Source organism: Type-C symbiont of Plautia stali, from assembly GCF_059730935.1.
The window spans coordinates 2,339,360-2,452,750 of the sequence record NZ_AP035923.1 but is presented as its reverse complement, the minus strand read 5'-3'; the positions used below and the strand labels follow the sequence as shown (position 1 = coordinate 2,452,750).

113 protein-coding genes, 3 tRNA genes, 1 other RNA gene, 1 pseudogene and 1 other annotated feature (2 of these 119 only partly in view) are annotated in these 113,391 nt (G+C 55.9%); of the genes and pseudogenes, 66 read left to right on the top strand and 52 right to left on the bottom strand.

What is annotated here, in order from left to right; genetic code table 11:
* The 5 genes from AC6I7J_RS11545 to AC6I7J_RS11525 form a co-directional block, all read right to left on the bottom strand.
* Positions 1–335, bottom strand: partial view of a manganese catalase family protein gene (locus AC6I7J_RS11545; RefSeq protein WP_021506333.1) — the 5' end (the start) only. 535 nt of this gene lie to the left of the window's left edge; only the first 335 of its 870 coding nucleotides appear in the window; its start codon is at positions 333–335; its stop codon lies beyond the left edge, outside the window.
* Positions 336–371: 36 nt separating this feature from the next.
* Positions 372–887: a ferritin-like domain-containing protein gene (locus tag AC6I7J_RS11540; protein WP_021506332.1), complete on the bottom strand. Its 516-nt coding sequence runs from the start codon at positions 885–887 to the stop codon at positions 372–374.
* Between the two features lie 27 nt (positions 888–914).
* Positions 915–1,388 (bottom strand): YciE/YciF ferroxidase family protein, encoded by a 474-nt coding sequence (locus AC6I7J_RS11535; RefSeq protein ID WP_021506331.1) that lies wholly within the window; start codon positions 1,386–1,388, stop codon positions 915–917.
* A gap of 158 nt (positions 1,389–1,546) precedes the next feature.
* The gene (locus tag AC6I7J_RS11530; protein ID WP_021506330.1) at positions 1,547–1,714 is read right to left on the bottom strand and encodes a con-10 family general stress protein; all 168 of its coding nucleotides are present in this window, start codon (positions 1,712–1,714) and stop codon (positions 1,547–1,549) included.
* Between the two features lie 318 nt (positions 1,715–2,032).
* A complete protein-coding gene (locus AC6I7J_RS11525; protein WP_058769659.1) occupies positions 2,033–2,524 on the bottom strand; it encodes a nicotinamide-nucleotide amidohydrolase family protein in 492 nt (163 codons plus the stop codon).
* Positions 2,525–2,756: 232 nt separating this feature from the next.
* Here AC6I7J_RS11525 and AC6I7J_RS11520 point away from each other — a divergent pair, with 232 nt between their 5' ends.
* The 6 genes from AC6I7J_RS11520 to AC6I7J_RS11495 all read left to right on the top strand — a co-directional run bounded on the left by AC6I7J_RS11520 (position 2,757) and on the right by AC6I7J_RS11495 (position 5,692).
* Positions 2,757–3,263, top strand: a complete 507-nt coding sequence (locus AC6I7J_RS11520) for a hypothetical protein (RefSeq protein ID WP_021506328.1) — start codon at positions 2,757–2,759, stop codon at positions 3,261–3,263.
* Positions 3,264–3,275: 12 nt separating this feature from the next.
* Positions 3,276–3,737: a DUF421 domain-containing protein gene (locus tag AC6I7J_RS11515; RefSeq protein ID WP_021506327.1), complete on the top strand. Its 462-nt coding sequence runs from the start codon at positions 3,276–3,278 to the stop codon at positions 3,735–3,737.
* Positions 3,738–4,012: 275 nt separating this feature from the next.
* Positions 4,013–4,198, top strand: a complete 186-nt coding sequence (locus tag AC6I7J_RS11510) for a con-10 family general stress protein (protein ID WP_071813571.1) — start codon at positions 4,013–4,015, stop codon at positions 4,196–4,198.
* Positions 4,199–4,671: 473 nt separating this feature from the next.
* Complete coding sequence (ycgZ, locus tag AC6I7J_RS11505; protein WP_021506325.1) at positions 4,672–4,917, top strand: regulatory protein YcgZ; 246 nt, start codon at positions 4,672–4,674, stop codon at positions 4,915–4,917.
* 164 nt (positions 4,918–5,081) lie between these two features.
* Positions 5,082–5,372, top strand: coding sequence for a hypothetical protein (locus tag AC6I7J_RS11500; protein ID WP_059010363.1), 291 nt, complete (start codon positions 5,082–5,084; stop codon positions 5,370–5,372).
* 53 nt (positions 5,373–5,425) lie between these two features.
* A complete protein-coding gene (locus AC6I7J_RS11495; RefSeq protein WP_021506323.1) occupies positions 5,426–5,692 on the top strand; it encodes a biofilm development regulator YmgB/AriR family protein in 267 nt (88 codons plus the stop codon).
* A gap of 31 nt (positions 5,693–5,723) precedes the next feature.
* On the opposite strand, the gene AC6I7J_RS11490 is transcribed toward AC6I7J_RS11495, so the two are convergent.
* Together AC6I7J_RS11490 and AC6I7J_RS11485 are read right to left on the bottom strand one after the other, a co-directional pair.
* Positions 5,724–5,924: a hypothetical protein gene (locus AC6I7J_RS11490; RefSeq protein WP_058769662.1), complete on the bottom strand. Its 201-nt coding sequence runs from the start codon at positions 5,922–5,924 to the stop codon at positions 5,724–5,726.
* 193 nt (positions 5,925–6,117) lie between these two features.
* Positions 6,118–6,417 carry a hypothetical protein gene (locus AC6I7J_RS11485; protein WP_021506321.1) on the bottom strand — a complete coding sequence of 100 codons (300 nt, stop codon included), beginning with the start codon at positions 6,415–6,417 and terminating at the stop codon, positions 6,118–6,120.
* 281 nt (positions 6,418–6,698) lie between these two features.
* On the opposite strand from AC6I7J_RS11485, the gene AC6I7J_RS11480 reads away from it, so the two are divergent.
* Entirely contained in the window at positions 6,699–9,050 is a 2,352-nt protein-coding gene (locus AC6I7J_RS11480; RefSeq protein WP_498005721.1) for a phosphoketolase family protein, read from the top strand.
* A 46-nt stretch (positions 9,051–9,096) separates the two neighbouring features.
* Here the strand turns inward: AC6I7J_RS11480 and AC6I7J_RS11475 are convergent, their stop codons facing one another.
* From AC6I7J_RS11475 to AC6I7J_RS11440, 8 genes are all read right to left on the bottom strand, one after another.
* Positions 9,097–9,219, bottom strand: coding sequence for a hypothetical protein (locus AC6I7J_RS11475; protein WP_255412066.1), 123 nt, complete (start codon positions 9,217–9,219; stop codon positions 9,097–9,099).
* A 79-nt stretch (positions 9,220–9,298) separates the two neighbouring features.
* Positions 9,299–10,084 carry a hypothetical protein gene (locus tag AC6I7J_RS11470; protein WP_166709986.1) on the bottom strand — a complete coding sequence of 262 codons (786 nt, stop codon included), beginning with the start codon at positions 10,082–10,084 and terminating at the stop codon, positions 9,299–9,301.
* Positions 10,084–10,281, bottom strand: a complete 198-nt coding sequence (locus AC6I7J_RS11465; protein ID WP_031279223.1) for a hypothetical protein — start codon at positions 10,279–10,281, stop codon at positions 10,084–10,086. The genes AC6I7J_RS11470 and AC6I7J_RS11465 overlap by 1 nt, the downstream gene beginning before the upstream one ends.
* A gap of 186 nt (positions 10,282–10,467) precedes the next feature.
* Positions 10,468–10,635, bottom strand: coding sequence for a con-10 family general stress protein (locus AC6I7J_RS11460; protein WP_021506316.1), 168 nt, complete (start codon positions 10,633–10,635; stop codon positions 10,468–10,470).
* Positions 10,636–10,911: 276 nt separating this feature from the next.
* Complete coding sequence (locus AC6I7J_RS11455) at positions 10,912–11,424, bottom strand: GNAT family N-acetyltransferase (protein ID WP_021506315.1); 513 nt, start codon at positions 11,422–11,424, stop codon at positions 10,912–10,914.
* A 228-nt stretch (positions 11,425–11,652) separates the two neighbouring features.
* Positions 11,653–12,234: a response regulator transcription factor gene (locus tag AC6I7J_RS11450; RefSeq protein WP_498005719.1), complete on the bottom strand. Its 582-nt coding sequence runs from the start codon at positions 12,232–12,234 to the stop codon at positions 11,653–11,655.
* 495 nt (positions 12,235–12,729) lie between these two features.
* Positions 12,730–14,298, bottom strand: a complete 1,569-nt coding sequence (locus AC6I7J_RS11445; RefSeq protein WP_498005717.1) for a DUF2357 domain-containing protein — start codon at positions 14,296–14,298, stop codon at positions 12,730–12,732.
* A 1-nt stretch (position 14,299) separates the two neighbouring features.
* A complete protein-coding gene (locus tag AC6I7J_RS11440) occupies positions 14,300–16,561 on the bottom strand; it encodes an McrB family protein (protein WP_498005715.1) in 2,262 nt (753 codons plus the stop codon).
* 487 nt (positions 16,562–17,048) lie between these two features.
* On the opposite strand from AC6I7J_RS11440, the gene AC6I7J_RS11435 reads away from it, so the two are divergent.
* Entirely contained in the window at positions 17,049–18,410 is a 1,362-nt protein-coding gene (locus tag AC6I7J_RS11435; protein ID WP_215480227.1) for an esterase-like activity of phytase family protein, read from the top strand.
* Between the two features lie 128 nt (positions 18,411–18,538).
* On the opposite strand, the gene attM is transcribed toward AC6I7J_RS11435, so the two are convergent.
* Positions 18,539–19,330: an AttM family quorum-quenching N-acyl homoserine lactonase gene (attM, locus tag AC6I7J_RS11430; RefSeq protein ID WP_150361704.1), complete on the bottom strand. Its 792-nt coding sequence runs from the start codon at positions 19,328–19,330 to the stop codon at positions 18,539–18,541.
* Between the two features lie 161 nt (positions 19,331–19,491).
* Here attM and AC6I7J_RS11425 point away from each other — a divergent pair, with 161 nt between their 5' ends.
* Positions 19,492–20,385: a LysR family transcriptional regulator gene (locus AC6I7J_RS11425; RefSeq protein WP_141495618.1), complete on the top strand. Its 894-nt coding sequence runs from the start codon at positions 19,492–19,494 to the stop codon at positions 20,383–20,385.
* Positions 20,386–20,583: 198 nt separating this feature from the next.
* Here AC6I7J_RS11425 and AC6I7J_RS11420 read toward each other — a convergent pair whose 3' ends face one another.
* Together AC6I7J_RS11420 and AC6I7J_RS11415 are read right to left on the bottom strand one after the other, a co-directional pair.
* Positions 20,584–21,477 (bottom strand): dihydrodipicolinate synthase family protein, encoded by an 894-nt coding sequence (locus tag AC6I7J_RS11420; RefSeq protein ID WP_498005712.1) that lies wholly within the window; start codon positions 21,475–21,477, stop codon positions 20,584–20,586.
* A 29-nt stretch (positions 21,478–21,506) separates the two neighbouring features.
* Complete coding sequence (locus AC6I7J_RS11415) at positions 21,507–22,193, bottom strand: B3/B4 domain-containing protein (RefSeq protein ID WP_498007227.1); 687 nt, start codon at positions 22,191–22,193, stop codon at positions 21,507–21,509.
* A gap of 43 nt (positions 22,194–22,236) precedes the next feature.
* On the opposite strand from AC6I7J_RS11415, the gene AC6I7J_RS11410 reads away from it, so the two are divergent.
* Entirely contained in the window at positions 22,237–22,839 is a 603-nt protein-coding gene (locus AC6I7J_RS11410; protein WP_059010376.1) for a helix-turn-helix domain-containing protein, read from the top strand.
* 266 nt (positions 22,840–23,105) lie between these two features.
* Here the strand turns inward: AC6I7J_RS11410 and AC6I7J_RS11405 are convergent, their stop codons facing one another.
* Positions 23,106–23,885: an SDR family oxidoreductase gene (locus AC6I7J_RS11405; RefSeq protein WP_498005710.1), complete on the bottom strand. Its 780-nt coding sequence runs from the start codon at positions 23,883–23,885 to the stop codon at positions 23,106–23,108.
* Positions 23,886–24,090: 205 nt separating this feature from the next.
* Here AC6I7J_RS11405 and AC6I7J_RS11400 point away from each other — a divergent pair, with 205 nt between their 5' ends.
* Positions 24,091–24,417, top strand: a complete 327-nt coding sequence (locus tag AC6I7J_RS11400; protein WP_031279203.1) for a winged helix-turn-helix transcriptional regulator — start codon at positions 24,091–24,093, stop codon at positions 24,415–24,417.
* A 192-nt stretch (positions 24,418–24,609) separates the two neighbouring features.
* Positions 24,610–25,140 carry a GNAT family N-acetyltransferase gene (locus tag AC6I7J_RS11395; protein ID WP_136547191.1) on the top strand — a complete coding sequence of 177 codons (531 nt, stop codon included), beginning with the start codon at positions 24,610–24,612 and terminating at the stop codon, positions 25,138–25,140.
* Positions 25,141–25,227: 87 nt separating this feature from the next.
* Here the strand turns inward: AC6I7J_RS11395 and AC6I7J_RS11390 are convergent, their stop codons facing one another.
* The 4 genes and pseudogenes from AC6I7J_RS11390 to AC6I7J_RS11375 all read right to left on the bottom strand — a co-directional run bounded on the left by AC6I7J_RS11390 (position 25,228) and on the right by AC6I7J_RS11375 (position 28,004).
* Complete coding sequence (locus AC6I7J_RS11390) at positions 25,228–25,704, bottom strand: glutathione peroxidase (protein WP_498007226.1); 477 nt, start codon at positions 25,702–25,704, stop codon at positions 25,228–25,230.
* A gap of 176 nt (positions 25,705–25,880) precedes the next feature.
* Positions 25,881–25,979: pseudogene (locus AC6I7J_RS11385) on the bottom strand (glutathione transferase GstA); the annotation flags it as partial.
* Between the two features lie 210 nt (positions 25,980–26,189).
* A complete protein-coding gene (gene blaOXA / locus AC6I7J_RS11380; protein ID WP_278708249.1) occupies positions 26,190–26,993 on the bottom strand; it encodes a class D beta-lactamase in 804 nt (267 codons plus the stop codon).
* A 720-nt stretch (positions 26,994–27,713) separates the two neighbouring features.
* The gene (locus AC6I7J_RS11375) at positions 27,714–28,004 is read right to left on the bottom strand and encodes a hypothetical protein (RefSeq protein ID WP_031279201.1); all 291 of its coding nucleotides are present in this window, start codon (positions 28,002–28,004) and stop codon (positions 27,714–27,716) included.
* Positions 28,005–28,378: 374 nt separating this feature from the next.
* Here AC6I7J_RS11375 and AC6I7J_RS11370 point away from each other — a divergent pair, with 374 nt between their 5' ends.
* Positions 28,379–29,032 (top strand): cupin domain-containing protein, encoded by a 654-nt coding sequence (locus AC6I7J_RS11370; protein ID WP_498005707.1) that lies wholly within the window; start codon positions 28,379–28,381, stop codon positions 29,030–29,032.
* A gap of 105 nt (positions 29,033–29,137) precedes the next feature.
* Here AC6I7J_RS11370 and AC6I7J_RS11365 read toward each other — a convergent pair whose 3' ends face one another.
* The gene (locus AC6I7J_RS11365; RefSeq protein WP_498005705.1) at positions 29,138–29,998 is read right to left on the bottom strand and encodes a DeoR/GlpR family DNA-binding transcription regulator; all 861 of its coding nucleotides are present in this window, start codon (positions 29,996–29,998) and stop codon (positions 29,138–29,140) included.
* A gap of 48 nt (positions 29,999–30,046) precedes the next feature.
* Here AC6I7J_RS11365 and AC6I7J_RS11360 point away from each other — a divergent pair, with 48 nt between their 5' ends.
* Positions 30,047–30,952 carry a LysR family transcriptional regulator gene (locus AC6I7J_RS11360; RefSeq protein WP_421039303.1) on the top strand — a complete coding sequence of 302 codons (906 nt, stop codon included), beginning with the start codon at positions 30,047–30,049 and terminating at the stop codon, positions 30,950–30,952.
* On the opposite strand, the gene umuD is transcribed toward AC6I7J_RS11360, so the two are convergent.
* Positions 30,949–31,380, bottom strand: coding sequence for a translesion error-prone DNA polymerase V autoproteolytic subunit (gene umuD / locus AC6I7J_RS11355; protein ID WP_058782084.1), 432 nt, complete (start codon positions 31,378–31,380; stop codon positions 30,949–30,951). The two genes, AC6I7J_RS11360 and umuD, sit on opposite strands and share 4 nt — an antisense overlap.
* Positions 31,381–31,746: 366 nt before the next feature.
* Here umuD and otsB point away from each other — a divergent pair, with 366 nt between their 5' ends.
* The 16 genes from otsB (at position 31,747) to AC6I7J_RS11275 (ending at position 50,774) form a co-directional block, all read left to right on the top strand.
* Positions 31,747–32,535 carry a trehalose-phosphatase gene (gene otsB, locus AC6I7J_RS11350; RefSeq protein WP_021506285.1) on the top strand — a complete coding sequence of 263 codons (789 nt, stop codon included), beginning with the start codon at positions 31,747–31,749 and terminating at the stop codon, positions 32,533–32,535.
* The gene (gene otsA, locus AC6I7J_RS11345) at positions 32,532–33,968 is read left to right on the top strand and encodes an alpha,alpha-trehalose-phosphate synthase (protein ID WP_058785634.1); all 1,437 of its coding nucleotides are present in this window, start codon (positions 32,532–32,534) and stop codon (positions 33,966–33,968) included. The genes otsB and otsA overlap by 4 nt, the downstream gene beginning before the upstream one ends.
* Before the next feature lie 1,028 nt (positions 33,969–34,996).
* Positions 34,997–35,347 carry a flagellar transcriptional regulator FlhD gene (gene flhD, locus AC6I7J_RS11340; RefSeq protein WP_058769677.1) on the top strand — a complete coding sequence of 117 codons (351 nt, stop codon included), beginning with the start codon at positions 34,997–34,999 and terminating at the stop codon, positions 35,345–35,347.
* A complete protein-coding gene (gene flhC / locus AC6I7J_RS11335; RefSeq protein WP_021506282.1) occupies positions 35,347–35,925 on the top strand; it encodes a flagellar transcriptional regulator FlhC in 579 nt (192 codons plus the stop codon). The genes flhD and flhC overlap by 1 nt, the downstream gene beginning before the upstream one ends.
* Positions 35,926–36,058: 133 nt before the next feature.
* Positions 36,059–36,946: a flagellar motor stator protein MotA gene (gene motA / locus AC6I7J_RS11330; protein WP_021506281.1), complete on the top strand. Its 888-nt coding sequence runs from the start codon at positions 36,059–36,061 to the stop codon at positions 36,944–36,946.
* The gene (motB, locus tag AC6I7J_RS11325; RefSeq protein WP_498005702.1) at positions 36,943–37,974 is read left to right on the top strand and encodes a flagellar motor protein MotB; all 1,032 of its coding nucleotides are present in this window, start codon (positions 36,943–36,945) and stop codon (positions 37,972–37,974) included. Before motA ends, motB begins: the two co-directional genes overlap by 4 nt.
* A gap of 10 nt (positions 37,975–37,984) precedes the next feature.
* Positions 37,985–39,976, top strand: a complete 1,992-nt coding sequence (gene cheA, locus AC6I7J_RS11320) for a chemotaxis protein CheA (protein WP_168714941.1) — start codon at positions 37,985–37,987, stop codon at positions 39,974–39,976.
* Between the two features lie 22 nt (positions 39,977–39,998).
* A complete protein-coding gene (gene cheW / locus AC6I7J_RS11315; protein WP_021506278.1) occupies positions 39,999–40,496 on the top strand; it encodes a chemotaxis protein CheW in 498 nt (165 codons plus the stop codon).
* 172 nt (positions 40,497–40,668) lie between these two features.
* A complete protein-coding gene (locus tag AC6I7J_RS11310) occupies positions 40,669–42,342 on the top strand; it encodes a methyl-accepting chemotaxis protein (RefSeq protein WP_211726250.1) in 1,674 nt (557 codons plus the stop codon).
* Between the two features lie 172 nt (positions 42,343–42,514).
* The gene (locus tag AC6I7J_RS11305; RefSeq protein WP_494260050.1) at positions 42,515–44,176 is read left to right on the top strand and encodes a methyl-accepting chemotaxis protein; all 1,662 of its coding nucleotides are present in this window, start codon (positions 42,515–42,517) and stop codon (positions 44,174–44,176) included.
* A 152-nt stretch (positions 44,177–44,328) separates the two neighbouring features.
* Positions 44,329–46,008, top strand: coding sequence for a methyl-accepting chemotaxis protein (locus AC6I7J_RS11300; protein WP_058785637.1), 1,680 nt, complete (start codon positions 44,329–44,331; stop codon positions 46,006–46,008).
* A 104-nt stretch (positions 46,009–46,112) separates the two neighbouring features.
* Positions 46,113–46,988: a protein-glutamate O-methyltransferase CheR gene (gene cheR / locus AC6I7J_RS11295; protein WP_031279190.1), complete on the top strand. Its 876-nt coding sequence runs from the start codon at positions 46,113–46,115 to the stop codon at positions 46,986–46,988.
* Positions 46,985–48,034, top strand: a complete 1,050-nt coding sequence (locus AC6I7J_RS11290) for a protein-glutamate methylesterase/protein-glutamine glutaminase (RefSeq protein WP_021506273.1) — start codon at positions 46,985–46,987, stop codon at positions 48,032–48,034. The genes cheR and AC6I7J_RS11290 overlap by 4 nt, the downstream gene beginning before the upstream one ends.
* A gap of 39 nt (positions 48,035–48,073) precedes the next feature.
* A complete protein-coding gene (gene cheY, locus AC6I7J_RS11285) occupies positions 48,074–48,463 on the top strand; it encodes a chemotaxis response regulator CheY (protein ID WP_021506272.1) in 390 nt (129 codons plus the stop codon).
* A gap of 9 nt (positions 48,464–48,472) precedes the next feature.
* Complete coding sequence (gene cheZ, locus AC6I7J_RS11280) at positions 48,473–49,114, top strand: protein phosphatase CheZ (RefSeq protein WP_058757663.1); 642 nt, start codon at positions 48,473–48,475, stop codon at positions 49,112–49,114.
* A gap of 220 nt (positions 49,115–49,334) precedes the next feature.
* The gene (locus AC6I7J_RS11275; RefSeq protein ID WP_215480232.1) at positions 49,335–50,774 is read left to right on the top strand and encodes a YchO/YchP family invasin; all 1,440 of its coding nucleotides are present in this window, start codon (positions 49,335–49,337) and stop codon (positions 50,772–50,774) included.
* A gap of 93 nt (positions 50,775–50,867) precedes the next feature.
* Here the strand turns inward: AC6I7J_RS11275 and AC6I7J_RS11270 are convergent, their stop codons facing one another.
* Entirely contained in the window at positions 50,868–51,956 is a 1,089-nt protein-coding gene (locus tag AC6I7J_RS11270) for a porin (RefSeq protein WP_136547202.1), read from the bottom strand.
* An 870-nt stretch (positions 51,957–52,826) separates the two neighbouring features.
* Between AC6I7J_RS11270 and AC6I7J_RS11265 the strand changes: the two genes are divergently transcribed.
* The 6 genes from AC6I7J_RS11265 (at position 52,827) to spy (ending at position 59,736) form a co-directional block, all read left to right on the top strand.
* Complete coding sequence (locus AC6I7J_RS11265; RefSeq protein WP_215480233.1) at positions 52,827–54,047, top strand: aspartate aminotransferase family protein; 1,221 nt, start codon at positions 52,827–52,829, stop codon at positions 54,045–54,047.
* Positions 54,044–55,075: an arginine N-succinyltransferase gene (astA, locus tag AC6I7J_RS11260; RefSeq protein WP_058785638.1), complete on the top strand. Its 1,032-nt coding sequence runs from the start codon at positions 54,044–54,046 to the stop codon at positions 55,073–55,075. Before AC6I7J_RS11265 ends, astA begins: the two co-directional genes overlap by 4 nt.
* A complete protein-coding gene (gene astD / locus AC6I7J_RS11255; RefSeq protein WP_215480235.1) occupies positions 55,072–56,541 on the top strand; it encodes a succinylglutamate-semialdehyde dehydrogenase in 1,470 nt (489 codons plus the stop codon). The genes astA and astD overlap by 4 nt, the downstream gene beginning before the upstream one ends.
* Positions 56,538–57,866, top strand: a complete 1,329-nt coding sequence (gene astB, locus AC6I7J_RS11250) for an N-succinylarginine dihydrolase (protein WP_498005699.1) — start codon at positions 56,538–56,540, stop codon at positions 57,864–57,866. The genes astD and astB overlap by 4 nt, the downstream gene beginning before the upstream one ends.
* 45 nt (positions 57,867–57,911) lie before the next feature.
* Complete coding sequence (gene astE / locus AC6I7J_RS11245) at positions 57,912–58,907, top strand: succinylglutamate desuccinylase (protein ID WP_498005697.1); 996 nt, start codon at positions 57,912–57,914, stop codon at positions 58,905–58,907.
* A 334-nt stretch (positions 58,908–59,241) separates the two neighbouring features.
* Positions 59,242–59,736 (top strand): ATP-independent periplasmic protein-refolding chaperone Spy, encoded by a 495-nt coding sequence (gene spy, locus AC6I7J_RS11240; protein WP_498005695.1) that lies wholly within the window; start codon positions 59,242–59,244, stop codon positions 59,734–59,736.
* 78 nt (positions 59,737–59,814) lie between these two features.
* Here spy and cho read toward each other — a convergent pair whose 3' ends face one another.
* From cho to AC6I7J_RS11225, 3 genes are all read right to left on the bottom strand, one after another.
* Complete coding sequence (gene cho / locus AC6I7J_RS11235; RefSeq protein ID WP_088515872.1) at positions 59,815–60,675, bottom strand: excinuclease Cho; 861 nt, start codon at positions 60,673–60,675, stop codon at positions 59,815–59,817.
* A 112-nt stretch (positions 60,676–60,787) separates the two neighbouring features.
* The gene (nadE, locus tag AC6I7J_RS11230) at positions 60,788–61,615 is read right to left on the bottom strand and encodes an NAD(+) synthase (protein WP_021506261.1); all 828 of its coding nucleotides are present in this window, start codon (positions 61,613–61,615) and stop codon (positions 60,788–60,790) included.
* Positions 61,616–61,732: 117 nt separating this feature from the next.
* Positions 61,733–62,923 (bottom strand): multidrug effflux MFS transporter, encoded by a 1,191-nt coding sequence (locus AC6I7J_RS11225; protein WP_058769686.1) that lies wholly within the window; start codon positions 62,921–62,923, stop codon positions 61,733–61,735.
* 192 nt (positions 62,924–63,115) lie between these two features.
* Here AC6I7J_RS11225 and osmE point away from each other — a divergent pair, with 192 nt between their 5' ends.
* Complete coding sequence (osmE, locus tag AC6I7J_RS11220) at positions 63,116–63,451, top strand: osmotically-inducible lipoprotein OsmE (RefSeq protein ID WP_021506259.1); 336 nt, start codon at positions 63,116–63,118, stop codon at positions 63,449–63,451.
* A gap of 54 nt (positions 63,452–63,505) precedes the next feature.
* Here the strand turns inward: osmE and AC6I7J_RS11215 are convergent, their stop codons facing one another.
* From AC6I7J_RS11215 to hxpB, 4 genes are all read right to left on the bottom strand, one after another.
* Positions 63,506–63,892 (bottom strand): DUF6515 family protein, encoded by a 387-nt coding sequence (locus AC6I7J_RS11215; protein ID WP_127833961.1) that lies wholly within the window; start codon positions 63,890–63,892, stop codon positions 63,506–63,508.
* A 197-nt stretch (positions 63,893–64,089) separates the two neighbouring features.
* On the bottom strand, positions 64,090–65,481 hold the full coding sequence (locus AC6I7J_RS11210) for an L-cystine transporter (protein ID WP_498005692.1): 1,392 nt from the start codon (positions 65,479–65,481) through the stop codon (positions 64,090–64,092).
* 186 nt (positions 65,482–65,667) lie between these two features.
* Positions 65,668–66,255: a metal-dependent hydrolase gene (locus tag AC6I7J_RS11205; RefSeq protein WP_104186796.1), complete on the bottom strand. Its 588-nt coding sequence runs from the start codon at positions 66,253–66,255 to the stop codon at positions 65,668–65,670.
* A 201-nt stretch (positions 66,256–66,456) separates the two neighbouring features.
* Positions 66,457–67,125: a hexitol phosphatase HxpB gene (hxpB, locus tag AC6I7J_RS11200; RefSeq protein ID WP_498005690.1), complete on the bottom strand. Its 669-nt coding sequence runs from the start codon at positions 67,123–67,125 to the stop codon at positions 66,457–66,459.
* Positions 67,126–67,269: 144 nt separating this feature from the next.
* On the opposite strand from hxpB, the gene AC6I7J_RS11195 reads away from it, so the two are divergent.
* The gene (locus AC6I7J_RS11195) at positions 67,270–67,806 is read left to right on the top strand and encodes a YniB family protein (protein WP_021506254.1); all 537 of its coding nucleotides are present in this window, start codon (positions 67,270–67,272) and stop codon (positions 67,804–67,806) included.
* Positions 67,807–67,810: 4 nt separating this feature from the next.
* Here AC6I7J_RS11195 and AC6I7J_RS11190 read toward each other — a convergent pair whose 3' ends face one another.
* Both AC6I7J_RS11190 and ghoS read right to left on the bottom strand, forming a co-directional pair.
* Positions 67,811–68,704, bottom strand: coding sequence for a fructosamine kinase family protein (locus AC6I7J_RS11190; protein ID WP_211725570.1), 894 nt, complete (start codon positions 68,702–68,704; stop codon positions 67,811–67,813).
* Between the two features lie 90 nt (positions 68,705–68,794).
* On the bottom strand, positions 68,795–69,085 hold the full coding sequence (gene ghoS / locus AC6I7J_RS11185) for a type V toxin-antitoxin system endoribonuclease antitoxin GhoS (protein ID WP_058757672.1): 291 nt from the start codon (positions 69,083–69,085) through the stop codon (positions 68,795–68,797).
* 332 nt (positions 69,086–69,417) lie between these two features.
* Between ghoS and AC6I7J_RS11180 the strand changes: the two genes are divergently transcribed.
* From AC6I7J_RS11180 to AC6I7J_RS11110, 15 genes are all read left to right on the top strand, one after another.
* Positions 69,418–70,179 (top strand): DUF481 domain-containing protein, encoded by a 762-nt coding sequence (locus AC6I7J_RS11180; RefSeq protein WP_031279185.1) that lies wholly within the window; start codon positions 69,418–69,420, stop codon positions 70,177–70,179.
* Positions 70,180–70,425: 246 nt separating this feature from the next.
* Entirely contained in the window at positions 70,426–72,354 is a 1,929-nt protein-coding gene (gene thrS, locus AC6I7J_RS11175) for a threonine--tRNA ligase (protein ID WP_215800183.1), read from the top strand.
* 4 nt (positions 72,355–72,358) lie between these two features.
* A complete protein-coding gene (infC, locus tag AC6I7J_RS11170) occupies positions 72,359–72,901 on the top strand; it encodes a translation initiation factor IF-3 (RefSeq protein ID WP_058757673.1) in 543 nt (180 codons plus the stop codon).
* A gap of 99 nt (positions 72,902–73,000) precedes the next feature.
* Positions 73,001–73,198: a 50S ribosomal protein L35 gene (rpmI, locus tag AC6I7J_RS11165; RefSeq protein ID WP_006118955.1), complete on the top strand. Its 198-nt coding sequence runs from the start codon at positions 73,001–73,003 to the stop codon at positions 73,196–73,198.
* A 168-nt stretch (positions 73,199–73,366) separates the two neighbouring features.
* Positions 73,367–73,723, top strand: coding sequence for a 50S ribosomal protein L20 (gene rplT / locus AC6I7J_RS11160; protein WP_010616241.1), 357 nt, complete (start codon positions 73,367–73,369; stop codon positions 73,721–73,723).
* A gap of 115 nt (positions 73,724–73,838) precedes the next feature.
* Positions 73,839–73,964: a sequence feature (Phe leader region), on the top strand.
* A complete protein-coding gene (gene pheM, locus AC6I7J_RS11155; protein WP_121626058.1) occupies positions 73,844–73,888 on the top strand; it encodes a pheST operon leader peptide PheM in 45 nt (14 codons plus the stop codon). (Overlaps the previous feature by 45 nt.)
* A gap of 71 nt (positions 73,965–74,035) precedes the next feature.
* Positions 74,036–75,019, top strand: coding sequence for a phenylalanine--tRNA ligase subunit alpha (gene pheS, locus AC6I7J_RS11150; RefSeq protein WP_021506248.1), 984 nt, complete (start codon positions 74,036–74,038; stop codon positions 75,017–75,019).
* Positions 75,020–75,033: 14 nt separating this feature from the next.
* Positions 75,034–77,421: a phenylalanine--tRNA ligase subunit beta gene (gene pheT / locus AC6I7J_RS11145; RefSeq protein WP_498005687.1), complete on the top strand. Its 2,388-nt coding sequence runs from the start codon at positions 75,034–75,036 to the stop codon at positions 77,419–77,421.
* A gap of 4 nt (positions 77,422–77,425) precedes the next feature.
* Positions 77,426–77,728: an integration host factor subunit alpha gene (gene ihfA / locus AC6I7J_RS11140; RefSeq protein WP_021506246.1), complete on the top strand. Its 303-nt coding sequence runs from the start codon at positions 77,426–77,428 to the stop codon at positions 77,726–77,728.
* A 133-nt stretch (positions 77,729–77,861) separates the two neighbouring features.
* Positions 77,862–78,845, top strand: a complete 984-nt coding sequence (gene btuC / locus AC6I7J_RS11135) for a vitamin B12 ABC transporter permease BtuC (protein ID WP_498005685.1) — start codon at positions 77,862–77,864, stop codon at positions 78,843–78,845.
* A gap of 39 nt (positions 78,846–78,884) precedes the next feature.
* Positions 78,885–79,430, top strand: coding sequence for a glutathione peroxidase (locus tag AC6I7J_RS11130; RefSeq protein ID WP_021506243.1), 546 nt, complete (start codon positions 78,885–78,887; stop codon positions 79,428–79,430).
* Entirely contained in the window at positions 79,430–80,176 is a 747-nt protein-coding gene (btuD, locus tag AC6I7J_RS11125) for a vitamin B12 ABC transporter ATP-binding protein BtuD (protein WP_498001103.1), read from the top strand. Before AC6I7J_RS11130 ends, btuD begins: the two co-directional genes overlap by 1 nt.
* Positions 80,177–80,240: 64 nt before the next feature.
* A complete protein-coding gene (locus AC6I7J_RS11120) occupies positions 80,241–80,699 on the top strand; it encodes an NlpC/P60 family protein (protein ID WP_021506241.1) in 459 nt (152 codons plus the stop codon).
* Between the two features lie 314 nt (positions 80,700–81,013).
* On the top strand, positions 81,014–81,757 hold the full coding sequence (locus tag AC6I7J_RS11115) for an EAL domain-containing protein (RefSeq protein WP_021506240.1): 744 nt from the start codon (positions 81,014–81,016) through the stop codon (positions 81,755–81,757).
* Positions 81,758–81,854: 97 nt separating this feature from the next.
* Positions 81,855–83,294 (top strand): protein adenylyltransferase SelO, encoded by a 1,440-nt coding sequence (locus AC6I7J_RS11110; protein ID WP_498005683.1) that lies wholly within the window; start codon positions 81,855–81,857, stop codon positions 83,292–83,294.
* 6 nt (positions 83,295–83,300) lie between these two features.
* Here the strand turns inward: AC6I7J_RS11110 and AC6I7J_RS11105 are convergent, their stop codons facing one another.
* Positions 83,301–84,347, bottom strand: coding sequence for a 3-deoxy-7-phosphoheptulonate synthase (locus AC6I7J_RS11105; RefSeq protein ID WP_021506238.1), 1,047 nt, complete (start codon positions 84,345–84,347; stop codon positions 83,301–83,303).
* A gap of 149 nt (positions 84,348–84,496) precedes the next feature.
* A complete protein-coding gene (gene ppsR / locus AC6I7J_RS11100) occupies positions 84,497–85,324 on the bottom strand; it encodes a posphoenolpyruvate synthetase regulatory kinase/phosphorylase PpsR (protein ID WP_021506237.1) in 828 nt (275 codons plus the stop codon).
* A 448-nt stretch (positions 85,325–85,772) separates the two neighbouring features.
* Between ppsR and ppsA the strand changes: the two genes are divergently transcribed.
* Complete coding sequence (gene ppsA, locus AC6I7J_RS11095) at positions 85,773–88,160, top strand: phosphoenolpyruvate synthase (RefSeq protein ID WP_031279179.1); 2,388 nt, start codon at positions 85,773–85,775, stop codon at positions 88,158–88,160.
* 140 nt (positions 88,161–88,300) lie between these two features.
* Here ppsA and rprA read toward each other — a convergent pair.
* Together rprA and ydiK are read right to left on the bottom strand one after the other, a co-directional pair.
* Positions 88,301–88,408: antisense sRNA RprA (rprA, locus tag AC6I7J_RS11090), an RNA gene on the bottom strand.
* Between the two features lie 330 nt (positions 88,409–88,738).
* Entirely contained in the window at positions 88,739–89,851 is a 1,113-nt protein-coding gene (ydiK, locus tag AC6I7J_RS11085) for an AI-2E family transporter YdiK (protein WP_021506235.1), read from the bottom strand.
* A 204-nt stretch (positions 89,852–90,055) separates the two neighbouring features.
* Between ydiK and ydiJ the strand changes: the two genes are divergently transcribed.
* On the top strand, positions 90,056–93,109 hold the full coding sequence (gene ydiJ / locus AC6I7J_RS11080; protein WP_498005681.1) for a D-2-hydroxyglutarate dehydrogenase YdiJ: 3,054 nt from the start codon (positions 90,056–90,058) through the stop codon (positions 93,107–93,109).
* A 30-nt stretch (positions 93,110–93,139) separates the two neighbouring features.
* Here the strand turns inward: ydiJ and AC6I7J_RS11075 are convergent, their stop codons facing one another.
* Complete coding sequence (locus AC6I7J_RS11075; protein WP_021506233.1) at positions 93,140–93,544, bottom strand: hypothetical protein; 405 nt, start codon at positions 93,542–93,544, stop codon at positions 93,140–93,142.
* A gap of 390 nt (positions 93,545–93,934) precedes the next feature.
* Here AC6I7J_RS11075 and sufA point away from each other — a divergent pair, with 390 nt between their 5' ends.
* The 7 genes from sufA (at position 93,935) to AC6I7J_RS11040 (ending at position 100,605) form a co-directional block, all read left to right on the top strand.
* A complete protein-coding gene (gene sufA, locus AC6I7J_RS11070; RefSeq protein WP_010616252.1) occupies positions 93,935–94,309 on the top strand; it encodes a Fe-S cluster assembly scaffold SufA in 375 nt (124 codons plus the stop codon).
* A 7-nt stretch (positions 94,310–94,316) separates the two neighbouring features.
* A complete protein-coding gene (gene sufB / locus AC6I7J_RS11065) occupies positions 94,317–95,810 on the top strand; it encodes a Fe-S cluster assembly protein SufB (RefSeq protein WP_021506232.1) in 1,494 nt (497 codons plus the stop codon).
* Between the two features lie 39 nt (positions 95,811–95,849).
* Complete coding sequence (gene sufC, locus AC6I7J_RS11060; RefSeq protein WP_021506231.1) at positions 95,850–96,596, top strand: Fe-S cluster assembly ATPase SufC; 747 nt, start codon at positions 95,850–95,852, stop codon at positions 96,594–96,596.
* On the top strand, positions 96,571–97,848 hold the full coding sequence (sufD, locus tag AC6I7J_RS11055; protein WP_059012320.1) for a Fe-S cluster assembly protein SufD: 1,278 nt from the start codon (positions 96,571–96,573) through the stop codon (positions 97,846–97,848). The genes sufC and sufD overlap by 26 nt, the downstream gene beginning before the upstream one ends.
* Positions 97,845–99,068, top strand: a complete 1,224-nt coding sequence (gene sufS / locus AC6I7J_RS11050; protein ID WP_166710035.1) for a cysteine desulfurase SufS — start codon at positions 97,845–97,847, stop codon at positions 99,066–99,068. The genes sufD and sufS overlap by 4 nt, the downstream gene beginning before the upstream one ends.
* Positions 99,069–99,088: 20 nt before the next feature.
* Complete coding sequence (gene sufE, locus AC6I7J_RS11045) at positions 99,089–99,505, top strand: cysteine desulfuration protein SufE (RefSeq protein ID WP_021506228.1); 417 nt, start codon at positions 99,089–99,091, stop codon at positions 99,503–99,505.
* 62 nt (positions 99,506–99,567) lie between these two features.
* Positions 99,568–100,605 (top strand): L,D-transpeptidase family protein, encoded by a 1,038-nt coding sequence (locus AC6I7J_RS11040; protein ID WP_498005679.1) that lies wholly within the window; start codon positions 99,568–99,570, stop codon positions 100,603–100,605.
* Positions 100,606–100,680: 75 nt separating this feature from the next.
* On the opposite strand, the gene AC6I7J_RS11035 is transcribed toward AC6I7J_RS11040, so the two are convergent.
* The 6 genes from AC6I7J_RS11035 to AC6I7J_RS11010 all read right to left on the bottom strand — a co-directional run bounded on the left by AC6I7J_RS11035 (position 100,681) and on the right by AC6I7J_RS11010 (position 104,752).
* Entirely contained in the window at positions 100,681–100,917 is a 237-nt protein-coding gene (locus AC6I7J_RS11035) for a major outer membrane lipoprotein (protein ID WP_007374746.1), read from the bottom strand.
* Between the two features lie 305 nt (positions 100,918–101,222).
* Positions 101,223–102,635: a pyruvate kinase PykF gene (gene pykF / locus AC6I7J_RS11030; protein ID WP_498005677.1), complete on the bottom strand. Its 1,413-nt coding sequence runs from the start codon at positions 102,633–102,635 to the stop codon at positions 101,223–101,225.
* Between the two features lie 344 nt (positions 102,636–102,979).
* Positions 102,980–103,056, bottom strand: a tRNA-Val gene (locus AC6I7J_RS11025).
* Between the two features lie 12 nt (positions 103,057–103,068).
* Positions 103,069–103,145 (bottom strand) — tRNA-Val (locus AC6I7J_RS11020).
* Positions 103,146–103,148: 3 nt separating this feature from the next.
* Positions 103,149–103,225 (bottom strand) — tRNA-Val (locus AC6I7J_RS11015).
* Between the two features lie 153 nt (positions 103,226–103,378).
* Positions 103,379–104,752, bottom strand: a complete 1,374-nt coding sequence (locus AC6I7J_RS11010; protein WP_058769700.1) for an MATE family efflux transporter — start codon at positions 104,750–104,752, stop codon at positions 103,379–103,381.
* Positions 104,753–104,950: 198 nt separating this feature from the next.
* Between AC6I7J_RS11010 and AC6I7J_RS11005 the strand changes: the two genes are divergently transcribed.
* The gene (locus AC6I7J_RS11005; protein WP_127833971.1) at positions 104,951–105,604 is read left to right on the top strand and encodes a riboflavin synthase subunit alpha; all 654 of its coding nucleotides are present in this window, start codon (positions 104,951–104,953) and stop codon (positions 105,602–105,604) included.
* Between the two features lie 47 nt (positions 105,605–105,651).
* Here the strand turns inward: AC6I7J_RS11005 and cfa are convergent, their stop codons facing one another.
* Both cfa and punC read right to left on the bottom strand, forming a co-directional pair.
* Entirely contained in the window at positions 105,652–106,800 is a 1,149-nt protein-coding gene (cfa, locus tag AC6I7J_RS11000; protein ID WP_498005674.1) for a cyclopropane fatty acyl phospholipid synthase, read from the bottom strand.
* 310 nt (positions 106,801–107,110) lie between these two features.
* On the bottom strand, positions 107,111–108,313 hold the full coding sequence (punC, locus tag AC6I7J_RS10995; RefSeq protein WP_498005672.1) for a purine nucleoside transporter PunC: 1,203 nt from the start codon (positions 108,311–108,313) through the stop codon (positions 107,111–107,113).
* A gap of 109 nt (positions 108,314–108,422) precedes the next feature.
* Here punC and punR point away from each other — a divergent pair, with 109 nt between their 5' ends.
* Positions 108,423–109,334, top strand: coding sequence for a DNA-binding transcriptional activator PunR (gene punR / locus AC6I7J_RS10990; protein ID WP_498005670.1), 912 nt, complete (start codon positions 108,423–108,425; stop codon positions 109,332–109,334).
* On the opposite strand, the gene purR is transcribed toward punR, so the two are convergent.
* Positions 109,331–110,356 (bottom strand): HTH-type transcriptional repressor PurR, encoded by a 1,026-nt coding sequence (gene purR / locus AC6I7J_RS10985; protein WP_021506220.1) that lies wholly within the window; start codon positions 110,354–110,356, stop codon positions 109,331–109,333. The genes punR and purR overlap by 4 nt on opposite strands.
* Positions 110,357–110,629: 273 nt before the next feature.
* On the opposite strand from purR, the gene cydH reads away from it, so the two are divergent.
* Positions 110,630–110,719 carry a cytochrome bd-I oxidase subunit CydH gene (gene cydH / locus AC6I7J_RS10980; RefSeq protein WP_021506219.1) on the top strand — a complete coding sequence of 30 codons (90 nt, stop codon included), beginning with the start codon at positions 110,630–110,632 and terminating at the stop codon, positions 110,717–110,719.
* A gap of 56 nt (positions 110,720–110,775) precedes the next feature.
* Here cydH and AC6I7J_RS10975 read toward each other — a convergent pair whose 3' ends face one another.
* The gene (locus AC6I7J_RS10975) at positions 110,776–111,567 is read right to left on the bottom strand and encodes a C40 family peptidase (protein ID WP_058757687.1); all 792 of its coding nucleotides are present in this window, start codon (positions 111,565–111,567) and stop codon (positions 110,776–110,778) included.
* A gap of 366 nt (positions 111,568–111,933) precedes the next feature.
* Here AC6I7J_RS10975 and AC6I7J_RS10970 point away from each other — a divergent pair, with 366 nt between their 5' ends.
* Positions 111,934–112,266: a Grx4 family monothiol glutaredoxin gene (locus tag AC6I7J_RS10970; RefSeq protein ID WP_021506217.1), complete on the top strand. Its 333-nt coding sequence runs from the start codon at positions 111,934–111,936 to the stop codon at positions 112,264–112,266.
* A gap of 53 nt (positions 112,267–112,319) precedes the next feature.
* On the opposite strand, the gene rnt is transcribed toward AC6I7J_RS10970, so the two are convergent.
* Both rnt and gloA read right to left on the bottom strand, forming a co-directional pair.
* Positions 112,320–112,988: a ribonuclease T gene (gene rnt / locus AC6I7J_RS10965; protein ID WP_021506216.1), complete on the bottom strand. Its 669-nt coding sequence runs from the start codon at positions 112,986–112,988 to the stop codon at positions 112,320–112,322.
* Positions 112,989–113,096: 108 nt separating this feature from the next.
* Positions 113,097–113,391, bottom strand: partial view of a lactoylglutathione lyase gene (gene gloA, locus AC6I7J_RS10960; protein ID WP_021314698.1) — the 3' portion only. Its footprint extends 113 nt past the window's final position; the window shows 295 of its 408 coding nt (coding positions 114–408); its start codon lies off the right edge, out of view; the stop codon is at positions 113,097–113,099.

The following is a 113,391-nucleotide window of genomic DNA, read 5'->3' as shown; positions in this document are numbered from 1 at the left end:
GAAGTCAGATGGCTATCGTTACCGGCACCCGTGATTGAGCGATACAGTTCGCCTTCCTCTTCAGTGCCTTCGGCCAGCTTGCCTTTGGCGCCTTTATTGAGCATGCCAACCAGCGAGCCGATAATCTCAAGATGGCTGAGCTCTTCGGTAGCGATATCCATCAGCAGGTCGCGGCGTCCTAAATCCTCATCGCCGAGGCCCTGGGTAAAATAGCGCATGGCCGCAGCCAGTTCGCCCTGCGGACCGCCAAACTGCTCTAACAGCAGATTGGCCAGGCCCGGGTTCGGCGCACTGACGCGCACCGTGTACTGCAGTTTCTTAACGTGTCGAAACATAGCTCACCTCAAAAAGTCTCTTACGAAAAGAGAAAATCAGCGTTTCGCTTTCGCGTCCGGGTCTTCGCTGCGCAGCAGGAACTGATCGGTCAGTTCAGGCATGTGCGTTAACATCCAGTCCGCCATCGCGATCTCCTGCTCACAGATCTGTTTGAGAATGGCCACGCTCTCCTGATCCCCGGCACGCGTGGCGGCGCTGATCAGGCTGGTGTAGCTGCCAATCTCGGCATTCTCGAACACGTAGCCGCTGATAGCGCCTTTCACCACTTCATCTTCCGCAAAGGTGCCGCCAAAGGCCTGGCCCATAGCGGCCATTTTCCCCATAACGTCTTTTACGCTGGAGTGAGAAATGCCGTGACGGTCGAGAATGGATTCCAGCAAAGACTGCTGCTGGCGGGTTTCTTCGATGTGCTGCTCAATGCGTGCACGCAGCTGCGGGTAGTTTTCCAGGCGTTTTGCCATCTGTTCGAGCATGGTTTCGGCCTGTTTTTCCATGGCGTGAGCGTCGCGCAGCCAGTCGTGATAATGCGAAAGTGCGGATGTGGTTGTCATATCTACCTCCGTTGTACGGCAGTCGCGTTACTGCTTTTCCGCGATATCCGTGAGTTTTTCATCGGTGGATTTTTCTTCGGCTAATGTGGCGGCCAGCAGCTCTGCGGCCTGGTTGAGCTCCAGCTTTTTCGCCATGGCCACCAGCGTGCCGTAAGTGGCGATTTCATAGTGCTCAACCTTCTGCGCCGCGCCGATCAGGCCAGCATCGCGCACCGGGCCGGCTTCGGTGGATTCAATCAGCTCCTGCGCTTCTTCTACCAGGCCTTCCAGTGCATGGCACTTCATACGCATGATGCGCAGCTCATCGTGGCTCTCTACGACCTGATCGAGGCGCTCAATTTGTCCCTGGGTCTCTTCCAGATGTTGCTGAAAAGCGTTTTTTAAACTTTCATCGGAGGCTGCCCGGACCAGTTTGGGTAACGCACGAGTGATCTGTTTCTCCGCGCTGTAAACGTCCGAAAGATCGTGAATAAAAAGATCGAGTAGCGATTTAACTTTCATGAAATATTCTCCGAATCGGTGATTAACGGGAGGCTGAAGCCATTAAGTGATAACGCGATTAAAGAGAGGGAATGAAACGAAGCAATAAATCCCTGTCATCCTGTTGATGACGGAGCATTCCCTGCTCCGAGACATTCCTTACTCTGCGTTACAGCGCATCAGGAATCGCGATGGCTATTCTGTCCGCCTTTTTTGCCGGCTTCGGACGCTTTCTCACGGTCGTTTTTGAAATTACCGCCGCTGTTTTGTCCGCCTTTTTTACCCGCTTCAGATGCTTTCTCTTTGTCTTCTGCGAAATTACCTGAACCGCCTCTATGCTCTGTCATACTATTACCTCGTGATGAGTAATAAATAACATGACGCATCTGCCGCCATGCATGTTTTACACACTTAATACTAATGCAGGCTGCCTCACTGACAAGCGCGACGGTTATATTTTTCACGCCTCGCTAGCGCTATATTGATGAGAAGGCTGGAGATTGTGGTGTAAAATAACCACGCTATTTTTAGCGAGCCGGTCCATATTACGGTCTCGCTTTTAACCTGCCTGATGATTATTTATGCTCAATACATTTTCCTCCGGTGGGAATTTTATCCGCCCGGCTTATTTTATTGACGTTTAATCATTGAACGGCGAAGCGGCGCTAAATAGCGTCGAGCAGACGGTTCAATTCCGCCAGACTAAAAAGGGTTGCTTTGCGCACCACTTCTTCACCTTCACCTGAAAACCACTGCCGGCTGGTGTGCACGCTGCCATCTGCCAGACACCATGCAAACCACACGGTGCCGGCTGGCGTGCCGTCCTCACCGCCGTCCGGGCCGGCATAGCCACTGACGGCAATAGCCAGCGTATCCCCGGAGAGCTTTTTCGCGCCGCAGGCCATCTCCCGTACCGCGGCTTCACTGACGGCGGTATCACGCGCCAGCGTCTCTGCGCTGACGCCCAGCACGCGCTGCTTCGCCTGATTGGTGTAAGTAATAAAGCCACTGCTGTAAAAGCGGCTACTGTCGCTGGCGGCCGCCAGCGCGGAACCGACCCAGCCAGAGGTGCAGGATTCGGCGGTGGTGACGCTCAGGCCGGCGGCCAGTAATTTATTACCCACTTCGGTCGCTAAATTAACCAGTTCTTCATCCATATTCTGTATCCCTTGTCAGAGTGAAATTAATAAACGCCGTCTCTGCCGCTGCTCATATGCATTGCCAGCGGCGTGCATCCGAATTATAGGAGTAATTTCTGCACCGCTGCTCAGCCGAATTAAACTGTTACCGAAGCTCCCGGCGTTTACCGCTAAGCTTAAAATTCAGAACGAAGAGGGAATAACCGGAGCGACATGATGTCAGCTAATTAACTGCAAGAGGAATAACACCATGAAGAAAGATGAGTTAGCCAGCCGTGATTATCCGGTGCAGGAGGATATGCGCTGGCAACGCAGGGAGAGCGTTATACAGCGTATCGGTGAATACGTGCTAATGGTGATTGTGATCCTGGGTGCCTGCGGGTTGTTTTCCAAAGGCATATTAAGCGACGGGCAGGCGCAGTCGGCTGATGGTTCCGTCAGCATTCGCTATGAACGTTTTGGTCGCATCGACAGCAATATGAACCTGCGGATTCGCGTGGCACCGCAGAGCGGCGAGCATTTCACCGTCACGCTAGGCAGCGGCGCGTTAGACGATTTGCAGATCCAGACGCTACAGCCACAGCCACAGCAGGCCATCACGCGGGATAACACGCTGCAGCTTACTTACGCCAGCGAGGCGGCAGAAGGTCATGTGATCTGGCTGGGGATTCAGCCGCAGGCGGCGGGACGGGTTGCGCTGAGCGTGCACGTCAATCATCAGGTACCGGTAAAGGTATCGCAGTGGATTTACCCATAAAAGGAGAGCGTTATGGAAACGGTATTACGCGCAGCCGCCATTTATCTGTTGTTAATGGTGGTATTTAAAATTGCCGGTCGACGCACACTGCTGCAAATGACCTCATTCGATTTGATTCTGCTGCTGATTATTAGCGAAGCCACACAGCAGGCATTGCTGGGTGATGACTTTTCCGTTACCGGTGCCAGCCTCACCATCATCACCTTAATCACTATTGATATTGTGCTGGGCAAACTCAAAGCGCGCTTTCCGCTATTCGAACAAATGGCGGAGGGAGGACCGCTGATTTTGGTGGAGCATGGCCGGATATTAACGCAGCGGCTAAAAATGTCGGGCATCAGTCGGGAAGATATCCTCGAGGCCGCGCGTTCAGGTCAGGGGCTGGAACGCATCGATCAAATTAAATACGCGGTGCTGGAAGTGAGCGGTCATATTTCCATCATCCCGGAAAATTCAGATAAAACTGAAAAATAGCAACAATCTCTCAATACTTGTTTGTGATAAAGATCACACTTTTGTTAATTAATTGATTTTATACCACTAAAATTATTTTGTACAAGTTTGAAAAAAAATCTTTACAAGCAACCCGCTATAAGCGCAGCGGTGAAAATAACCATTTGCGCATGGCTTTTTGTCAGCGCAAATATGCATATTAAATGTTGTTTTATCTCCAATCCCATCCATATTGTTCCTGTGTGGAGATATTCTGTCGTTTAACTACTTAATTATTTTTATCAATGGGGTGACATATGACACAACGACGTGGTGGTGCAGGTAATTTTGCAGAAAATACCGAGCGTGCTCGCGAAGCGGGTAAAAAAGGCGGCAGCGTCAGCAGCGGGAATTTTAAAAACTGTCCTGAAAGGGCAGTAGAAGCGGGCAGACGCGGTGGAAAAGTAAGTCGTCGCGGCAAAACCGCAGCGGCGGAAGCTTAAACCGCCTTCTTTAATATAAATGCAGTCAGCGTAATCAGTTAAGCTACCCTGAGGCGGCTTAATCGGTAACGCAGCGGCGCAATTCAGGGAGTGGTCCATTGCGCCGCACGCATTTTATATCACCAGCTGCCGTGCTGCAGGGAACGAAAAAATGACGTGCGGTAATATCTGATAAGCGCAGCGGCTGCAACCACCAATAACGATTGTTAGCGCGAGAGGAAATAAGTAACAGGCAGATTAGGTGGCACTGATAACGAAGCGATACGTTATCGACTCATTATTAATGTGGACCTGATCGGGCGTTGGCGATGTTAAAAAATTTCAATTTATGCATGGGTTAATAACTTTTCGGTAGCACTTTTTGCAACAAAAAAACCCCATTCTCTTGTTTATCCTCTTGTACAGATTTTGAAAAACTTGTACAACTTAGCCAGAACATTTTTCTGACAATTTAATGTTAACGGGAGTCACTTATGCGCCAGAACGGATACACTCCGAACTCAGTCGAGGCGATTGCCAACTATTTTAGCAAAGCCACGCTGCCTTCGCAGCAGGAGACGCTGGGCCAGGTCGTGGTCGAAATCCTGCGTGAAGGCCGTAATCTGAACCGTAAATCGCTGTGTACTAAGCTGCTGCGTCGTCTGGAGCTCGCTTCTACCACGGAAGAAGAGCACCATTATCACCAGCTGATTGGCCTGCTATTTGAACGCGAGAGCTGAGAGCGAAGCGAAAGCGTCCAGGTTGTACACACGAAAACGCCATTCTGATAACGTATCACTGCATGTATGACTTGTGACGGGCTGTATCGCGCCGCAGGATAGCGGCGCTGTTTTTCTGTCGCGTTCCCGGTCGGGGCAGGCAGCATGCAGAGATTTATTATGTTATGAACAGAAGAGAACACCAGACTCTTATTGATGAGATCATAGGCGAAGCGGCGTTAACGCTGCTGCAGCGCTCCGGGCCGGTCACCACCCAGGCGTTGCTTGATGAGCTCCACATTATGCAGCAGCAGGCCAGCGATGATGCGCAGGCGGCTGCGATTCGCACTGCAATCGATGAAGTCCGGTCGAGCATGACGGCTGGACAAAAGCGGCGTGGCGAACAATCGGATCGCGATAATGTGCATCCGCTGTTTGGCCACAACGGTCAGGGTGGCGGCAGCCGCAAGCACTGACTGACCGTTAAATTATAATCTGACTGTATTGCTCACAGTACGGGAAAAGAACGATGTCGGAGAATCACTCTCTCTATTCTGCGCTGCCGGACACGGAACTGGCGGCGCATTTTCGCGATGCCGGAGTGGCATTGAGTGAAGAGGCCGCGGTACTGAATGATGTCATTCGTAGCGTGCTGGCCAGCGAAGGCCGCGTCAGTAACAAATCCATCATTCTATGTCTGATTATGGCGCTGGAAGCGACACAGGACGAAGCGCAGGCAAGTGTGCTGCGCAGAACGCTGGAAATTGTGGTGGGTTATACGCCAGACGACGCCTGAGGTAGTGGTCCCCGCGCAGGCGGGGATCGGTTCAGTGCATAAGATCTGCCAGTAGCCTTATTGCAGCATCGCAGCGATGCCGGAAATCCTCATCACGCGCTTCTGCTTTCATCGTATGCAGCACCTGCGTCACGTCATGTATCCTGAATACGCTACCTTCCCTGATAAATTCCGTCACCGCGATGCCTATCAGCGCATACAGATCCGGTGCAGGACGGTTAACTTGTTTCACGTCACCTCCGGGACTTGTATATCCGTACAGTGTTGCACAGGTGATAACAACTCAACACCTTTTTCTGCTGTCAGTGAAAATGGCCCAGGTTATTCGTCAGACACATTGCCAGGTGTTATCACGCTGCGCGAATAGTAATACGCTGCTGTAGCAGATTCATGCAACTAAAAAATGGTTAAGCATGCCGATAACTCTATTTTAGCGCTGCGCTTATTGCGCCCGGAACATTCACCGACACGCTGCGCGGCGGGCGGGAATTATCGCGCCTGCTGCGACCGAGATTAAATTTATGCAGCCAGCTGCGATACTGCCTGATTAATTCCTGCGCATTTTTTTCATCACTGACGCGACAAATAAACAGCTGGCTCATGGTCTGGTGCTCAGCCGCCGTGGCGTAGATCTCGCAGGCCATCTCGCGTTGCTGCAGTTCAATCGCCGTAAAATGTAACTGCGGCCACTGCTGCAGTCGGTTAGCGAACATTTTATAGTCCATTTTAGGATCCTTTTATTTTTCTATTTTCTACTGGTATTACCTGTAAAAGGCACAATAGACCAAAAGTGAAAAAGCGCCAGTTTTGCGGGTCACGACCCATTAAATAGTGCACAAAATGAAAAAAATATTTACGTGTACAGCTTTTACCGCTGCGCTTATATTTTCGTGAAAGCTTGAATAAGCGCAGCGGTTAATAGCAACAGTGCAGAAATACCGTCTGGCTCGCAGCATCGCCTATCCTCTATTAGGGTTAACTGATGGCTAACCAAAGGAGAAGAGGCATGACCAATCCGAGTGCCGCCGATGAACTGGCGCTGATCGATCGCTACTGGCGCGCCGCCAATTATCTGTCCGTCGGGCAAATCTACCTGATGGAGAATCCGCTGTTACGCGAACCGTTGCAGCCCGGGCATATTAAGCCGCGACTGCTTGGCCACTGGGGCACGACGCCCGGCCTGAACTTTATCTATGCGCACCTCAACCGCATCATCCGCCAGCGCGAGGTGGATCTGCTGTACGTCTGTGGTCCGGGGCACGGCGGTCCGGGGATGGTGGCGAACAGCTGGCTTGAAGGCAGCTACAGCGAGATCTATCCGCACATCAGTGAAGATGCTGCAGGCATGCAGCGCCTGTTTAAGCAGTTTTCGTTTCCTGGCGGCATTCCCAGCCATGCGGCACCGGAAACGCCGGGCTCGATTAATGAAGGCGGCGAGCTGGGCTATTCGCTGTCGCACGCGTTTGGCGCGGTTTTCGATCATCCGCAGCTGATCGTACCCTGCGTGATTGGTGACGGCGAAGCTGAAACCGGGCCGCTTGCCGCCAGCTGGCACGGCATCAAATTCCTCAATCCGCAGCGTGATGGTGCGGTGCTACCCATCCTGCATCTGAACGGCTACAAAATTGCCAACCCGACGCTGCTGGGGCGCAGCAGTGATGACGATCTGCAGCAGCTGTTCAGCGGTTACGGTTATGAGCCGCTGTTTGTCTGCGGGCACGAGCCGGCCGACATGCACCAGCAGATGGCGGCAGCGCTGGATAACGCGTTTGATAAGATTGCCGCTTATCAGCAGCAGGCGCGCAGCGGCCAGACAGAGCAGGCGATCCCGCGCTGGCCGATGATTGTACTGCGCAGCCCGAAGGGCTGGACCGGCCCGAAAGAGGTGGACGGTAAAAAGGTGGAAGATTTCTGGCGTGCGCATCAGGTGCCGGTGGCGGCATGTCGCGAAGACGCGTCGCATCGGCAGGTGTTAGAGCAGTGGCTGCGCAGCTATCAGCCGGAAGATCTGTTTGACGAGGCGGGTAAACTCAGGCCGGAACTGCGTGCGCTGGCGCCGCAGGGGGATAAACGCATGAGCGCCTCACCCTATGCCAACGGCGGACGGCTGCGCCGCACGCTCAACACGCCTGACGTCCGCGAGTTTGCGCTCGACACCGGCGCGCCGGGCAGCCAGCGCGGCGAAGCCACTAAGCAGTTCGGCCACTACCTCAGCGCGATTTTTCAGCGCAACGCCGATAACTTCCGTCTGTTCGGGCCAGATGAGACCGCCTCGAATCGCCTGACGCCGGTCTTTGACGTCACCAGCCGCAGCTGGATGGCAGACATCGAACCGTATGATGAGCAGCTGGCGCGTGACGGTCGGGTGATGGAAATTCTCAGCGAGCATCAGTGTCAGGGCTGGCTGGAGGGCTATCTGCTCACCGGACGACACGGGCTGTTTAACTGCTATGAAGCCTTTATTCATATCATCGATTCGATGTTCAATCAGCACGCCAAATGGCTGAAGGTGACGCGCAAGCTGGGCTGGCGTCAGCCGATCTCCTCGCTCAACTATCTGTTGTCTTCACATGTCTGGCGCCAGGATCACAACGGTTACAGCCATCAGGATCCCGGTTTTATCGATCACGTGGCGAACAAAAAGGCGGATATCGTGCGCATTTATCTGCCGCCAGACGCGAACACCCTGCTGTGGGTGGGCGATCACTGTCTGCGCACCTGGGATCGCATCAACGTGATTGTCGCTGGCAAGCAGCCGTCACCGCAGTGGCTGGACATCGACAGCGCCATTGCCCACTGTGAGGCGGGTATGGGCGAATGGCGCTGGGCGAGCGATGACGGCGAGCCGGACGTGGTGATGGCCTGCGCCGGCGATGTGCCCACCATGGAGACGCTGGCGGCGGTGGATCTGCTGCGAAACTATCTGCCCACGCTGCGCATTCGCGTGGTCAACGTGGTGGATCTGCTGGCGCTGCAGACGCAGCAGCAGCACCCGCACGGCAAGTCGGAAGAGGATTTCGATGCGCTGTTTACCCGCGACAAACCGGTAATTTTCGCCTTTCATGGCTATCCCAGCCTGATTCATCGTCTGACCTATCAGCGCAGCAACCACGCCAATTTCCACGTGCACGGCTTCAACGAAGAGGGCACCACCACCACGCCGTTTGATATGACGGTGCTCAACGAGCTGGACCGCTATCATCTGGCGCAGGCGGCGATTTTGCATGTGCCGGGCCTGGCCGATCGCCATCCTGAATTGCTCGACGACCTGCAGCAGCGCCTCGCGGAGCACCATCGCTATGTGCGCGAATACGGTGAAGACGTGCCGGAAGTACGTAACTGGCTGTGGCCGGGCTAACCCGACCCGGGCGCGAAAAAAACCGCCTGAAAAGGCGGTTTATGGTTTATTCGGCCTGTTTATCCCCGGATTCAGGCGCGCTGGTTTCGTCATCTTTCGGCTTCTGGTCGGGGCTGTTTTTGCGCGGATCGTAATCCGGCTGGTCGCCGTGAACGGGACGATCGGTCATTGCATACTCCTTAGCGGTTACCACGTGACGCCGCGTCACTGTTACCAGATAAAGCGGATGTAAAGGGCGGCTGGGCATTTCAGCCCGGTATGTTCCGCCGTTTCTCTGCCTGCTGGCATTTTCCCATGGCCAGCGCGCTGGCGCTGGCGGGATCGAACAGCGACAGGCTCTCAATCTGATCAACCATCAGGACCTTGCGGAACTCCAGCGCGCTTTTCGGCGTGGAAACAAAGCTGATGTCGTGCTGGTGATACCAGCGGCTGTAGTTGTGCTCTACGGCCAGATTCAGCGTGCGCGAATCACGGTAGCCGCTGAGCATCGGAATCAGCACGATGTTGGCGGTGCTGGGATATTCAAAAGTAGCGGCGTGAATCATGCCGATGTAGATACGGCGCGATTTCAGCGTGACCCATGCCAGTTCGCCTTCTTCCATGCAGTGCAGCAGCAGTTGTTCAATACCGTTAGAGCGGGACAGGCGCTGATATAGCTCTTTGCGACTGCCGGCGGTCAGCCGCGCGCTGCCGGAATTGGAACGATACACACAAAACAGCACGGCAAACGCCAGCATGATCACCACCGGTGCCTGAATGCCGAGAAAACTCCATGTCATGAAATCGACGTGCCAGCGCGCATGGAGATCGGCAGACAGCGCCAGGCTGTTATTGATGGCCGAGGCCGCCAGCAGTAGCAGCCAGACCAGGCCGGTGGCGACCACGCCCTGAACGACAAAAATGCAGCCGTACAGCGCAATGAGAAAATAGACGTCCCAGCCAAAGGAGCGTTTTATTTTCAGGCGGCTGGACATATCGCGACTGGTGTACCAGTAGCCGCAGACCATCAGCACCATAAATATCGCGGTTCCCATCAGATATCCTTTAAGCGCTTAATATGATCGGCGAAGTCCTGCTGTACCTGCGGGCTGAGGGGATTAACCGAAGCGTTACCGTCTTCGTCAATAATAATCCGGTCACCTTCCTGAATGGATTCACGAATATCCTGGCGGCTCATCACCTGCAGTAATGATTCCGGACTGGAAAAAAGAGAGGTAAAATAGCGCAATATCACGTCAGGCTGTTCCTGTAAGGCAATAAATAGTTAATTGATCATATAACGTTTTCTGCCAGATTCAGGCGGTTTCAGAGTTATCTGTTAAACGTGAGGAAAGTCAGCGCAGGGTAAGACAATAATCCGGGGGGTAACGGCGCGCTCCCTGCGCCATGGCCGCCTCATCCTGTGCTGGCCGGCTAATCACGAGCCGCGATTGCTGCTCTGACCGCCTTTTTTACCGGCTTCGGACGCTTTTTCGCGGTCGTTTTTAAAGTTGCCGCCGCTGTGCTGTCCGCCTTTTTTACCGGCTTCTGATGCTTTCTGTTTATCTTCTGCGAAATTACCTGAACCGCCTCGATGCTGAGTCATAATATATCCTCTTCATGAGTAATAAATAACATGACGTTGTTGCGCTGTCATGTGCGTGTTGCGTATTTAATACTAATCGCTGGTGCTATTTCTGCAAGCGTGACGGCGCATAAAAAAGGGGTTTTTTATTTTTTATCTTAGTTTGTTGAAATAACAATAATTCTGCGCTGTCGCTGCGCTTATTTAAAAATTTTGCGGCGGTGAAGTAATAAAATGAAACACTCCAGTGCACCCAACCGGCCGGGCCAGACAGCTGACCCGGTGCCGTGAGCCACGCTAAATAACCATGCCTAAAATCTGCAGGATGCTCTGCTGCGAAGCAGTAATAAAAGGAATGTCTTTGATGTGCTGCATGCCAAAGGCTTCATAAAATTTGCGTGCGCGCACGTTCTCGCCCATCACTTCCAGCCACAGATAGCCTTCCTGCTTATCGCGCGCGGCGTGGATAATGCTTTCGAACATGCGCCGGCCATAGTTTTTACCGGTTTCCTGCGGATTGAGGTAGAGCTTATTCAGCTGGGCACCGCTCATGCCGGAGTCCGGTACCGGCGTATTCCAGGTCACTTTGGCAAAGCCGATGGGTTTGTTGGTTTCGGCAATCAGCCAGCTTTCGTTGGGGGCCACCAGGCTGCTGCGCAGCTCGGCCAGGCCGTACTCTTTGTCGATGAATTCATCCAGCTCGGCTTCGGAGACCCACATATGTTTGAAGTGGGCGCTGTAGGTCATGCGCCCCAGCTGATGCAGCAGTTCGGCATCATCAGGCTGCGCGTTGCGTATGGTGAATTCCATGCCAGTCTTCCTTCAGTTTTTATGTTTTATCCTGCGTTACGGCAGAGTGGGGGTGTCAGCGGGCATCCTGCCCGTACAGGTGACCCGTCATTATGCGCGAATCAAACCGGGTGTCATCCCTTTTGCGGTAAGGATGTTGGCTGAATGTCTTGATTTTTTAACAGGAAAGGAGGCAGGCGCAGGATGTCCAGCGGGCTGAACATCCTGAATTGAGGCGGGAGGCGCGAATCAAAAGCCGTAGCTGGTGAGGCGATGGTAAAAATCCATGTGGTTTTTACAGCCCAGCTTGCGTGAGATGGTGTTCTTGTAGTGGCTGATGGTCTTATTGCTGAGGTGCAGCGCATGCCCGATCTCCGTCATGCGGCGCGGACCCGCCAGCCAGCGCAGCAGCGTGAACTCGCGCTCGGTCAGCACATCGGCGTTGCCGTGCGGTACGGCGACGGCGGCAACGTTTTCCGGCGTCAGCACCGCACTAACCAGCGTCGCCAGCGGGCATTTTTTACTCAGAATCCGCGCTTTCTTCAGGTGGCGGGCGACGTAATTCAGCACGGCTTCATCGCTGATGTCGGTGAGAATCACCAGCTCGATGCCCGGTGTTTTGAGCTGCATCAGCAGCAGACTACGCAGCGTCTCTTCCAGGTTTTTACTGGCAAAATGCAGCTCACTGATCACCACGTTGCGCCCGCGTCCGGTGGGGATCGGGTCATCCGGCGAGGTGAGCGTCAGGCAGCTTATCATCTGCCCGGAAAAGTAGAGGCGCAGACCTTCCGTAATCCAGCGGTCGCTATCCATAGTGAAGATGTTCAGCATTGTTTCCTCCTGTGCTCGCGGTTAACCCATTTGAACGGAAACCGCGCTGAGCCGATATCAGACGGCGTGCGTCAGGTTGTAGGAAAAAGCTGAGAAATGTCTGCTATGGCGGGTGGACTGCAGGGGGGAAGGGCGGAGCAGGAGTAATAGTAAAGCCGGTGATAGCTGCGCAGCAGTTATAAACGATGAACGTCGGCTGTTAGCATATAGCCGATATTGAAGCTTTGTTGCGACATCTACAACTTTTTATAGGAGCTAATGCGAAAATGTATAGATACAACATAGATAAAATCGAGTATTAGGTCATTTGCAGCTCTTCACCCATTTGGCATAGGCGGTGAAGTAAGATAGAAGGGTTTTCAGGTGATGAAGAAGGTCTATCATAGTCAAATCTGACTATACATAACCAAAATGTCGTGTGGTTTAACATTATCTTTCCTATGAACCTGTTTTTGAATATGGGTTTATATCGTATTAATTGGTAAGCATAGCTATTCAATTTCCTATCAGATGCTCCCATAGCCTATCAAGCAATAGGTTAGAACTATCGACGTTGTGTAGTGTAAAGCATCCAGTCTTATGCTCATGCCACCAAGATTCGGATTCTATTACCGGAAGGTATTCATTGCAGGGAACTAACAGCAACGAAAGCACAGGACGCTTTCGCTCCCATCTCGGGCTGTCACGATAGATATGAGCTGAACCCATCTCTTCAAGTATACGTTTGCTCCGCGAGGTATATTTGCTGTCAAGACTAACAAACTGAGTAATTCCATCATTTTTTACTTCTAGTACTAAATCAGGCCGGCGCATGCCACTGATAGAGTGAGGAATATTAGGATCAGCTGAAGGTTTATTTAATATTGCGCGAAAGGATTTCTGGTAGTGCAGCTTGATACAAAGATCTTTGTGTTTTGCACTAAATGTAAGCCTGCCTGAATGTTGAGATAGATGCCATTTCATATTTGGGAACTTTCGTTTCAGACTTTTTGTTATGGTAACAAAGCACCAGACTTCATAAATCTCCCAGCTAGGTATCAAATAATGACTTTCATCTCTCGATAGATCGGATATGCCTTCACGTAGTAATTTTACCCCCATACGCCAGGTCAGCTGATAATGAGGATGTCCGGCTACAGACTCAAAATCCATACCATGGGATTTTTCGGAGTCTGTGTCTGAAAAAGGTAGTTGTTGGTTGACATGCCGCAAGTATTTTCTGATTTCAGCCAGATAATTAATTCTACGAATAAGCCTGTCTTTCAAGCTAGTTCGAGTTCCTGAGGTTTCATTATCCGTTGCCGCCAAATCACTTTTAAGTTCCGTGAGAACCTTTGCTACTCTTCGGTCTATCCAAACTAACTGGAGTTTGAGCTGGCGATTAGCTGGCGTATCCCAAGAATTATCAATATAAGTTGCCTGTACCTGAAGATTTTGAACGTCTCTGAATGAATAGTTGGCCCTGGTTCCGGCCAGTAAATCTGCGTGCTGGATGAGTTGCTGCATAATTGATGGTGTAAGCTTTTTTAATCTTCCCAGCCTGCACAACTGAGTTTGTTGTTGATAGCCTTGAACCGGATTTTGAAGGACGGCTTTTAATCCCATAGCATAACGCGGGAAAAATTGCTTTATTCGTGCGTAACGTAGCCAGATCCCAGCAAAATGCGAAATACCACCCAGTTGATGCTGACCGGGCTCACTTCCTGCGAGTCTTGCACTGTCAAAGTCGACAATGTCCTGAATAAATTGTTGCCATGCTTGCTTACCGCTTTTGTCTGGGTCATTACTCACATCGACACGCCAGCTTATACTGGTTATCTGATCGTTCAGAACGAGTTCCAGATCGACCTCTCCTGCATAGAAGCCCGGCTGCCAGACCCAATAGCCTGCAATTTTTTGCAGGCAAGCGTCATCAACATAAAGCTGCGCTGACTGCAGTTCTTCCGGGCATTCAATAAGGTACTTGCAACGCTCCGAAAATCCCTTTATGGGCTGGTTTGCTATATCCATCACTGCGATAGGGTCAGCGTTGCGATTGTCTTCCTCCCAGACTCTGAGTTTCATATTAGCGCCAGAACCTCATCATGCCCGTATTCTCTAGGTCAGTAGATAAGGTCATTAATTTGCGAGCACATTGCTGTAGATTAAGTTTTAAAAATAGGGAATGGCAGTCCTGAAGCATTTTTCGCAGATGAGCACTATCTGAACCACGAAGCTTAGGCAAGACGCGGGCGTAAACGACTTCATCAAGCGCATCTACAAAGTTGAAGGAAGTCAGCTGTCGTGCAAGTGATATATGGCCGAGCACATCCTCTACGGTGCGCCAACCAAAGTGCAAGCGCTCAGGCTTTAAATACTCCATAAGTGAAGTTAAAACATCACGAATATGCTCTTGTTCTCCAACGCTGAGTCCATAACTGTTCCAGCCAGGGAAATTTTTCAGATCAATCTCCCAAAACTCCATAGTCCAGGCGCGGTCGAGCACTTTATCCGAAAGGCTATGCGTGGTTTCATCCATGTTAAGAGTTCCGATAAAGGCGACGTTAGAAGGATAACGAAGGCGTGCCGGCACTCCATCAAACATATCGCCTTCACTGTGAAGCATCAATTGTGTTCCAGATTCCATCGCAGATAAGAAGGGTGCAAAATAGTGCTCTGGATGCGAGAGATTCATTTCATCAAGTATAACGACGAACGGGATCTCTGGTGAATTAGCCGCTTCCAACAAAAAATTCAATAATGGCGTTCGAGTATAACTTTCTGGTCTTAAAGGGTTTATATAACCCAAAAGCGCGGAGGGATCGTACCACCCGGGGAGCACGGGTTGAACAAACCAGGTTTTTCTATCTTCATCGGAAGCGGGGGCAGGATGATGAGTGCTTAGTGCCTGAGCATATCTCAGTGCCAGTTGTGTTTTACCTGATCCTGAAAGACCGGCCAATATTGCAAAATGCCGCTGTTTGTGTGCCCATAGCCCCAGATGAAGTTGCTGTACCTGACGTGCTTGAAATGCACTGCCTTTGATCACGTCGCTGATAATGGCATTTACGTCTAAGGAATGAAAGCTGAGTTCAGATGAAACCTCATTAACGTCTAGTTCGGTCTCAATAACTGGTGTTTGAGGTAAGAATTCAGGCTGCCACGTAATGCGACTAACCCATCCTCGGCCTTCCTCCGTCAGGCTGAAGGTCTTCCTTTCGTCCTTTTCAACTAAACCAAGTTGAATAAGCCAGCTTAATATTGAGCGAGGTACTGCTTCTGACGTCCAACCAGCATGAACTTTGCGGAGTAGAAACAACAATTGCGTAAAACTTTTGCTCTCATCTTTCATTGCACATAGTACATGGTCTACACCAAGAATATGCGTGATCATTACTGGAATCAGTTCCTGTGGATCCTGCGTTCTTAGAAATGCTACTCCACGAGAAGAGAGGCTAAAAACATCTCCTTCTTTTTCAATTACGAAAAATTCATTGCTGAGAATGCTAATGATGGTACTCAGAGTACTGTTTTTTGAGTCAGGGAATTCTTCTTGAAGAAAATCGATTAAATCACTGCGTGATTTAGGTATCTCCAAAAAGTACAGCACACTTTTTATGGTGCTCAATCCACCTTTTAGTGACGTTAGTCCTTTACGACGTTGTTCTGCAGGTCGATGCTGTAAGGTGATTTCTCCCGATTTATTCAGTGTTTCCGGCTGCTCACTATCTTCGTTTTGACGAACAGTTACCAACGATAACCAAGGCAACGTCATACGCGCTGCAACTTCCCTAAAATCCTCCCCGGGTTCTCCGAGTAAGTTATTCATATGCTTGGTTATCTCAAGATGTAGCCTCACAACGTTTAACTGCACATCACCAAACCATATTCTGGCTATCTCATACGCTGGAGTAGAGCTACTAACGCTTGTTAGTTTACGAGGCCAGAATGCGGCCAGCGTTCGCATTACCAATAAATAAGGAGTTGCCGTGGTGTAAGGCCTAATCTTCTTTAGAAGATCGTGATAAAACTCATCCAGCCACATTGCGCAATCATCCGGATTTTTATCATCCAGGGATTCCAATGATTTTTCTGCTATCCAGCGGCGAAAGTTATTGTCCGCGATCGCCTTACTAACATCTATTGCTCCCTGCCCAGCGTTACTGATTGGATTCTGCTTCCACAGTCGCTTTTGAAAATCATAAGAAGAGCGTGTTTCTAAATCTGCTTGATTAACCTCGATAAGAAATGGGTGAATGTTGTTCAACCAAGTCGGACTTTCATTCCATGGATCAATTGTGTTGAGTAATTTTTTAAGGTTTTCTTTGTTGGTGTAGTCTGTACGCACAATAGTTTCCTTGCTACATAGGCATATAATGCGATTAATTCATTTTCTCATGCAAATAAGTAATTATTACTACTTTTAATAACATGTATTGCTTAACTTCTCATGTCAGGTATGTTCAAGCCAGTGACCTTAAAGGTAGGTATATCCGAAGCGTTAACCTGTTTTTCTAGTATTACCATTTTTCTGTATGAAAACGTCTGCGTATGTCACAAAGCGTACAGTAAAGAAGTCAATGTCCGCTATGCTCAAATAGCATACATCAGACTAACACCAGAAGGGTATCGTTCTTTATTGCCTGTGTGACCCATGATGATTCCTTTCGTTTATGACCGGCCGGATTCAAGCCCGCAACGCCCAGCACTTCATCGTCCTGCTGCTGAACACAGGGTAAATTCCACCTGTCAGCCGCCACTGTTGCTCTGCAATTTCATTTTCCTGTCATTTTTAGTCTTTAGGGTGTCAGCTCCTCTGTATGGACATGAATAATATGAAAAGAAAAACGCTTCCCCTGGTTCTCGGTTGTACCCTCTCGTTATCCACGCTGGCGGCGCAGCCGCCAACCGAACGCTATAGCGTCACTTTTCCTCAGGGGACGCGCGTCAGCTACAGCGGTGCGTTCGCCAGCGCGTTTCCGGAGGGTTTGCCGGTAGGCATCGGTTCCGGTTTGCTGTTTACCGGCAGGCAGGGAGATACGCTCAACTTTGTGACCGTCACCGATCGCGGACCGAATGCCGACTCGCCTGACATGGGTAAACAGGAGTCGAAAATTTTCGTCACGCCGGACTTCGCGCCGCTGCTGATGAATATCCAGGTGAAGAACGGCAAAGCGCAGGCGACGGACGCCCGACCGCTGCACGACGCAAAGGGCAATATTAACGGCTTGCCGCTGCAGAATGGCGTCATCGGGTCAACCAATGAAATCGCGCTAAGCGATAAGTTGCACGTGCTGCAGGGCGATAACCGGGGTCTGGATACGGAAGGCATTACGCTGGACGGGAAGGGCGGATACTGGCTGTGCGATGAGTATGGTCCGTTCCTGATTAACGTTGATAAGCAGGGCAGGATCCTGGCGATTCACGGGCCGCAGGCCATGGAAGGGGAAAAATCGATCGCGGGTGGTCTGCCGAACGTTCTTAAATGGCGCCAGCCAAATCGTGGCTTTGAAGGGATCACGCGCATGCCGGATGGACGCATCATCGCCGCGGTGCAGAGTACGCTGGATATCAACGGGAAAAGTAAAAAGCAGGCACGCTTTACCCGCCTGGTGAGCTTCGATCCGGCCACCGGTAAAACCGCGATGTATGGTTACCCTATCGACAGCGAGGCGTACAGTAAAAACAGCGACGCGAAAATTGGCGATATCGTGGCGATCGATAATCAGCACATCCTGCTGATTGAGCAGGGCAGCGACAAAGACGACGCGATGCGTAACCTTATCTATAAGGTGGATCTCAGTCAGGCCACCGATCTGGCCACATTCGATAAGGCCGGTGACTACCCAGAGTTTGACGACGCAAAAACGCTGGCGCAGCGCGGCATCGTGCTGGCAACGAAAACGCGGGTGGTGGATCTGCGTCAACTCGGCTGGCAGCAGGAGAAGGCCGAAGGGCTGGCACTGATCGACAGCAACACGCTGGCGGTCATCAATGACAATGACTTCGGCGTGAAAATGGTGCTGCAAAATCCGGTGGAAGGTAAGAAGCGCAAGGATTATCGGGTCAACGACCAGGGGAAGCTGACGGTAGATGATAAGCCGGTTGCCACCACCATCAGCGTGAAGCCGCTGGATAAAGCCAGCTCGGACAGTGAGTTGTTTATCATAACGCTGGCGGAACCGCTGCAACCCTAGAGGCTGCCTTGCTGGCGCTGAACACCGGTGCCAGCACGAAAATGCTAATGGCTGAATGCCCCCCTTGCTTCATCGGGGGGGCATCGCGGACCCGGGTTTAATATGTAAAAGAATGAGTGAGCAATAATTCAACTGTACCAGGCTGGAGCAAGCCTGATTTTTCCCCACTCTTCAGGGTCATGACCGGGTATTAATGTCGCGTTAAATCGTTCGGTTAGCTGACGCAGTTTTCGGACGGACTGAGCGACATCCGTGGCTGACGTCATCAGTCCAGGGAGCGCCCTCTCATGGTAATGATCTAAGGTATAAGCCGCATCAATCGCCAGCATAAAATGTTTACCGCTGGGTAAGCTGATAAGAAAAGATTGATGCCCCGGGGAATGCCCTGGCGTGAAAACACACTTTATCGTGCCATCACCGTAAAGGTCATAGTTATCTTCAGGCAATCCGTTGAGAAAAAGCCAGTTGAGTTCAGGACGATCGTAATCGTGTCGGCAATAGGCGTCCGATGTAAACCAGTCAGGAGCTAAGGCATATTCAAACTCTCGCTTCTGAACCACATGAGTGGCATGGGGGAAGTGACCGATTGCGCCAGTGTGATCAGCGTGCAAATGGGACAGCACCACATAGCGGATCTTCTCTGGAGCGATGCCAAGCCTTTTAAGCTGTTCCAGACAGCCCTGTTCTTCTGACATCACCGGTTTAAACTGCTCTATACCCTTTCCCCAATAGGCAGCAGGGTTTTTCAATCCTGCTACAGCCAGACCACCGTCAATCAGGGTAAAACCCTCCGGATGGGTCAGCAGAAACCAGGGAACCGGAATTTCATAACGTTCGCCTGCGCCCTGATTCATCCGAATATGCTGATATTTACATTGCTGCGTTCCTGACTGGAACATGAAAAGTTTGATATCTGACATGGTTGTATTCCATTTAAAAATCAATTTTATAGATCAACATTTGCTGAATCCTTACCTGAACGATGAGTTTTCATCATCTCGTAGAAGAGCAGTAGATACCTGTATCGAATTACATTTATCGGCAAAACCAATATAATCGCTACATGGATCTCTTCTCTGCAATGCGCATATTCATCAGGGTGGTTGAGCGGGGCAGCATGTCGGCTGCAGCCCGCGATCTCGGCATTGGCCAGCCTGCCGTCAGTGAAAGAATTGAAAAACTGGAAGCACATCTTGGTACGCGTTTACTAAGGCGCAACACGCGGAATATGTCTCTGACACATAGCGGTAATGTGTTTTATGAGCGAAGTAAAACAGCGATTCAGGCGGCAGAGCACGCTCTTTCTGTGAATGAAGAAAATCAGGCTTTGCAAGGCAAAATCCGTATCGCGGCGCCTTATTCTGCCGGAGAAAGCTTGCTGATGCCTGCGTTGTTACAGCTTCAGATCAAACATCCGGAGCTGCAGATCGATGTCATTTTTAACGACCGTATCATCGATCCCGTCACTGAGGGGGTGGATATATCCCTGAGGCTGGGAGAGATCTCAGAAGGATTTTTTGTCGCACGTCCACTTGGTAGCGTGCACAGAGTGTTGCTGGCCTCTCCATCTTTGCTGGCTAAAATCGGTTATCCACGCTCTCCGGATGCGCTGGCTGATTATCCATTTGCTGCTGTTTCTGGTGTATTTGCCAGTAATCGCATTCCAATGCTCACCTCTGAAGCCCAACTCGTTAATGTTCCCGTCAACGTTAAATTTCAGTCCACGCACTGGAGAAGTGTACTCTCCTATTTATTAGCAGGACATGCCATTGGTGTTTTGCAATTTCCGGTATGCAGAAATGAAATTGCACAGGGTTCGCTCATCCCCATTTTAAGTCACTATCCGATCCCGCCTTTTAACGCCTGGTTGCTCCATCCACCGGCTGGCATGATGTCATATGAAACGCGAATTTGTGCAGGTCTGCTGGAGCGTTATCTAAAAACTTCTCTGTCTGAAATGATGGAATATGAATAACGTCTGCGCCTGGCACAAAGCAGATATGCTGGCAGGATAAGGTTCCGCTTTGAGCGGGAAGCAGTCATAACAACCTCACGCGTTGCACGGGTGAGTAAACCCACCCGGTCAGTGGCGGTAATGATCAAAGACCATCATCAAGGTTTTGGCCCTGCCAGATATTCAACTGCCCGGCGCAGGACCGATTCCGCCGGCGCGTTACTTCAGGTCCAGAGCGGCTATCACTGCTGCTACTTCTGCCACCTCTGCGGCCGATAAGGGTAACAGGGGACGAGGCAGGCAGTCGGCTTCGGTCAGCCGCAGTATGCCTGCTGCCGCTGCGATCACGCGGATACTTCCGCCATGCTTACGGAACAAATCCCATAAAGGTTTCAGGCGGTGAGTTAGGGCAGTAACGCGTTCAGCGTCGTTAATGGCTGCGGCTTGCGTAATTTGTTTAGCGGTTTCCGGGAAGATACCGCCGCAAACGGAATACCAGACTTCGCAACCGGCATTCAGCCCCAGCCCGGCACTGGCGTCACCACTAATACCCAGGGTCACGCCAGGACGAAGATGTTGTCGTAATGCAGCAACGCGTTCAGCTGCAGCGATGGGGGTATCCGGTACTCCCGGAATTTTAATTGAGCGAATCCCTTTCAGTGACGACAGCTGCCCGAGCAGTTCGTCGGTAAAGCGGAAATGCGTGGTGCTGGGGTTGTCATAAACACAAATCGGTACTGAAGCATGGCGGGTAACCGTCTCAAAGAGGGCATACACTTCTTCATCACGCAGTGGCTGGTAACTCATCGCCGGCAGCAGCAGCGCATCAGCGCCTGCGAACTGCGCATCTTCAGCCAGATGCAGTACGGCATCGGTACTGATAGCACCCACGCAAACCATCACGGGAATCTCCCCGGCAACCTGACACGCCAGCGTTGCGCTGCGTTTGCGCTGTTCTCTGCTCAGGTAAGCATAGCTGCCGGTTGAACCCAGAACACCCAACGAATCGACACGGGCTGCCGTCAGGCGAGCCAGGATCTTCGTGAAACCCTGTTCATCGACACCACGCGCGGTGACAGGCGTTAACGGGAAAGCAGACAAGCCGGTGAACATGCAGATTCTCCAGAACTGAGTTAAAGGCGTTAATCGCCGATGAGGGTGACGTTACACTGCCGTCCGGGCATCATTTCTTCAAGGCCGTCGGTCAGCATCTTTCCTGCTTCCTGCAGCTGATCAGGTGGCATCTGCGGCAGACTTTCCAGAATAAACCACATGTGTTGCGCTTCAACGCTTAAGCGGGTCCTGATTCCCTGCCGCCAGTTCCAGCGACGGCAGGTTACGCCGGCATCATCACACCAGACGACTTCGCCAGGCGCAGGATATTCCACCGCCATAACCCCTTCTTTCATGGTATCAAAGGGTTCCGTGCCTGTTGCCACCGTCAGGCGAGGTGCACCCCGGTACGCGGCAATATTTTCTCCCCCTACGGGCACGGCATAACGCAGACTGACAGCGTTATAAAGATCAACGACCGGATCGAGCGCGGGCAGGGTGCCATCGCGAAGCACGCGTTTGCGTAGCGCCTCAGCAGAACAGGGCGTGCGTTTGGGTTTGGCACCAAATTTCTGAAACACATCGGCCCATGCGGCCAGATGGGATTCAGCCCAGTTGGGGGAATCTGACAGCACCGCCTCACAGGCCGCCTTCAGTGCCGTTACCCCGACGTGCGGATTCACGACAGGCGCTGCCTGTACACTGATGCTGAGCGCCCGAAAACCGGGGGCGATTTGATAGACTTCAGGGGAAATTGACGCAGATACGATTAACACGCGATAATCCTGTAATGACCATTTTATTTCATAATATCGACCAATGACCAAAAAAGTCAATTTAGTGACCTTTGCCGGCGCAGATGTCAACACGGTTAACGAAGCCGTATCCCTGCGGATTAAGCAGTTTCGTAAACAAAGAAAAATTTCTCTCGATGAGCTATCCCGCAAAGCCAGTGTCAGTAAGGGGATGCTGGTAGAAATAGAAGGGTGTAAGGCTAACCCCAGCATTGCGCTGCTATGTCGGCTTGCTGCTGCCATGGGCGTGTCCGTGGCGGATTTTGTTGATGTCAGCGCCAGGCCTGATGTGCACATCATCGCTGATACGGACATCCCCGAACTCTGGACAGGAGACAAAGGGGGAAGCGCCAGGCTGCTGGCCGGCTCAGGTGGACCCGATATGCTTGAGCTGTGGCTGTGGGAAATGCGGCCAGGCGAAAAGTTTGAATCACCCGGGCATACCTCAGGCACGCTGGAGCTACTGCACGTAAAATCCGGAACCCTCACGCTTGGCGTGAAAGAGAGCGTATTTCAGGTAACGGCGGGATTTTCCGTTACAGCCAAAACCGATGTTCCACATTTCTACGCAAACCAGGGAGAAAACACGCTGAACTTTATCATGACGGTGAATGAAAAAGCGTCATAAGCGTTTTTTCAATAAACGGCCAAAGAAGCCCTGATTTGTGCGCAAATAATCATCCTTTGTTTTCGCTATTCATGTCCGTTTCTGCCACCAGGCGGACTGTGTATTCGCCATGAGCGAGGAGCGGATATTTGCGACAAAGAGTCGGGGAATATCACACAGCGGCCAGGTCGATATCGCACATGGCTTGATCTAATAGCCGCTGGCGCCTTATTAAGGTATATAAAATATCCGGATCGCTACCCGAATGGGTCGATGAGGATATCTGACTACACCGTTGGAATAGTGCCGCCATCGATGACAAATTCAGTACCGGTGATCGCGGCAGCATAAGAAGATGCGAGGAAGACAATGAGATTAGCTACCTCAATGGGTTGAGAAGGGCGTCCCAGCGGAATACCGCCAAGTGCCTTCATGATGATCTGCTTACCACCTTCGTAATCTGTTCCTGCCTGCTGCGCCAGCCGTTCCGCCATGGCCACTGAAGCTTCGGTTTCGATCCAGCCGGGCGCCACGCGAACCACCCGAACCCCCTGCGACGCAACCTCTTTCGACAGGCTTTTACTGTAGGCTGACAGCGCCGCTTTCGCTGCTGCATAACCCGTGGTTGATTCTGGTAAGGGCAGTTCTCGCTGGATAGAAGTGACATGGATGATCACTCCGCCCTCCTGCTGCAGCATGGCAGGCAACAGCGCACGATCTAAACGTACCGCAGGCAACAGATTAAGATTGAGCTCCTGTTGCCACTCCTCTTCACCCAATGCTGCAAAGCCACCACCGGGTGCGGTAGAACCGCCGGCCACATGAACAATGATGTCGACGCCTCCCAGATGTGTCTGAACGGCTTCCGCGACTGAGTTACACCCTTTAACCGTGGTCAGGTCTGCCGTTACGAAGGCGTCTGCCCTACATTCTGCGGATGCGTGGCGTGCGGTTGTTAATACTGTTGCACCCAGCTGTTTGAATAGCCCAACTACCGCTTTACCCACACCTTTGGTACCCGCAGTGACCAATATGCGTTTACCGTGGAAATCGAGATCACATTGCATTGGAGAATCTCCGGTCTGTTGAAGTGGCAGTACCATAATCAGTAATGCTGGCAATATCGCCACCCTTGCTGAGCGCGAAGTCGTCATAAATAGCGAGCGGTAATGTGAATGGCATAGACCTGTACTCCCTTTGTTTACAGTACGGTCATATTCCACATAGACTGTTAAATTGACAAGTACGCACAAAAAAGTGAGTTACTGAATGATGAGTAAGTTATACAGTCCGGAATCAGCCGCAAGCGGTGTAGAGCATGTTATTCAACTGCTGGAAGGGCGCTGGAAATTAATCATCCTTTTTCATCTGTTCGACGGCAAAGTACAGCGCTATTCAGATTTTGAAAAATTAATTCCCGGTATTTCGCAGAAGATGCTGGCGCAACAACTGAGACAGCTGGAAGCCGACGGTATAGTGTCGCGGATGGTGTATCCTCAGGTGCCACCCAAAGTGGAATATCGACTCACTGAATGGGGACAGGCACTTTGTCCTGCTCTTGATGCCATGCTGAAATGGGCGGAAAAACGCCCGACTTAACCGGCCAGGATGCTGAGCCTGATCAAATTTAACCTGTTCAGGCTGGTGTTTAGGGTGTAAAGGGTGCTTTTATTCGTAGTGACTGAGAATTTCATAAAATTAAATTTAACGTCCCTGTTATGAACCCGGGATTGCCCCGCGATAAAATAGTAAGAAAACGTGGCTTATAAACGGTAAGTTCAGGAGGTTTCTTTGCAGGCAGATACGACACGACTTCATCTACGAACGGTAATTGAATCTGACGCTGATGATCTTTTCAGAATTTATGGCGACCCTGCTACAAATACCTTCAACCCCGCAGGTCCGTATCCCGATATTGATTATGCACGTCAGGTGTTGGCTCGCTGGCTTCAGCACTGGGAAACGTACGGTTTCGGTAATTGGGCGATCGCGCTGACGGACAATCCGGGGAGAGTCATTGGTTTTGGCGGACTCAGCATCAGGAGCTATGCCGATTTATCAATCAATAACCTTGGATATCGCTTCTCTACAGAGGCATGGGGAAAAGGGCTGGCGACAGAGTTTGCTAAGTATACGGTCGACTATGGTTTTGGTGAAATAAAGTTGGCTGAAATATCTGCTGTAGTACGGGCAAATCATCTGGCCTCGCAAAAAGTTCTGACCAGGGCAGGATTGCAGTACTTACGAGAAATTCATGATGTGAAAAGTGCGCCCCCAAGCTTGCTTTTCACCTTGACTCAGGACAAGTGGAATAAAAAATAAATATGCGGGGCACACTGTCTCCCGCCGGATAACATCAATTTCCGCTGTGCTCTAAAATTAATGCTGCGAATCCGGTAACGCTCCACCTTAAAGTGCAGCGAGTATCGCGGCTTCTATTTTCTCCGGGGACGTGATCGGTGCAAAGCGTTTCAGCGGCTGGCCGTCGCGTCCGATGAGAAACTTGGTGAAATTCCACTTAATCCGTCCGCCCAGCACGCCGGGGAGTTCCGCTTTCAGATAGCGAAATATCGGGTGCGCTGCGCTGCCGTTAACCTCGACTTTGCCGAACATCGGGAAGCTCACCCCGTAATTAACATGACAGGTTTGTGAGATGTCATCAGCGTTTCCCGGTTCCTGCTTACCGAATTGATTGCAGGGATAGCCAAGCACCACCAGACCCTGCGCGGCATATTTCTGATAGAGCGCTTCAAGGCCGGCGTACTGGGGCGTGAAGCCGCAATGACTGGCGGTATTCACCACCAGAACCACCTTGCCAGCGTAATCGGCCATAGAGATAGGTTGACCGGTCAGGCTGGTGGCCGAAAACTGATAAAAAGGGGGCATGTCAGTGTCCTCAAAACAGCACAGGTTCGATGTTGATGTTGCCACGCGGGCCCAATAGCGGGCTTCGTAGCCTGGCGCGCACAGCATAACTTTCTGCGCGCCGTTGTCACAATAACACTGACATCTAACCTTGCAGACAGAGCCTGATCGCCGGCACAAAACTCTGCCTGCCAGTCTCACTCAGACGCCTCTGCCAGCAACGCCGCCTGCACAGCTGGGCGCGCATTGATCCGTGCCATATACGCCAGTAGCGCAGGCCAGCGATTCAGCGTGAGTTTGGACTGGTGTGTTCGCCATCCGGTCAGTCTTCTGTTGCCGCGCAGTCACTGCTGACGACGCTGCGTAAAGAAAGATAAGCCACGGTCCGGAGGTCACTTCATCGGCTGGCTAACCGTCAGTTTCATAATGAAGGACCTCGGCGCAATCTGTCAGCCGCATGAAAACCGGGAGGTTAATAAAATCCGTGGCATCCGTGTGTTATGCCATCACGGCGCAATGACCGCCGACATCTGCTTCAACACTTCGTCACGTGCTCTCAGGCCAGCATTCGGCGTTAACACCTGTTCATCCTGAATCAGTTTGGCAAAAACAATTTTTTTCCTGCCTTTGGTCGCCCAGCCGACATACCAGCCATAGGCATGGTGCGGATCGTATTGATTATTTTTCCCCGGTGAGCCGGTTCCTGTTTTGCCGTGCACCGTCCAGCCCTTAACGCTGACGTCGTAGCGGGTGATATTATCTGTCATGTCATAGGCATGCTTGTTTACGCGCAACTCACGGTTAACGACTTTCCTTAAAAAGCCAATCTGCTGAACCGGTGAGATCTGCAGGGATGACATAACCCACACCCCATTCTGACCGGGGGCGCTGACGTCAACGGCGGAAACATCTTCGTTTCCATAAGCAAACGCCTTTACATAGTCTTCAAAGCGATGTTGCCCGATTTTTTTTACAACCTGCTGCGAATACCAGAAGACCGAATATTTTAGCCACGCCGTAGGATCGATTTTATTCATCCAGTTTTTACCGCCCCAGTCCGGGTATCCTTGTTGGTAATCCCAGGCGGGTTCCTTTTCATTTTTCAGCACGCCGGCATCAAATCCCATCAGGCTGATGGCTATTTTAAAGGTGGATGCGGGTGTGACTTCTCTACTGCAGTCGTTGCCACTCTCCAGCAGGACTTTGCCTGATTCAGCGTCAACAATCAGGGTGCACAGATTTTTGGCGAATGTCTGCTGTGAAAATAATATCGCAGCAACAGAGGCCATAACGGCCAGACGGGTTTTCATTGATGATTGGATCCAAAGTTAAATGCCAACGTAATTTATAACCTGAGAAAGGGCACTGAACGCGGTCAGGCTGTGCATCAAGAGACGGGTCACGCCACATCCCTTTATCATCTGCAAATTATCGCGTCCGGTGTGCTTATTAATAACCCTGAGCAGGGGTAAATAAAAACGATTTAATCTGCGCCTGTTTTTTAGGAAAACTAAACGATGCGAAACCGCATTTCCGCGAGACAAGCGGTCCGAAACGACACTATTGCGGTCTGCATACCTGCGGCATTTTTCGTCTCGACGGTGATATAAGCGGTAATTAATGGATTGTAGTCCTGCGCCTACATAACCGGTAAGCACATCCGATGGTCAGAGATATTAATACGTGACAAGCTTATCCGCAGTTCACGGCAATCCTCTGCCAGGCATAATGAGAATGTATTTTCAGGAGTGGTTATGCAGCCGGTTAAACGTTGGCAACGCGATGTCTGCAATTTAAATACCCGGGCGTTAACCTGGGTGGCGGCGGGCGCATTTTGCGCGGGCTGCTGGTTATTGATCAGCGTGCTGGTGCTAACCCTGTAACGCGTAGCCAGTGCGAAGAGAATTAGCGTCAGCCGGAAGGGAGTCCGCACCAGGGCGTCAGGGATGAAATTTTTGTAGTGGTTGGGGGCGCGTTGCCCCCTTTTTTTTGCCTGCAGACAGGGGTAATGCAATACGCAGCCCGTGCGATTACGGCCCGAGACGCAGCGTTTCGGCGCGTTTTGCTGTCTCGTAAACGTATTGCAGCATCGGTTCTAAATCGGCATCCGGTCCGGCGCTGATAATTTTGCCGCGCAGCCATTCAATTTCACTGGTGATATCAGGATGAAAGATGGTGTTGTTTTGCGCGTTGCGTAACCACTTCAGCAAAAAGTTATTTTTCCCGCGTACGCCGCCGGATTTCTTGCTGTTCACATAGAGTTTTAACGCAACCAGAATGCAGTAATAGAAATGGACGCGCTGACTATAATTCTGCAACATCTCTTGGCTCTTCATCTGCCGTTTTTCACGCCCGCCAGTGTGCATTGATGTGAAAAGCAGGTCAAACACAATTGGCCGCGCGCCTGTCACAATTGCGAGCGCAACCAACATTTTAAGAATTTCTTTAGCAGCAGATAAATTGTGCCCGTCAGCAGCTGGATGCTTTACCGGGCAGAATAGCCTGTGATTATTTGTTAATAATCACAAAAAAGCACAGCCGTATCTGATAATTAGATAGATCCGATTCTCTAAATGAATTTCCCCTCCGTATCGCCATCTGCAACTCTGTTCTCCGCGCTGGCCACCCTTGCGTTTTACCGGCCGGTGAAATTTTTATTTGCATCAACATGGCTGTCATAAACAGGAGGTGAATTATGACAAAACCTGCTCTGGCGTTCGCTGCGGCCTTACTGGCGCTCAATGCCACCGCATCCGTTGCGGCTCAGCCGCATCACGTTTATACCAATAAAGATTTCTATAAAAATGGCGTCTTCCAGAAAGAGGTGGCGAAAGATGCAATAGCGCAACTGCTCGCTTCTTACGGTCATACGCTGACGCCGGCCATGCGCCAGCAGCTGTGGGTCAATGATTTCGGGCTGGGCGATTATCAGCATGTTGGCCTGGCCAGCATCACCTGGGTCAATAATCTGGATTACGGTTATTACGCTATGACCATGTATCTGCTGCCGAACCAGATGATTCCGGAGCATCGACACATGCCGATTAGCGCGCCGCCGGCACGTCCGGCAAAACATGAATCATGGCGCGTCCTCGATGGCTGGGTATATAACTTCTCAGAAATTAGCGCCGCATCAGCAAATATTCCGCCGACGCCGAAAAGTTTTGGTCCGGTGCAAAGCCACAATGTCGTCATTCAGCATCAGGGCGAAACGCTGTCGCTGAAAAAACTGGAAAGCTATCATTTCCTGATGGCCAACAGCAAAGGGGCGATTGTGGATGAATATGGCAACTGGCAGGATCGCCGCGGCTGGTTCAGCTCCAATCCTAAAGTCGCCCCTACGCCGTAAACCGTGCCCTGCGAGAGATAGTCGATGTGATTTCCCTGTAGCCACCGGAGGCGTTCGCGCCTCCTTTTTAATTAATGCTCTTTACCGGGATGCGCAGAGAGCCGCTCAGCCGCGGCGATTTACCCGGTGCAGACGAATACCACGCTGTTTCATCTCTTCAACGGCAGCACAGGGGCAATCGTCATCGGTGATCACACCGTCCAGCTGCTGCAGCTTACATACGGAATACACGCTGTAACGACCATATTTGCTGCTGTCAGCCACCAGATAACGCTGCGCTGAGGCGGCCAGCACCGCCTGATTCATCAGCAAGGTGTCTTCGTCGGGTGTCGAGAGGCCGTGCGTGACATCCCACGCGCTGGCGCTGAGGAAAGCCAGATCAATATTGAACGCGGCAAGGGCGGTCGCCGCCATGGCACCCACGCTGGCAATATGCCGTTTATCGACTTTGCCACCCGTATGAAATAGCGTGATGTGGCTGTGACGCATCAGCCAGGCGGCAATCGTAAAGTCGTTAGTCAGCACGGTGAGACTTGCCTGATCGCCTAACGCACGCGCAATTTCATAGCTGGTGGTACCGGCATCGAGGTAGACCACCTGGCCATCCTGTACCAGCGATGCGGCATAACGGCCAAGGCTTTGTTTGGCGTGCACGTTCAGCTGTGCCTTCTCCACATACGGCAATGCCTGATGAACCACGGCAGGCAGCCTGGCGCCGCCGTGTATGCCGACCACCAAACCGGCATCCTGCAGGAATTTAATATCGCGGCGGATGGTCATCGCCGACACCGCCATCAGCGTGGCCAGTTCGTGAATGGTGGCCGATCGTTTCGCAAACAGGTAGCGATAAATAGCATCTTTTCGGTCTTCGGGCAGCATGATGAACTCAGGGTAAAAAGTGACGTTTTGCCTGCCGTGCCACGCGTGCATAGCGTCCGGTACGGCAGCTTCGCTATGATAGCTCATCTAAAGTTGAATAAGATTCAACGAGGCAATGAGTCAGGAGACACGAAAATGCCCGCCCTGCAACGTAATGAACTGGCCGATCTGAATGTTTTTCTGCTGATTTGCCGGCGCAAGAGCTTCCGCCTCGCCGCGCTGGAACTGGGGGTCACCACGTCGGCCATCAGCCACACGTTGCGCAGTCTTGAAGCGCGTCTTGGCGTGCGCCTGCTCAACCGCACCAGCCGGGCGGTGGTGCCGACGGACGCCGGTGCCGCTTTTTTGCGCCATCTGGAAACCGGCTTTGCGCAGATTGAGCTGGCGCTGAACGATCTGCACCTGTACCGCGAATCACCCAGCGGCCGCCTGCGGCTGAACATCCCGCGTGATGCCGGGCAGCTGCTGTTTCGGCCGATCCTGGCGCGCTTTATGGCGACCTATCCGGAGCTCAGTCTGGAAATTACGGTGGATAACAATCTGGTGGATATCATCGGCAGCGGCTATGACGCCGGGATCCGCTACGGCGCCAGCGTACCGAAAGATATGATCGCCATGCCGCTGACGCCCAAACTGCGCTGGATCGTGGTGGCGTCACCCGATTACCTGCGCGACGCGCCGCCGCTGCAGCATCCGGACGATCTGCGCAACCATCGCTGTATTCGCATGCGTCTTGGCAATGGCACGCTGTATAAGTGGCCGCTGGCGCAGGGCAAGGTGGCGTATGAGGTCGATGTGCCGGGCACGCTGACGCTCAATGAGAGCGACATGATTATTGATGCGGTCGCCGGCGGTTACGGTCTCGGCTACTGCCCGGAGCGCTACGTACAGGCACAGCTGGCGAGCGGGCAGCTGGTGCGCGGGCTGACGGACTGGTGCAGTGAAGACGAACCGCTGGTGATGTATTACCCCGACCGTCGCCAGCTGCACCCGGGTTTACGCCGGCTGATTGAGATGATCCGTGCCGAAACGATGCGCTAACGCTGGATGCGTGCGGCGTAAATAATAAACGTCACCACGCCAAAAATTTCCAGCTCCTCCTCTTCACGCAGCCGGATGGGCTGATAGCGCGGATTCATCGGCACCAGCTGGATGCAGGGATGCGTCTGCAGCCGCTTGACGGTGAACTCGCCGTTAATGGCGGCGATCACGATGTCGTCGTGCCTGGCATTGAGTGAGCTGTCGACCACCAGCAGGTCGCCTTCGCGGATATTGGCATCGCGCATCGAGTCGCCTTCGACGCGCACAAAATAGGTGGCGCTCGGGCGAGTCACCAGCAGCTCATTGAGATCAATCTGGCGCTCAATATAGTCCTGAGCGGGCGAGGGGAAACCACCGTGCACCGCGTCAAGGAATAGCGGGCGGGAGCGCGAAGGCGGTGAAAGCTGTGGCAAAAAGAAACGCGTCATAGCGAATATTCCATAGATACTGTTTTTATATACAGTATCAGGCGGTTTTTGCTATGATCAAGTCTGCCCGCGGTAAAAAAAGCGAAGCGTATGAAAAACAGCAGAATTCAGTTTTTTGCCGCGCAAACCGCTGAAAAGTGCACTCTTCGCTAAGCACTCTGTGCGCCCGTCTGGCGAAACTTCAATTGTTGTCTACACTTAATGTTGCCGATGTTCGTAGTGCGGTTGCAGTGTTGATGAAAATTTCGTTTAGTTCTGGAGCGTTACCCTTTCGATTCCCGTGTTTACGGAAAAACCTCCTCACTTCCTGCCTGCCTGCCTGCCTGCGAACAGACTGCCCGTTTACGTTCAGATACAGGAGGAGACGTGACCCCTGCGGTTAATGAGAACAGCACCCTGCCGTCGCTAAGTGGCGGACTTTACGCCTTCTTTTTTGATGTTGACGGCACGCTGGCCGCGCTTCAGTCGCAGCCCGAGTCGGTTTCCATCCCCGCATCGGTGCGCCAGCATCTGCAACAAATTTCTAATTTAAGTCACGGCGCGCTGGCGCTGGTTTCCGGCCGTCCGATCAGCCAGCTGGATGAGCTGGTCGCGCCGCTGGAAGCCCCGGCAGCGGGCGTGCACGGCGCTGAGCGCCGCGATGCCAGCGGACATCTGCATCGTCAGTCGCTGCCCGATGAGGTGGCGCAAACGCTGCAGGTTGAACTGCAGCAGACCCTTGACCAGTGGCCCGGTACGCTGCTGGAAGTGAAAGGCATGGCCTTTGCGCTGCACTACCGCAACGCGCCAGAGTATGAAAACGCCATCATGCAGCTGGCCGAAGAGGCGGTAACCCGCTTTCCGGCGCTGGCGCTGCAGCCAGGTAAATGCGTGGTGGAACTGAAACCGCAGGGCATCGATAAAGGTGCTGCGGTACGCGAATTTATGCAGGAAGCGCCATTTACCGGTCGCATTCCGGTATTTGTGGGCGACGATCTGACCGATGAGAAAGGCTTTCTTGCAGTCAATGCCATGCACGGCATCTCGGTCAAGGTCGGTGAAGGTCCAAGCCAGGCGCGCTATCGTCTGCCCGATGTGGCAGCGGTCTGGCACTGGCTGGAACAACTATTATTACAACTAGAACATGACAACGTCGGTAAGGAGTTTAGGTTATGAGTCGTTTAGTCGTCGTATCTAACCGTATCGCTATTCCTGATGGAAGCAAAACCAACGCAGGCGGTCTCGCCGTCGGCATTCTGGATGCGCTGCAGACCACCGGAGGATTGTGGTTTGGCTGGAACGGAGAGATCAGTGAGTTTTCCGGTGAAGAAGATGAGGAACTTACCCAGATCGAACAAGACGGCATTACCTATGCCTCATTCCCCCTCAATCAAAACGATTACGATCAGTACTACTGCCAGTTTTCGAATACGGTGATCTGGCCCGCGTTCCACTATCGCCTCGATCTGGTGCAGTATCAGCGTGAAGCCTGGGAAGGTTACTGCCGCGTGAATACCCTGCTGGCGCAGCGGCTGAAACCGCTGATCAAGCCGGACGATATCCTGTGGATCCACGATTACCACCTGCTGCCGTTTGCCGCTGAACTGCGTAAACAGGGCATCAATAACCGAATCGGATTCTTTCTGCATATCCCGTTCCCGACGCCGGAAATTTTCAATGCGCTGCCGCCGCATCAGGAACTGCTGGAAATGCTGTGTGAATACGATCTGCTGGGTTTCCAGACAGAATCCGATCGCGTGGCGTTTCTCGACAGCCTGAGCCAGCTGACGCAGCTGCAGAATAAAGGCGAGAAGAAGCATCGCGCCTTTGGCAACACCTTTATGACCGAGGTTTACCCCATCGGTATCGAGCCGGACAGCATTAAAGAGATGGCAGAAGGGCCGCTGCCACCGAAGATGGCCGCAATGAAGCGTGAGCTGGGCGATTTGCAGAATATTATCGCCTGTGAGCGTCTCGACTATTCCAAAGGCTTGCCGGAGCGTTTCCTTGCCTATGAGGCGCTGCTGGAAAACTTCCCGCAGCACCGCGGCAAAATCCGTTACTCACAGATTGCGCCGACCTCGCGCGGCGACGTGCAGGCCTATCAGGATATTCGTCATCAGCTGGAAACAGAAGCAGGGCGCATTAACGGTAAATACGGCACGCTGGGCTGGACGCCGCTCTATTATCTCAACCAGCATTTTGATCGCCGCCTGCTGATGAAGATTTTCCGCCTGACCGACGTGGGGCTGGTTACGCCGCTGCGTGACGGTATGAATCTGGTGGCGAAAGAGTATGTCGCGGCGCAGGATCCGGACGATCCGGGCGTGCTGGTGCTGTCGCGCTTTGCCGGAGCGGCCAACGAGCTGACTTCTGCGCTAATCGTCAACCCGTACGATCGTGATGATGTGGCGGCGGCGCTGGACCGCGCACTGACCATGCCGCGCACCGAGCGTATCTCGCGCTATAACGACATGATGGCCGTACTGCGTAAGCAGGACATTTCGCACTGGCGCGAAAGCTTCCTGAAAGATCTGAACACGCTGCCGGCACGCAGCGCCAGCCACGGTAGCGATAACAAGGTCGCGACGTTTCAGAAGCTGGCGTAATTAGCCCCGCAAGGCGCGGTTTTCCCCTCAGGCAATGCCTCTCCCGTACGCGGGAGAGGTATCCGTCAGACGACGCAGGCAGGACCGTGCTGCGTAGCGTTTTCACGCGATACTCTTACCGGATGAAATCGATTTCATTTTGTTAAGCGCTAACCCGCTGACCCGGCGCCAAAAAACGCACGAATTGGTTAAAATTAAGCCAGTTAATCACTGAAACGCTGAATTTTTTCTTCCAACCCTAAAGATTTGGCTGGCCAGGCCGATAGTTCTAATACATCAGTGTGTTAGTTAGTCAATTCATTCATATCGCTAATGTAACGTGCTGTTACATCCCTTGTGACTCACTAAACCCTCCCTACAAACTCTTTACACACCACAAGCGCGCTGCATCCACTCTTCACGCTTCGCTAGCACAGCGCCATTAGTCCTGTGTGGCAATATTCCCTGTAAGTGATTAATTTAAAAGCGAATAATTACAGCCATTTTTGGTGTTTTATGCTGCCTTTTTGGTTTATTTTGGGGTCTTGTCTTTGCCTAAAGCCAACGTAGCAGATAAAAGATCGCCCCATAGTGACGATCTGCGACACACTTCAAAATTCAGACTTTTCCTGTGAAATATTAGCGAAACGTTTCAAAATCGCTCAAAAAAAGAACAACAGAAAAGCATTACTGAAGCTTCACTTGAAAAATTTGCCTTAAAAGTGTGACGCAGATCACACTTTATCTAAAATTTCATACCAATCACGTTGTATGTCGAAATCAGACGATATAGATTTGCCTTGTTTTCGGATTAGTCTTAAAAAACTGTAAGCAGACGTCACGGAAGATGGTTACAACTCAAGAAAAGATTGGCCTGGAGTTTTGACTACTACTGATCAATATCCCGGTGGGAAGTGAAACAGTTCAGTACGCGTTGGCTTATGCCTGATTATTTTTTGCCATCTTTAGATTTACCAACCAGCAACCCGAACCATAGAACACTTAATTCTGTGGCCGTATATATGTCGCGTCTATCAGGATGGAAAAAAATGGGTACATCAGAATTACTAAAACACATATATGACATCAATCTGTCATATTTATTGCTTGCACAGCGTTTGATAAACCAGGAAAAAGCTTCAGCAATGTTTCGTTTAGGTATCGATGAGCCAATGGCGGATGCATTGCAGCAATTGACTTTACCTGAGATGGTAAAATTAGCGGAAACCAATCAACTGGTTTGCCAGTTCCGCTTTACCGATCACAATCTTATTAACCGTTTAACGCAGGAATCACGTGTGGATGATTTGCAGCAAATCCACACCGGTATTTTATTATCCAGCCGTTTATTGCGCAGCGCATCGAAAGACGATGCCTCTGCTAAAAAGAGGGCGGTATAATGACCGAAAAAAGTATCGTTCAGGAAGCGCGTGATATTCAGCTGGCAATGGAGCTGATTACATTGGGCGCACGACTGCAGATGCTGGAAAGTGAAACCCAGCTGAGCCGCGGTCGCCTGATTAAACTGTACAAAGAGCTGCGTGGTGCACCCCCACCGAAAGGCATGCTGCCATTCTCTACCGACTGGTTCATGACCTGGGAACAAAATATTCATGCGTCGATGTTCTGCAACGCCTGGCAGTTTCTGCTGAAAACCCGGCTGAGCAGTGGCGTAGAGGCGGTTATCAAAGCGTATCGCCTGTATCTTGAGCAGTGTCCGCAATCGGACGAGGGCCCGCTGTTGGCGCTGACCCGCGCCTGGACCCTGGTGCGATTTGTTGAAAGTGGCATGCTGGAATTGTCTGACTGTAAATGCTGTGGCGGAAGCTTCATCAACCACGCGCATCAGCCGCCGGGCAGCTTTGTTTGCAGCCTGTGCCAGCCGCCATCACGTGCCGTAAAAAGACGTAAACTTTCTGCAGATTCTGCCGATACCTTTCCACAACTGCTGGATGAACAGGTTAAACGCGCCGTTTAAGTTTGTTCGCATCGTGGAAAGCATCCAGCAGCGGTTAATACCGCTGCTTTTTTTTTGCCCACACCCTGTGAATAACACCTGCGGCTCTCTGGCTTAACTTCCACCAACACGTTACGGACGTAAGGATGTTTTTGTGCTGATTATTGTGGGTTATATCGTAGTCCTCGGTTCCGTGCTGGGCGGTTACATGATGGTAGGCGGCCATCTGGGCGCGCTTTACCAGCCGTCGGAGTTGCTGATTATTGGCGGCGCCGGCATTGGTGCGTTTCTGGTGGGCAACAACGGCAAATCGATTAAAAAGACGCTAAAAGCGCTGCCTTTGTTAATGCGCGGCTCAAAATATAACAAAGCCGTATACATGGATTTAATGGCGCTGCTGTATCGCCTGATGGCGAAATCACGTCAGCAGGGCATGCTGTCGCTGGAACGCGATATTGAAGATCCCAGCCAGAGCGAAATTTTCGCTAACTATCCGCGTATTTTGTCCGATAAACCTTTAGTGGATTTTATTACCGACTATTTACGTCTGATGGTGAGCGGAAATATGAATGCTTTCGAGATCGAAGCCCTGATGGATGAAGAGATCGAAACCTATGAACACGAGTGCGAAGTACCAGCACAAAGCTTAGCGGCAGTCGGTGATGGCCTGCCGGCGTTTGGTATCGTCGCCGCGGTAATGGGCGTGGTGCACGCGCTGGCCTCCGCGGACCGCCCGGCGGCAGAACTGGGCGCACTGATTGCGCACGCCATGGTGGGAACCTTCCTCGGTATTCTGCTGGCTTACGGCTTCATTTCCCCGCTGGCATCCGTGCTGCGCCAGAAGTGCGCGGAAACCACCAAGATGATGCAGTGCGTCAAAGTCACGCTGCTCTCCAGCCTGAACGGTTATGCGCCGCAGATCGCCGTCGAGTTTGGTCGTAAAACCCTGTATTCCACCGAGCGTCCGTCCTTTACCGAGCTGGAAGAGCACGTGCGTAACGCGAAAAACCCGGCTAAGCAGACTTCGGATACGCCTTCATGAAGCATGGTAATCGCCCGATTGTGCTGGTCAAACGGCGCAAACATAAAAAGCATGAAGGCAGCCATGGCTCATGGAAGATTGCCTATGCCGACTTTATGACGGCGATGATGGCGTTCTTCATGGTGATGTGGCTGATCTCGATCGCCAATCCGCAGGAGCTGGTGCAGATTGCCGAATATTTTAAAACGCCGCTCAAGGTCGCCCTGACCGGCGGTCAGCGTAGCAGCGACAGCGAAAGTCCGATTCCCGGCGGCGGCGATGATCCGACGCAGAAGAAAGGCGAAGTGCAAAAACAGGTCGATATGGATGCGCAAAAGCGCCAGCTGGATGACATTCGCCTGAACCGGCTGCGTGAAAAACTCGACCAGCTGATTGAGGCCGATCCGCGCCTGAAAGCGCTGCGTCCGCATCTGATCATCAACATGGTGGAAGAGGGGCTGCGCATTCAGATTATCGATAGCCAGAACCGCCCGATGTTTAAAACCGGCAGCGCGGAAGTGGAGCCGTACATGCGCGATATCCTGCGCGCCATAGCGCCGCTGCTGAATGATATTCCTAACAAAATCAGTTTGTCCGGTCATACCGATGACTTCCAGTACGCCAGCGGCGATCGCGGCTACAGCAACTGGGAACTGTCGGCGGATCGTGCCAATGCCTCACGCCGCGAGCTGGTGGCGGGCGGACTGGACGGCGGCAAAATGCTGCGCGTGGTCGGCATGGCCGACACCATGAAACTGAAAAACCGCGGCGCCAACGACGCGGTGAACCGTCGTATCAGCCTGCTGGTGTTGAACCATGACACCGAAGCGGCGATTGAAAAAGAGAATGCCGAGAGCGATGCCGTTCAGGTGAGTGACCCGGCGCAGATTTTACCTAGCATTACCGCACCGGCTGGTCCGGCGGCGCCAACTGCCCCCACGAGTTCTACCGCAGCACCGGCCACACCGGCAGCCGCGGCGAATCCGCCGGCAGCGGCACCGCCCGCCGCCAGCGCGGTGACACCAGACCAACCCTCACAGCCGAGGTGATCCCGTGAGCATGGACATCAGCGATTTTTACCAGACGTTTTTTGATGAAGCCGATGAGCTGTTAGCGGATATGGAGCAACACCTGTTGGGACTGGATCCCCAGGAGCCCGATTCCGAGCAGTTGAATGCCATCTTCCGCGCCGCCCACTCCATTAAGGGCGGAGCCGGTACGTTTGGCTTTACGGTTTTACAGGAAACCACCCACATCCTGGAAAACATTCTGGATGGTGCGCGCCGTGGCGAAATGCAGCTCAGCACCGACATCATCAACCTGTTTTTGGAAACCAAAGATATTATGCAGGAACAGCTCGATGCCTATAAAACCGCGCAGGAGCCAAACGCAGAAAGCTTTAACTACATCTGTGAAGCCCTGCGCCAGCTGGCGCTGGAAGCCAAAGGAATAGCCCCGCAAGCCGCCGCACCGGTGGTGGCGCTCGCCGACGTGGCAGCACCTGCCGCGCCCGCCAGCAGCGGCCTGCGCCTGCAGCTGATCAATCTGAAAGAGAAAGAGCCGGATCTGCTGCTGGAAGAGCTGGGCAACCTCGGCACCCTGACCGATGTGGTGAAAGGCGCCAGCTCGCTGGAAGCCACTATCGACGGTGTCGGCAAAGACGATATCGTGGCGGTGCTGTGTTTCGTGATTGATGAAGCGCAGATTCAGTTCCCGCAGGACGCCGCACCCGCCGCCGTTGCCGCCGCGCCAGTCGCAGAGGCCGAAGCCGCAGCGCCGGTGCAGCAAACGGCGACCGTCACCGACATTACCCCGGCGGTGAAGCGTGAGAGCAAGCGTGCCGCCGCGCCCGCCAAAAGCAGCGAATCCAGCAGTATTCGCGTGGCGGTGGAAAAAGTTGACCAGCTGATCAACCTGGTCGGCGAGCTGGTGATTACCCAGTCAATGCTGGCGCAGCGCTCCGGTGCGCTGGATCCGGTGGCACATGGTGACCTGCTCAACAGTATGGGTCAGCTGGAGCGTAACGCCCGCGACCTGCAGGAATCGGTGATGTCGATTCGTATGATGCCGATGGAGTACGTGTTCAGCCGCTTCCCGCGTCTGGTGCGCGATCTGGCCAGCAAGCTGGGCAAAGAGGTTGAACTGACGCTGCTCGGCAGCTCAACCGAACTGGATAAGAGCCTGATTGAACGCATCATCGATCCGTTAACGCACCTGGTGCGTAACAGCCTCGACCACGGCATCGAAACGCCGGAAAAACGGCTGGCCGCCAGCAAAACGGCGGTCGGCAATCTGACGCTGTCCGCGGAACATCAGGGCGGCAACATCTGCATCGAAGTGATCGATGACGGTGCCGGCCTCAACCGTGAACGTATCCTGGCGAAAGCGCTCTCGTCCGGCCTGCCGGTCAGCGACAGCATGAGCGATGAAGAAGTCGGCATGCTGATCTTCGCGCCAGGCTTCTCGACCGCCGAGCAGGTGACCGACGTATCAGGCCGCGGCGTCGGCATGGACGTGGTGAAACGTAATATCCAGGAGATGGGCGGTCACGTCGAAATCTCCTCGAAGCAGGGCAAAGGCACCACCATTCGCATTCTGCTGCCGCTGACGCTGGCGATCCTCGACGGGATGTCGGTGCGCGTGGCAGACGAAGTGTTCATCCTGCCGCTGAACGCGGTGATGGAGTCACTGCAGCCCACGGCTGAAGAGCTGAAACCGCTGGCTGGTGGCGAGCGCGTACTGGAAGTGCGCGGCGAGTACCTGCCGCTGGTTGAGCTGTGGAACGTGTTTGACGTGCAGAACGCCAAAACCGACGCCACGCAGGGCATCGTGGTGATCCTGCAGAGCGCAGGACGTCGCTATGCGCTGCTGGTCGATCAGCTGATTGGTCAGCATCAGGTGGTGGTGAAGAACCTGGAAAGCAACTACCGCAAAGTGCCTGGCATTTCCGCCGCCACCATCCTCGGCGATGGCAGCGTTGCGCTGATTGTCGACGTATCGGCACTGCAATCATTGAACCGTGAGAAGCGTGTGGCCGGTGCCGCAGCGTAACAGATAACGAAAGGGTAAAAAAATGACTGACATGGCAACCGTGACGAAAATCGCCGGCGAAACCGTCGGCCAGGAGTTCCTGGTTTTCACCCTCGGTGACGAAGAGTACGGCATCGATATCCTTAAAGTGCAGGAGATTCGTGGTTACGATCAGGTAACGCGTATCGCTAACACGCCGGAGTTCATCAAGGGCGTGACTAACCTGCGTGGCGTGATTGTGCCGATTATCGACCTGCGCGTGAAGTTCTCGCAGCCGGACGTGGAGTACAACGAAAACACCGTGGTGATCGTGCTGAATCTTGAGCATCGCGTGGTCGGCATCGTGGTGGATGGCGTGTCTGACGTGCTGTCGCTGACGCAGGATCAGATCCGTCCGGCACCGGAATTTGCCGTCACCATGTCGACTGAGTACCTCACCGGCCTCGGTGCGCTGGGCGAGCGTATGCTGATTCTGGTCGACATCGAAAAACTGCTGAGCAGTGAAGAGATGGCGCTGGTGGATACGCTGCGTAGCGCATAATCGTTCGCAGAGAGTCACGGGTCGCTGATGCGGCCCGTGACTATTACATTCTTTATTAAACCGTTATAAATCAATAGCAAAGCCCACAAATATTTCCTGCCCTCGCTCAATATTCCCGCCGTCAGGTCGATAACTGTATCGCACGATTTTTCTTCATTTCCCAGGGCAAACTATGTTTACGAAAATCCGCGTTGTGACCAGCCTGTTGCTGGTGTTGTTGGTGTTTGGCGTACTGCAGCTGGCTTCCGGCTCGCTGTTTTTCAAAGCGCTGAGTGACGACAAAAAAAGTTTCAATACCTCTCAGCTGGCGAGCAAAAACATTGCCGCCATCAATGATGCTTACATGAGCCTTAACCAAAGCCGCGTGATCCTGACGCGTATCCAGCTGCGTATTGCCACCAGTAAACTGACCGGCACCGAAGCTGACATCAGTACGCTGTTCGGGCAGAGCAGGACGTTCCAGCAGACGGCGCAGGATAACTTCACGCTGTTTAAAAACACGCCGGACACGCCGGGCCAAAACCTGCAGCTCAATCAGCAGCTGGAACAGACCTATAAAGCTTACGCCAGCGCGCTGGCTGAGATGCAGCAGGTACTGCAGCACAACGATACCGCCGCAGCCGGCAAAGTACCGGTGGCCCCGACGCAAAGTGCCTTTCTGGAAAACTACACCCAATGGCGTGCCGATCAGGATCGTCTGACGGCGGCCGGCGTGGCGGCGAACAGCGCCGCTTACGAGCACATGATGTGGCTGCTGGGGCTGGTACTGGCGCTGGTGGTGGGCGTGATCGTGCTGTGCTGGTTCGGCCTGCGTAAGGTGCTGATTAAGCCGCTCAACGACAGCATCCAGCACATTGAACACATTGCGCAGGGCGATTTAACCCAGACCATCACCGTCGAAGGACGTAATGAAATGAGCCAGCTGGCGAGCAAGCTGCAGGAGATGCAGCAGGCGCTGGTGCGCACCGTCAGCAACGTGCGCGACGGCTCGGACGCCATTTTTACCGGCGCCAGCGAAATCTCCGCCGGCAATAACGATCTCTCGGCGCGTACCGAACAGCAGGCGGCGTCGCTGGAGCAGACCGCGGCCAGCATGGAGCAGCTCACCGCCACGGTGAAGCAGAACGCCGAGAACGCGCGGCAGGCCTCGCAGCTGGCGCTCAGCGCATCGGAAACCGCGCAGAAAGGCGGAGAAGTGGTGGAAGGCGTGGTGCGCACCATGCACGATATTGCCGGCAGTTCGAAGAAGATTGCCGACATTACCAGCGTGATTGACGGTATCGCTTTCCAGACCAACATCCTCGCGCTCAACGCCGCTGTCGAAGCGGCGCGCGCCGGGGAACAGGGCCGCGGCTTCGCGGTGGTGGCCGGTGAAGTGCGCAACCTTGCCCAGCGCAGCGCGCAGGCGGCGAAGGAGATCAAAGGGCTAATTGAAGACTCGGTGCGTCGCGTTGACAGCGGCTCACAGCTGGTCGGCACGGCGGGCAATACCATGGGCGAAATCGTCAATGCGGTAACGCGCGTCACCGACATCATGGGCGAGATCGCCTCGGCGTCAGACGAGCAGAGTCGCGGTATCGATCAGGTCGGCCAGGCGGTGACCGAGATGGACCGCGTCACGCAGCAGAACGCCTCGCTGGTGGAAGAGTCGGCGGCGGCGGCGGCCTCGCTGGAGGAGCAGGCCAGCCGTCTCAGCCAGTCGGTGGCGGTGTTCCGCATTCCACGTGGCGCTCAGCCTGTCAGCAGCACGGGTGTGCGCCATCCGCAGATCGCCCCCCCGCAGGCCAGTGCGCCACGCAAAGCGCTGACCGCGCCGGTCAGCGACGCCAACTGGGAAACGTTCTAAGCTGAAACGGGAGCGGACAGCGCGCCGCTCCCTCATCTCCTGCTTTCTTTACTTATAAAACGCTGTAAAAAAGCTTTAATTCAGCATTATCCCTCGTAAAGTCCGGTAAACCCTCTCAAATATTCAGCGCAGCGGTCGATAAACAGGGCGTAACCCCCTTTTTGGAGACACCATGTTAAAACGAATCAACGTCGTCACCAGCCTGATCGCCGTCCTGCTGGTGTTCGGTGCTATGCAATTACTGTCCGGCGGGCTGTTCTGGTCGGCATTACAAAAAGATAAAGAGGCGTTTGCTGTGGCACAAACGTCAAGTAATAACGTCGCTGCCATGTCCGATGCCTGGATTGAACTCAATCAAACCCGTACCGTGCTCAACCGCGCCATGCTGCGCATGCAGGGCAGCATGGCATCACAGACCAACGGCGGTCAGCTTAATGCACTGATCGCGCAGACGGAGAAACAGCTCGACACCGCGGCCGGCCACTATCAGCGTTATTACGATTTGCCAGCGACGCCGGGGCTGTCTGATGCGCTGCGCGATCGGCTGGAAGCGGATTATGCCGCGTTCAATAACGGCCTGAAGGCGATGCTGGCCCGGCTGAAAGCCAACGATCTGCAGGGCATGTTTGATCAGAACATTGAAGCCAAACAGGTCAAAATGAAAGCCACCTATGAAGAGTGGCGCAGCGCGCAGAGTGCTTTAGCCGCTGAGGGCGTGGCGCAGAACCAGCGTGCCTTCCACACTATGATGTGGCTGCTGGCGATTGTCGCCGTGATGGTGATCGCGGTAATTGTCGCCTGCTGGTTTGGCCTGCGCACGGTGCTGATTCAGCCGCTGCATCAGTTGCTCGGCCACATTCGCCATATCGCCGCAGGCGATCTGACGCAGACCATCACCGTTGAAGGGCGTAACGAAATGAGCCAGCTGGCCAGCAGTCTGCATGAGATGCAGCAGTCGCTGGTGCACACCGTCGGCAACGTACGCGACGGCTCGGACGCCATCTTTACCGGCGCCAGCGAAATTTCCGCTGGCAACAACGATCTCTCGGCGCGTACCGAACAGCAGGCGGCATCGCTGGAGCAGACCGCGGCCAGCATGGAGCAGCTCACCGCCACGGTGAAGCAGAACGCCGAGAACGCCCGGCAGGCCTCGCAGCTGGCGCTCAGCGCGTCGGAGACGGCACGCAAAGGTGGCGACGTGGTCGAAGGCGTGGTGCGCACCATGCATGACATCGCCGGCAGTTCGAAGAAGATCGCGGATATCACCAGCGTCATCGACGGCATTGCCTTCCAGACCAACATCCTGGCGCTTAACGCGGCGGTCGAAGCGGCGCGCGCCGGTGAGCAGGGCCGTGGTTTTGCCGTGGTAGCGGGCGAGGTGCGTAACCTGGCGCAGCGCAGCGCGCAGGCGGCGAAGGAGATCAAAGGACTGATTGACGATTCGGTCAGCCGGGTTAACGCCGGTTCGCAGCTGGTCGGCACCGCAGGTGACACCATGCAGGATATCGTCGGTGCGGTGACGCGCGTGACTGACATCATGGGCGAAATCGCTTCGGCCTCGGATGAGCAGAGCCGTGGCATCGACCAGGTGGGCCAGGCGGTGACCGAGATGGACCGCGTCACGCAGCAGAACGCCTCGCTGGTAGAAGAGTCGGCCGCTGCCGCGGCCTCGCTGGAGGAGCAGGCCAGCCGCCTGAGCCAGTCGGTGGCGGTGTTCCGCATTCCGCGCGCGTCGGCAGCGGCCCCTGTGCGTCCTTCGCTGACCACGACACCGCCGGCGGTGCGCAAAGCCGCTGCGGCCCCGGTGAGTGACGGAAACTGGGAAACGTTTTAATCATTGCCTGAATCGACCCTCTCCCGCCGCGGGAGAGGGTCGCGTGGCTGACCCTTCCCCGGTTTGCTGCTGGTCTTACCCCTTTCACCTCACATAAAGATCCGCGCCTGCGCGCCGATAACACCAGCGATCCGCCAATTAATGAGGTGTTTATGTTTAGTCGTGTTCGAGTGGTATCCGGCCTGCTGTGCGTGCTGGCGTTATTTGCCTTACTGCAGCTGTTTTCCGGAGGAATGTTTTTTTCAACGGTGAAAGCCGATAAAGATAATTTTGCGTACAACCAACGTCTTAGCACCCTGCAGCGGGCGATGGGCACCTCATGGGTTTCGCTGGTACAGGCGCGTAACACGCTGAACCGTGCCGGTATCCGCTATCTGCTGGATAGTCAGCAGGCCGGCTCCGGTGCCACGGTAAAAGATCTGGTGGCGCTGGCCAATACGGAGCTGAAAACCGCCGATCAGAGCTTTGCCGAGTTCAACGCTAACCTGTCGGAAAAGGGCAAAAGCGCAGAGAACGTGCTGACGCTGCAGGCCAACTACAACGCGTTTCGCGGGGCGCTGGCCGAGCTGATTGATTTTCTCAGTGCCGGTAACTTTAAAGGCTTTGTCGATCAGCCAACGCAGGGTTTTCAGGACAAATTTGAAAAGGATTACAACGCCTGGCTCGCCTACAACATTGTGCTGGCAAAACAGGGCATTGACGCCAACGAGAGCGCTTACCAACACGCGATTATGCTGGTGGTCGGCACGCTGCTGGTGACGCTGCTGGTGATTGCGCTGGTGTGGAGCGGCATGCGTACGGCGCTGATCCGTCCGCTGCAGCAGAGCATTGAGCACATCCGCCATATTGCGCGCGGCGATCTGACGCAGCCGGTCGATCTCAGTGTACGCAACGAAATGGGCGACCTGCTCAGTTCGCTGCAGCACATGCAGCAGGAGCTGGCGCGCACCGTACGCATCGTGCGCGACGGTTCGGACGCCATCTACACCGGCGCCAGCGAAATCGCCATGGGCAACAACGATCTCTCTTCGCGTACCGAACAGCAGGCCGCATCGCTGGAGCAGACCGCGGCCAGCATGGAGCAGTTGACCGCCACCGTGAAGCAGAACGCGGAAAACGCCCGTCAGGCGTCGCAGCTGGCGCTGAACGCGTCCGAAACGGCGCAGCAGGGCGGCAAAGTGGTCGATGGCGTGGTCAGTACCATGAAGGACATCGCCGGCAGCTCGAAGAAGATTGCCGATATCACCAGCGTGATTGACGGTATCGCCTTCCAGACCAATATCCTCGCGCTGAACGCCGCGGTGGAAGCGGCACGCGCCGGTGAGCAGGGGCGTGGTTTCGCTGTGGTCGCGGGCGAGGTGCGCAGTCTGGCCCAGCGCAGCGCGCAGGCGGCGAAGGAGATCAAAGGCCTGATTGAAGATTCGGTCAGCCGCGTCAATACCGGCTCGGTGCTGGTAGAGAGCGCGGGCGAAACCATGAGCGAGATCGTCAACGCGGTGACCCGCGTGACCGACATCATGGGCGAAATCGCCTCGGCTTCCGATGAGCAGAGCCGCGGTATCGACCAGGTTGGCCTGGCGGTGAACGAGATGGACCGCGTCACCCAGCAGAACGCCGCGCTGGTGGAAGAGTCCGCGACGGCGGCAGCGGCGCTGGAAGATCAGGCCAGCCGACTGAAACAGTCGGTGGCGGTGTTCAATATTGGTAAAGAATTTGTCGCCCAGGCCGTTAACGTAACTACAGCGCCAAAAATTGCGCGTCCGTCTGCACCGCAGGCGCTGGCGCCAGCGGCAGGAGCTCGTGGCGCTGACGATAACTGGGAAACCTTTTAACCCTTGTGGCCGCCGCAGGGCGGCCCGTGTGAATGGTGTGCACTGGCAGCACAGTAGCAACCGCAGTATCACAATTTAATCAGTTTGTTGCCGGGTGACCCGAAATGAAGAAATCGACGTTATTGGATCAAAATGAAGCCACGACGCTGCTCTCACAAATGGTGCAGCGCCTGCCGCTTTCCGATACACATTTTCGTCGTATCAGCCAGCTGATCTATCAGCGCGCGGGCATCGTGCTGGCCGACCACAAACGCGAGATGGTTTACAACCGTCTGGTACGTCGGCTGCGCATGCTGAATATTGATGATTTTGGTCGCTATCTGGCGCTGCTGGAGCAGGACCCGAACAGTGCCGAGTGGCAGGCGTTTATTAACGCACTGACCACCAACCTGACCTCATTTTTCCGTGAGGCGCACCACTTCCCGATTCTGGCAGAGCATGCGCGCAAACGCAGCGGCAACTACAGCGTGTGGAGCACCGCCGCCTCAACCGGTGAAGAGCCGTACTCGATTGCCATGACGCTGGCGGAAACGCTGGGCACCGGACCGGGGAAATTTTCCGTCCACGCCAGTGATATTGATACCCAGGTGCTGGAGAAAGCGGTAGCGGGCGTTTATCGCCAGGAGGAGCTGCGCACCTTATCGCAGTCGCAGCTGCAGCGCTTCTTCCTGCGCGGCACCGGTCCGCACGCCGGTATGGTGCGCGTGCGCAGCGAGCTGGCCAACATGGTGAACTATGCGCAGCTCAATTTACTGGCGCACGACTGGGCGTTGCCGGGGCCGTTCGACGCGATTTTCTGTCGTAACGTGATGATCTATTTCGATAAAGAGACGCAGGAACAAATTCTGCGCCGTTTTGTTCCCCTGCTGAAGCCGGGCGGTCTGTTGTTTGCCGGGCATTCGGAAAACTTCAGTCAGATCAGTAAAGAGTTCTGGCTGCGTGGACAGACTGTCTATGGACTGACCAAGGAAAGACGATGAGCAAAATCACCGTGATGTGCGTGGATGACTCCGCGCTGATGCGCCAGTTGATGACGGAGATCATCAACAGCCATCCCGATATGGAGATGGTCGCGACGGCGCCGGACCCGCTGGTAGCGCGGGATTTGATCAAACAGTACAACCCGCAGGTGCTGACGCTGGATGTCGAAATGCCGCGTATGGATGGCCTCGACTTCCTTGAAAAACTGATGCGCCTGCGGCCGATGCCGGTGGTGATGGTTTCGTCGCTGACCGGTAAAGGATCGGAAGTGACGCTGCGTGCGCTGGAGTTAGGCGCGGTAGATTTCGTCACCAAGCCGCAGCTCGGCATCCGTGAAGGCATGCTGGCCTACAGCCAGATGATTGCCGACAAGATTCGCGCCGCCGCGCGCGCCAAACTGCATGCGCGTGCCGCCACGCCGCAGCCGGTGATGCTGAAAGCGGGACCGCTGCTGAGCAGTGAAAAGCTGATTGCTATCGGCTCTTCAACCGGCGGCACCGAGGCGATTCGCCATGTGCTGCAGCCGCTGCCGGCCACCAGTCCGGCGCTGCTGATTACGCAGCATATGCCGCCCGGTTTTACCCGCTCGTTTGCCGAGCGGCTGAACAAGCTGTGCCAGATTACCGTGAAAGAGGCGGAAGACGGCGAGCGTATTTTGCCCGGTCACGCCTATATCGCGCCGGGCGCGATGCACATGGAGCTGGCGCGCAGCGGTGCCAACTACGTGGTGAAACTGAACGACGGACCGCCGGTGAACCGCCATAAACCGTCGGTGGACGTCCTGTTCCGCTCGGTTGCGGTCAACGCCGGGCGAAATGCAGTGGGGGTCATTCTGACCGGCATGGGCAACGACGGCGCGGCCGGGATGCTGGAAATGCACCGCGCCGGCGCGTGGACCATCGCCCAGGATGAAGCCAGCTGTGTGGTATTTGGTATGCCGCGCGAAGCGATAGCGATGGGCGGCACCAGTGAAGTGGTCGATCTGGGCCACATCAGCCAGCATATGCTGGCCAAAATTAGCGCCGGACAGGCATTGCGAATTTAACGAGCCGGTCCTGCCGGACAAGACAACACAGGAGTAGATATGGCTGATAAAAACATGCGCTTTTTGGTAGTGGACGACTTCAACACGATGCGTCGTATCGTCCGTAACCTGCTGAAAGAGCTGGGATTCAATAACGTGGAAGAGGCCGAGGATGGCGTCGACGCCCTGACCAAACTGCGTGCAGGCGGCTTCGATTTCGTTATCTCTGACTGGAACATGCCGAACATGGACGGTCTGGAACTGCTGCAGACCATTCGTGCTGACGCCACGCTGGGCAAACTGCCGGTGCTGATGGTCACTGCCGAAGCCAAGAAAGAGAACATCATCGCCGCCGCGCAGGCCGGTGCCAGCGGTTACGTGGTGAAGCCTTTCACCGCCGCCACGCTGGAAGAGAAGTTGGGCAAAATCTTCGAAAAACTGGGTATGTAAGGAGATGTGATGAGCGACCTTCCGAAACCAACTGAAGAAGCTTCGGCACACGAGATTATTGCCCGGATTGGCTCTCTGACACGTATGCTGCGTGACAGCCTGCGCGAACTAGGGCTGGATCAGGCCATTGCCGAAGCGGCAGAAGCGATTCCGGACGCGCGTGACCGTCTGGATTATGTGGTGCAGATGACCGCACAGGCAGCGGAACGTGCGCTGAACTGTGTGGAAGCGGCGCAGCCACACCAGGACCAGATGGAAGCCGGCGCCACCCAGCTGAAAGGCCGCTGGGATGCCTGGTTTGAAAACCCGATCGAGCTGGCGGATGCACGCGAGTTGGTTTCGGATACGCGCCAGTTCCTTGACGACGTTCCGTCTCACACGGCGTACACCAACAAGCAGCTGCTGGAAATCATGATGGCGCAGGATTTCCAGGACCTGACCGGTCAGGTAATCAAGCGCATGATGGATGTGATCCAGGAGATCGAACGCCAGCTGCTGATGGTACTGCTGGAGAACATGCCGGAAGCCAATGCGGCGGCACGTAAAGAGGGCAACAGCCTGCTGAACGGTCCGCAGATCCATGCTAACGCGCCAGGTGTGGTTTCCAGCCAGGACCAGGTTGACGACCTGCTGGACAGTTTAGGTTTTTAATGCTGATCGGGTGTTCAACCCGCATCCGAACCCTCTCCCGCCCGGGAGAGGGGACCGCACGACGTGTTTTCCCGTCTGATCGCCCTGCATGCCCTTGGGTGGCGTAAATTCTGAAACATAGCAAGACAAGTCCTACGTTGGCGCGAGGATATGTTAAGGTAACCTCGTACAGTTTTGTGAGCTACTTCAAATTCTAAACTGAAACGACTACTCTTTTGCTATGCTGCCATTGGTTCTGACCCGCAAAATTTTCGCTGCTGTAACCTTCGGGGCCCCTGTACTGGTGGCCGTTGCGCCTGCGCAGGCCTTCACTGGCAACAGCGACGTCTCCGCAACACCGTTTGCCGATCCGGCACGTTTCCAGAAAATCGCTGATGGATTACCGGCGCTGGGCTATCAGGACGATACATCGGCGTTCAGTAAAAAGCTGGCGGGCATTGCCAAAAGCATCGGCGAGGCCAGCCAGAACAGCGACAGCGATACCACGCTGGGTCAGCAGGCCGGTATCTGGGCGTTTAACCATTTTCGTGATGAGGTTGCCACCCGGGTGGCGGATGAAGGGCAGTCGCTGCTGTCGCCTTATGGCCAGGCACAGATCGATCTCAACGTCGATATGGAGGGCAACTTCAGCGGCAGCGGGGCTTCGCTGCTGACGCCATGGGCCGATCGCTACAATTACCTCACGTTCAGCCAGCTGGGCGTACACCAGACCGATGACGGGCTGGTGGGCAATGCCGGGCTGGGACAGCGCTGGGTGGCCGGCAGCTGGCTGCTGGGCTATAACGGCTTCGTTGATCGGCTGTTTGACAGCGGCTTGCAGCGCGCTTCGCTGGGCACCGAGGCCTGGAGCGACTACCTGCGCTTATCCGCCAACTACTACACGCCGTTGTCCGGCTGGCGCAATCGCAACCCGTTCCAGCAGCAGCGGCTGGCGCGTGGGTATGATGTCACTACCCAGGGCTATCTGCCGTTTTACCGCCAGCTGGGCGTGTCGGTCAGCTGGCAGCAGTATCTCGGCAACAATGTCGATCTGTTTAATTCCGGCAACAGCTACCACAATCCTTCAGCGCTGACGCTGGGCGTCTCCTACACGCCAGTGCCGCTGGTCACCGTATCGGCCAGCCACAAAACCAGTAATGAAGGCGAGAGCCAGGATCAGCTCGGCTTACGTCTCAACTACCGCTTTGGCGTGGCGCTCAGTCAGCAGCTCAATCCGGATAACGTCGCCGCCGCGCGTTCGCTGCGCGGTAGTCGCTATGATTTGGTCACGCGCAGCAATACGCCGGTGCTGGAGTTCCGCCAGCGTAAAACCCTGTCGGTATTCCTCGCCACGCCGCCGTGGCAGCTCAATGCGGGCGAGAGTTTGCCGCTGAAACTGCAGATCCGCAGTGCACATCCAATCAGTAAAGTCAGCTGGCAGGGCGATACGCAGGCGCTGAGCCTGACGCCGGGTGCCGATCCCAACGATCCACAGGGCTGGAGTATCATTATGCCGGCGTGGGATGCGTCGCCTGAGGCGAACAACAGTTATCGCCTGTCGGTGACGCTGGAGGACAGCAAGCAAAATCGCGTGACTTCCAACTGGATTACGCTGCAGGTGCAGCCGCCGGTGATGCTGGAGCAGGGGGGCGAAAACCGCTTCGACCTACTGGCGCCATAATCAGCGCGGCACCAGAGAAAAAGGGCAGCCGGAGCTGCCCTTTGCTGCATCCTCAGCCGACACTTGCCGGGATGCCATGAGGGTAAATCATCATCAGAACTGGTACACCAGACCGACCGCGGTAATATCGTCGGTTTTCAGGCGCAGCGCGTTGTCATCTTTCAGCAGGTTGATGCGGTATTCGCTGTAGACCGACATGTTCTTGTTGAAGTAGTAGGTGGCACCCACGGACGCGTATTTGAACAGCCAGGCGTCGCCGACGTTTTCAATATTTTTGCCCTTTGAGCTCACGTAGCCCAGCGACGGACGGAAACCGTTCAGGAACTGATACTGCGCCACGGCTTCAAAATTCACCGCTTTGTTGGCGAACCCGATGTTACCGATTGGCGTAGCGTTGTGGGATTCGCCGTAGATGGTCGCCAGATAGAGCTGGTTAGCATCATATTTCACCCCGGTTTCCCAGTGTTCGGCTTTCTCACCTCTGCCGTAAGTGGCAAGGTTTTGCGCGCTGACGCGATTGAGGCTGGCATAGGCGGCAACCGCGCTCAGGCCAAAGTCGGTGTCATACGAGGTGGAAAGGGCGAAACCATCACCGTTGGAGCGGCGTACCGCCAGGTTTGGCGTTGCCGCGCTGTCGCTGCGCTCGTTCTTGCCTTCGTACTGCGCTGCGACGTTCCAGCCTTTAACCAGACCGAAGAAATCTTTGTTACGCCAGGTCAGCACGCCGGTGGAGCGACCGGACAGGAAAGCATCGACATAACCGGAATCACCGCCGAAGAAAGGCAGCATATCGGTATAGCCCAGCACGTCATAAATCAGACCATAGTTACGGCCATAGTCGATCGAACCAAACTGCGCAAACTTCAGACCCGCATAGCCGAGGCGGGTTTTGTTACCGGCCTGGGCATCGGCACCTTCCGTGTTACGCAGGCTGAACTGCGATTGCCAGAAACCGTAGCCGGTCAGCTGATCGGTAATTTTGGTTTCGCCCTTAAAACCGATACGGACATACGATGAGGTATCACCATCATTGGTGGTGTCATCGGAGAACAGGTGCGACACGTTGATTTTGCCGACCAGATCCAGCTTGTTACCATCCTTATTATAGATTTCAGCGGCCTGAGCCACAGAAAATCCCAGCAGCAATGGCATGACCGCTGCCAGTAAAGTGCGCTTCATCATTTATATTTTTACCCTGTGTTATTTTTTAATTTTTTAAGCCCCTGGTGGGGTGACAAGAAAATGACACAAAAGGATAAAGATCAGTAGTGCAATAGTTGTAACAAATAATTTCTTATTGGCTATTTGTGCGATTTTTATACGCCAATTCCATTATTCGGAAATGGGAATCGCTTTTACTTATCATGATTAAGTGAGCGTTTAATCGACGATTAATATTTATATTATTGATAAGTAATGATTAAAGTAAGAGGGGTATGACTTAATAAAAATAGCGTTTTATTGCCTTAAATAGCACAAGCCTATGCCTTAAAGTTCAATGCTTATGAATCAAAGCAGGCTGATAGTCACCCCGTAAATTATCCGCATTGACGCACTGTGTCGGTTTATTTCAGGCTAAATAATATCCCGATCTTTAATACGTTTAATTACCGGCCAGCCTGGCGCAAGGTAGCCAAAATAAGTTAATCAGTTGTTACTTATAAGCGGCCGACCTGCACCACGCCGATGCCTGAACCGGGCTGTCACTTGCACCCGTTAAGCGCAGTGCGCCCCAAAATGGCGCAGCAGACGCCTCATTTTGGCGAAATATCTGCTGTGCGATCACAAAAGCAATATTTCATTTTGCGAATGCATAAATCTGCTAAACAAATTACTACGGTGCCGCTGTCATCGGATGGTTATTCACTTTTTATGCATTAAATGTGCATAGTGAAAGGGTGTAAATCATTGATATTTCGTTGTCTAACCTGATTTATGCATTTTTTCCTCTGGCTGGCACGTTAACTGCACTCTATAGTCGAGCTGCAACTCAGCAACTTTTAACAATTTTAAAACAAAAGCTTCACCCGAAGTGAGGCAGGAGAAATGGCTATGTCACTGCAGGTTTCACGTCACGATTTCGATCAATGGATGATGCCGGTTTATGCCCCTGCGGCTTTTGTGCCGGTGCGTGCCGAAGGTTCTACGCTGTGGGATCAGCAGGGCAAAGAGTACATCGATTTTGCCGGTGGCATCGCGGTGAACGCGCTTGGCCATGCCCATCCCGCGCTGCAGCAGGCACTGACCGAGCAGGCCGGTAAACTGTGGCACACCGGCAACGGCTACACCAACGAACCAATACTGCGCCTGGCGAAGCAGCTGATTGATGCCACCTTTGCCGACCGCGTGTTCTTTTGTAACTCCGGGGCGGAAGCCAACGAGGCCGCGCTGAAGCTGGCGCGTAAAGTAGCGCACGACCGTTTCGGTGCCGAAAAAAACGGTATCGTCGCCTTCACCAATGCCTTCCACGGCCGCACCCTGTTCACCGTTTCAGCCGGCGGACAGCCCGCCTATTCGCGCGATTTCGCCCCGTTACCGCCAGCCATTCAGCATGCCACCTTTAACGATCTGGCCTCGGCGGCGGCCTTAATTAATGACCAGACCTGCGCGGTCATCGTCGAGCCAATTCAGGGCGAGGGCGGTGTATTACCGGCCGATCCGGCGTTCCTGCGCGGACTGCGCGAACTGTGCGACCGCCATCAGGCGCTGCTGATTTTTGATGAAGTGCAGAGCGGCGTCGGCCGTACCGGCTCGCTGTATGCCTATATGCATTACGGCGTCACGCCTGATGTGCTGAGCACCGCCAAGGCGCTGGGCGGCGGTTTCCCCATCGGTGCGATGCTGACGCGTGAAGATCTGGCGCAGGTGATGGGCGTCGGCACGCACGGCACCACCTACGGCGGCAACCCGCTGGCCGGTGCGGTGGCCGGTAAAGTGATGGAGCTGATCAATCAGCCTGAGTTTATGGCTGGCGTTGCCGAGCGGCACCAGTGGTTTGTCACGGCGCTGCAGGAGATCAACCAGCGGCTGCCGGTGTTTAAAGAGATTCGTGGCCTGGGCCTGCTGATTGGCGCGGTGCTGAATGACGATTTTGCCGGTAAAGCCAAACAGTTCAACCTGACGGCGGCGGAAGAGGGCGTGATGGTACTGATCGCCGGTGCCAGCGTGGTGCGCTTTGCCCCGGCGCTGAACATCAGCGAGCATGAAGTAAAAGAAGGGCTGGCGCGCTTCGAACGCGCCTGCGCACGCGTGCTCAAAGGAGCCACATCATGATGGTGATTCGCCCCGTCGAACGTGACGATCTGCCGCAGCTGCTGGCGCTGGCGGGGAAAACCGGCGGCGGTCTGACCTCGCTGCCCGCTGACAGCGAGACGCTGAAGGCGCGCATTGAGCGCTCGCTGCAAACCTGGCAGGACGCGCTGCCGCGCGCCGAACAGGGCTACGTATTTGTGCTGGCGGATAGCAGTGACAATCGTGCCGTCGGCATCTGCGCCATTGAAGTGGCGGTAGGTTTGCAGGATCCCTGGTACAACTTCCGCGTCGGTACCCAGGTGCACGCCTCGAAAGAGCTGAACGTCTACGCCAGTTTGCCGACGCTGTCGCTGAGTAACGATCACACCGGCAGCAGCGAACTGTGCACGCTGTTCCTCGATCCTGACTACCGCGACGGTAAAAACGGTCATCTGCTGTCCAAGTCGCGCTTTCTGTTTATGGCGAATTTCCGCGAGCGCTTCATGAAGCACGTGGTTGCGGAGATGCGCGGCGTCAGCGACGAGCAGGGACATTCGCCATTCTGGGACAGCGTGGGCAGCCGTTTCTTCTCTATGGAGTTTCGCCAGGCCGATTTTCTCAGCGGCACCGGGCAAAAAGCCTTTATCGCTGAACTGATGCCCAAGCATCCGCTGTATATCCACTATCTGTCGGAAGCGGCACAGCAGGTGATTGGTGAAGTCCACCCGAAAACCGCGCCGGCGCGCGCGGTGCTGGAAGCCGAGGGTTTCCGCTATCTCAACTATATCGACATCTTTGACGGCGGCCCGACGCTGGAGTGTGAGATCGACCGCATCCGCGCCATCCGCAAGAGCAAAGTGCTGACCGCCAGCGAAGGCGAAGCTGAGGCGCACTGGCCGCTGTGTCTGGTGGCGAACTGCGACTATCAGCAGTTCCGCGTGGCGCTGCTGCCGGTCGATATCGCATCCGGTCAGGTTCTGATTAATCAGCAGCAGCGCACCGCGCTGCGCTGCGACTATGGCGATTCGCTGCGGGTGGTTACCCTGGGTCGCGAGGAGAATAACGCATGACGCATTTTATCAACGGTGAATGGCAGCCGGGCAGCGCGGAGACGCTGAGTAAACACAATCCGGTGAGCGGCGAGATCTTATGGCAGGGCAACGCTGCTTCTGCGGCGCAGGTGGCGGCGGCCTGTGAGGCGGCTCGCGCGGCATTCCCGGCATGGGCACGTCTGCCGTTTGCTGCCCGCCAGGCGCGGGTAGAGGACTTTGCCCGTCTGCTGGAGCGGGATAAAACCGAGCTGGCGGCGATCATCGCACGTGAGACCGGCAAGCCGCGCTGGGAAACGCTGACCGAAGTGCAGGCGATGATCAATAAAGTGGCCATTTCGGTTAAGGCTTATCACACGCGCACCGGCGAACAGGCCGAAGGTGAGAGTTCACTGCGCCACCGGCCGCACGGCGTGCTGGCGGTGTTCGGCCCGTATAACTTCCCCGGCCATCTGCCGAACGGACATATCGTGCCGGCGCTGCTGGCGGGCAACTGCGTGTTGTTTAAACCGAGCGAACTGACCCCCGCCACCGCAGAGAAAACCGTGCAGCTGTGGCATGAAGCGGGCCTGCCGGCGGGTACGCTGGCGCTGTTACAGGGCGGACGTGATACCGGCCAGGCGCTGGCGCAGGCGGAGCAGATTGATGGCCTGCTGTTTACCGGTAGCGCGGCCACCGGCTATCACCTGCATCGCCAGTTCGCCGGACAGCCGGAGAAAATGCTGGCGCTGGAGATGGGCGGCAACAATGCGCTGATTGTGGAAGATCCGGCCGACATTGATGGCGCGGTGCATATCGCTATTCAGTCGGCGTTCATTACCGCCGGCCAGCGCTGCACCTGCGCGCGTCGTTTGCTGGTGAAACGCGGTGCGGCAGGCGATGCCTTCCTGCAGCGCCTGGTCGAGGTGAGTGCGCGCCTCAAACCGGCAGCGTGGGACGCCGAACCGCAGCCGTTTATGGGCAGCGTGATTTCGCCCGCCGCCGCCGGACAGATCTTCGCCGCCTGGCAGCAGCGGGTTGCGCTGGGTGGCAAGGTGCTGCTGGCGATGCACTGGCCGGATCGCGACAGCGCGATTATTACGCCCGGCATCATCGACATGACCGGCGTCGCCGGACTGCCTGACGAAGAGGTGTTCGGACCGCTGCTGCAGGTCATCCGCTACGACCATTACGCGCAGGCGATTGGCCTCGCCAACGACACGCGCTACGGATTGTCGTGCGGGCTGGTGTCACCACAGCGTGACCAGTTTGATCAGCTGTTGCTGGAAGCGCGCGCCGGCATCGTGAACTGGAATAAACCGCTGACCGGCGCCGCCAGTTCGGCACCGTTTGGCGGCGTGGGCGCTTCCGGTAATCACCGTGCCAGCGCCTGGTACGCGGCAGATTACTGCGCCTGGCCGATGGCCTCGCTGGAGAGCAGCAGCTTAGCGCTGCCGGGCAGCCTGTCGCCGGGGCTCGATTTTGCTGCTTCAGGAGCGACATCATGAAGGCGTTTGAAGCAAACTTTGATGGTCTGGTCGGCCTGACGCACCACTACGCTGGCCTGTCGTTTGGCAACGAAGCCTCCACGCGCAATCAGCTGCAGCCCTCCAATCCGCGGCTGGCGGCCAAACAGGGGCTGCTGAAAATGAAGGCGCTGGCCGACATGGGCTATGTGCAGGGGGTTATCCCTCCGCACGAGCGGCCTAATCTGCCGCTGCTGCGCCAGCTGGGATTCAGCGGCAGCGATGCGCAGGTACTGGCCAAAGCGGCGCAGCAGGCACCGCAGCTGCTGTCAGCGGCCAGTTCGGCGTCGGCGATGTGGGTGGCCAATGCGGCCACGGTTTCGCCATCGGCCGACAGCGCCGACGGCAAAGTGCATTTTACCGTTGCCAACCTCAACAATAAGTTCCACCGGGCGATTGAAGCGCCGGAAACCGCCGACCTGCTGCGCGCCATCTTCCGCGATGGCCGCCACTTCAGCGTACACGACGCGCTGCCGCAGGTGGCGCTGTTTGGTGACGAAGGCGCAGCCAACCATAACCGCTTCGGCGCTGACTATGGCGCGCCCGGCGTTCAGCTGTTTGTTTACGGCCGCGACGGCCAGCAGCAGGGCAGCGCACCGGCGCGCTATCCGGCGCGCCAGACGCGTGAAGCCAGCGCGGCGGTGGCGAGACTGCATCAGCTGGATGACGCGCGCACGCTGTTTGCTCAGCAAAATCCGGCGGTGATCGATCAGGGGGTGTTCCACAACGACGTAATCGCCGTCAGCAATCAGCAGGTGTTTTTCTGCCACGAAGAGGCGTTTGTCGACCAGCCCCAGCTGCTGCAACAGCTGGCGGATCAGGTGCCGGGCTTCCAGCCGGTTGTGGTGCCGCGCGATCGGGTGTCAGTGGCTGATGCGGTGAACACCTATCTGTTTAACAGCCAGCTCTTGCAGCATCCGGATGGCGGCATGCGGCTGGTGCTGCCGGAAGAGTCGCGCCAGCATCCCGGCGTGTGGCGCTACCTGAGCGAGCTGGTGGAGAGCGGCGGCCCGATTCGTGAACTGCAGGTGTTTGATCTGCGTGAAAGCATGTGCAACGGCGGCGGACCGGCCTGCCTGCGTCTGCGCGTGGTGTTAACCGAGGCGGAGCGTCAGGCCGTCAATCCGGCCGTGCTGATGAACGATCGCCTGTTTACGCGTCTGAATGACTGGGTGGACCGTCACTATCGCGACCGCCTGACGCAGGCCGACCTGGCCGATCCGCAGCTGCTGAGCGAAGGGCGAAGCGCGCTGGACGAGCTGACACAGCTGCTAGACTTAGGCAGTGTCTACGCGTTTCAGCGTTAACGCCGGGGGCAAATGTGTTGTCCCCTGTGTCAGAAAGGAGTGAACATGCAGGACTTTTTACAGCAAACCCTGTCAGGCAGGCCGCCCGCGCAGCGGCAGGGCAGTAACGCCCACCTGCACTGGCAGTGGCATGATGAGGGCATACTATCCCTGACACCGCATACGTCCACGCAGCAGGCGCTGGTTCTCTCCGCCGGGATTCACGGCAACGAGACCGCCCCGGTGGAGATCCTCAATCTGTTGCTGACGCCGCTACTGCAGGGGGAAAAACCGCTGGCCGTGCGCCTGCTGGTGATCCTCGGCAACCCGGCGGCGCTGCGCAGCGGCAAACGCTACCAGCATTATGATATCAACCGGCTGTTCGGTGGACGCTGGCAACAGGTGGCCGACGTACCGGAGGCGCAGCGCGCGCTGCAACTGGAGCAGGCGCTGGAAAACTTCTGGTGCGAGTGTCTCGATCACGAAATTCGCTGGCATCTCGATTTGCACACCGCGATTCGCGGTTCGTGGCATACGCGCTTTGGCGTGATGCCGCTCAACAGCCAGCCGTGGCCAGCGGATTTTTTACACTGGCTGGCAGCGGCCGAGCTGGAGGCGCTGGTGTTTCACCGTGCGCCGGGCGGCACTTTTACCCACTTCAGCTGTGAACACTACGCCGCTGCCAGCTGTACGCTGGAGCTGGGAAAGGCGCTGCCGTTTGGCGAGAACGATCTTACTCAGTTCAGCGGCGTGCAGCGTGCGCTGGCGGCGCTGCTGTACGGTGAGGCGCTGCCGGCGGTGAGCGAGACGCCGCGCCATTATCGCGTAGCGCAGCAAATCACCCGGCACGGCGAGCAGTTTGTTCTGCATATGGGCCCGGAAACTCTCAACTTCACGGCTTTCCCGCAGGGCACGCTGCTGGCGGAAGAGGGTGAGCGGCGCTATTACGTGCAGCAGGCGCGTGAATATGTGCTGTTCCCCAATCCCAACGTGGCACCGGGCCTGCGCGCCGGGCTGATGCTGGTGGAGGAGAGTGAGCAGACCCAGGCGCTGGAGTTGTAATCGAAAGCTTTACCCGGCAATCCCTCCTCTCCCTGTGACGGGAGAGGTCACGGGTGAGCAGAGAACGTGCCCAAATTAACGACATTTTCCCTTCCGCAAAACCGACAAAGCCATTACACTCCTCCTTAATTCCTGCGCTTTCCCCTTGATCGTCATACTCTTTTGCAATTCCTCACGCATTTCTTCGCAATCTCTCCATGATTGCCCGATATCTGTCTTTTATGCTTGCAGGGCTTTACTCAGCCTCTGAGTAGTTGACGTTCAGCGTCGTATGCTTGTTTCCGAAGACGCGACACAGGCTGTCGTCATTAAACTGAAAAGTAAGGACAATATTATGCGTAAACTGACCTCCCTGTTTCTGGCTACCGCAATGGCTTTCGGCGCCGCCAATATCGTCCATGCTGCGGCTGACAACCTGACGCCGCCGCCAGCGGGCAGTGAAAAACCGATGCACAAGCCGATGCGCCACCACGGCATGGACATGATGTTCAAAGACCTCAACCTGACCGACGCGCAGAAAGCCCAGATTCGCGACATCCTGCGTGACAGCCACAAAGACATGAAGCGTCCATCGCTGGAAGAGCGTCGTGCTAACCACAGCATCATTGCATCCGACACCTTTGACCGTGCCAAAGCAGAAGCGCAGGCAGACAAAATGAGCGCCAATGCGAAAGAGCATGCGCTGAAGATGCTGGAAACCCAGAACAAGATCTATAACGTGCTGACGCCAGACCAGAAGAAGCAGTACAACGCTAACTTTGAGAAACGTCTGACAGAAAAAGGCCCGCATGACGGTAAAATGCCGCCACCGCCGGCTGATGGCGAATAAGCCGTTTAGCTCACCGGTTTGAGACCGCCGACGTTGTCCATGGCACACTGTGCTTTGGGCAGCGTCGGCGGTTTTGCGTTACAGCTCGATCAGCGGATAAACGCCGGACAGCAGTGGGCGGCAGAGAATTTTGTAGCCATCATGGTCGAAGCCGTGACGCGCCCGCTGCAGCTGACGCGCTTCCTGCTCACTGCTGACCGATCCCAGCCAGAACCAGTGATCGATGACGTGAATCTGCGTCATCTCCGTCCCGCGCTCCACCATACCCACCGGGCCCTGCCACGGCCAGCACACCACGCGCAGCTGCTCCAGCCCTGCCAGCAGGCGCTCCTGATGCGCCGCCAGCGGTTCCGCCCCGCAGCAGGCACCGGCACAGCGTTTAAGCGCCGCGCGGAAACAGCCGCGTCCCGGCTGCAGGCGCTCTAATCCCAGCAGGCCGTGACACAGGCGCAGCTCATCGGCAAGGCTTTTCAGCTTCTCTAACGCGGCAAAGCGGCTGCGGAATAACCCGTACAGGTCAGGCGAGGAGGAGAAATCGAGATCGCGTGCGTACACCACCTGCGGTGCGCCGTCGCCCAGCTGCAGCGAGCACAGCTGGCGGTTTTTGCGCAGGCGCTTATTGAACAGTGGCTGCTGCGTTTTGATCATCTGCGCTTCGAGCAGCTGTGCGCCCACGTCCCCGGCGGTGGGGATCCAGCTGACGCGTCGCGCCTGGCGCAGCATACTGGCTTCATCCGCCGTGCGAAAATGGGCCATCACCCGGCTGCGCAGGTTGATACTCTTGCCGATGTACAGCGGCAGGTTGTCGTTATCACCGTGGAAAGTGTAAACGCCCGGCTGATTAGGCAAGCCTTCCAGCCACTGACGCAGATGTTCGGGATATTGATAGATAGCCGCCGCATCAAATTCGAGGCGATGGCGGTTTGCTCGTCTGACCAAAGAACGCTCCGCTTACTGGTTGTGCATACAGTATATCAGCGTGCGCGTTTTCCCGCCAGCGGGGACGTGAAGAGGCTGGCTTCCCGCCGGGGGAGCGGGAAGCCGCAGGGGATTACTTCTTCCAGAAATCGTCGAACACGGTGATCGGCGGACGACGTTTATGCTCGGTTTTGGTATACCAGCCTTCAATGATTTTCGCCGCGTCGGCGTCGATGGTTTTGCCTTCGAGGAAATCATCAATCTGCTGATAGGTCACGCCCAGCGCGACTTCATCCTGCAGACCGGGACGATCGTCCTCCAGATCGGCGGTGGGGTGCTTGAGATAGAGGTGTTCCGGGCAGCCGAGCGCTTTCAGCAGCTGTTTGCCCTGGCCCTTGTTGAGGCGGAAAATCGGGTTAATGTCGCTGCCGCCGTCGCCGTACTTGGTAAAGAAGCCGGTCACTGCTTCTGCGGCGTGATCGGTGCCGACCACGACGCCTTTGGTCATGCCGGCAATGCTGTACTGGGCTTTCATGCGTTCGCGCGCTTTCTCGTTGCCGCGCACAAAATCCGACAGGGCAATGCCCGCCTCCTGCAGCGCGCGCTCGCTGGCCAGTACCGCTTCTTTGATGTTGACCACCAGCGTGCGATCCGGCTGGATAAATGCCAGCGCATCCTGGCAATCCTGCTCGTCAGCCTGCACGCCATATGGCAGGCGCACGGCGATAAAGCTGTAGTCGTGATCGCCGGTCTCTTCACGCAGTTCAGTAATGGCAGTCTGCGCCAGCTTGCCGGTCAGCGTTGAGTCCTGACCGCCGCTGATGCCGAGCACCAGGGTTTTGATAAACGGATGGGCTTTCAGATAGGACTTCAGAAAATCGACGCTGACGCGGATCTCCTGCTGCGGGTCGATAACCGGTTTAACACCCAGGGCCTGAATGATTTCCTGCTGCAGTGACATGAACCTCTCCTCAAGTCGGTAGCCTGACGGCACAATGCGAATCATGTGCTAAAGCTAACGCCTCCGCAGAAAAACAACAAGCCGAACGGCTTGTTGTCCGGTGTTTCTGTTGGCAATTCAGGCGCTTTTTGGTTTCTGCGCCAGCAGCATGAACATCACGATGGCCAGCATAAAGCAGCCAAAGATGGTGGCCGTCATGCTGATTACCGAGGTGCCGCCAAGGCCGGTGATCGGTACGCTGAGCGCGCCGAGCGAGAACATCGCAACACCGATTACCGCCGAGGCGCTGCCGGCGCGGTGGCCCTGGCTCTGCATCGCCAGCGATGACGCGGTGGTGGCGATCACGCCGTTACTGGCGATGGTGAAGAACAGCGCCACCAGCACCAGCGGCAGCGGCGCGCCGCTCACGCCGGCCAGTAGCAGGCAGCTGGAGGCGACAAACGCCAGCGTCAGGCCGCCCTTCAGCACGCGATATTCGCCCCACAGCGGACAGAGCCGGGCGCTGGTCTGGGAAGCAATCACCAGGCCAATACCGTTCGCCGCAAAGCACAAGCTGAACGCCTGCGGTGACAGGCCGTAAATCTGCTGCAGCACAAACGGCGAGGCGCCGATATAAGCAAACATGCCGGACATCATGAAGCCCTGCGTCAGGCAGAAGCCCATAAACGGCCGGTGGGTGATGACCTGGCCGAGCGCCGCCCAGGCGGAGAGGATCGATCCCTGGCTACGGCGTTCGGCCGGCAGGGTTTCGCGCAGCTTCCAGCGCGCCAGCAGAATCAGCAGCACGGCAATCGCGCCCAGCACTACAAAGATGCCGCGCCAGTTCAGCACCGTCATCAGCGCACCGCCCAGCACCGGCGCACCAATCGGCGCCAGGCCATTCACCAGCATCAGCAGGGCAAAAAAGCGCGTCAGCTCATGGCCGCTATACATATCGCGGGCAATAGCACGCGACAGCACCGCGCCGCCGGCACCGGCCAGCCCTTCAAACAGGCGTGCCACCAGCAGAGCGTGAATATCCTTCGCCAGCGCACAGCCAATCGAGGCGATGAACAGCAGCGCCAGCGACAGCAGCAGCGGACGAATACGACCAAACTTATCGCTCATCGGACCAAACAGCAGCTGACCGGCGCCCAGCCCCAGCAGACCGGCGGTCAGACTTAGCTGGGCGGTGGCGGTTTCGCTACCGAGGTCGCGCGCCAGTTCAGGCAGGGCGGGCAGATAGAGATCGATACAAAGCGGCCCGAGCGCGGCGAGCAGGCCGAGCGTGATGGCATAAACCAGCCGGTTAGGGTGTGCAGGTGTCATTGATCCTCTGTGTTATTTTTGGCTTTAAGATGTATCTTGCGCCGCGATTATACGGAGCCGGTGACGGCAACACAGCATCTTTACGTAATCCTGACGCTTCAGAACCGACCGAAAGCACCGCCATTGAGTTGATAAATCTGGAATTATGTTCCAGGCTTAGTGGGACATGGACAAAGTATGAGGAACAACAAGATGAATAAAGTGCTGGGATGTATCGCTGCCGCTATGACGCTGGCAGCCCTGTCTGGTTGTACAACTTACGATCGTGCGGAAAGCTACGTGACTAAGCCTGTGGTGAAGGATGTGAAAAAAGGCATGACGCGTGAACAGGTGCGCCAGATTGCCGGACCGGCGTCAACCGAGATCACCATGGTTCACGCACGGGGTACCTGCCAGACCTACGTGATTGGTGAGCGTGATGGCAAACAGCAGACTTACTTTGTGAGCTATAACGACACCGGTCGCGTCATGAACTACGGCTTCCAGAGCTGTAAGGATTACGATACCGATCCGCAAGCCGCGCAGTAACGGCAGCAGAATAACAAACGGCCCGTCTCAGACGGGCCGTTTTTCTTTGTGCGCTTACAGCCCATACGGCCGCGGCACCTCAATGTAGCTGCCGCTGATCTCGCGCTGATAGTAGTGACCATCCTGCACGTAATAGCGTTTGCCGTTGTAATCCAGAACGCGCATGGCGCTGGCCGGTGGGCCATCCGGTGGCTGGACCACCACGTAGGTGTCGCCCTGCCGCTGGTAGTAGCTACCGTTCAGCAGGTAGTAGGTCAGTCCGCCAATCAGCACGGCGGTTGCGGCCTCCGGCAGAAAACGCAGCGGTCCGGGATGGCCCCAGCGGGGTCCCGGACCACCCCAGTGCGGGCCGGGTCCCGGACCCCAGCCATACGGATGAGCAAAACTTACAGTTGGCGTTATCAGGGTTAACGCCAGCATTGAGGCGATAACGTTTCTCATGGGGGTTCTCCTGCGGTAACTCCCCGCAGCATTCGCCTTTCAGCGCGCAAACTCAAGCAAAAAACCGTCGATTTTGCCTCCGTTTACCATGCTTAACGCTTTCCTGACGTTAGCGCCATGATTGCGGAAAAAAGTGCAGAAAACGGCAAAAAAAAACGGCAGGCTTGGCGGCCTGCCGTTACGGGAAAACGGGTTAATTAGCGGTGCGCCAGTTCCGCGTGTTCGTCGCTCTCCAGCACTTTTTTGTCGGTCAAACCCAGCCAGCGGCTGGTCAGTGAACCGGCGGTCATCGAGCCGTTAACGTTGAGCGCGGTACGGCCCATATCAATCAGCGGTTCGATGGAGATCAGCAATGCCACCAGCGTGACCGGCAGTCCCATCGCCGGCAGGACGATCAGCGCGGCAAAGGTCGCGCCGCCACCGACGCCCGCCACACCGGCTGAGCTCAGCGTGACAATACCGACCAGCGTGGCGATCCATACCGGGTCAAACGGGTTGATACCCACGGTCGGCGCTACCATCACCGCCAGCATGGTGGGATAGAGGCCGGCACAGCCGTTCTGGCCGATGGTCGCGCCAAATGAGGCCGAGAAGCTGGCGATGGATTCCGGTACGCCCAGACGACGCGTCTGCGTCTCCACGTTCAGCGGAATACTGGCGGCGCTGGAACGGCTGGTGAAGGCAAAAGTAATCACCGGCCAGACTTTACGGAAGAAGCGCAGCGGGTTGATACCGTTGATCGACAGCAGCAGCGCGTGAACGCCAAACATGATCGCGAGGCCGAGATACGAGGCCACCACAAAACCGCCCAGCTTGATGATGTCCTGCAGGTTGGAACCGGCAACCACTTTGGTCATCAGCGCCAGCACGCCGTACGGCGTCAGCTTCATGATCAGACGGACCAGCTTCATCACCCAGGATTGCAGGGTATCAATCGCCACCAGCACGCGCTCGCCTTTGGCTTTGTCATCTTTCAGCAGCTGCAGCGCCGCCACGCCGAGGAACGCGGCGAAAATCACTACGCTGATGATCGACGTAGGATTGGCACCGGCCAGATCGGCAAACGGGTTTTTCGGGATAAAGGAGAGCAGCAGCTGCGGCGTACTCAGATCCGCGACTTTACCAACGTAGTTGCTCTGGATGGCGCTCAGACGCGCGGTTTCCTGCGCGCCCTGTACCAGTCCCTCGGCGCTGAGGTGGAACAGGCCGGTCACCAGCACGCCCACCAGCGCGGAAATGGCGGTGGTAAACAGCAGCACGCCGATGGTCAGCACGCTGATTTTGCCCAGCGACGAGGCGTTATGCAGCCGCGCCACGGCACTGAGGATTGAGGCAAACACCAGTGGCATGACAATCATCTGCAGCAGCTGAACATAGCCGTTGCCGACGATGTTGAACCAGCCAATCGACTCTTTCACCACCGGGCTGTTTTCGCCATAAATGGCCTGCAGTGCCAGGCCAAAGATCACCCCCAGCACCAGGCCGGTCAGCACGCGCTTCGACAGGCTCCAGCTCTGGTTGCCGACGCGGTTTAACGCAATCAGCAGCGCGACAAATGCCACGATATTGATGATCAGAGGAATATTCATTGTTAACTCCTGAAGGTCGCCACGCGATCGCGCCGCGTAACCGAAAATAGCAGAGGGATCCTCTGTAACTGTCGCGGCATGGTACCAGTTGGCCCTGCGGGAACAATATATCTAAATCGTCTGGGTTATAACTAAATGGAATTTAAGGCGATTATTTCAGCAATCGCTGGCAGAAGGAAAAACACTTCAGCGCGTACTGCCGTTCACCAGCCGGCCAATGCCGTTCTGCAGATTATTGAACAGCTGCTCCGGCCAGCCGTTGGCGCCAAACGACGGCATGCCGGGCGGAAACCACAGCGCATAACCCACCAGAGCGAGGCACAGCGCGCGCTCCAGCTGATTGCCTTGCTGGCTGTTGAGGATAGGCAGGCGAAAGCGCCAGCGGCACGGCCACAGCAGCGGCACGCCGGCGGGCGTCAGCATATCGGCGACAATGTGGCTCAGATAGCCGAGCGTCATGCCCTGCAGGACATCCGCTGGCAGGAACCAGTCAGCCGGCACGTTAATCTGAAACAGCCACAGGCTGACCGCCACCGCCAGCAGGCTATGGGTAAAGCCGCGATGGCCAAAAGCGCGGGCTATTGGCTGCGACAGCCACTTTAGCCGCTGGCCCAGCACCGATTTAGGGTGATCGATATCCGGCAGCAGGCAGGTCAGCAGCGCAGCCGGCACCAGATGCCACCAGTCGGCACTGGTCATCACCGGCGTCAGTTCGGCGCGTTTGGCAAATATCGCACTGGCGATGGCAAAAATGATATGGCCTTCGGCCGTCATGATGGAACCTGGCTGCAAAAACTGTCGATGCATCCAGTATAGGGATTTATCCAGTAAATGAGAACGGTGACGCTGTAACGAAGAGTGAATTTTTTGCTGACCCGCGCCTGAAAAAAGCGCGGGAAATTAACGGTCTGGCTTACTTTTGCACCTGGCAACCGGGCGAAACATCAGCCAGGCGTAACGCGCAATGCACAGCGATCAGTTAAACAGATGTTCCGCCTGCAGCTGCGTCAGGTTTTCCAGTTGCACATTGGCCAGTGCCCAGCGCGCATCGCGGCGATGTTCGGCGGCAGGCACCACAATGGAACGCATGCGCGCGGCTTTGCTGGCGATCATGCCGTTGAACGAGTCTTCCAGCGCCACGCAGTTGAGCGGATCAACCCCCAGCTTTGCCGCAGCATCCAGATACACCTGCGGATGCGGTTTGCTGTAAGGCAGCGCTGCAGCCGAGGCGAGGGCGCTAAAGTAGTGACGAAGATTGAACATCTCCAGCACGCGTTCCAGCATCGCCAGCGGAGACGCCGAGGCCAGCGCAATCGCCAGTCCCTGTTGCTGACACAGCTGCAGCGCCTGCTCTACGCCGGGCAACAGCGGCCGCGTTTCTTCGACCAGCGCCAGCGCGCGGGCAATAATGCGCTGAGTGACTTCGGCCTGATCCGGTCCGTTCCACGGCAGCGCCTCGTACCACATGCGTACGGTTTGATCGATGCGCAGGCCGAGCGTATCCGGCAACTCGTGGCGGCGGCTAATATCCACATTCAGGCTGGCAAACACCTCCAGCTCGGCGCGATCCCATAGCGGTTCAGAATCAATCAGTAAGCCATCCATATCAAAAATAGCGGCCAGCACAGGGCGACGATAGGTCATACAACAGCTCCATTGACAGTTTGCCCTACCTTAACATGGGCGGCGGCGAAAACCGACTTACGGCAGGTTACGCATTTTTCAGGAAAATTTGCTGTAGTGCAGGTAGACTTAGGGCAAAACTACTGTTTGTGAAGGGAAGACACCATGACGTATCAACAGGCTGGCCGCATCGCCATCCTCAAGCGAGTGGCTGGCTGGGTGATTTTTATTCCGGCGCTGTTATCCACCCTTATCTCCATCTTAGGCTTCATGTTTAAACACAGCGAAAAGCAGCCCGGCATCGACGCCGTGATGCTCGACTTCGTGCATGTGATGGTGGATATGATTAAGTTCAACACGCCGTTTCTCAATGTGTTCTGGAACAATTCGCCGGTGCCGGAATTCAACGGCGGGGCCAATATTGGCTTCTGGCTGATCTATATCCTGATATTCGTGGGCATCGCTTTGCAGGCCTCGGGCGCACGCATGTGGCGTCAGGCGCGCCATATCAAAGAAGGCATTGAAGACCAGATGATCCTGGAACAGGCGAAGGGCAGCGAAGGGCGCACGCGGGCGCAGCTGGAAGAGAAAATCCATGTGCCGCGCCACACCATTTTGCTGCAGATTTTTCCGCTGTATATTCTGCCGGTGATCATCGCCGTGGCCGGTTACTTCGTGTTGAAACTGCTCGGCATGCTGTAAGGCGTCAGGCCGGTCTGACCTGGCGCTGGCCCAGCGCATCCTCCTCCAGCAACTGGCCGATAGCGAACTGCGCTTCGCCGGCCCAGTTGCCGCCAAAGACGTTGGCGCGGTTGAGCAGATAGTAGAGCTGATACACCGGCTGACGCTGCGAGAAGCCTTCCGGCAGCGGCCACACCGCATGATACCCTTCGTAAATCTGGCGCGGCAGATCGGCGTAATAGCTGAGCATCGCCAGGTCGCATTCGCGATCGCCCCAGTAGCAGGCGGGATCGAACAGCCACGGGCCGCTGGCGCTGCCGGCGCAGTTGGCTGGCCACAAATCACCATGCAGTAACGACGGTTGCGGATGGTGATTAGCGAGGCTGCGCTGCACGCAATCCACGATCAGCTCCATGTCACCGTAGTGCACGCCTTTCTCCGCCGCCAGCTGCAGCTGCCAGCCGATGCGCTGTTCGGCGAAAAACACCGACCATTTGCGTAACCAGCTGTTGGGTTGCGGCGTGGTGGTAATGTTGTTGTCGAAGTCGAGACCAAACTGCGGTTGCTCGCTCCACTGGTGCAGATGGGCCAGCTGCTGGCCGAGCTGGAATGCGCTTTGGGCGTCGAGTGGCTGCGGGAGAATGTATTCCAGCAGCAGAAAGCTGGTGTCACGATCGTTACCGACGCCGTAGACCTTCGGCACGCGCACCGTGTGGGTACGCGCCAGCAGATCAAGCTGGTCGGCTTCCCAGCTGAACAGCGTCAGCATGTCGCGCGTGTTGCATTTGACGAACACCTCCAGCTCACCGTAGCGCAGGCGCCACGCCGGATGAATATCGCCACCGGGCAACTCATGACGTTCGGTGATTTCGGCATCGCCGGCGTACTCGCTTAACAGACGACTAATGGCTGACCACATCGGGTAATCCTCTTTATTCGCTGCGTAAGGTCGATTGTAACGCGCAAAACTTGCACAACTCCAGCGGCAATGCGCAATTTGCGGATTGCGTCAGGCTTGCGCTTTGAGAAACGCCTCCAGCGTGGTGACGTCAGCGTCCGGCTGCTGATCAAGCGCCACTGCCGCCAGCCCGGCGGCGTGTTCCGCCAGCGCCTGCTCCTCCAGCGCACTGACAATGCCAAAGCTGTTGGTGCCCAGCTCGTGCGGATGGCCGTCCGCATCGTGTAACGTGGTGCTGTAACCACCGTTAACCATCGCGCTATTCAGCGCCTGCAGATCGCCAAGACCCCTTTCCTGATAACGGAAGGTGACAACGTAACGCTTGAGATCATGATCGCTCATCTTTTCACCTCATTGTTATCGAACAGATTTCAGCGTAGACCAGCGCCTGCGATAGAGCGAATTCTGCACAATCGCCCGGCGGCGCACAGCGTAAAGTCCTGTCAGGGTCGGCAGAAAATTCTTGTAGCATTTAAGCTGTTATTTGGTTATTTGCCGCCTATAATGCGCGCCGGAAATGGGAAGATTCCCAATCCACACGCGGTGCCAGCGCAAAACCTGGCGATTCTGGTGCTTTCATACTTTTTTACAAAACTTACCGTAAATTGCATTGATTGCCCGGGAAAATTCTCCAGACTCATCTCTTTTTCAACTGTCGTACGGGTTACCTTTTAATGAAAGCCTTCAATAAGCTGTCCGCTGTTTTGTTGCTCTCCGCCGGAGCATTTTGTCACCAGGCCTTTGCAGATAACGCTGTCTTCACCTCAATGGATGACCCTTCTACGGCAAAAAAACCGTTTGAAGGCACCGCGTCAGCCGGTTACCTGGCGCAGACTGGTAACACCACCAGCTCATCGCTGACCGCGTCAACCAGCATGACCTGGTATCAGACCTCAACGGCTTACAGCCTGTGGGGTAACGCCGCGAATACCTCATCCAACGATGAGCGCTCGTCGGAAACCTATAACATCGGTGGCCGTAGCCGTTATAACCTCAACAGCGCTGACTACCTGTTCGGTCAGGCGAGCTGGCTGAGCGACCGCCTGAACGGTTATGATTCACGCGATGTCCTGACCGCCGGTTACGGTCGTCAGATCCTCAACGGTCCGGTGCACTCGCTGCGTGCTGAATTTGGTCCGGGTGTACGTTACGATGACTTCCACGATGGCGGCCACGAAACCAAAGCACTGGGCTACGGCGCGCTGAGCTATCAGTGGCAGCTGACTGACACCACCAAATTCATCCAGGGTGTGTCGGTGCTGAGCAGCTTTGGTGAAGACACCACGCTGAACTCCGAAACCGCACTGCAGGTGGCGATCAACGACCACTTTGCGCTGAAACTGGGCTACAACGTTACCTGGAATAACAATCCGCCAGAATCTGCGCCAGACCGTACCGACACCAAAACCACGGTCCAGCTCTCTTACGCGATGTAAACCAGAGCGCATTGTTATACCGTCGCCCGGCCTGTGCCGCGCGGCGGTTTTTTTTGATCTCTCTTTGGCTTAGCGCATTTCTTCGCGGGTTTTGCTCACTGCGGAAAGCTGTTATCATCGTTGCCGCTTTACGCGCCTGGCGTCATTCCGACAGTGTGGGTCTGACATCGCGCCAGGTTAACCAAACAAAACTCAGTGTTGCATGTAGGCTTTCGTGTGGCTTACCACTGCAATTAAGGATATGAAATGCCAGTAATTACTCTTCCTGATGGCAGCCAGCGCGTATTTGACCGTCCGGTCAGCGTGATGGACATTGCGCTGGATATCGGTCCGGGTCTGGCGAAAGCCTGCATTGCCGGTCGCGTCAATGGCGAACTGGTGGATGCGGTTGATCCGATCACCAGCGATGCGCAGGTCGCCATCATCACCGCGAAAGATGAAGCCGGTCTGGAAATTATTCGTCACTCCTGTGCGCACCTGTTAGGGCATGCGATCAAACAGCTGTGGCCGAATACCAAAATGGCCATCGGTCCGGTTATCGATAACGGCTTCTATTATGATGTCGATCTCGACCATACACTGACCCAGGAAGATCTTGAGCTGCTGGAAAAGCGCATGCACCAGCTGGCTGAGACCAATTACGACGTCGTGAAGAAGAAGGTGAGCTGGCAGGAAGCGCGTGACGTGTTTGCCGCGCGGGGCGAAAGCTACAAAACCACTATTCTCGACGAAAACATCAGCCATGACGATCGTCCTGGCCTGTATCACCATGAAGAATACATCGACATGTGCCGCGGTCCACACGTGCCGAATATGCGTTTCTGCCATCATTTTAAACTGCAGAAAATCTCCGGAGCCTACTGGCGCGGCAACAGCGACAACAAAATGCTGCAGCGTATTTACGGTACGGCCTGGGCAGACAAGAAACAGCTGGCGGCGTATCTGCAGCGCCTGGAAGAGGCCGCGAAGCGCGATCACCGTAAAATCGGTAAGCAGCTCGATCTCTACCATATGCAGGAAGAAGCACCGGGTATGGTATTCTGGCACAATGACGGCTGGACCATCTTCCGCGAGCTGGAAGTGTTTGTGCGCACCAAGCTGAAAGAGTACGACTACCAGGAAGTGAAAGGTCCGTTCATGATGGACCGCGTGCTGTGGGAAAAAACCGGGCACTGGGAAAACTACAAAGAAGCGATGTTCACCACCTCTTCCGAGAACCGTGAATACTGCATCAAACCGATGAACTGTCCGGGTCACGTGCAGATCTTTAACCAGGGTCTGAAATCGTACCGCGACCTGCCGCTGCGTATGGCGGAGTTCGGTAGCTGTCACCGTAACGAACCGTCAGGTGCGCTGCACGGTCTGATGCGCGTGCGCGGCTTTACCCAGGATGACGCCCACATCTTCTGTACTGAAGATCAGGTGCGTGATGAAGTGAACAGCTGCATCCGCATGGTCTATGACATGTACAGCACCTTCGGTTTTGAAAAAATCGTGGTGAAACTGTCGACGCGCCCTGAGAAGCGCATTGGCAGCGATGAGATGTGGGATCGTGCCGAAGTGGACCTCGCCGAAGCGCTGAAAGAGAACAACATTCCGTTCGAATATCAGCCGGGTGAAGGCGCCTTCTACGGCCCGAAAATTGAGTTTACGCTGCACGATTGTCTCGACCGCGCCTGGCAGTGCGGCACCGTTCAGCTAGACTTCTCCCTGCCGAAACGTCTGGACGCCACCTACGTGGGCGAAACCAACGATCGTCAGACGCCAGTGATGATTCACCGTGCGATTCTGGGTTCGATGGAGCGCTTCATCGGAATTCTGACCGAAGAGTTCGCCGGTTTCTTCCCGAGCTGGCTGGCGCCGGTACAGGCAGTGGTGATGAATATCACCGACGGCCAGGCAGAATATGTCAGTGAATTGACGAAGAAATTGCAGAATGCTGGCATTCGTGTCAAAGCAGACTTGAGAAACGAGAAGATAGGCTTTAAAATCCGCGAGCACACATTACGTCGCGTCCCTTACATGCTGGTCTGCGGTGAGAAAGAGGTGGAAGCAGGCAAGGTTGCCGTGCGCACCCGCCGTGGTAAAGACCTCGGGAGCATGGACGTAGATGTGTTTGTTGAGAAGCTGCAACAAGAGATTCGCAGCCGACATCTTCACCAATTAGAGGAATAAGGTTATTAAAGGCGGAAAACGAGTACAACCGACGCGTCCGAACCGTATCAACGGCGAAATCCGTGCCACCGAAGTGCGCTTAACTGGCGTAGACGGCGAGCAACTTGGCATTGTCTCACTGCGCGAAGCGATTGAGAAAGCAGAAGAAGCTGGCGTAGATTTAGTTGAAATTAGCCCGAACGCCGAACCGCCGGTTTGCCGCATTATGGATTACGGCAAGTTCCTTTATGAAAAGAGCAAATCTTCTAAGGAACAGAAGAAGAAGCAAAAAGTTATCCAGGTTAAGGAAATCAAATTCCGTCCTGGTACCGATGAAGGCGACTATCAGGTAAAACTCCGCAGCCTGATTCGTTTTCTGGAAGAGGGCGATAAAGCCAAAATCACGCTGCGTTTCCGTGGTCGTGAGATGGCGCACCAACAGATCGGTATGGAAGTGCTTAACCGCGTGAAAGAAGATCTGAATGAACTGGCAGTGGTCGAATCCTTCCCGACGAAGATCGAAGGCCGCCAGATGATTATGGTGCTCGCACCTAAGAAGAAACAGTAGGCTTTCAAGTAATAATGCCGCGTAGCGTTCGCGCTGCGCGGATTTTTATTCGCCTGTCTGGTTCATTTTATTAACAATGCGAAGTGGATATTTGTAAAAATGCCAAAGATTAAAACTGTACGTGGCGCCGCAAAGCGCTTCAAGAAGACCGCTTCTGGCGGCTTCAAGCGTAAGCACGCAAACCTGCGTCATATTCTGACTAAAAAGTCTACTAAGCGTAAACGTCACCTGCGTCCAAAAGGCATGGTGTCTAAAGGCGATCTGGGTCTGGTTGTTGCCTGCCTGCCGTACGCATAAGTTAACCCTTTTTTAATTCCCCGATAGATTTCGGGTTGCAGTCAGGCGGCAACGGAATGAATCCCGAAGCTTACATCAGTAAGTGACCGGGATGAATGAAGGCAGCCAACGCCACTGCGGCACGAAAGATGATGGGGAAATCACAGAATATGATATAGGAGAGCTCACATGGCTCGCGTAAAACGTGGTGTAATTGCTCGCGCACGTCACAAGAAAATCTTAAAACAAGCTAAAGGCTACTATGGTGCACGTTCACGTGTTTACCGCGTTGCCTTCCAGGCTGTTATCAAAGCTGGTCAGTATGCTTACCGCGACCGTCGTCAGCGTAAGCGTCAGTTCCGTCAGCTGTGGATCGCACGTATCAACGCTGCGGCGCGTCAGAACGGTATCTCTTACAGCCGTTTCATCAATGGCCTGAAAAAAGCGTCCATTGAAATCGACCGTAAAATCCTCGCTGACATCGCTGTATTCGACAAAGTGGCATTCACTGCACTGGTTGAAAAAGCAAAATCAGCTCTGGCGTAAGTCAGGTAAAAAAGGGAGCTTGCTCCCTTTTTTATTGCCTGCAACCCACGCAAATGATTGACATTTTAGCCGCAGGGCATTTCAATAGTGCGGTTTCTATCAAGACAAGGTAACGCAAGCATGCACGCTGCTATTTTCCGTTTCTTTTTTTACTTTAGCGCCTGATCGTCAGGGGCTTTTGCGCATAAGAAAAGAAACGAAAAATCGCGCTGAAAGCCTCCCTCGTGGAGGCTTTTTTGTTTCCGGCGACACTTAATCGGATCGCACGATCCCAACGAGAACTGACCAGCCCGGCTGGAAGAAGAGGAAATCATGTCCCAACTCGCAGACCTGGTGGCCCGTGCCACGGCCGCCATCGACGAGGCGTCGGATATCGCCGCCCTGGACGCCGTGCGCGTCGAATTTCTGGGTAAAAAAGGGCACCTGACGCTGCAAATGACCACCCTGCGTGAACTGCCGGCGGAAGAGCGTCCGGCGGCCGGTGCGGTCATCAACGACGCCAAACAGCAGGTACAGGACCGTCTCAACGCGCGTAAAGATACGCTGGAAAGCGCGGCGCTGAATGCCCGCCTGGCGGCTGAGACTATTGACGTGTCGCTGCCGGGACGCCGTATCGAGAACGGCGGTCTGCATCCGGTGACCCGCACCATCGATCGTATCGAAACCTTTTTCGGCGAGTTGGGTTTCGCGGTGGCGACCGGTCCGGAAATTGAAGACGATTATCACAACTTTGATGCGCTGAATATTCCGGGCCATCACCCGGCGCGCGCCGATCACGACACCTTTTGGTTCGATGCCACGCGCCTGCTGCGCACCCAGACCTCCGGCGTGCAGATCCGCACCATGAAAAATCAGCAGCCGCCGATTCGTATCATCGCGCCGGGCCGCGTTTACCGTAACGATTACGATCAGACGCACACCCCGATGTTCCATCAGATGGAAGGTCTGATTGTCGATAAAGACATCAGCTTCACCAATCTGAAAGGCACGCTGCATGACTTCCTGAACAACTTCTTCGAAGAGAACCTGCAGATTCGCTTCCGCCCGTCCTATTTCCCGTTCACCGAACCGTCAGCGGAAGTAGACGTGATGGGTAAAAACGGCAAATGGCTGGAAGTACTGGGTTGCGGCATGGTGCATCCGAACGTACTGCGCAACGTGGGCATCGATCCGGAAATCTACTCCGGCTTCGCCTTCGGTATGGGCATGGAGCGTCTGACCATGCTGCGCTACGGTGTGACCGATCTGCGCGCCTTCTTCGAAAACGATTTACGTTTCCTCAAACAATTTAAATAAGGGCAGGTTATCCAATGAAATTCAGTGAACTCTGGTTACGCGAATGGGTAAATCCAGCCCTGGACAGCGCCGCGCTGTCTGAGCAAATCACCATGGCCGGTCTGGAAGTCGACGGCGTCGACCCGGTGGCAGGCGTGTTTCATGGCGTTGTGGTGGGTGAAGTGGTGGAGTGCGGCCAGCACCCGAACGCCGACAAGCTGCGCGTCACCAAAATCAACGTTGGTGGCGAACGCCTGCTGGATATCGTCTGCGGCGCGCCAAACTGCCGTCAGGGCCTGAAAGTGGCCGTGGCGACCGTCGGTGCCGTGCTGCCGGGTGATTTCAAAATCAAAGCGGCAAAACTGCGCGGTGAGCCGTCAGAAGGCATGCTGTGCTCGTTCTCCGAGCTGGGGATTTCTGACGATCACAACGGTATTATCGAGCTGCCAGCCGATGCGCCGGTGGGCACCGATATTCGCCAGTACCTGCAGCTGGATGACAACACCATCGAAATCAGCGTGACGCCAAACCGTGCCGACTGCCTGGGCATCATCGGTATCGCGCGCGACGTGGCGGTGATTAATGGCCTGCCGCTGCAGGCGCCGGTCATCGAGCCGGTTAAAGCCACCATTAGCGACACCTTCCCGATTCGCGTTGACGCCACCGATGCCTGCCCACGCTACCTGGGCCGCGTGGTAAAAGGCGTAAACGTGAAAGCAGAAACGCCGCTGTGGATGCGCGAAAAACTGCGCCGCTGCGGTATCCGCTCGATCGATCCGGTAGTGGATATCACTAACTACGTGCTGCTGGAGCTCGGCCAGCCGATGCACGCCTTCGATCTCGACCGCATTGACGGCGGTATCGTGGTGCGCATGGCGAAAGAGGGGGAAACCCTGACGCTGCTCGACGGCAGCGAAGCGACCCTCCACAGCGATACGCTGGTGATTGCGGATCACCACAAAGCGCTGGCGATGGGTGGCATCTTCGGCGGTGAGCACTCCGGCGTCAACGAAGCGACGCAGAATGTATTGTTTGAGTGCGCGTTCTTCGATCCGCTGGCGATCACCGGTCGTGCGCGTCGTCATGGTCTGCATACCGATGCTTCCCACCGCTACGAGCGCGGTGTCGATCCGGCGCTGCAGCATAAGGCGCTGGAGCGAGCCACTCAGCTGCTGCTGGCGATTTGCGGCGGCGAAGCCGGCCCGGTTATTGATCAGACCGATGCCAGCAAACTGCCGGCGCGCGCCACCATTACGCTGCGCCGTGAGAAGCTGGACCGCCTGATTGGCCACGTCATTGCGGATGAGCAGGTGACCGATATCCTGACCCGTCTCGGCTGTGACGTCACCGTCGGCAACGGCGAATGGCAGGCCGTCGCCCCGAGCTGGCGCTTCGATATGGCCATCGAAGAAGACCTGGTCGAAGAAGTGGCGCGCGTATACGGCTACAACAACATTCCGGATGTGCCGGTGAAAGCCAGCCTGCTGATGACCCAGCACCGTGAAGCCGATCTGTCTCTGAAGCGTGCCAAAAACCTGCTGGTGGATAAAGGCTATCAGGAAGCGATTACCTACAGCTTTGTCGATCCGAAAGTGCAGCAGCTGTTGCATCCGGGCGAAGAAGCGCTGATTCTGCCCAGCCCGATTTCCAGCGATATGTCGGCAATGCGCCTGTCGCTGTGGACCGGTCTGCTCGGCGCCGTGGTGTATAACCAGAACCGTCAGCAGAGCCGCGTGCGCCTGTTTGAGAGCGGTTTACGCTTTGTGCCTGATACGCAGGCCGATCTCGGCATCCGTCAGGATCTTATGCTGGCAGGCGTGCTGAGCGGTGACCGCTACGAAGAGCACTGGGATCTGGCGCGCCAGACGGTTGACTTCTATGATTTGAAAGGCGATTTAGAGTCGCTGCTGGATTTGACCGGTAAACCCGACGCGATTTCGTTCCGTGCAGAAGCCAATCCGGCGCTGCATCCGGGACAGAGTGCAGGCATTTATTTAGCCGGCGAACGAATCGGATTTATCGGGGTGGTTCATCCGGAGCTGGAACGTAAGCTGGATCTTAACGGCCGCACCTTAGTGTTTGAACTGCTTTGGAATAAGGTCGCAGACCGCGTCCTGCCTGACGCGCGCGAGATCTCACGCTTCCCGGCAAACCGCCGTGACATCGCTGTGGTAGTGGCTGAAAATGTGCCCGCAGCAGATATCATCGCGGAGTGTAAGAAAGTTGGCGTAAATCAGGTAGTTGGCGTAAACTTGTTTGACGTGTACCGTGGTAAGGGCGTAAACGAGGGTGAAAAGAGCCTCGCGATTAGCCTGATTTTGCAGGATACCAGCCGGACACTCGAAGAAGAGGAGATTGCTGCGACCGTTGCCAAATGCGTTGCAGCATTAAAAGAGCGATTCCAGGCAACCTTGAGGGATTGAACCTATGGCGCTTACAAAAGCTGAAATGTCAGAGTACCTGTTTGAAAAACTCGGGTTGAGCAAACGCGATGCCAAAGAGTTGGTAGAGCTTTTTTTCGAAGAAGTTCGCCGCGCGTTGGAAAACGGAGAACAGGTAAAACTGTCCGGATTTGGTAATTTTGATCTGCGTGACAAAAACCAGCGTCCGGGCCGTAACCCGAAGACGGGGGAAGATATTCCAATCACCGCCCGCCGCGTGGTGACATTCCGTCCGGGGCAGAAGTTGAAAAGTCGCGTGGAGAACGCGTCACCCAAGGATGCTGACTGATTTCAGTATGACAAAAAGGCCGCTCAGCGGCCTTTTTTATGCGCGCAATCCCGGCACCACGCTGCAGGCGCGGCTTTCTTTTTAGCGTAATCTCTCTACAATCAAATCTCTGTTTTCTCAGCCAATCTTACTTATGACTCTGCTGGATCAGCTGGCCCAACAGGCCGACCGTCGCAGCCGGCGCTGGCTCGGCGCGCTTACTGCCGCAGTGCTGCTGCTGCTGGTGCTCAGTCTGTGCACGGGCGACAGCTGGATTTCTCCGCTGCAATGGTTTTCTGCCAGCGGCGATCTGTTCGTCTGGCAGCTTCGCCTGCCGCGCACCCTGGCGGTGCTGCTGGTGGGCGCGGCGCTGGCAGTCTGCGGCGTGGTGATGCAGGCGCTGTTCAACAATCCGCTGGCGGAGCCCGGGCTGCTGGGCGTATCGAACGGTGCCGGCATTGGCCTGGTGCTGGCGGTGCTGCTGGGTAACGGCGCACTGTGGAGCCTGGCGCTGGCAGCGATGGCGGGCGCGCTGCTGATCACGCTGATCCTGCTGCATTTTGCCCATCGTCAGCTCTCGGCCAGCCGTCTGCTGCTGACCGGCGTGGCGCTCGGCATTATCTGTAGCGCCATCATGACGTGGGCGGTGTACTTTAGCACCAGCCTCGATCTGCGCCAGCTGATGTACTGGATGATGGGGGGATTTAGCGGCATCGACTGGCGCTACGGCTGGATGATGCTGGCGCTGCTGCCGTTGACGCTGGCGCTGCTGGCCAGCGCCCGGACGCTTAATCTGCTGGCGCTGGGGGAGGTGTCGGCGCGGCAGCTCGGCCTGCCACTGCTGCTGTGGCGCAATCTGCTGGTGCTGGCGATGGGCTGGCTGGTGGGCGTCAGCGTGGCGATGGCCGGTGCGATTGGATTTGTCGGACTGGTTATCCCCCATCTGCTGCGCCTCAGCGGCCTGAGCGATCATCGCTACCTGCTGCCGGCCGCGGCGCTGGCGGGCGCGGCGGTACTGCTGGCGGCGGACATTCTGGCACGGCTGGTGCTCACCTCGGCCGAGCTGCCAATTGGGGTGGTCACTGCCACGCTCGGCGCGCCGCTGTTTATCATGTTATTAGTGAAGTCTTCGCGCTAGCTGCGGCTGGCACAGTGCAATCAACAACGGGAATCGACGATGAGCCTTTATCAGACAGAACTGGTTACGCTGGACGGTGAAAAAACCACGCTGGCACAGTATCAGGGCAAGGTGCTGCTGGTGGTTAACGTAGCATCAAAATGCGGCCTGACGCCGCAGTATGAACAGCTGGAGTCGCTGCAGAAGGCCTGGCAGGACAAAGATTTCAGCGTGTTGGGCTTCCCCTGCAATCAGTTTCTCGAGCAGGAACCGGGCAGCAATGAAGAGATCAAAACCTTCTGCAGCACCACGTACGGCGTAACCTTCCCGCTGTTCGACAAAACGGACGTCAACGGCGAGCAGCGGCATCCACTGTACCGTCAGCTGGTCGCCGCGCAGCCGGAAGCCGAACGCCCGGCAGGCAGCGGTTTCCTTGAGCGCATGGAGAGCAAAGGCCGCGCGCCGAAAGCGCCGGGCGATATCCTGTGGAATTTCGAAAAGTTCCTCATCAACAAACAGGGTGAGGTGATCGCGCGCTTCTCGCCGGACATGACGCCGGACGATCCGATCATTCTGAAGCGCATTGAGCAGGCGCTGGCGGCGTAATGCTGCTGCAGTGCCACGACCTGCGCGTGCCCGGACGGCTGAGCGCGGGGGAGCTGACGCTCTGCCGCGGTGAGCGCGTGCACGTGGTCGGCCCTAACGGCGCCGGCAAGAGCACGCTGCTGACCGCGCTCGCTGGCCTGCTCGACGCCGAAGGGCAGCTGACGCTGGCCGGCCAGCCGCTGCGAAGCTGGTCGGGTGCCGCACTGGCGCAGCAGCGCGCCTGGCTCCCGCAGCAGCAGCCGGCACCTGCGGCGCTGCCGGTGTGGCACTATCTGCGGCTGCACAGCCCGCCGGGCGGCGATAACGCGCAGGCGACGCTCACTGACCTGCTGCTGCAGCTTGACTTGCAGGATAAGCTGACGCGTCCGCTGGCGCAGCTCTCCGGCGGTGAGTGGCAGCGGGTGCGCCTGGCAGCGGTGGTGCTGCAGATCCACCCGGCAATTAATCCGCGCGGTGCGTTACTGATTCTGGATGAGCCGCTCACCGCGCTCGACATCGCACAGCAGCGCGCGGTGGATAAGCTGCTGTTGCAGCTCAGCGAGGCCGGCATCGGCATTGTCGCCAGCGGACACGATCTTAACCACAGTCTGCGCCATGCCGATCGCGTCTGGCTGATGCATCAGGGCCGCGTAGTCAGTCAGGGCAGGGCGCGCGAGGTACTGACCGCCGAGCGGCTGGCACCGCTTTATCAGGCCGAATTCGTGCAGCTGGAGACGCCACAGGGGCCGCTGCTTTATCTTCCCTGACTTGCGCGCTGCGCCGCTTTGTCGCTACAGTGTCAGCCGGACGACGTTTTTAAGGACTATTCTGATGCGGCTGACCCTGTTTCTCCTCGTGTTGCTGCTGGCGGGCTGTAGCCATCATGCGCCGCCGCCCAATGGCCGTCTGTCTGACTCCATCACCGTGATTGCGCAACTTAACGATCAGCTCAGCCGCTGGCGCGGTACACCTTATCGCTATGGCGGGTTAAGCCGCGGTGGCGTGGATTGCTCGGGTTTTGTCTACCTGACCTTTCGTGACCGCTTTGACCTGCAGCTGCCGCGCTCAACGATTGATCAGACTGATATCGGCACGCGCATCGATAAAAGCGATCTGCTGCCCGGTGATCTGGTATTTTTCAAAACCGGCAGCGGTGAAAATGGCCTGCACGTGGGCATCTATGACACCGACAATACCTTCATTCACGCCTCCACCAGCCAGGGCGTGATCCGCTCCTCGCTGGATAATGTTTACTGGCGCAAAGTATTCTGGCAGGCGCGTCGCATCTAATCCGCTTAACCCATTAGTGTTAAAAAAAGGCGTAATAAACAGATGGGTTTTGATCCGATTTATTTTTTTTTCCGCCAGATATAACTCTCATTTAAAATGGCACTTTACCGCAATCGGGTTTGCGACTAAAAATAGACGTCAGTGAATTTAATCAGTATGGACATTAACCTGGATCATTTGGCTTAAGTATTATTTGATGCAGAAAAGTCGGTAATTAGACAGAAAACGGCGTCTCTTCTAACGTTTGGTCCTATTGCCTGACCGTTTTCATTGATATACGATGCGCCAATTGCCACTGCATCTGGCTGTAAAAAATGAAAGTCCATTTATCTGCCGACTATCAGTCGGAAACCTGGTTTTATCCTGCCTATTCTCTGGCGGGCCAGCTGACTGCGGTTGAGCTGGTCACCCAGTTTGTTCACGACAGTGCGCCGATTACGCTGCCGCAGGACTTGCTGTTGCCGCAGCTTGACGATGCCCAGCAATTACGTTTGCTGCAGAGCCAGTTAGTGCTGCTGGAAAAGTACCGTGACTTTTTTGAGTTACATCAAATTATCGCGCTGGTTCGTATTGATGAATCTATGGCCACGACGCTATTGGCCAGTGAGTTTCTCTTAAGGAAATTTAAACAACTTCCCTTTATTGTTTTGGATATCAGTGAAACGTTTCCGCAATTATCGGCTGGTAAAAAGCAGCCGCTGTTAGCACGCCTGCAACAGGAATTTCGCTTATCGCTTTCTCAATTTGGGGCAGGAAAAGCCCCGGCTACGGCAGTATACGAAAATCTGTTTAGCGTGTTAAAAATGGACAAAGCGTTTATTCATGCGCTGGCGAAACGTGCCTCATTTACGCCATTTATTCAGACTGTTATCGATAATTTTTCCGCTTACGCCCCGCAAATAATTATTTGTGGCGTTGACGATAATGCCCTGCTGGAGAAAGTCAGTTCCCTGAGCGGCGCACAGCTGCAGGGCAGTCTGTTCCCGGTGGTTAAAGCGGAACGGTTAAGCGATCTCATCTATCCGCACGTCACGCTCACCACGCCTTCACAGCAGTAACCTTTCATCTGTCTTCTCCGTCACCCCGACGGTAGACTACGCTTTATCTTTAAACGCAATGCGGGTGGCGCACCGTTGCGCACCTTCCGGAGTGTCGATGCAATTTATTAATAGCTGGCAGCAGACGTTGCCGGGATTCTACACCGCGCTGGACCCAACGCCGCTTGCCGGCGGGCGGCTGTGTTATCACAATGCCGCGCTGGCGCAGGAGATGGGCCTGGATGCTGCGCTGTTTGCTGGCAAAGGCCACGGCGTGTGGTATGGCGCAGCGTTGCTTCCCGGCATGTCGCCGCTGGCGCAGGTCTACAGCGGGCACCAGTTTGGCGTGTGGGCCGGTCAATTGGGCGACGGACGCGGTCTGCTGCTGGGCGAACAGCAACTGGCCGACGGCCGCAAACTTGACTGGCATCTGAAAGGCGCGGGCCTTACCCCCTATTCACGCATGGGCGATGGCCGCGCGGTGATCCGTTCCAGCGTGCGCGAGTTTCTCGCCTCGGAAGCGCTGCTCCATCTTGGCATCCCGACCACGCGCGCGCTGGCGCTGGCCATTGGCGACGAACCGGTCCAGCGTGAAACCCGCGAGCGCGGCGCGATGCTGATGCGCATCGCCGACAGCCATCTGCGTTTTGGTCACTTTGAGCATTTCTATTACGGCGGCGAACCGGAGAAAGTGCGCCAGCTGGCGGACTACGCGATTCATCATCACTGGCCGCAGCTGGAGCAGGAGGCCGATCGCTACCTGTTGTGGTTTACCGATATCGTCAAACGCACCGCCAGCCTGATTGCGCAGTGGCAGAGCGTCGGCTTCGCGCATGGCGTGATGAACACCGATAATATGTCGATCCTCGGCCTGACGCTCGATTACGGGCCTTACGGTTTCCTTGATGACTACGATGCGGATTTCATCTGTAATCACAGCGATTATCAGGGGCGCTACGCCTTCAGCAACCAGCCGATGATCGGCTTGTGGAATCTTAACCGCCTGGCGCATGCGCTGTCCGGTTTGCTGAGCACTGAACAGTTGAAACAAGCGCTCAGCCATTACGAGAGCGAGCTGATGCGGGTGTGGGGCGAGAAAATGCGCGCGAAGCTCGGGCTGCTGACCGCCGATGCGGGGGATAACGCTATTCTCACTGACCTGCTGGCGCTGATGACGGCAGAGCACAGCGATTACACCCTGACGTTCCGTCTGCTGAGCGAGACGCAGCAGGCAGAGACGCGTTCACCGCTGCGCGATGAGTTTATCGACCGTGACGCCTTCGACCGCTGGTATCACGGCTATCGCCAGCGCCTGCTGCAGGATGGCGTCAGCGATGCGCAGCGTCAGGCAGTCATGAAAGCGGCTAACCCGGCGCTGGTGTTGCGCAACTATCTGGCCCAGCAGGTGATCGATGAGGTTGAGCAGGGGGAAACGGCGGCGCTGGCCAGATTACATCTGGCGCTGCAGCAGCCGTTTAACGAGGCGGCCATCAGTCCGGAACTGCGCCAGCGGCCGCCGGAGTGGGGAAAAACGCTGGAGGTAAGCTGCTCCAGCTAGCAGGCATCAGAAGCGGCTGTCCACGGCAGCCGCCAGCAGTGCCAGCACCTCCGCGCTGTCATCCCAGCCGAGGCACGGATCGGTAATCGACTGGCCGTAGGTCAGCGGCTGGCCGCTCACCACTTTCTGATTACCCTCCTGCAGGAAACTCTCAATCATCACTCCCGCCACTGCCCGCGAACCGGCACGGATCTGCGCCGCCACGTCCTGCGCCACATCGCGCTGGCGGCGATGCTGCTTCAGGCAGTTGCCATGGCTGAAGTCGATCACCAGCTGTTCCGGCAGGTTGAAGTCGCGCAGGTTGGCGGCCGCAGCGGCGACATCTTCAGCGTGGTAGTTCGGCTGACGCCCGCCGCGCAGGATCACGTGACCGTGCGGATTGCCGCTGGTCTGATAAATCGTCATCTGCCCGGTTTTGTCGGGTGACAGGAACATATGGCTGACACGCGCGGCGCGAATCGCATCAACCGCGATCTGCACGTTGCCGTCGGTGCCATTCTTGAAGCCCACCGGGCAGGAGAGCGCCGAGGCCATTTCACGGTGAATCTGGCTCTCGGTGGTGCGCGCGCCAATCGCGCCCCAGCTGATCAGGTCGGCAATAAACTGGCCGATCACCATATCGAGAAATTCCGTGGCGGTTGGCATGCCGATGGCGTTGATATCCAGCAGCAGCTGGCGCGCGATAGCGATGCCGCGGTTGACGTCGAAGCTGCCATCGAGATCCGGATCGGAAATCAGGCCTTTCCAGCCCACCACGGTGCGCGGCTTCTCAAAGTAGGCGCGCATCACAATTTCCAGCCGGTCCTTGTGCTGTTCACGCAGCAGATTGAGACGCTCTGCGTACTCCAGCGCAGCCTTGGGATCGTGCAGCGAGCAGGGGCCGATAATCACCAGCAGACGTGGATCTTCACCGGTCAGGATGCGCGCGATGCGCTGACGCGCGGCGGTAACGTTAGCGGCAATCGCCGCCGAAATGGGGTGTTGTTGCGCCAGCGCGGCCGGCGTCAGCAGCGTGCCGATGCGCGCGGTGCGCAGTTCATCAGTTTTGTTCATTGGGATTCTCAAAATCTGTTCTTCGCAGCGGTGAAATACCGGGAAGTGATGATGATCACAATAAACCATTAGCCCGTGAATTCAACCAGCTAAATCAAAAGGCTATTCATCACTGACGGCAGCCAGGCTTTACAACCTGGCAGGTGAGGTCAGTACATGCTGCGGCGCAGGCCCATGATGTCGAGGATTTTGGTGGCGATCTCTTCGACAGAGTAATTGGTGCTGTTGAGATAGCGAATCTGATGGGTGCGGAACAGCGCTTCTACTTCACCGACCTCCAGCCGGCACTGACGCATTGACGCATAGCGGGTATTTTCAGCGCGCTCCTGACGAATCGCCGCCAGCCGTTCCGGATCGATGGTCAGGCCAAACAGCTTGTGCTGATGGGCGCGCAGCGCAGGCGGCAGCTTTAGGTTATCCATGTCATCAGCGATGAACGGATAGTTAGCCGCGCGAACGCCAAACTGCATCGCCAGGTACAGGCTGGTCGGGGTTTTGCCGCAGCGCGATACCCCCAGCAGAATCACCTGCGCATCTTCCAGCCCGCGCAGCGAAATACCGTCATCGTGCGCCAGGGTGTAATCAATCGCGGCGATACGGGCATCGTATTTGCCTAAGTTACTGGCAGTCAGGCCGTGGGTGCGGTGCGCCACCGGCATCGAGGCCACGCCCAGTTCACTCTGCAGCGGTGCCACCAGCGCCTGCACGATGTCCTGGCAGAAGCCTTCGCTCTCCAGAATGATGTCGCGCACCTCGGGTGTGACAATCGAGAAAAACACCAGCGGGCGCACGCCGCTCTGCTGGTAGAGCGCATTAATCTGGGCTTTCACCGCCTGGGCGCGCTGCACATTCTCCACGAACGGCAGCGTCACGCTGTTGGTATTCACCGGAAACTGTGACAGCACCGCGTGGCCCAGCACTTCCGCGGTGATGGCGGTGCCGTCAGAGATATAGAATACGCTGCGTTCAGTGCTCATGGTTGACCTCATGCTTTTGTTTACTTTTGCGTAACATTATCACCTAAAATATTTCATTTTCACTAAAGGTAAAATGAAATATCCATATCTGGCCGGCGAATAATCTATTTTTACGCTGCGCTGATTACCCATCATAGATGAAATGCCAGGTTATTCAGCGCTAATTTCTCGCTTTTGCCCGCGCGGGCGCAAAATAAAAACGGCAAGCGTTGCGCAACAAAAAACGCGGCTAACCTCATGAAAAAGTGAAAAATATCGCATTGCCAATAGGTTGGTAAAAAATAGCTGCGTTGCGCAACAAGGCGCTTTTCGGGGAGTAATCCGATTTTAACGCTGATTTTCTGCTTTAACGATTCAACACTTAGTCTTTATTAATTGATTGTGCCAGGCTGACTTGGCGAATAGCAAAATGTTCCATGTGCTCCAATCATTTAAAAGGATAATCTCAATGTCCAATCAAGACCAACAGTCGCTAGTGCTCTGGTACAACCAGCTTGGCATGCATGATGTTGATCGGGTAGGGGGCAAGAATGCTTCCCTGGGAGAAATGATTACCAATTTGTCGTCGCTCGGGGTATCCGTGCCAAACGGCTACGCGACGACATCTTACGCTTTTAATCAGTTTCTCGACCAAAGCGGACTGAACCAGCGTATTTATGCATTGCTGGACAACACGGATATTGATGATGTTGCAGCGCTGGCGCAGGCCGGCAAACAGATTCGTCAATGGGTGGTGGATACGCCTTTCCAGCCAGAGCTGGAAGCGGCGATCCGCAGCGCCTATGAACAACTTTCTGCTGATGACGCCGAAGCCTCCTTTGCGGTGCGCTCTTCGGCCACCGCCGAGGATATGCCCGATGCCTCGTTTGCCGGCCAGCAGGAAACTTTCCTTAACGTGCAGGGCTTCGACGCGGTGCTGGTGGCCGTGAAGCACGTATTCGCCTCGCTGTTTAACGATCGCGCCATTTCATACCGCGTGCACCAGGGCTACGACCACCGTGGCGTGGCGCTCTCGGCCGGTGTGCAGCGCATGGTACGTTCCGATCTCGCCTCCTCCGGCGTGATGTTCACCATTGATACCGAATCCGGCTTCGACCAGGTGGTGTTCATCACCTCGGCGTTCGGTCTTGGCGAAATGGTGGTGCAGGGCGCGGTCAACCCGGATGAGTTTTACGTGCACAAACCGACGCTGGCCGCTAATCGCCCGGCGATTGTGCGCCGTACCCTGGGCTCGAAGAAGATCCGCATGGTGTACGCCGATTCGCAGGAGCACGGCGAACAGGTGCGCATTGAGGACGTGGAACAGGAACAGCGAGACCGCTTTAGCCTGACCGATGATGAAGTGCAGGCGCTGGCGCGCCAGGCGGTGCTGATTGAGCAGCACTATAAGCGTCCGATGGATATTGAATGGGCCAAAGATGGCCACACCGGCAAACTGTTCATCGTGCAGGCGCGGCCGGAAACGGTGCGTTCCAACGGACAGGTGATGGAACGCTACAGCCTGCAGGGCAAAGGCAGCGTGCTGGTGGAAGGCCGGGCCATCGGCCATCGCATCGGTGCGGGTGAAGTGAAGGTGATTCACGACATCAGCGAGATGCACCGCATCGAAAAAGGCGATGTGCTGGTCACCGACATGACTGACCCGGACTGGGAACCGATCATGAAGAAGGCGTCGGCGATCGTCACCAACCGTGGCGGGCGGACCTGTCACGCGGCAATCATTGCGCGCGAGCTGGGCATTCCGGCAGTGGTGGGCTGTGGTGATGCCACTGAGCACCTGAAGGACGGTCATAAGGTCACGGTGTCATGCGCCGAAGGCGATACCGGTTATGTGTATAACGATCTGCTGGACTTTGAAGTTACCAGTTCGCAGGTTGATACCATGCCGGATCTGCCGCTGAAAATTATGATGAACGTCGGTAACCCGGATCGCGCCTTTGACTTTGCCTGCCTGCCCAACGAGGGCGTCGGTCTGGCGCGGCTGGAGTTCATCATCAACCGCATGATTGGCGTGCACCCGAAAGCCCTGCTGGAGTTTGATCAGCAGACGCCGGAACTGCAGGCGCAGATTGGTCAGATGATGAAAGGCTTTGACGATCCGGTGGAGTTCTACATCGCGCGCCTGACCGAAGGGATCGCCACGCTGGGCGCGGCCTTCGCGCCGAAGCGCGTCATTGTGCGGTTGTCGGATTTCAAAACCAACGAGTATGCCAACCTGGTCGGCGGCGAGCGTTACGAGCCGGAAGAGGAAAACCCGATGCTGGGCTTCCGCGGCGCCGGACGCTACGTGGCCGACAGCTTCCGCGACTGCTTTGCGCTGGAGTGTGAAGCCGTGAAGCGCGTGCGCAACGAGATGGGGCTGACCAACGTTGAGATCATGGTGCCGTTTGTACGCACCGTCGATCAGGCCGAGGCCGTGGTGGCCGAGCTGGCGAAGCAGGGCCTGAAACGCGGCGAGAACGGACTGAAGGTGATCATGATGTGCGAGATCCCGTCCAACGCGCTGCTGGCAGAGCAGTTCCTGCAGCACTTTGACGGCTTCTCTATCGGCTCCAACGACATGACGCAGCTGGCGCTGGGGCTGGATCGCGACTCCGGCGTGGTGTCGGCGCTGTTTGATGAGCGCAACGATGCGGTGAAGGCGCTGTTGTCGATGTCGATTCAGGCGGCGAAGAAGCAGGGCAAATACGTCGGCATCTGCGGCCAGGGGCCTTCCGATCATCAGGACTTTGCTGCCTGGCTGATGGAGCAGGGCATCGACAGCCTGTCGCTCAACCCGGATACCGTGGTGGAAACCTGGCTGAGCCTCGCTGAGCTGGACGCGGCCAAAGCGTAATCTGTTACACCTGCCTGGTGCCCGGCAACCGTCGGGCACCCGTCTGTTCTCCCATCCCACTTTTCATCACCTAAGATTGCCATAAACCCAGCGCTGACGGCGTTCGCCGCCGGGCCGCGCTGTTTATCGCTGAATTGCAGGCAAAAAAAAGCCCATCACAGGGGATGGGCAAAGACTACACACAGCAATTCTTCACTTTACTCAGGGGAAAAAGGTTGTTTAAAAATCAGTGGCTTGATTTAAAACATAGTGAACATGTTATTCACCGCCGCCGCTGGCGTCTTTAAGAATCCTCTTATTAGTTTAAAGCTGATAATCTTTCATTACGTTTTATCACCCATTCGGCCCAGGAATCAGTGCGAAAAATAATCATTTTATCGGTGCGATCGGGCTTAAACGCTGAAAAGTGCGTTTTTTCTTAAAAATCACTAATGGAAAAAATTATTGTGCCGCGAAATTAAGTGGTACGGATTAATGAGTGTTAACCACGGCTGACTAATGCAAATCGCGTTGGGTGCGGAGAGGGAAAAGCGGATTAGCAAACCGGGCCTGGGGCCCGGTTATGCGCCGGAAGCGCGTTACGGCTGCGGCTCTTCGTGTTCGGCCAGTGCTTCGATGGCCGTTTCCGGATCGTCATCCGGCGCCGGCGCTTCATGCATCCACACCGAAACCAGCCGGTAAGAGACCGCCAGTACGACCGGACCGATAAACAGTCCAATCATACCGAAGGCGATCAGCCCGCCGATGACGCCGGAAAGTATCAGAATCATCGGTAAATCGGCGCCCATGCGAATCAGCATCGGACGCAGCACGTTATCCAGCGTGCCGACCACGCAGCTCCACACCAGCAGCACCGTGCCCCAGGTGGTGTCGCCGCTCCAGTAGAGCCAGATAATTGCCGGCACCAGCACAATCAACGGTCCAAGCTGCACCAGGCAGGTAAGAATCATTAATACGGTCAGCAGCGTGGCATACGGAATGCCGGAAATCGCCAGGCCGATGCCGCCCAGCACGCCCTGCACCAGCGCGGTCACCACCACGCCGAGCGCCACGGCGCGGATCGCCTGACCGGCCAGCAGCACGGCGGCGTCACCGCGCCGTCCGCCCATGCGGTAGGCAAAGTGACGGATGCCGAGACCAACCTGCTCACCGCGCCAGTACAGCAGCACGCTGAACAGCAGCATCAGGGCAAGGTGCAGCATGAAACGGCCAAAATGTCCGGCCTGGGCGACAAAGAAGCCGGTGGTGCGGCCAATATAAGGCTGGACCTGGCTCATGATCGCCGCGCCGCCACCATCGATCAGTTTATGGTAGCTGGAATAGAGTTTGCGTCCGGCATAGGGAATATCGCGCAGCCAGGCAAGATCCGGCAGCACCAGATGGCGCTGGGTCGCCCAGGCGATGACCGGCGCGCTGTTATCAATCAGGCTGCTGACCAGCAGCGCGATAGGAATAATAAACAGCAGCAACAGCAGAATCGTCATGGCAATCACCGCCAGCGAACGGCGACCCCACAACAGTTGCTGCAGACGAATCATTAGCGGCCAGGTGGCAATCACCACCATGCTGGCCCAGGCGAAGCCGAGAATGAACGGCTGCACCACCCACAGACAGGCAATGATCATCAGCAAAATAAACATCAGCGAGAACAACATTTGCGGTAGATCCACACCGCGTTGCAGGCTTTTCATCACAACACAGACCTCAGTAATCCTTCAGGAGGGCGCTCCGCGGCGCCTTCACAATGATGATCTATTTCCTGAAAATTAAACAGAAAAAGCAGCGCGACGTGGCCGTTTTCCTGAAAAAACAGCGGGCGGCAAAAAAATGTGATACAACCAAGAGCTGAAAAAAATTAACCACGCAAACGTTTACAACATCCCGGTCACGAAATAATGATCCCACAGATTTCTCAGGCGCCAGGCCTCGTTCAACTGGTGCTGACATTCCTGCAGTCGCTGAAAGAACAAGGTTTTACCGGCGACACCGCGACCAGCTATGCCGACCGCCTCACGCTCTCCACCGATAACAGCATCTATCAGCTCCTGCCCGATGCGGCGCTGTTTCCGCGTTCAACGGCGGACGTGGCGCTGATCGCCCGACTGGCTGGTGAGCCACGTTTCAATAGCCTGGTTTTTACCCCGCGCGGCGGCGGCACCGGTACTAACGGGCAGTCGCTCAATCAGGGCATTGTGGTCGACATGTCGCGCTACATGAACCGCATCCTCGAGATCAACACCGAGCAGGGCTGGGTGCGGGTAGAAGCCGGCGTGGTGAAGGACCAGCTTAACGCCTGGCTCAGGCCGTACGGCTTTTTCTTCTCTCCGGAGCTGTCGACCAGTAACCGCGCCACGCTGGGCGGCATGATCAATACCGATGCCTCCGGTCAGGGCTCGCTGGTGTATGGCAAAACCTCCGATCACGTCGAAGGCCTGCGTGCCGTGCTGCTGGGCGGCGAAATTCTTGATACGCGCGCCATGCCCACCGCGCTGGCGGAACAGCTGGCCACAACGCCGACCGCTGAAGGGCGCATCTATAAAGAAGTGCTTAACCGCTGCCGCGAGCAGCGTGAACTGATTCTGGCAAAATTCCCCAAACTGAACCGCTTTCTCACCGGTTATGACCTGCGCCATGTGTTCAGTGATGATTTGCAAACTTTCGACCTGACGCGCCTGTTATGCGGCGCCGAAGGCACGCTGGCCTTTATCACCGAAGCCCGGCTGGATATCACACCCATTCCCAAAGTGCGCCGGCTGGTGAACATTAAGTACGATTCGTTCGATTCCGCTCTGCGCAATGCGCCTTTTATGGTCGAGGCGCAGGCCCTGTCGGTGGAGACAGTGGATTCGAAAGTGCTTAACCTGGCGCGCGAGGATATCGTCTGGCATTCGGTCAGCGAGCTGATCACCGATGTGCCAGGTAAAGAGATGCTCGGCCTGAATATTGTCGAGTTTGCCGGCGACGATGCGGCGCTGATTGCGCAGCAGGTGACCACGCTGTGCGCGCGGCTGGATGAGCTGATGGCGCAGCAGCAGGGTGGCGTGATGGGCTATCAGCTGTGTGATGATCTGGCGGGCATTGAGCGCATCTATAACATGCGTAAAAAAGCGGTGGGTCTGCTTGGCAACGCCAAAGGGCGCGCCAAACCGATTCCGTTCGTGGAGGATACCGCCGTGCCGCCGGAGCATCTGGCGGATTACATTGTGGATTTTCGTGCGCTGCTCGACAGCCACGGCCTGAGCTACGGCATGTTTGGTCACGTGGATGCCGGCGTGCTGCACGTGCGTCCGGCGCTGGACATGTGCGATCCGCAGCAGGAGATGCTGATGAAGCAGATCTCGGACGAAGTGGTGGCACTTACCGCGCGCTACGGCGGTCTGCTGTGGGGCGAGCACGGCAAAGGCTTTCGCGCCCAGTACAGTCCTGCGTTCTTTGGCGAAACGCTGTTTTATGAGCTGCGCCGCATCAAAGCGGCGTTCGATCCGGATAACCGTCTCAACCCCGGCAAAATCTGTACGCCGCTGGGTAACGACGAACCCATGATGCAGGTCGATGCCGCCACGCGCGGCAGCTGGGATCGCCAGATTCCGCTGACGGTACGCAATGACTGGCGCGGCGCGATGGAGTGTAATGGCAACGGACTGTGCTTCAACTTTGACGTGCGCAGCCCGATGTGCCCGTCGATGAAAATCACCCGCAATCGTATCCATTCGCCAAAAGGACGCGCCACGCTAACGCGTGAGTGGCTGCGCCTGCTGGCGGAGCAGGGCGTTGACCCGCTTAAGCTGGAGCAGGCCTTGCCAGCACAGGGCGCCAGCCTGCGCAGTCTGATTCAGCGCACGCGCAATTCGTGGCATGCGAAGCAGGGCGAATATGATTTCTCGCATGAAGTGAAAGAGGCGATGTCCGGCTGCCTGGCGTGTAAAGCCTGTTCGACCCAGTGCCCGATTAAAATCGATGTGCCGAACTTCCGCTCGCGCTTCCTGCAGCTTTATCACACCCGCTATCTGCGCCCGGTCAGCGACCATCTGGTGGCGTCGGTTGAAAGCTATGCGCCGCTGATGGCGAAAGCACCGCGGGTGTTCAACTTCTTCCTGAAACAGCCGTGGATGCGCGACCTCAGCCAGCGCCACATCGGCATGGTCGATCTGCCGCTGCTCTCCTCGCCGAGCCTCAAGCAGCAGCTGAGCGGCCACCCGGCGATGCGGGTCACGCTGGAGCAACTGGAGGCGATGGATGCGGCCCAGCGCGAACAGCACGTGCTGGTGGTGCAGGATCCGTTTACCAGCTATTACGAAGCGCAGCTGGTGACCGATTTCATCCGGCTGATTGAAAAACTCGGCTACCGGCCGGTGCTGCTGCCGTTCTCACCTAACGGGAAAGCGCAGCACGTGAAAGGTTTTCTGCAGCGCTTTGCCCGCACCGCCGGCAAAACCGCTGAGTTCCTCAACCGGGTGGCGCAGCTCGGTGTGCCGATGGTCGGTGTCGATCCGGCCACGGTATTGTGCTATCGCGACGAATATCAGCAGGTGCTTGGCGAGCAGCGCGGCGCGTTCAGTGTGCAGCTGGTGCATGAATGGCTGCACGGCGTGCTGGCCGGGCGCGAGGTGCAGATCGCCAGCGGCGAAGCCTGGTATCTGTTTGCCCACTGCACCGAGGTCACGGCGCTGCCGTCAACGCCTAATCAGTGGCAGGCTATTTTTACCCGTTTTGGTGCGAAGCTGGAGAACATCAACGTGGGCTGCTGTGGCATGGCCGGCACTTATGGTCACGAGAGTAAAAATCTGGCCAACTCGCTGGGCATTTATGAACTGTCGTGGCATCCGCAACTGCAGAAGCTGCCGCGTCAGCGCTGTCTGGCGACCGGCTTCTCCTGCCGCAGCCAGGTGAAACGCGCCGAGGGCAACGGTATGCGCCATCCGCTACAGGCTTTGCTGGAATTGATGTAAACAAATTGTAGGAGCCGTCACAAAGCTGGATTAGAATATCCAGCCTGCGTGGCGGACGAAATCACTTTGCAGGCGGGTCGCCTGGTCCCAGTCGCCGCTGAGCGCCAGTTGATGACACAAACGGGTCAGCGACAGGCGCGCCAGCTGGTAAGCCTGAATACGGAACAGGCGATCGCGATCGGCATTGCCCATCTCCTGCACTAAGCGGTGGTGCAGCTTGCCCATCGCGTGCAGGTAGCTGTGATCGTCGCCGTTCAGCTGGCAGATTTCGGCCATGTCGAGACAGGTATCGTTAAAACGACGCAGTTGTTCAATGGAACAATCGGTGCGGTTGAGCTTTGCCTGAGCCAGATAGAAGTCGACGGTGATATCACGGACCGAAAACTTATATTCGTCGATTTTGTGTTGTAACCAGGCTGAGACGGAAAGCGTCATGTCGCCACCCAAAGTAGGTTAATGATAATCATTATCATATTTAACCGCGCCAGGAATGCAATTCCCGCCGTGAAATTTTATTGATTTCCTTTGCCTGTTACAAAAATCGGCAATAACAATCTCTTTACATTCAGCAAAGGCGTAACCTATCAATCAGAGCATAAACGTAAAAAGCGAACTGGAAAATTTACGGCTTATGAACAGGTTACGTTCTGACGGCGCGCGCGGGAATGGCGCGCACAAGCTGGTGGGAAGGGACTATGCTTAATAAAGCAGCAGCAAAAAACAGCACGAGATGATTATCCCTGCAAAACAAGAGGTTGAAGTGATATCTGATATCACTACCATAGGGGGATAGCCTGAAAAGGCCCAGACTTACGAGGTAGCACTATGTCATCAGTAAATGCAGCGTCTTTTTCACCTGACGAATTCGTCTGGAAAGGGCTCACGCTGACCGAGTCGGCAGCGAAACAGATTCTCAGCCTGGTGGAACAGGACCCGGAAGTTAAGGGCCTGAAACTGGGTGTGAAACAGTCCGGCTGTGCCGGTTTTGGGTACGTTATGGACCTGGTGAAAGCGCCTGCCGATGACGACCTGCAGTTCGAGCAATATGGCGCAAAACTGTTTGTGCCGCTTCAGGCGATGCCGTTTGTTGACGGTACCGAGCTGGATTATGTCCGCGAAGGCCTGAACCAGATTTTTAAATTCAACAACCCTAAAGCTCAGCACGCCTGCGGGTGCGGTGAAAGCTTTGGCGTCGAGTAAGTGAAATATGTCACGACACAGCGAAGCATCTGACGATGTACAAACCTGGGAAGGCAGCCTGAACTACAAAGAAGGCTTCTTCACCCAGCTGCAAACCGACGAACTGGCACACGGCATCAATGAAGATGTGGTGCGTGCCATTTCGGCCAAACGTAACGAACCCGAGTGGATGCTGGAGTTCCGTCTCAAGGCGTTTCGCGCCTGGCTGGAGATGGAAGAGCCACACTGGCTGAAAGCGCACTACGACAAGCTCGATTATCAGGATTACAGCTACTATTCCGCGCCGTCCTGCGGCAATTGCGATGACAGCTGTGCCTCTGAACCGGGTGCCACCCAGACGTCCGGCAGCGTCGCCTCCAGCGATTACCTGACCAAAGAAGTGGAAGACGCGTTTAACCAGCTGGGCGTGCCGGTGCGTGAAGGCAGAGAAGTGGCGGTGGACGCCATTTTCGACTCGGTGTCCGTGTCGACCACTTATCGCGACAAGCTGGCTGAGCAGGGCATTATTTTCTGCTCCTTCGGTGAAGCGATCCACGATCATCCGGAGCTGGTACAGAAGTATCTTGGCACCGTGGTGCCGCACAACGATAACTTCTTTGCTGCGCTCAACTCGGCGGTGGCGTCCGACGGTACCTTCGTCTACATCCCGAAAGGCGTGCGTTGCCCGATGGAGCTGTCGACCTATTTCCGCATCAACGCCGCGAAAACCGGCCAGTTCGAACGTACCATTCTGATTGCTGATGAAGACAGCTACGTCAGCTACATCGAAGGCTGTTCAGCGCCGGTGCGCGACACCTACCAGCTGCACGCAGCGGTCGTCGAAGTGATCATCCACAAAAACGCCGAAGTGAAATACTCCACGGTGCAGAACTGGTTCCCGGGCGGAGAAGGCGAGGGCGGTATCCTCAACTTCGTGACCAAGCGTGCGCTGTGTGAAGGCGAGCACAGCAAGATGTCGTGGACGCAGTCCGAGACCGGCTCAGCCATTACCTGGAAATACCCGAGCTGCATCCTGCGCGGTGATTACTCAGTGGGCGAATTCTACTCCGTCGCGCTGACCAGCGGTCGCCAGCAGGCCGATACCGGTACCAAGATGATTCACATTGGTAAAAACACCAAATCGACCATCATCTCGAAAGGTATCTCGGCCGGTAAGAGCCAGAACACTTACCGCGGCCTGGTGAAAATCATGCCGACTGCGACTAACGCGCGTAACTTCACCCAGTGTGACTCGATGCTGATTGGGCCGGACTGCGGTGCGCACACCTTCCCGTATGTGGAAACGCGCAACAACAGCGCGCAGCTTGAGCACGAAGCCACGACGTCGCGCATCGGTGAAGATCAGATGTTCTACTGCCTGCAGCGCGGCATTAGCGAAGAAGATGCGATCTCGATGATCGTCAACGGCTTCTGTAAAGACGTTTTCTCCGAGCTGCCACTGGAATTCGCCGTGGAAGCGCAAAAACTGTTAGCGATCAGCCTTGAGCACAGTGTCGGCTGATGCCACACGCGTTGCCGGAAGCAATGTGAAGGAAAGAGTATGTTAAGCATTAAAGATTTACAGGTTAGCGTTGAAGACAAAGAGATTTTGCGCGGTCTGAACCTTGAGGTTAAGCCGGGCGAAGTGCATGCCATTATGGGCCCGAACGGTTCCGGCAAGAGCACCCTGTCTGCCACGCTGGCCGGTCGTGAAGATTATGAAATCACCGGCGGTTCCGTGACCTTTAAAGGCAAGGACCTGCTGGAGCTGGAGCCGGAAGAGCGTGCCGGTGAGGGCATCTTCATGGCGTTTCAGTACCCGGTCGAGATCCCGGGCGTCAGCAACCAGTTTTTCCTGCAGACTTCGGTCAATGCGGTGCGTAAATACCGTGAGCAGGAAGAGCTGGACCGTTTCGACTTCCAGGACTTCATCGAAGACAAGATCAAGCTGCTGAAGATGCCGGAAGATCTGCTGACCCGTTCCGTCAACGTCGGTTTCTCCGGCGGTGAGAAGAAGCGTAATGACATTCTGCAGATGGCGGCGCTGGAGCCTGAGCTGTGCATCCTCGATGAAACCGACTCCGGTCTGGATATCGATGCGCTGAAAATTGTTGCAGAAGGCGTGAACAGCCTGCGCGACGGCAAGCGCTCATTCATCATCGTAACGCACTACCAGCGCATCCTGGATTACATCAAGCCAGATCACGTGCACGTGCTGTATCAGGGCAAAATCGTGAAGTCTGGCGACTTTACGCTGGTGAAACAGCTGGAGGAGCAAGGCTATGGCTGGCTTACCGACCAGGAGTGATAACGCGCTGCAGCAGTGGCATCACCTGTTTGAGTCACGCGGCGAGCAGCGTTCGCTGCAGGCACAGCAGCACTGGCAGCAATTGATGCGTGTCGGCCTGCCGACGCGCAAGCATGAAAACTGGAAATACACCGCGCTGGACAGCCTGCTGGCACAGCAGTTCGTGCAGGCGGAAGCGCCAGGCGTGAGCGCTGAGCAGGTGGCTGCGCTGGCGCTGCCGCTGGACGCGATTTGCCTGGTGTTCGTCGACGGCCGCTTCCAGCCTGAGCTGAGCGCGCGTGACACCGGTCTGTTTGACGTGCAGCACAGCCGTGCCGCTGAGCGACGTCCGTTACCGGCCGCAGTACAGCCGGAGGTGTTCCTGCACCTGACGGAAAGTCTGGCGGAAGAGGTGACCTCGATTCGTCTGCCGCGCGGCAAAGCTGCGGCGCAGCCGCTCTATCTGCTGCACATTACCAGCGGCCAGGCGGATGCGCTCAACACTGTACATCATCGTCACCATCTGGAGCTGGAGTCCGGCGCGGAAGCGCAGGTGATCGAGCATTACGTGACGCTGAATGGCAGCGCCCACTTCACCGGCGCGCGCTTTACCTTTGCGGTGGGCGACAATGCGCAGCTGAAGCACACCAAGCTGGCGTTTGAAGAGAGCAGCAGCTACCACTTTGCGCACAACGACATCGTGATTGGCCGTGACGCGCAGGTGAGCAGCACCAGCTTCCTGCTGGGTGCCGGTTTGTCGCGTCACAATACCAGCGTGCAGCTGAACGGTGAGAACACCCAGCTGTCGCTGAACAGCCTGGTGCTGCCGGTAGGCAGCGAAGTGGCGGATACGCGCAGCTATCTGGAGCACAACAAAGGCCACTGCCTGAGTCGCCAGCTGCACAAAACCATTTCGCGTGACAAAGGGCGCTCGGTGTTTAACGGCCACATTAAAGTGGCGCAGCACGCGCTGAAAACTGACGGCCAGATGACCAACAACAACCTGTTGCTCGGTCGCCTGGCGGAAGTGGACACCAAGCCGCAGCTGGAAATCTACGCCGATGACGTCAAGTGCAGCCACGGCGCGACTATCGGTCGCATCGACGACGAGCAGATGTTCTACCTGCGCTCGCGCGGCATCGCCGAAGACGCGGCGCAGCAGATGATCATCCATGCTTTCGCCGCTGAACTGACGGAAGCGCTGGAAGATGACGCGCTGCGCCAGGTGGTACTGCAACGTATTACCGACCGTTTCCCGGGAGTTGAGTCATGAGTTTCGATCTCGAACGAGTCAGAGCGGAGTTTCCGATTCTGAGTCGTGAGGTCAACGGACATCCGCTGGCCTACCTTGACAGCGCGGCCAGCGCACAGCGCCCGCTCGCGGTGATCAACGCGGAAAGTCACTTCTATCAGCACGGCTATGCGGCCGTGCACCGTGGTATTCACTCGCTGAGCGCACAGGCGACCAGCGATATGGAAAACGTGCGCGCCCAGGCGGCGCGTTTTCTGCGTGCCGCGGCAGCCGAAGAGATCATCTTCGTGAAAGGTACCACCGAAGGCATCAATCTGGTGGCCAACAGCTGGGGCGGCAGTCAGCTGCAGCCGGGCGATAACCTGATCGTCACTGAGATGGAGCATCACGCCAACATCGTGCCATGGCAGATGGTGGCCCAGCGCACCGGCGCGGAAATCCGTGTGCTGCCACTTAACGACAACGGCGAGCTGGCGCTGGAACAGCTGGCGGGGCTGATCGACAGCCGTACGCGCCTGCTGGCCGTGACGCACGTTTCCAACGTGCTCGGCACGGTTAACCCGGTGAAAGCCATCGTGGCGCAGGCGAAAGCCGCGGGCGTGGTGACGCTGGTGGACGGTGCCCAGGCTGTGATGCACCACCCCGTTGACGTGCAGGATATCGGCTGCGATTTCTACGTGTTCTCCGGCCATAAAATCTATGGGCCGACCGGGATTGGCGTGCTGTACGCGCGTAAGGCGCTGCAGGAGATCATGCCACCGTGGGAAGGCGGCGGTTCGATGATCGATCAGGTCATGCTGCCCACCGGCACCACCTGGAATGGCGCACCGTGGCGCTTTGAGGCCGGCACGCCGAACACCGGCGGCATCATTGGTCTCGGCGCGGCGCTGACGTGGATCAGCGAACTCGGTCTGGAGACGATCCATCAGCGCGAGAGCCAGCTGATGCGTTACGCGCTGGACAAGCTGGCGTCGGTGCCGGATCTGGTTATTTACGGCCCGGCCGAGCGCAGCGGCGTGGTGGCGTTTAACCTCGGTAAGCACCACGCGTTTGACGTTGGCAGCTTCCTCGACCAGTACGGCATTGCCATCCGCACCGGCCACCACTGTGCCATGCCGCTGATGCGTCATTATGCGGTGCCCGCGATGTGTCGCGCCTCCTTCGCGCTCTACAACAGCGAAGAGGAAGCCGATCGCCTGGCGGCTGGCCTGACGCGCATTCATCGTCTGCTGGGCGGTTGAGCAGATTTCAGGAGTTATGCATGGCAAACCTGCCAGAAAAAGAGAAACTGGTGCGCAACTTCAATCGTTGCGCCAACTGGGAAGAGAAGTACCTCTACATCATTGAACTCGGGGCAAAATTACCAGAATCCTCTGAAAGCTTGCATCAGCCGCAGTACGTCATTTCCGGCTGTCAGAGTCAGGTATGGATTCGCATGACCCCACAGGCAGACGGCACCATTGCTTTTGAAGGTGACAGCGATGCCGCCATCGTTAAAGGCTTGATTGCCGTGGTATTTAGCCTGTATCAGGGCCTGAAAGCGCCAGAGATTCTGGCACTGGATGTCGCCCACTGGTTTGGCGAACTGGCCCTGACGCAACACCTCACCCCTTCGCGTTCGCAGGGGCTGGAAGCGATGATTCGCGCGATCCGGCATAACGCACAGTCTCTCAGCTAAGTTACACTCTCCAGACCCCGGCCATGACCGGGGTCTGTTCCATCCGACAAAGAGAAAATTGCATGAAACCTGCGCTTCGTTTAGCCGGTGCATTGCTGTTGTCCTGTTTCGGACTGTCTGCACCTGCGTTTGCTACGGAATACCCCCTGCCAGCCGCTGATAGCCGTTTGATTGGCGAAAACACCCTGACCACCGTCCCGGATGACAAACGGCCGCTGGAGAGCATTGCCGCGCGTTATAAGATAGGCATGCTCGGCATGCTGGAAGCCAACCCGGGCGTCGACCCCTGGCTGCCGAAAGCCGGCACGCAGCTTACCGTGCCGCTGCAGATGCTGCTGCCGGATGCGCCGCGCGAAGGCATCGTGATCAACCTGGCCGAACTGCGTCTCTACTACTATCCCAAAGGAGAAGATCGCGTCGTGGTTTATCCGATCGGCATCGGTCAGTTGGGTGCCGCCACGCCGGCTATGGTGACGAGTATCAGCCAGAAAATCCCTAACCCCACCTGGACGCCTACCGTCAATATCCGCAAACGCTACGCCAAAGAGGGCATCACGCTGCCCGCGATGGTGCCTGCCGGGCCGGATAACCCGATGGGGCTGTTTGCGCTGCGTCTGGCGCGCGGCAGCGGCCAGTATCTGATTCACGGCACCAACGCCGACTTCGGCATCGGGATGCGCGTCAGCTCCGGCTGTATTCGTTTGCGTCCGGACGATATCGAAGCGCTGTTCAACAGCGTGCCGCAGGGTACGCGCGTACAGGTGATTAACCAGCCGATCAAATATGCCATCGAGCCCGACGGCAAACGCTACATTGAGGTACACCAGCCGCTGTCGCGTAATGAACATGACGATCCGCAGACCATGCCAATTGCGCTGAGCGCGCCGCTGAAAGCCTTTATAAAGAGTGCGAAGAGCGACAGTGCGCTGATAAAGGCGGCGATTGAACGTCGTTCAGGCATGCCGGTACTGGTGAGCAGTGGGGAACCGGTGAGTGAGGCGACGCCGCTGCCGGCAGTGCTGCAGACGCAGCAGGGGGCAACAGGCGGTGCGCAAGCCACCATCAGTCAGGCGCAGGGCGAAGCCGCTGCGACACCGTGATTCAGGGCCAGCGGACGGCAGAATCCGGACAAAAAAAATGGTGCCACAAGGGCACCATTTTTCAAACCAGAACTCTTACTTACGGTAAGAGTGAGCCTGGTTGTCCAGACGCTGGTTAGCGCGAGCTGCGTCGTCTTTAGCAGCCTGAACGTCAGAACGGATTGCGTTCACGTCGTTGCTCAGCTGGTCAACTTTAGCGTTCAGAGTCTGAACGTCTGAAGACAGCTGGTCGATTTTAGCGTTGCTTGAGCAACCAGCCAGCAGAGTTGAACCCAGGATTACCGCGCCCAGTACCAGTTTAGTACGATTCATTATTTATACCCTCTAGATTGAGTTAATCTCCATGTAGCGTTACAAGTATTACACAAAGCTTTTTAAGTTGAGAATAAATTTTTGATGAGAACATGCTTAAATTTGATCGTTCGCTCAAAGAAGCAGCGTTTCGCAGAACATGATGAAAATATTTAGCGAAAACAGAGAGATTTAATCGGATTAACCTTAATTCTGCGGGATATTGAATAGTTATTATCGATTGGAATTTTCCGCTTTCTGTCTCAGGCGCGGAATAAAAAAAGCGCCCCGAAAGGCGCTCTTTTAAATAAACATAACCGGCTCGATCAGAGTACGTGCACCGACGCGGTGTTGGTGGTTCCGCTCGGTACCAGCGCACCCGAAACCATCACCACGACATCGCCTTTCTGCGCGTAGCCGCTCTGCAGCGCCATCTCTTTGCCGATGCGGTAGAAATCATCGGTCGAGGCGATTTCGCTCACCAGACGCGTTTCAATCCCTTTGCTGAGGATCAGCTGACGCGCAGTGGTCTGGTTAGTGGTCAGGGCCAGAATGGTGGCATCCGGGAAGTATTTACGCACGGATTTAGCTGACTTACCGCCTTCGGTCGCCACCACAATCACCGGCGCTTCCAGTTTCTCAGCGGTCTCAACGGCGCCACGACACACTGCTTCAGTGATACGCAGCTTGCGCGAATCCTGCAGGGAATCGATGCGCGATTTCATCACGCGATCGGTACGCTCGCAGATAGTCGCCATGATGGTGACCGACTCCAGCGGGTATTTACCCTTGGCGCTCTCACCGGACAGCATCACCGCGTCGGTACCGTCGAGGATGGCGTTGGCCACGTCGCCGGCTTCAGCACGGGTAGGGCGCGGGTTCTTGATCATCGAATCCAGCATCTGCGTCGCGGTGATCACCACTTTGCGCGCTTTATTACACTTCTTGATCATCATCTTCTGCGCGAAGATCACTTCTTCAACCGGGATTTCCACACCGAGGTCACCACGCGCGACCATGATGCCGTCAGAGGCTTCCAGGATCTCATCGAAGTTGTTCAGGCCTTCCTGGTTTTCGATCTTGGAGATGATCTGAATGTGCTCACCGCCGTGGGCTTTCAGGTGCTCACGGATTTCCAGCACGTCAGAACGTTTACGGATGAAGGAAGCCGCAACAAAATCCACGCCTTGCTCGCAGCCGAAGATCAGATCGCGCTTGTCTTTTTCCGCCAGTGCCGGCAGCTGAATGGACACGCCTGGCAGGTTGACGCCTTTGTTTTCGCCAAGGTCGCCATTGTTCAGCACTTTACACACCACGGTGTTTTCGGTGACTTCGGTGACTTCCATGCCGATCAGACCATCGTCGACCAGCACGGTGTTACCAATTTTCAGGTCTTCGGTGAAACCGGCGTAAGTAACGGCAACGCGCTCGCTGTTACCAATCACTGACTGATCGGTGGTGAAGGTGAAGGTCTGGCCAGCTTTCAGGGACACATCATTGCCACCGTCCAGTTTCATGGTACGGATTTCCGGGCCTTTGGTGTCCAGCAGAATCGCGGCCTGGCGACCGGTTTTTTCCATGACGGCACGCATGTTGATGATGCGCTGACCATGTTCGGCATAATCCCCGTGAGAGAAGTTCAGGCGCATGACGTTCATGCCCGCTTCCAGCAGTTGAGTCAGCATCTCTTCGGATTCGGTTTTCGGACCGATAGTACAAACGATCTTGGTCTTTTTCATGTCAGATTTCTGTAAGTTGTGATGGATGATAAAGGTCGGGGTTCGATGCGCCTGGCACCGAAGTAAAAATCTGTTTGGTGTTGGTACGTTTGACACAGAAGTAAGAATAGGTGACGACGGCTAAGCGTGCAGAGAAGTTATGCGCCGGGCGGAGAGACCGTAGCGACGGCGTTGCGCAAATGATGTAAGTGGCTGGCATAGGCACGTTAGCGCTGAAACCTTTCAGGTGGAACAACGCGGCATAGTATAGTCGCTAAGTATGCGAAAACCAATATAAAAGCAGAGGGAGAAAACCGACTCAGATCAAGGAAAGGCGAGTTGCGCAAGGGAGATAACAGCAAAAGTGGTGCGCTCTAATGGACTCGAACCATCGACCCCCACCATGTCAAGGTGGTGCTCTAACCAACTGAGCTAAGAGCGCATTTCAGAAATCTGGTGCGTCCGAGTGGACTCGAACCACCGACCCCCACCATGTCAAGGTGGTGCTCTAACCAACTGAGCTACGGACGCACTTGGTGCGCTCTAATGGACTCGAACCATCGACCCCCACCATGTCAAGGTGGTGCTCTAACCAACTGAGCTAAGAGCGCAACACGCTGTCAGGGCGACAGCGGGGACGAATATTAACGGCAGGCCGTGATGCTGGCAAGCGGAAAAGTGATTTTTCCTGACGACTGACCAGCAACTGTGCTATGCGTCGTTTTTTTCGCCATTGCGGGCCAAATAAACGCCCGCTCAGCCACTTAGCGCGCGGCGCGCGCCAGAATCACCTGCGCCGGTAAACGCTGCAGACGGCGGATGCGCCAGATCATCATTACCGCTGCCGACGTCAGACCGACGATAAATCCGCACCAGAAACCGGCCGGCCCCAGCGGTGCCACCACCCAGTCGGTCAGCGCCAGCACGTAACCCACCGGCAGCCCCAGCACCCAGTAGGCGATCAGGGTAATAAAGAAGATCGAGCGCGTGTCCTTATAGCCGCGCAGGATACCGCTGCCGATCACCTGAATCGAATCCGAGAACTGGTAGATGGCCGCCAGCAGCATCAGTTGCGCCGCCAGGGTAATCACTTCCGGATTAGCGGTATAGAGCGCGGCAATATCGTGGCGGAAGGTCACGGTAAACAGCGCGGTGATCGCCGCCATGGTGATACCCACGCCCTGACCGGTCCAAGCGGCGATGCGGGCCTGTTCGGCCGAGCCCTGGCCCAGACGGTAGCCGACGCGAATGGTGGTGGCGACGCCGAGCGACAGCGGCAGCACAAACATCAGCGAGCTAAAATTGAGCGCGATCTGATGACCAGCCACTTTCACAATGCCGAGCGGCGACACCAGCAGCGCTACCACGGCAAACAGCGTGACCTCGAAAAACAGCGCCAGCGCGACCGGTAATCCCAGCGTGAACAGGCGCGTCAGGATGGCGCGCGACGGTGGCGACCAGCGGCTATGCATGCGGATATCGCGCATGGCCGGCATGCGCTTCAGCCAGAAGCGCATCACCAGATACATCACCCAGTAAACCGACGCGGTGGCGACGCCACAGCCCACGCCGCCCAGCGCAGGCATACCGAAATGGCCGTAAATAAACACATAGTTCAGTGGAATGTTGGTCAGCAGGCCGAGGAAACCCAGCAGCATCGCCGGCTTGGTCTTCGATAGCCCTTCACACTGATTACGTGCCACCTGGAAAAACAGGTAGCCCGGTGCGCCCCACAGCAGCGCGTGCAGATAACCTTCTGCTTTGGCCGCCAGTTGAGGATCAATGTCATGCATGGTGTGAATCAGGTAGCCGGCGTTCCACAGCACCACCATAATCAGCAGCGCCACGCCCGCCGCCAGCCAGTAACCCTGGCGCACCTGTTCTGCGATGCGTTCGCGTCGCCCGGATCCGTTGAGTTGCGCAACGGTTGGCGTCAATGCCAGCAGCAGACCATGACCAAACAAAATGGCGGGAAGCCAGATAGAGGTGCCGACAGCAACGGCGGCCATATCCGTGGCGCTCACCGCACCGGCCATTATGGTATCCACAAATCCCATCGCGGTCTGTGCCACCTGAGCAAGAATGACCGGGATCGCGAGGGCCAGCAATTGACGCGCTTCTGTTAAATACTTCTGCACGTATCACCTGCGTAATTTAAGAAGAGAGCGGGGCGAAATCCCCAAAGAATGCGCGACCTAGTGTAGCGGTAGCCCGCACTTCCGCCAAACATTGATCGCATTTGGTTGCGCCATTTGTGTAAAGTTTGCGCGCCGGCAAATTAAACCTTGCGGCGCAAGCTGTGATAAACTGCCACAAACTTCGCAGAGGCTGAAATTATGTTTACCGGAATTGTGCAGGGCACGGCAGAAATTGTCGCCATTGAAGAAAAAGAGTTGTTCCGCACCCACACCGTGCGCTTGCCTGCTGAGCTGCTGCCCGGCCTGGCGCTGGGCGCCTCGGTAGCGCACAACGGGTGCTGCCTGACGGTGACCGCCATTGACGGCGATCGCGTCAGCTTCGATCTCATCAAAGAGACGCTGCGCATCACCAACCTCGGTGAATTACAGGTTGGTGACATCGTGAATATTGAGCGCGCCGCGAAATTCAGCGATGAAATTGGCGGACACCTGATGTCCGGCCATATTATGACCACCGCCGAAATCTGTAAAATTATCCAGTCAGAGAATAACCGCGAAGTGTGGTTTAAATTACAGGACGCTGAGCAGATCAAATATATTCTGCATAAAGGATTCGTCGGCATCGATGGTATCAGCCTGACAGTCGGTGATGTCACCAAAAGTAAGTTCTGCGTGCACCTGATCCCGGAAACGCTGGAGCGCACCACGCTGGGCGCGAAGAAGCTGGGGCACCGGGTCAATATCGAAATCGATCCGCATACCCAGGCGATTGTTGACACCGTTGAACGTGTGCTGGCGCAGCGTGATGCCGCGGCCGCGCTGGCGGCACAAACGCTGCCGGACGCGGAGTAATCGCGAATAAAAAGGCGCGTTAAGCGCCTTTTAGCATTGCACGGAAATCAACGCGCCACGCGCAAACCGCCTTCGGCGCCGCGGCTGAAAACTACCTGCCACAGCTGAATATCCCGCGCGCGAAACGCACCGGCGCAGGCGTTGAGGTAATAGCTGAACATCCGTTCGAAACGCTCGCCATACTTCTCTGCCAGCTGCGGCCATGCCGCCTGAAATCGCTCGTACCAGGCCATCAGCGTGGTGTCATAATCCGCGCCGAAGTTGTGCCAGTCTTCCATGATGAAGTGGGATTCGCTGGCATCGGCGATCTGCCGTACCGACGGTAAACAGCCGTTGGGGAAAATGTATTTATCGATCCACGGGTCGACGTTCATGTCGGTTCTGATCGCCCCAATGGTGTGCAGCAAAAACAGGCCTTCCGGTTTCAGGTTACGATCAACCACATTGAAGTAGGTGGCATAGTTTTTCGGCCCGACGTGTTCGAACATGCCCACCGACACGATGCGGTCAAACTGCTGGTCCAAATCACGGTAATCCTGCAGCAGAATGGTCACATCAAGACCGGCACAGCGCTGCTGCGCCATTTTCTGCTGCTCGGCAGAGATGGTCACGCCATGCACTTTCACCCCGTAATGACGCGCGGCGAATTCCGCCAGTCCGCCCCAGCCGCAGCCGATATCCAGTAGCGTCATGCCCGGCTCAAGCTGCAGCTTACGGCAGATCATATCCAGCTTGTCCTGCTGTGCCTGCTCCAGCGTTTCCGCGCTTTTCCAGTAGCCGCAGGAGTACTGCATAAACGGATCGAGCATCAGTGAAAACAGGTCGTTGCCAAGATCGTAGTGCTCTTTACCAACAATCCAGGCGCGTTTCTTTGACTGCAGATTGGTGAGGCGCGCCGCAGCAATGCGCAGCGTGTCTTTAAAATGGTGCGGTAACTGCTTATCCAGATGATGTTTCAGCACGCGGTGGAAGAACATATCCAGACGTTCACACTCCCACCAGCCGTCCATGTAGCTTTCACCGAGGCCCAGCGATCCCTCCTGCAGGACCCGTTTGAAAAAATCCGCATGTCTGACCTGAATATCCCAGGGACGTGTGCCGTTGATGTGAATGTCCGCCCGCTCCAGTAATTCATGGGCGATACGAAACCATTGGTTTTCTTCAAGGCTCACTTCTTCTATACACGATGAACTCATAGCTTCTCCATCACCTTTCCGATTTGAACCTGAGAAAAAGAATAGTCAAATTCCTCAGGCCTGTGAGAGAACTCACGGAAAATCCGTGCGCCAGATAGCCGACGTATTACAGAGGTATGAATCTGAATAGAAATGTCTGCCACAACTCCGGAGGTGAATATCGTGCAGACGCCATCCCAGCGACAGTGTCGCTAAAAAATACGATCATTATGTTATTGATTTGTTGCAGAAATGCTGACCCACTGAGTATATGCTCACGCAGGTCAGTATTCAATGGCTTATCGTTAGTTTGCTAACGATAATCGTTGCCTTAGCAATTATCTTCGCAGGGACGGGAAGCGTGAGCAATATCACTTTGTGCGCTGGCGCTGCGCTGCCACAGGAAACCGGCCCAGGCGAGGATCACCGTGGCCACCATGACCAGTGTGGTATGTAACAGCGCCTGCTGCAGACCGGCGGAAACAATCAGGCTGGCGAGGAAGCATAAGCCCAGCTGCAGCAGATTCTGCAGGCCGGCCGCTTTGCCGGTGGCCTGCGGGAACGGGGCGAGGGCGCTGGACACCACAATCGGGTAAATCGCGCCATTGGCCAGCGCCATGCCGCAGAACGGCAGCAGCAGAGCCACCAGCGGCGGCGTGGTCATCAGCGCCACCGCAAACAGGCCCAGAATGCTCAGGCTGTAAATCATCAGCAACCACGGCAGCAGCTGCGCACCCTGAAAACGGTTCAGCAGTGCGCGACAGCCAAACCCGCCCAGCAGGAAGGCGATGGTCTGCGGAATATAGCTCAGGCCAATGTCCGCCGGGCTCAGACCCGCGGCGGCGAGGATAAACGGCGAGCCGGTCAGCCAGGCGAAGAAACTGGCGGAGCAGGCGGCATAAATCAGTACGTTACCGCTGTAAACACGCGTCGCCAGCAGCGTCAGCCAGCCCGGCTGCGGCGCGCTGTCGTGGCGCGCACGCGGCGCGCTGGCCAGTTTCAGCGTGCCGAACAGCAACACCAGCGTCACCAGCGTGAGCGCGAGGAAAATGGCGCGCCAGTGAAAATGGGCCATCAGCCAGGCACCCAGCAGCGGCGCCAGCGCCGGTGACAGCGCCACCAGCGGCATAATCGTGGCAAACACTTTGTTGGCTTTGGCCTGCGGATAGCGATCAACCACCAGCGCCTGCCAGCTCACCGCTGCAGCGCATACGCCTACCGCCTGCACAAAGCGCAGCGCCAGCATCAGCCAGACGTTAGTCACCCACAGCATGGCGAGACAGCTCAGCGCAAACAGGCTCAGGCCCGCCAGCAGAATGGGTTTACGGCCAAAGCGATCCGACAGCACACCCCACAGCACCTGCGCAAAGGCAAAGCCGCCCAGAAACAGGCTCAGGCTGGCGCTGATGGTGCCCGGTGCGGAAGCAAAGTCGCGCTGCATGGCGCCGAAGGCGGGTAAATACATATCGGTGGCCAGAAAGCCGAGCATGCTCAGCACGGCAAGGTAAGGCAGAAATCCTTTGGATGACAGCATGGTTTTTCTCATTCGGCAGGTTGAACGGCGGGGAGTGTAAAAGGGTGCAGCGGGCTTTGTGAAACGCTAATATTTGCAGGGTGCTGTTAAAATTTTTGATGGGAAAACTATGTGGTCGGAATATGCACTTGAGGTGGTGGACGCGGTAGCGCGCACCGGCAGTTTTAGCGCGGCGGCGCAGGAGCTGCACCGCGTGCCCTCTGCCATCAGCTATACCGTGCGCCAGCTGGAAGGCTGGCTGGCAGTACCGCTGTTTGAGCGGCAGCATCGCGAAGTGGTGCTGACGGCAGCAGGCGAGCACTTTGTGCGCGAAGGGCGATCTGTTATCAAAAAAATGCTGGCCACGCGCCGTCAGTGTCAGCAGCTGGCCAACGGCTGGCGCGGTCAGCTCAGTATCGCGGTAGATTGCATCGTCAAACCGCAGCGCACCCGCCAGCTGGTAAAGGATTTTTACCGCCATTTCCCCGATATGGAGCTGATCATCAGCTACGAAGTATTTAACGGCGTGTGGGACGCGCTGGCTGATGGGCGTGTCGATGTGGCGATTGGCGCCACCCAGGCCATTCCGGTCGGTGGCCGCTTCGCTTTTCAGGATATGGGCGCGCTCAACTGGCGCTGCGTGGTGAGTCCGCAGCATGCGCTGGCTCACAGTCCGCAGCTGGACGACGAAACCCTGCGCGCCTGGCCGTCGCTGGTGCTGGAAGATACGTCGCGCGCGCTGCCGCGCCGCATGACGTGGACGCTGGATAACCAGCGGCGGCTGGTGGTGCCGGAGTGGGAAACCGGGCTGGATTGCCTGCAGGCCGGATTGTGCGTGGGCATGGTGCCGGGCCACCTGGCGCGCCCGCTGCTGGACAGCGGCGCGCTGGTGGAGCTGGCGTTACCGCAGCCGTTTCCGGACAGCCCGTGTTGCGTCAGCTGGTCTGAGCAGCGTGCGTCACCGGCGCTGGCGTGGTTACTGGAATATCTGGGCGATGCGGAGACGCTGAACCACGAGTGGCTCAGCGAGAAGGTGGTTTAACGGCGGTAATCGCGGAACGGGCCATCGGCCACGGAGCGACGCTCAATCAGCGTGGGCTGCACTTCAATGGTCTGCGGCTCTTCGCGTTTGCTGGTGATGCGGTCCAGCAGCATCTCCAGTGCCTTTTCCCCCAGCTGCGCTTTCGGCTGGTGCACGGTTGTCAGCGCCGGGGTGAAGTAGCGCGCGTTGCGCACATTGTCATAGCCAATCACCGAAATATCCTGCGGCACGCGCAGTCCCATCTCATCGGCCGCGCAAATCGCGCCCATCGCCATGATATCGCCGCCGCAGAACACCGCCGTCGGGCGCTGTTTCTGGTTCAGAATCTGCTGCATCGCCTGATAACCTGACTCCGGTTCGAAGTCACCCTGCACAATCCACTCGGGACGGACGCTGATGCCCGCTTCCTGCATCGCCTGCAGAAAACCCGCATGACGACCGCCACCGGTGTTGCGCTCCATCTGGCCAGGGATAGCACCGATATCGCGATGGCCGCGCTCAATCAGGTATCGTCCGGCGAGGTAACCGCCGTGGAACGCATTGTCCTGCACGGTATCGGTAAAGTCCCCGCGCGATTCGCCCCAGTCCATGACCACCATCGGGATATTGCGGTTCTCTTCCAGCATCTGCAGCAGATCGTCGGGATATTCGGAGCACATGACCAGCAGGCCATCGACGCGCTTTTGCGCCATCATCGAAAGATAAGCGCGCTGTTTTTGCAGATCGTTGTGCGCGTTACCGAGAATCAGCGTGTAACCACGCTCAAAGCAGTGATTCTCCACGGCTTCAATAATTTCGGCGAAGTAGGGCGCTTCGCTGGAGGTCGCCAGCAGGCCCAGCGTCTTGGTGTGATTCACCTTCAGGCTGCGGGCCACCGCGCTCGGTGAATAGTGCAGCGCTTTAATCGCTTCCCATACGGCGTTACGCGTCTCTTCCGCGACAAAACGCGTTTTGTTGATGACATGCGAAACCGTGGTGGTTGAGACCCCGGCGCGTTTCGCCACATCTTTAATGGTTGCCATGAAAATGGTACTCCTGGGCTTATCGCAACTTACTGATAAGTATATTGTTAAACGTTTGCGTCTGCTAATGGTTTTGCGCCCTGAATATCAGGGCTAATCTGCTTAATCGGGCAGGGAAACATCCTTCAGCAGGCTGTCAATGCAGCATGCGCTAAATCTGTTGCGCAACGAAAGGCGGCGATTCTAGCAAGCCGGGGCGGATAACACGAGATTTTTGCCCATCACTGTGCGAAAATTATTTAACCATGCAAACTGTGTGACTAAGGAGTTGTGATGAGTACCGATTTAAAACTGGCATTGACCACCACCGCCGCTGCTCTGCTGATGATTATTGCCTTTAGCTTTACCGCCATTCTGCATTAATAAAAAAGCCGGTGCTGCTGAACAGCCACCGGCTTTTTTGTTGCGCAACGCTGAGGTTAGCGCACGGTTTTCGGCGTCATCATACGGCGTGCGCCAACGTAATGCTTCTGCCAGTAATCCTCGCCCAGCGCGCTAATCTGAATGTCCTTACCGGTGCGCGGAGACTGAATGAATTTGCCATTGCCCAGATAAACCCCGACATGGTCGGCGGTACCGCGATTGTTGATGCGGAAGAACACCAGATCGCCTTTCTCCAGCATCTCGCGCTTGATCGGCGCGGCGTCGCGCAGGTGATACATCTCATTGGCGGTGCGGGGAAATTTAAACTTCACCAGGTCTTTGTAGGCGTACCACACTAAACCACTGCAGTCGAAACCGGTGTGCGGTGAGGTGCCTCCCCACTGATACGGTTTACCCAGCTGGCCCATCAATTTCGTCATCGCGGTTTCACGTGCTTTTTGATAGCGCAGGCGGTGGGCTTTGCTCATTTTAATGCCGCTCAGCTGCTGCACTTCATCATCAACGGCAACGTCACGCGATTTCTTCGCCAGCCGCTGATGACCATATTTTTTCGCACTGAGCTTAAGTGAGGATTTGCGCTGGGTGGTGTGCTGAAGTACCGTTTCGCTTTTCTGCTGTTTTTTCAGCCTGAACTTCTGTACCGACGTCAGGCGTGACTTTTTGCTGGTGGTTTTCACCGGGCGTCGTTTGCGACGCTCATCTTCACGCGCGTTCTTTTTCTCCGCTTTCTGCAAACTGGCATTAACCGGCGCATGCGGAGAAGCCGCCGCCACATTAAAGAACAGTTGGGCAAAAGCCAGTATGAAAAGCGTAATCAGTAAACGCATAGTCCGGTTACAGGTTAAGCCGTCGGCAGGAAGCCAGACCGCGGTAAAGTTAGAAAAATCTGATCGACGATCAGCACCGGGGCAATTCTAATCCACTTTTTTTGCAAAAGGTAAGGTCTTTTTCCATTAATCTGTCACGGTACTGAAAGTGGGGCAAAAATGAGCGATTTCAGCTGTTTAACCCAGCGGAATTATTGCTAATTATTAATTGATTAATGCTTATTAATGATACGAAAATGTTATTCGTGGCGCGCGAACTTAACAAACATGGCGATATGCGCCGGCGAAGGCAAAATCCCGTTTTCAGTCGCGGGGCGAAGTCGCTACAATAAACAAACACGAAGTGAAGGATTAAGGAAGGCAAAAATGAGTACTGTTGAAAAAATTCAGCGCCAGATCGCAGAAAACCCGATCCTGCTGTACATGAAAGGTTCGCCGAAACTGCCAAGCTGCGGTTTCTCTGCGCAGGCGGTACAGGCGCTGTCTGCCTGTGGTGAGCGCTTTGCGTACGTAGACATTCTGCAAAATCCGGATATCCGCGCTGAGTTACCGAAATACGCCAACTGGCCAACTTTCCCGCAGCTGTGGGTGGATGGCGAGCTCGTCGGCGGCTGTGACATCATCGTTGAGATGTTCCAGCGCGGCGAACTGCAACCGCTGATCAAAGAGACCGCTGAGAAGCACAAAGAAGCAGAATAAGAAAAAGGCCGACAGCAGTGTCGGCCTTTTTTTTGGCTGCGGTCTGACGGGCCTCAGGCCGAGGCATCGTCTTCGGCCGGCTCTTCACTCACCGCCAGCGGCCAGCCGCCGAGGCGTTTCCAGCGATTCACCAGTTCGCAAAACAGCGTGGCGGTCTGTTCGGTATCGTACAGTGCCGAGTGCGCCTGAGTGCTGTCAAAATCTATCCCCGCCGCTTTACAGGCCTTCGCCAGCACCGTTTGTCCCAGCACCAGCCCGCTCAGTGCGGCGGTGTCAAAGGTGGCGAACGGGTGGAATGGGTTACGCTTCATGCCGGTGCGCTCTGCCGCCGCCATCAGAAAATTATGATCAAAGGTGGCGTTGTGCGCCACGATAATCGCCCGGTTACAGCCGCTGTCTTTGGTGCCTTTGCGCACCATTTTGAATATGGCGTGCAGCGCCTCATATTCACTCACCGCGCCGCGCAGCGGATTGCTGGGGTCGATGCCGGTAAACGCCAGCGCTTCGGGATTGAGAATCGCCCCTTCGAACGGCTCCACGTGGAAATGCAGGGTTTCATCGCGGTGCAGCCAGCCATCCTCATCCATTTTTAACGTAGTGGCCGCGATTTCCAGCAGCGCATCGGTTTGCGCATTAAAACCGGCGGTTTCAACGTCAATCACCACAGGATAAAAACCACGGAAGCGTTGATGGAGAGCGTTTAAGGCGTTCGATTCAGACATCAGGATCTCATTGCAGGAAATGGGGCAGCGCGCATTATGGCAAAAATCGGCGCAGGGTGCAGCAGGAGAGGGAAGTCAGCCCGCAAATTAGCAGGCTGACTAACGGCATTAGTTGCCGAGGCCGTGACCGGCGTGTTTGTTTTCGATCAGCTCGATTTTGTAGCCGTCCGGATCTTCCACGAAAGCGATGATGGTGCTGCCGCCTTTTACCGGGCCGGCTTCACGCGTGACGTTACCGCCCGCCTGACGGATGCGGTCGCAGGTCGCCGCGACATCATCCACGCCCAGCGCGATGTGGCCGTAGGCATTGCCGAGGTCGTATTTATCCACGCCCCAGTTGTAGGTCAGCTCAATGACCGCACCTTCGCTCTCTTCGGTGTAACCCACGAAAGCCAGGGTGTAT

Coding starts and splice junctions, on each gene's coding strand:
- AC6I7J_RS11495 (WP_021506323.1), top strand. CDS start 5,426: ATGTCGGAGAATCACTCTCTCTATTCTGCGCTGCCGGACACGGAACTG.
- AC6I7J_RS11110 (WP_498005683.1), top strand. CDS start 81,855: ATGCAATTTATTAATAGCTGGCAGCAGACGTTGCCGGGATTCTACACC.
- AC6I7J_RS11405 (WP_498005710.1), bottom strand. CDS start 23,885: ATGCAATGTGATCTCGATTTCCACGGTAAACGCATATTGGTCACTGCG.
- AC6I7J_RS11500 (WP_059010363.1), top strand. CDS start 5,082: ATGAACAGAAGAGAACACCAGACTCTTATTGATGAGATCATAGGCGAA.
- astB (WP_498005699.1), top strand. CDS start 56,538: ATGAAGGCGTTTGAAGCAAACTTTGATGGTCTGGTCGGCCTGACGCAC.
- AC6I7J_RS11180 (WP_031279185.1), top strand. CDS start 69,418: ATGAAAGCCTTCAATAAGCTGTCCGCTGTTTTGTTGCTCTCCGCCGGA.
- AC6I7J_RS11120 (WP_021506241.1), top strand. CDS start 80,241: ATGCGGCTGACCCTGTTTCTCCTCGTGTTGCTGCTGGCGGGCTGTAGC.
- AC6I7J_RS11510 (WP_071813571.1), top strand. CDS start 4,013: ATGACACAACGACGTGGTGGTGCAGGTAATTTTGCAGAAAATACCGAG.
- AC6I7J_RS11390 (WP_498007226.1), bottom strand. CDS start 25,704: ATGCCCCCTTTTTATCAGTTTTCGGCCACCAGCCTGACCGGTCAACCT.
- attM (WP_150361704.1), bottom strand. CDS start 19,330: ATGTCAGATATCAAACTTTTCATGTTCCAGTCAGGAACGCAGCAATGT.
- AC6I7J_RS11475 (WP_255412066.1), bottom strand. CDS start 9,219: ATGACCGATCGTCCCGTTCACGGCGACCAGCCGGATTACGATCCGCGC.
- btuC (WP_498005685.1), top strand. CDS start 77,862: ATGACTCTGCTGGATCAGCTGGCCCAACAGGCCGACCGTCGCAGCCGG.
- AC6I7J_RS11040 (WP_498005679.1), top strand. CDS start 99,568: ATGAAACCTGCGCTTCGTTTAGCCGGTGCATTGCTGTTGTCCTGTTTC.
- AC6I7J_RS11450 (WP_498005719.1), bottom strand. CDS start 12,234: ATGCTGAACATCTTCACTATGGATAGCGACCGCTGGATTACGGAAGGT.
- AC6I7J_RS11370 (WP_498005707.1), top strand. CDS start 28,379: ATGACAAAACCTGCTCTGGCGTTCGCTGCGGCCTTACTGGCGCTCAAT.
- AC6I7J_RS11035 (WP_007374746.1), bottom strand. CDS start 100,917: ATGAATCGTACTAAACTGGTACTGGGCGCGGTAATCCTGGGTTCAACT.
- sufB (WP_021506232.1), top strand. CDS start 94,317: ATGTCACGACACAGCGAAGCATCTGACGATGTACAAACCTGGGAAGGC.
- AC6I7J_RS11310 (WP_211726250.1), top strand. CDS start 40,669: ATGTTTACGAAAATCCGCGTTGTGACCAGCCTGTTGCTGGTGTTGTTG.
- ycgZ (WP_021506325.1), top strand. CDS start 4,672: ATGCGCCAGAACGGATACACTCCGAACTCAGTCGAGGCGATTGCCAAC.
- AC6I7J_RS11130 (WP_021506243.1), top strand. CDS start 78,885: ATGAGCCTTTATCAGACAGAACTGGTTACGCTGGACGGTGAAAAAACC.
- AC6I7J_RS11455 (WP_021506315.1), bottom strand. CDS start 11,424: ATGGAATTCACCATACGCAACGCGCAGCCTGATGATGCCGAACTGCTG.
- sufA (WP_010616252.1), top strand. CDS start 93,935: ATGTCATCAGTAAATGCAGCGTCTTTTTCACCTGACGAATTCGTCTGG.
- AC6I7J_RS11425 (WP_141495618.1), top strand. CDS start 19,492: ATGCGCATATTCATCAGGGTGGTTGAGCGGGGCAGCATGTCGGCTGCA.
- AC6I7J_RS11460 (WP_021506316.1), bottom strand. CDS start 10,635: ATGACTCAGCATCGAGGCGGTTCAGGTAATTTCGCAGAAGATAAACAG.
- ppsR (WP_021506237.1), bottom strand. CDS start 85,324: ATGAGCACTGAACGCAGCGTATTCTATATCTCTGACGGCACCGCCATC.
- umuD (WP_058782084.1), bottom strand. CDS start 31,380: ATGACGCGTTTCTTTTTGCCACAGCTTTCACCGCCTTCGCGCTCCCGC.
- AC6I7J_RS11400 (WP_031279203.1), top strand. CDS start 24,091: ATGAGTAAGTTATACAGTCCGGAATCAGCCGCAAGCGGTGTAGAGCAT.
- ydiK (WP_021506235.1), bottom strand. CDS start 89,851: ATGAAAAGCCTGCAACGCGGTGTGGATCTACCGCAAATGTTGTTCTCG.
- AC6I7J_RS11540 (WP_021506332.1), bottom strand. CDS start 887: ATGACAACCACATCCGCACTTTCGCATTATCACGACTGGCTGCGCGAC.
- AC6I7J_RS11265 (WP_215480233.1), top strand. CDS start 52,827: ATGTCACTGCAGGTTTCACGTCACGATTTCGATCAATGGATGATGCCG.
- AC6I7J_RS11300 (WP_058785637.1), top strand. CDS start 44,329: ATGTTTAGTCGTGTTCGAGTGGTATCCGGCCTGCTGTGCGTGCTGGCG.
- AC6I7J_RS11290 (WP_021506273.1), top strand. CDS start 46,985: ATGAGCAAAATCACCGTGATGTGCGTGGATGACTCCGCGCTGATGCGC.
- hxpB (WP_498005690.1), bottom strand. CDS start 67,125: ATGACCTATCGTCGCCCTGTGCTGGCCGCTATTTTTGATATGGATGGC.
- AC6I7J_RS11195 (WP_021506254.1), top strand. CDS start 67,270: ATGACGTATCAACAGGCTGGCCGCATCGCCATCCTCAAGCGAGTGGCT.
- purR (WP_021506220.1), bottom strand. CDS start 110,356: ATGGCAACCATTAAAGATGTGGCGAAACGCGCCGGGGTCTCAACCACC.
- AC6I7J_RS11445 (WP_498005717.1), bottom strand. CDS start 14,298: ATGAAACTCAGAGTCTGGGAGGAAGACAATCGCAACGCTGACCCTATC.
- blaOXA (WP_278708249.1), bottom strand. CDS start 26,993: ATGAAAACCCGTCTGGCCGTTATGGCCTCTGTTGCTGCGATATTATTT.
- flhC (WP_021506282.1), top strand. CDS start 35,347: ATGACCGAAAAAAGTATCGTTCAGGAAGCGCGTGATATTCAGCTGGCA.
- AC6I7J_RS11275 (WP_215480232.1), top strand. CDS start 49,335: ATGCTGCCATTGGTTCTGACCCGCAAAATTTTCGCTGCTGTAACCTTC.
- AC6I7J_RS11360 (WP_421039303.1), top strand. CDS start 30,047: ATGCCCGCCCTGCAACGTAATGAACTGGCCGATCTGAATGTTTTTCTG.
- AC6I7J_RS11410 (WP_059010376.1), top strand. CDS start 22,237: ATGACCAAAAAAGTCAATTTAGTGACCTTTGCCGGCGCAGATGTCAAC.
- rplT (WP_010616241.1), top strand. CDS start 73,367: ATGGCTCGCGTAAAACGTGGTGTAATTGCTCGCGCACGTCACAAGAAA.
- otsA (WP_058785634.1), top strand. CDS start 32,532: ATGAGTCGTTTAGTCGTCGTATCTAACCGTATCGCTATTCCTGATGGA.
- pheS (WP_021506248.1), top strand. CDS start 74,036: ATGTCCCAACTCGCAGACCTGGTGGCCCGTGCCACGGCCGCCATCGAC.
- AC6I7J_RS11190 (WP_211725570.1), bottom strand. CDS start 68,704: ATGTGGTCAGCCATTAGTCGTCTGTTAAGCGAGTACGCCGGCGATGCC.
- AC6I7J_RS11480 (WP_498005721.1), top strand. CDS start 6,699: ATGACCAATCCGAGTGCCGCCGATGAACTGGCGCTGATCGATCGCTAC.
- AC6I7J_RS11535 (WP_021506331.1), bottom strand. CDS start 1,388: ATGAAAGTTAAATCGCTACTCGATCTTTTTATTCACGATCTTTCGGAC.
- pheT (WP_498005687.1), top strand. CDS start 75,034: ATGAAATTCAGTGAACTCTGGTTACGCGAATGGGTAAATCCAGCCCTG.
- AC6I7J_RS11420 (WP_498005712.1), bottom strand. CDS start 21,477: ATGTTCACCGGCTTGTCTGCTTTCCCGTTAACGCCTGTCACCGCGCGT.
- AC6I7J_RS10970 (WP_021506217.1), top strand. CDS start 111,934: ATGAGTACTGTTGAAAAAATTCAGCGCCAGATCGCAGAAAACCCGATC.
- AC6I7J_RS11470 (WP_166709986.1), bottom strand. CDS start 10,084: ATGGGAACCGCGATATTTATGGTGCTGATGGTCTGCGGCTACTGGTAC.
- osmE (WP_021506259.1), top strand. CDS start 63,116: ATGAATAAAGTGCTGGGATGTATCGCTGCCGCTATGACGCTGGCAGCC.
- sufC (WP_021506231.1), top strand. CDS start 95,850: ATGTTAAGCATTAAAGATTTACAGGTTAGCGTTGAAGACAAAGAGATT.
- astD (WP_215480235.1), top strand. CDS start 55,072: ATGACGCATTTTATCAACGGTGAATGGCAGCCGGGCAGCGCGGAGACG.
- AC6I7J_RS11270 (WP_136547202.1), bottom strand. CDS start 51,956: ATGATGAAGCGCACTTTACTGGCAGCGGTCATGCCATTGCTGCTGGGA.
- btuD (WP_498001103.1), top strand. CDS start 79,430: ATGCTGCTGCAGTGCCACGACCTGCGCGTGCCCGGACGGCTGAGCGCG.
- ihfA (WP_021506246.1), top strand. CDS start 77,426: ATGGCGCTTACAAAAGCTGAAATGTCAGAGTACCTGTTTGAAAAACTC.
- AC6I7J_RS11205 (WP_104186796.1), bottom strand. CDS start 66,255: ATGACGGCCGAAGGCCATATCATTTTTGCCATCGCCAGTGCGATATTT.
- AC6I7J_RS11215 (WP_127833961.1), bottom strand. CDS start 63,892: ATGAGAAACGTTATCGCCTCAATGCTGGCGTTAACCCTGATAACGCCA.
- motB (WP_498005702.1), top strand. CDS start 36,943: ATGAAGCATGGTAATCGCCCGATTGTGCTGGTCAAACGGCGCAAACAT.
- astA (WP_058785638.1), top strand. CDS start 54,044: ATGATGGTGATTCGCCCCGTCGAACGTGACGATCTGCCGCAGCTGCTG.
- cydH (WP_021506219.1), top strand. CDS start 110,630: ATGAGTACCGATTTAAAACTGGCATTGACCACCACCGCCGCTGCTCTG.
- thrS (WP_215800183.1), top strand. CDS start 70,426: ATGCCAGTAATTACTCTTCCTGATGGCAGCCAGCGCGTATTTGACCGT.
- AC6I7J_RS11005 (WP_127833971.1), top strand. CDS start 104,951: ATGTTTACCGGAATTGTGCAGGGCACGGCAGAAATTGTCGCCATTGAA.
- sufE (WP_021506228.1), top strand. CDS start 99,089: ATGGCAAACCTGCCAGAAAAAGAGAAACTGGTGCGCAACTTCAATCGT.
- AC6I7J_RS11365 (WP_498005705.1), bottom strand. CDS start 29,998: ATGAGCTATCATAGCGAAGCTGCCGTACCGGACGCTATGCACGCGTGG.
- sufS (WP_166710035.1), top strand. CDS start 97,845: ATGAGTTTCGATCTCGAACGAGTCAGAGCGGAGTTTCCGATTCTGAGT.
- AC6I7J_RS11375 (WP_031279201.1), bottom strand. CDS start 28,004: ATGTTGCAGAATTATAGTCAGCGCGTCCATTTCTATTACTGCATTCTG.
- ppsA (WP_031279179.1), top strand. CDS start 85,773: ATGTCCAATCAAGACCAACAGTCGCTAGTGCTCTGGTACAACCAGCTT.
- AC6I7J_RS11530 (WP_021506330.1), bottom strand. CDS start 1,714: ATGACAGAGCATAGAGGCGGTTCAGGTAATTTCGCAGAAGACAAAGAG.
- pykF (WP_498005677.1), bottom strand. CDS start 102,635: ATGAAAAAGACCAAGATCGTTTGTACTATCGGTCCGAAAACCGAATCC.
- ydiJ (WP_498005681.1), top strand. CDS start 90,056: ATGATCCCACAGATTTCTCAGGCGCCAGGCCTCGTTCAACTGGTGCTG.
- rpmI (WP_006118955.1), top strand. CDS start 73,001: ATGCCAAAGATTAAAACTGTACGTGGCGCCGCAAAGCGCTTCAAGAAG.
- spy (WP_498005695.1), top strand. CDS start 59,242: ATGCGTAAACTGACCTCCCTGTTTCTGGCTACCGCAATGGCTTTCGGC.
- AC6I7J_RS11520 (WP_021506328.1), top strand. CDS start 2,757: ATGAAGAAAGATGAGTTAGCCAGCCGTGATTATCCGGTGCAGGAGGAT.
- cheR (WP_031279190.1), top strand. CDS start 46,113: ATGAAGAAATCGACGTTATTGGATCAAAATGAAGCCACGACGCTGCTC.
- punC (WP_498005672.1), bottom strand. CDS start 108,313: ATGCTGTCATCCAAAGGATTTCTGCCTTACCTTGCCGTGCTGAGCATG.
- punR (WP_498005670.1), top strand. CDS start 108,423: ATGTGGTCGGAATATGCACTTGAGGTGGTGGACGCGGTAGCGCGCACC.
- cheZ (WP_058757663.1), top strand. CDS start 48,473: ATGAGCGACCTTCCGAAACCAACTGAAGAAGCTTCGGCACACGAGATT.
- AC6I7J_RS11225 (WP_058769686.1), bottom strand. CDS start 62,923: ATGACACCTGCACACCCTAACCGGCTGGTTTATGCCATCACGCTCGGC.
- cfa (WP_498005674.1), bottom strand. CDS start 106,800: ATGAGTTCATCGTGTATAGAAGAAGTGAGCCTTGAAGAAAACCAATGG.
- AC6I7J_RS11485 (WP_021506321.1), bottom strand. CDS start 6,417: ATGGACTATAAAATGTTCGCTAACCGACTGCAGCAGTGGCCGCAGTTA.
- AC6I7J_RS10975 (WP_058757687.1), bottom strand. CDS start 111,567: ATGCGTTTACTGATTACGCTTTTCATACTGGCTTTTGCCCAACTGTTC.
- AC6I7J_RS11075 (WP_021506233.1), bottom strand. CDS start 93,544: ATGACGCTTTCCGTCTCAGCCTGGTTACAACACAAAATCGACGAATAT.
- cheA (WP_168714941.1), top strand. CDS start 37,985: ATGGACATCAGCGATTTTTACCAGACGTTTTTTGATGAAGCCGATGAG.
- nadE (WP_021506261.1), bottom strand. CDS start 61,615: ATGTCACTGCAGCAGGAAATCATTCAGGCCCTGGGTGTTAAACCGGTT.
- AC6I7J_RS11115 (WP_021506240.1), top strand. CDS start 81,014: ATGAAAGTCCATTTATCTGCCGACTATCAGTCGGAAACCTGGTTTTAT.
- flhD (WP_058769677.1), top strand. CDS start 34,997: ATGGGTACATCAGAATTACTAAAACACATATATGACATCAATCTGTCA.
- cheY (WP_021506272.1), top strand. CDS start 48,074: ATGGCTGATAAAAACATGCGCTTTTTGGTAGTGGACGACTTCAACACG.
- AC6I7J_RS11305 (WP_494260050.1), top strand. CDS start 42,515: ATGTTAAAACGAATCAACGTCGTCACCAGCCTGATCGCCGTCCTGCTG.
- ghoS (WP_058757672.1), bottom strand. CDS start 69,085: ATGAGCGATCATGATCTCAAGCGTTACGTTGTCACCTTCCGTTATCAG.
- cheW (WP_021506278.1), top strand. CDS start 39,999: ATGACTGACATGGCAACCGTGACGAAAATCGCCGGCGAAACCGTCGGC.
- sufD (WP_059012320.1), top strand. CDS start 96,571: ATGGCTGGCTTACCGACCAGGAGTGATAACGCGCTGCAGCAGTGGCAT.
- AC6I7J_RS11515 (WP_021506327.1), top strand. CDS start 3,276: ATGGAAACGGTATTACGCGCAGCCGCCATTTATCTGTTGTTAATGGTG.
- rnt (WP_021506216.1), bottom strand. CDS start 112,988: ATGTCTGAATCGAACGCCTTAAACGCTCTCCATCAACGCTTCCGTGGT.
- astE (WP_498005697.1), top strand. CDS start 57,912: ATGCAGGACTTTTTACAGCAAACCCTGTCAGGCAGGCCGCCCGCGCAG.
- AC6I7J_RS11105 (WP_021506238.1), bottom strand. CDS start 84,347: ATGAACAAAACTGATGAACTGCGCACCGCGCGCATCGGCACGCTGCTG.
- AC6I7J_RS11210 (WP_498005692.1), bottom strand. CDS start 65,481: ATGAATATTCCTCTGATCATCAATATCGTGGCATTTGTCGCGCTGCTG.
- AC6I7J_RS11525 (WP_058769659.1), bottom strand. CDS start 2,524: ATGGATGAAGAACTGGTTAATTTAGCGACCGAAGTGGGTAATAAATTA.
- AC6I7J_RS11435 (WP_215480227.1), top strand. CDS start 17,049: ATGAAAAGAAAAACGCTTCCCCTGGTTCTCGGTTGTACCCTCTCGTTA.